General features: G+C 64.1%; 104 protein-coding genes, 3 tRNA genes and 1 CRISPR repeat array (1 of these 108 running past the window's edge). Of the genes, 31 read left to right on the top strand and 76 right to left on the bottom strand.

All coding sequences use genetic code 11. The annotated features are described in order from the left end of the window. Positions 1–259: 259 nt before the first annotated feature. From ACE3OV_RS10345 to folD, 15 genes are all read right to left on the bottom strand, one after another. Positions 260–955, bottom strand: coding sequence for a sulfite exporter TauE/SafE family protein (locus ACE3OV_RS10345; RefSeq protein WP_374326979.1), 696 nt, complete (start codon positions 953–955; stop codon positions 260–262). Continuing rightward, a complete protein-coding gene (locus ACE3OV_RS10340; RefSeq protein ID WP_374326978.1) occupies positions 955–3,381 on the bottom strand; it encodes a heavy metal translocating P-type ATPase in 2,427 nt (808 codons plus the stop codon). Before ACE3OV_RS10340 ends, ACE3OV_RS10345 begins: the two co-directional genes overlap by 1 nt. Beyond that, a complete protein-coding gene (locus ACE3OV_RS10335; RefSeq protein WP_374326977.1) occupies positions 3,378–3,944 on the bottom strand; it encodes a hypothetical protein in 567 nt (188 codons plus the stop codon). Before ACE3OV_RS10335 ends, ACE3OV_RS10340 begins: the two co-directional genes overlap by 4 nt. Before the next feature lie 10 nt (positions 3,945–3,954). After that, on the bottom strand, positions 3,955–4,332 hold the full coding sequence (locus ACE3OV_RS10330) for a hypothetical protein (RefSeq protein WP_374326976.1): 378 nt from the start codon (positions 4,330–4,332) through the stop codon (positions 3,955–3,957). Then, positions 4,329–4,526, bottom strand: coding sequence for a heavy metal translocating P-type ATPase metal-binding domain-containing protein (locus ACE3OV_RS10325; protein ID WP_374326975.1), 198 nt, complete (start codon positions 4,524–4,526; stop codon positions 4,329–4,331). The genes ACE3OV_RS10330 and ACE3OV_RS10325 overlap by 4 nt, the downstream gene beginning before the upstream one ends. Beyond that, positions 4,523–5,014, bottom strand: coding sequence for a TlpA family protein disulfide reductase (locus tag ACE3OV_RS10320; RefSeq protein ID WP_374326974.1), 492 nt, complete (start codon positions 5,012–5,014; stop codon positions 4,523–4,525). Before ACE3OV_RS10320 ends, ACE3OV_RS10325 begins: the two co-directional genes overlap by 4 nt. Positions 5,015–5,070: 56 nt before the next feature. Next, the gene (locus ACE3OV_RS10315) at positions 5,071–6,207 is read right to left on the bottom strand and encodes an ABC transporter permease (RefSeq protein ID WP_374326973.1); all 1,137 of its coding nucleotides are present in this window, start codon (positions 6,205–6,207) and stop codon (positions 5,071–5,073) included. Then, positions 6,170–6,523: a hypothetical protein gene (locus tag ACE3OV_RS10310; RefSeq protein ID WP_374326972.1), complete on the bottom strand. Its 354-nt coding sequence runs from the start codon at positions 6,521–6,523 to the stop codon at positions 6,170–6,172. The genes ACE3OV_RS10315 and ACE3OV_RS10310 overlap by 38 nt, the downstream gene beginning before the upstream one ends. 33 nt (positions 6,524–6,556) lie before the next feature. Further along, positions 6,557–6,730 carry a hypothetical protein gene (locus tag ACE3OV_RS10305; protein ID WP_374326971.1) on the bottom strand — a complete coding sequence of 58 codons (174 nt, stop codon included), beginning with the start codon at positions 6,728–6,730 and terminating at the stop codon, positions 6,557–6,559. Positions 6,731–6,877: 147 nt separating this feature from the next. Beyond that, positions 6,878–6,953 (bottom strand) — tRNA-Ala (locus tag ACE3OV_RS10300). Positions 6,954–7,024: 71 nt separating this feature from the next. After that, positions 7,025–8,020, bottom strand: coding sequence for an L-threonylcarbamoyladenylate synthase (locus ACE3OV_RS10295; protein WP_374326970.1), 996 nt, complete (start codon positions 8,018–8,020; stop codon positions 7,025–7,027). Next, the gene (locus ACE3OV_RS10290) at positions 8,020–9,159 is read right to left on the bottom strand and encodes a 5-(carboxyamino)imidazole ribonucleotide synthase (protein WP_374326969.1); all 1,140 of its coding nucleotides are present in this window, start codon (positions 9,157–9,159) and stop codon (positions 8,020–8,022) included. Before ACE3OV_RS10290 ends, ACE3OV_RS10295 begins: the two co-directional genes overlap by 1 nt. Then, positions 9,156–9,698, bottom strand: coding sequence for an ORF6N domain-containing protein (locus ACE3OV_RS10285; protein WP_374326967.1), 543 nt, complete (start codon positions 9,696–9,698; stop codon positions 9,156–9,158). Before ACE3OV_RS10285 ends, ACE3OV_RS10290 begins: the two co-directional genes overlap by 4 nt. 6 nt (positions 9,699–9,704) lie before the next feature. Continuing rightward, on the bottom strand, positions 9,705–10,202 hold the full coding sequence (gene purE, locus ACE3OV_RS10280; RefSeq protein ID WP_374326966.1) for a 5-(carboxyamino)imidazole ribonucleotide mutase: 498 nt from the start codon (positions 10,200–10,202) through the stop codon (positions 9,705–9,707). Further along, positions 10,202–11,059 carry a bifunctional methylenetetrahydrofolate dehydrogenase/methenyltetrahydrofolate cyclohydrolase FolD gene (folD, locus tag ACE3OV_RS10275; RefSeq protein WP_374326965.1) on the bottom strand — a complete coding sequence of 286 codons (858 nt, stop codon included), beginning with the start codon at positions 11,057–11,059 and terminating at the stop codon, positions 10,202–10,204. Before folD ends, purE begins: the two co-directional genes overlap by 1 nt. A gap of 178 nt (positions 11,060–11,237) precedes the next feature. On the opposite strand from folD, the gene ACE3OV_RS10270 reads away from it, so the two are divergent. Then, on the top strand, positions 11,238–12,650 hold the full coding sequence (locus ACE3OV_RS10270; protein WP_374326964.1) for a tol-pal system YbgF family protein: 1,413 nt from the start codon (positions 11,238–11,240) through the stop codon (positions 12,648–12,650). 1 nt (position 12,651) lies between these two features. Here the strand turns inward: ACE3OV_RS10270 and ACE3OV_RS10265 are convergent, their stop codons facing one another. The 3 genes from ACE3OV_RS10265 to ACE3OV_RS10255 form a co-directional block, all read right to left on the bottom strand. Continuing rightward, the gene (locus ACE3OV_RS10265; RefSeq protein ID WP_374326962.1) at positions 12,652–14,028 is read right to left on the bottom strand and encodes a rhomboid family intramembrane serine protease; all 1,377 of its coding nucleotides are present in this window, start codon (positions 14,026–14,028) and stop codon (positions 12,652–12,654) included. A 64-nt stretch (positions 14,029–14,092) separates the two neighbouring features. Further along, positions 14,093–14,698, bottom strand: a complete 606-nt coding sequence (locus tag ACE3OV_RS10260) for an indolepyruvate oxidoreductase subunit beta (RefSeq protein WP_374326961.1) — start codon at positions 14,696–14,698, stop codon at positions 14,093–14,095. A 114-nt stretch (positions 14,699–14,812) separates the two neighbouring features. Continuing rightward, positions 14,813–16,672 carry a thiamine pyrophosphate-dependent enzyme gene (locus tag ACE3OV_RS10255; protein ID WP_374326960.1) on the bottom strand — a complete coding sequence of 620 codons (1,860 nt, stop codon included), beginning with the start codon at positions 16,670–16,672 and terminating at the stop codon, positions 14,813–14,815. 277 nt (positions 16,673–16,949) lie between these two features. Here ACE3OV_RS10255 and aceE point away from each other — a divergent pair, with 277 nt between their 5' ends. The 5 genes from aceE to ACE3OV_RS10230 all read left to right on the top strand — a co-directional run bounded on the left by aceE (position 16,950) and on the right by ACE3OV_RS10230 (position 25,163). Next, complete coding sequence (gene aceE, locus ACE3OV_RS10250; protein ID WP_374326959.1) at positions 16,950–19,628, top strand: pyruvate dehydrogenase (acetyl-transferring), homodimeric type; 2,679 nt, start codon at positions 16,950–16,952, stop codon at positions 19,626–19,628. A 13-nt stretch (positions 19,629–19,641) separates the two neighbouring features. Further along, the gene (gene aceF / locus ACE3OV_RS10245) at positions 19,642–21,273 is read left to right on the top strand and encodes a dihydrolipoyllysine-residue acetyltransferase (RefSeq protein ID WP_374326958.1); all 1,632 of its coding nucleotides are present in this window, start codon (positions 19,642–19,644) and stop codon (positions 21,271–21,273) included. A 12-nt stretch (positions 21,274–21,285) separates the two neighbouring features. After that, positions 21,286–23,058: a dihydrolipoyl dehydrogenase gene (lpdA, locus tag ACE3OV_RS10240; RefSeq protein WP_374326957.1), complete on the top strand. Its 1,773-nt coding sequence runs from the start codon at positions 21,286–21,288 to the stop codon at positions 23,056–23,058. A gap of 387 nt (positions 23,059–23,445) precedes the next feature. Beyond that, entirely contained in the window at positions 23,446–24,678 is a 1,233-nt protein-coding gene (locus ACE3OV_RS10235; RefSeq protein ID WP_374326956.1) for an HD domain-containing phosphohydrolase, read from the top strand. Next, positions 24,675–25,163 carry a thioesterase family protein gene (locus ACE3OV_RS10230; RefSeq protein ID WP_374326955.1) on the top strand — a complete coding sequence of 163 codons (489 nt, stop codon included), beginning with the start codon at positions 24,675–24,677 and terminating at the stop codon, positions 25,161–25,163. The genes ACE3OV_RS10235 and ACE3OV_RS10230 overlap by 4 nt, the downstream gene beginning before the upstream one ends. 3 nt (positions 25,164–25,166) lie before the next feature. Here the strand turns inward: ACE3OV_RS10230 and ppk2 are convergent, their stop codons facing one another. The 5 genes from ppk2 to ACE3OV_RS10205 form a co-directional block, all read right to left on the bottom strand. After that, entirely contained in the window at positions 25,167–26,282 is a 1,116-nt protein-coding gene (gene ppk2 / locus ACE3OV_RS10225; RefSeq protein WP_374326954.1) for a polyphosphate kinase 2, read from the bottom strand. 63 nt (positions 26,283–26,345) lie between these two features. Then, the gene (locus ACE3OV_RS10220) at positions 26,346–26,801 is read right to left on the bottom strand and encodes a histidine phosphatase family protein (protein ID WP_374326953.1); all 456 of its coding nucleotides are present in this window, start codon (positions 26,799–26,801) and stop codon (positions 26,346–26,348) included. A gap of 75 nt (positions 26,802–26,876) precedes the next feature. Beyond that, positions 26,877–27,077, bottom strand: a complete 201-nt coding sequence (locus tag ACE3OV_RS10215) for a hypothetical protein (protein ID WP_374326952.1) — start codon at positions 27,075–27,077, stop codon at positions 26,877–26,879. Positions 27,078–27,111: 34 nt separating this feature from the next. Then, entirely contained in the window at positions 27,112–28,359 is a 1,248-nt protein-coding gene (locus ACE3OV_RS10210; protein WP_374326951.1) for an HD-GYP domain-containing protein, read from the bottom strand. Positions 28,360–28,510: 151 nt separating this feature from the next. Next, positions 28,511–28,723: a hypothetical protein gene (locus tag ACE3OV_RS10205; RefSeq protein ID WP_374326949.1), complete on the bottom strand. Its 213-nt coding sequence runs from the start codon at positions 28,721–28,723 to the stop codon at positions 28,511–28,513. Between ACE3OV_RS10205 and ACE3OV_RS10200 the strand changes: the two genes are divergently transcribed. The 3 genes from ACE3OV_RS10200 (at position 28,698) to ACE3OV_RS10190 (ending at position 32,124) form a co-directional block, all read left to right on the top strand. Beyond that, the gene (locus tag ACE3OV_RS10200; RefSeq protein WP_374326948.1) at positions 28,698–28,955 is read left to right on the top strand and encodes a PepSY domain-containing protein; all 258 of its coding nucleotides are present in this window, start codon (positions 28,698–28,700) and stop codon (positions 28,953–28,955) included. The genes ACE3OV_RS10205 and ACE3OV_RS10200 overlap by 26 nt on opposite strands. Before the next feature lie 58 nt (positions 28,956–29,013). Beyond that, positions 29,014–29,544: a cytochrome b/b6 domain-containing protein gene (locus tag ACE3OV_RS10195; protein WP_374326947.1), complete on the top strand. Its 531-nt coding sequence runs from the start codon at positions 29,014–29,016 to the stop codon at positions 29,542–29,544. A gap of 1,008 nt (positions 29,545–30,552) precedes the next feature. Continuing rightward, entirely contained in the window at positions 30,553–32,124 is a 1,572-nt protein-coding gene (locus ACE3OV_RS10190; RefSeq protein WP_374326946.1) for a DNA cytosine methyltransferase, read from the top strand. Here the strand turns inward: ACE3OV_RS10190 and ACE3OV_RS10185 are convergent. From ACE3OV_RS10185 to ACE3OV_RS10150, 8 genes are read right to left on the bottom strand one after another with little or no spacing between them, the layout of a single operon-like run. Next, positions 32,087–32,548 (bottom strand): very short patch repair endonuclease, encoded by a 462-nt coding sequence (locus tag ACE3OV_RS10185; RefSeq protein WP_374326945.1) that lies wholly within the window; start codon positions 32,546–32,548, stop codon positions 32,087–32,089. The two genes, ACE3OV_RS10190 and ACE3OV_RS10185, sit on opposite strands and share 38 nt — an antisense overlap. A 3-nt stretch (positions 32,549–32,551) precedes the next feature. Further along, the gene (locus ACE3OV_RS10180) at positions 32,552–34,330 is read right to left on the bottom strand and encodes an AIPR family protein (protein ID WP_374326944.1); all 1,779 of its coding nucleotides are present in this window, start codon (positions 34,328–34,330) and stop codon (positions 32,552–32,554) included. Further along, positions 34,327–35,334 carry a PD-(D/E)XK motif protein gene (locus ACE3OV_RS10175; protein ID WP_374326942.1) on the bottom strand — a complete coding sequence of 336 codons (1,008 nt, stop codon included), beginning with the start codon at positions 35,332–35,334 and terminating at the stop codon, positions 34,327–34,329. The genes ACE3OV_RS10180 and ACE3OV_RS10175 overlap by 4 nt, the downstream gene beginning before the upstream one ends. A 55-nt stretch (positions 35,335–35,389) precedes the next feature. Then, positions 35,390–36,409, bottom strand: a complete 1,020-nt coding sequence (locus ACE3OV_RS10170) for a macro domain-containing protein (protein WP_374326940.1) — start codon at positions 36,407–36,409, stop codon at positions 35,390–35,392. A 27-nt stretch (positions 36,410–36,436) separates the two neighbouring features. After that, positions 36,437–39,322 (bottom strand): Z1 domain-containing protein, encoded by a 2,886-nt coding sequence (locus ACE3OV_RS10165; RefSeq protein ID WP_374326939.1) that lies wholly within the window; start codon positions 39,320–39,322, stop codon positions 36,437–36,439. Next, on the bottom strand, positions 39,319–40,809 hold the full coding sequence (locus tag ACE3OV_RS10160) for an ATP-binding protein (protein ID WP_374326937.1): 1,491 nt from the start codon (positions 40,807–40,809) through the stop codon (positions 39,319–39,321). The genes ACE3OV_RS10165 and ACE3OV_RS10160 overlap by 4 nt, the downstream gene beginning before the upstream one ends. Positions 40,810–40,847: 38 nt before the next feature. Further along, the gene (locus ACE3OV_RS10155) at positions 40,848–43,514 is read right to left on the bottom strand and encodes a sigma-70 family RNA polymerase sigma factor (protein ID WP_374326935.1); all 2,667 of its coding nucleotides are present in this window, start codon (positions 43,512–43,514) and stop codon (positions 40,848–40,850) included. Beyond that, positions 43,507–44,388: a WYL domain-containing protein gene (locus ACE3OV_RS10150; RefSeq protein ID WP_374326934.1), complete on the bottom strand. Its 882-nt coding sequence runs from the start codon at positions 44,386–44,388 to the stop codon at positions 43,507–43,509. The genes ACE3OV_RS10155 and ACE3OV_RS10150 overlap by 8 nt, the downstream gene beginning before the upstream one ends. A gap of 274 nt (positions 44,389–44,662) precedes the next feature. Between ACE3OV_RS10150 and ACE3OV_RS10145 the strand changes: the two genes are divergently transcribed. Then, positions 44,663–44,971 carry a helix-turn-helix transcriptional regulator gene (locus ACE3OV_RS10145; RefSeq protein ID WP_374326932.1) on the top strand — a complete coding sequence of 103 codons (309 nt, stop codon included), beginning with the start codon at positions 44,663–44,665 and terminating at the stop codon, positions 44,969–44,971. A gap of 67 nt (positions 44,972–45,038) precedes the next feature. On the opposite strand, the gene ACE3OV_RS10140 is transcribed toward ACE3OV_RS10145, so the two are convergent. Beyond that, on the bottom strand, positions 45,039–45,308 hold the full coding sequence (locus tag ACE3OV_RS10140; RefSeq protein ID WP_374326931.1) for a helix-turn-helix domain-containing protein: 270 nt from the start codon (positions 45,306–45,308) through the stop codon (positions 45,039–45,041). 117 nt (positions 45,309–45,425) lie between these two features. Here ACE3OV_RS10140 and ACE3OV_RS10135 point away from each other — a divergent pair, with 117 nt between their 5' ends. After that, positions 45,426–46,025: an MbcA/ParS/Xre antitoxin family protein gene (locus tag ACE3OV_RS10135; RefSeq protein WP_374326930.1), complete on the top strand. Its 600-nt coding sequence runs from the start codon at positions 45,426–45,428 to the stop codon at positions 46,023–46,025. A gap of 189 nt (positions 46,026–46,214) precedes the next feature. Here ACE3OV_RS10135 and csx16 (ACE3OV_RS10130) read toward each other — a convergent pair whose 3' ends face one another. Genes csx16 (ACE3OV_RS10130) through ACE3OV_RS10115 form a run of 4 tightly spaced genes read right to left on the bottom strand, consistent with a single transcriptional unit; the run spans position 46,215 to position 50,313 of the window. Further along, entirely contained in the window at positions 46,215–47,657 is a 1,443-nt protein-coding gene (gene csx16, locus ACE3OV_RS10130) for a CRISPR-associated protein Csx16 (protein WP_374326929.1), read from the bottom strand. A 1-nt stretch (position 47,658) separates the two neighbouring features. Then, the gene (locus tag ACE3OV_RS10125) at positions 47,659–48,381 is read right to left on the bottom strand and encodes a VWA domain-containing protein (RefSeq protein WP_374326927.1); all 723 of its coding nucleotides are present in this window, start codon (positions 48,379–48,381) and stop codon (positions 47,659–47,661) included. Between the two features lie 17 nt (positions 48,382–48,398). Beyond that, complete coding sequence (locus ACE3OV_RS10120) at positions 48,399–49,406, bottom strand: hypothetical protein (RefSeq protein ID WP_374326926.1); 1,008 nt, start codon at positions 49,404–49,406, stop codon at positions 48,399–48,401. 34 nt (positions 49,407–49,440) lie between these two features. Continuing rightward, complete coding sequence (locus ACE3OV_RS10115; RefSeq protein WP_374326925.1) at positions 49,441–50,313, bottom strand: hypothetical protein; 873 nt, start codon at positions 50,311–50,313, stop codon at positions 49,441–49,443. A gap of 287 nt (positions 50,314–50,600) precedes the next feature. Between ACE3OV_RS10115 and cas6 the strand changes: the two genes are divergently transcribed. Further along, entirely contained in the window at positions 50,601–51,512 is a 912-nt protein-coding gene (cas6, locus tag ACE3OV_RS10110) for a CRISPR system precrRNA processing endoribonuclease RAMP protein Cas6 (RefSeq protein WP_374326924.1), read from the top strand. A 262-nt stretch (positions 51,513–51,774) separates the two neighbouring features. Further along, positions 51,775–52,364: a CRISPR direct-repeat array (repeat unit 36 nt; unit sequence GTCTTAATCCCGTTCGTGAAACCCGGTCAATAAAGC). A 184-nt stretch (positions 52,365–52,548) separates the two neighbouring features. On the opposite strand, the gene cas2 (ACE3OV_RS10105) is transcribed toward cas6, so the two are convergent. The 9 genes from cas2 (ACE3OV_RS10105) to cmr1 all read right to left on the bottom strand — a co-directional run bounded on the left by cas2 (ACE3OV_RS10105) (position 52,549) and on the right by cmr1 (position 61,866). After that, entirely contained in the window at positions 52,549–52,848 is a 300-nt protein-coding gene (cas2, locus tag ACE3OV_RS10105; RefSeq protein WP_374326923.1) for a CRISPR-associated endonuclease Cas2, read from the bottom strand. A 1-nt stretch (position 52,849) separates the two neighbouring features. Further along, entirely contained in the window at positions 52,850–53,134 is a 285-nt protein-coding gene (gene cas2, locus ACE3OV_RS10100) for a CRISPR-associated endonuclease Cas2 (protein ID WP_374326922.1), read from the bottom strand. Further along, positions 53,131–55,233, bottom strand: a complete 2,103-nt coding sequence (gene cas1, locus ACE3OV_RS10095; protein WP_374326921.1) for a CRISPR-associated endonuclease Cas1 — start codon at positions 55,231–55,233, stop codon at positions 53,131–53,133. The genes cas2 (ACE3OV_RS10100) and cas1 overlap by 4 nt, the downstream gene beginning before the upstream one ends. 77 nt (positions 55,234–55,310) lie before the next feature. Continuing rightward, positions 55,311–56,360 (bottom strand): type III-B CRISPR module RAMP protein Cmr6, encoded by a 1,050-nt coding sequence (gene cmr6 / locus ACE3OV_RS10090; protein ID WP_374326920.1) that lies wholly within the window; start codon positions 56,358–56,360, stop codon positions 55,311–55,313. Beyond that, entirely contained in the window at positions 56,357–56,749 is a 393-nt protein-coding gene (cmr5, locus tag ACE3OV_RS10085) for a type III-B CRISPR module-associated protein Cmr5 (RefSeq protein ID WP_374326919.1), read from the bottom strand. The genes cmr6 and cmr5 overlap by 4 nt, the downstream gene beginning before the upstream one ends. Continuing rightward, on the bottom strand, positions 56,743–57,621 hold the full coding sequence (gene cmr4, locus ACE3OV_RS10080; protein WP_374326918.1) for a type III-B CRISPR module RAMP protein Cmr4: 879 nt from the start codon (positions 57,619–57,621) through the stop codon (positions 56,743–56,745). Before cmr4 ends, cmr5 begins: the two co-directional genes overlap by 7 nt. Before the next feature lie 20 nt (positions 57,622–57,641). Continuing rightward, on the bottom strand, positions 57,642–58,742 hold the full coding sequence (locus ACE3OV_RS10075) for a type III-B CRISPR module-associated Cmr3 family protein (protein WP_374326917.1): 1,101 nt from the start codon (positions 58,740–58,742) through the stop codon (positions 57,642–57,644). After that, positions 58,739–60,565 carry a type III-B CRISPR-associated protein Cas10/Cmr2 gene (gene cas10 / locus ACE3OV_RS10070; RefSeq protein WP_374326916.1) on the bottom strand — a complete coding sequence of 609 codons (1,827 nt, stop codon included), beginning with the start codon at positions 60,563–60,565 and terminating at the stop codon, positions 58,739–58,741. The genes ACE3OV_RS10075 and cas10 overlap by 4 nt, the downstream gene beginning before the upstream one ends. Then, complete coding sequence (gene cmr1 / locus ACE3OV_RS10065) at positions 60,565–61,866, bottom strand: type III-B CRISPR module RAMP protein Cmr1 (protein WP_374326915.1); 1,302 nt, start codon at positions 61,864–61,866, stop codon at positions 60,565–60,567. The genes cas10 and cmr1 overlap by 1 nt, the downstream gene beginning before the upstream one ends. A gap of 161 nt (positions 61,867–62,027) precedes the next feature. On the opposite strand from cmr1, the gene csx16 (ACE3OV_RS10060) reads away from it, so the two are divergent. After that, positions 62,028–63,602, top strand: coding sequence for a CRISPR-associated protein Csx16 (gene csx16, locus ACE3OV_RS10060; protein ID WP_374326914.1), 1,575 nt, complete (start codon positions 62,028–62,030; stop codon positions 63,600–63,602). Here csx16 (ACE3OV_RS10060) and csm6 read toward each other — a convergent pair. From csm6 to ACE3OV_RS09990, 14 genes are all read right to left on the bottom strand, one after another. Further along, on the bottom strand, positions 63,599–64,720 hold the full coding sequence (csm6, locus tag ACE3OV_RS10055; protein WP_374326913.1) for a CRISPR-associated ring nuclease Csm6: 1,122 nt from the start codon (positions 64,718–64,720) through the stop codon (positions 63,599–63,601). The genes csx16 (ACE3OV_RS10060) and csm6 overlap by 4 nt on opposite strands. 636 nt (positions 64,721–65,356) lie before the next feature. Beyond that, entirely contained in the window at positions 65,357–67,159 is a 1,803-nt protein-coding gene (locus ACE3OV_RS10050) for a recombinase family protein (protein WP_374326912.1), read from the bottom strand. Positions 67,160–67,374: 215 nt separating this feature from the next. After that, positions 67,375–68,709, bottom strand: coding sequence for a tyrosine-type recombinase/integrase (locus ACE3OV_RS10045; RefSeq protein WP_374326910.1), 1,335 nt, complete (start codon positions 68,707–68,709; stop codon positions 67,375–67,377). A 283-nt stretch (positions 68,710–68,992) separates the two neighbouring features. After that, positions 68,993–69,068, bottom strand: a tRNA-Phe gene (locus ACE3OV_RS10040). 68 nt (positions 69,069–69,136) lie between these two features. Continuing rightward, positions 69,137–70,651, bottom strand: coding sequence for a sensor histidine kinase N-terminal domain-containing protein (locus tag ACE3OV_RS10035; RefSeq protein ID WP_374326909.1), 1,515 nt, complete (start codon positions 70,649–70,651; stop codon positions 69,137–69,139). Next, positions 70,629–71,300: a response regulator transcription factor gene (locus ACE3OV_RS10030; protein WP_374326908.1), complete on the bottom strand. Its 672-nt coding sequence runs from the start codon at positions 71,298–71,300 to the stop codon at positions 70,629–70,631. Before ACE3OV_RS10030 ends, ACE3OV_RS10035 begins: the two co-directional genes overlap by 23 nt. A 211-nt stretch (positions 71,301–71,511) precedes the next feature. After that, positions 71,512–73,194, bottom strand: coding sequence for a cation/acetate symporter ActP (actP, locus tag ACE3OV_RS10025; RefSeq protein WP_374326907.1), 1,683 nt, complete (start codon positions 73,192–73,194; stop codon positions 71,512–71,514). Further along, positions 73,191–73,508: a DUF485 domain-containing protein gene (locus tag ACE3OV_RS10020; protein WP_374326906.1), complete on the bottom strand. Its 318-nt coding sequence runs from the start codon at positions 73,506–73,508 to the stop codon at positions 73,191–73,193. The genes actP and ACE3OV_RS10020 overlap by 4 nt, the downstream gene beginning before the upstream one ends. Before the next feature lie 93 nt (positions 73,509–73,601). Then, the gene (gene cydC / locus ACE3OV_RS10015; RefSeq protein ID WP_374326905.1) at positions 73,602–75,311 is read right to left on the bottom strand and encodes a thiol reductant ABC exporter subunit CydC; all 1,710 of its coding nucleotides are present in this window, start codon (positions 75,309–75,311) and stop codon (positions 73,602–73,604) included. After that, the gene (cydD, locus tag ACE3OV_RS10010) at positions 75,308–77,050 is read right to left on the bottom strand and encodes a thiol reductant ABC exporter subunit CydD (RefSeq protein ID WP_374326904.1); all 1,743 of its coding nucleotides are present in this window, start codon (positions 77,048–77,050) and stop codon (positions 75,308–75,310) included. Before cydD ends, cydC begins: the two co-directional genes overlap by 4 nt. Before the next feature lie 152 nt (positions 77,051–77,202). Further along, a complete protein-coding gene (groL, locus tag ACE3OV_RS10005) occupies positions 77,203–78,855 on the bottom strand; it encodes a chaperonin GroEL (protein ID WP_374326903.1) in 1,653 nt (550 codons plus the stop codon). 48 nt (positions 78,856–78,903) lie between these two features. Further along, complete coding sequence (locus ACE3OV_RS10000) at positions 78,904–79,194, bottom strand: co-chaperone GroES (RefSeq protein ID WP_234087000.1); 291 nt, start codon at positions 79,192–79,194, stop codon at positions 78,904–78,906. A gap of 219 nt (positions 79,195–79,413) precedes the next feature. Next, positions 79,414–79,776: a hypothetical protein gene (locus ACE3OV_RS09995; RefSeq protein ID WP_374326902.1), complete on the bottom strand. Its 363-nt coding sequence runs from the start codon at positions 79,774–79,776 to the stop codon at positions 79,414–79,416. A gap of 268 nt (positions 79,777–80,044) precedes the next feature. After that, entirely contained in the window at positions 80,045–80,248 is a 204-nt protein-coding gene (locus ACE3OV_RS09990) for a cold-shock protein (RefSeq protein ID WP_374326900.1), read from the bottom strand. A 744-nt stretch (positions 80,249–80,992) separates the two neighbouring features. Here ACE3OV_RS09990 and ACE3OV_RS09985 point away from each other — a divergent pair. From ACE3OV_RS09985 to ACE3OV_RS09975, 3 genes are all read left to right on the top strand, one after another. Further along, complete coding sequence (locus tag ACE3OV_RS09985) at positions 80,993–81,607, top strand: peroxiredoxin (RefSeq protein WP_374326899.1); 615 nt, start codon at positions 80,993–80,995, stop codon at positions 81,605–81,607. A gap of 164 nt (positions 81,608–81,771) precedes the next feature. Beyond that, positions 81,772–82,950 carry a hypothetical protein gene (locus tag ACE3OV_RS09980; protein WP_374326898.1) on the top strand — a complete coding sequence of 393 codons (1,179 nt, stop codon included), beginning with the start codon at positions 81,772–81,774 and terminating at the stop codon, positions 82,948–82,950. Positions 82,951–82,969: 19 nt separating this feature from the next. Further along, positions 82,970–83,272: a DUF3817 domain-containing protein gene (locus tag ACE3OV_RS09975; RefSeq protein ID WP_374326897.1), complete on the top strand. Its 303-nt coding sequence runs from the start codon at positions 82,970–82,972 to the stop codon at positions 83,270–83,272. A gap of 12 nt (positions 83,273–83,284) precedes the next feature. On the opposite strand, the gene rtcA is transcribed toward ACE3OV_RS09975, so the two are convergent. From rtcA to ACE3OV_RS09950, 5 genes are all read right to left on the bottom strand, one after another. Next, positions 83,285–84,298 (bottom strand): RNA 3'-terminal phosphate cyclase, encoded by a 1,014-nt coding sequence (gene rtcA / locus ACE3OV_RS09970; RefSeq protein WP_374326896.1) that lies wholly within the window; start codon positions 84,296–84,298, stop codon positions 83,285–83,287. Between the two features lie 24 nt (positions 84,299–84,322). Then, positions 84,323–85,141: a nucleotidyltransferase domain-containing protein gene (locus ACE3OV_RS09965; protein WP_374326895.1), complete on the bottom strand. Its 819-nt coding sequence runs from the start codon at positions 85,139–85,141 to the stop codon at positions 84,323–84,325. Between the two features lie 3 nt (positions 85,142–85,144). After that, complete coding sequence (locus ACE3OV_RS09960) at positions 85,145–86,365, bottom strand: RtcB family protein (RefSeq protein WP_374326894.1); 1,221 nt, start codon at positions 86,363–86,365, stop codon at positions 85,145–85,147. A 120-nt stretch (positions 86,366–86,485) separates the two neighbouring features. Then, a complete protein-coding gene (locus tag ACE3OV_RS09955) occupies positions 86,486–87,622 on the bottom strand; it encodes a slipin family protein (RefSeq protein ID WP_374326893.1) in 1,137 nt (378 codons plus the stop codon). Positions 87,623–87,914: 292 nt separating this feature from the next. After that, a tRNA-Met gene (locus tag ACE3OV_RS09950) sits at positions 87,915–87,986 on the bottom strand. A gap of 335 nt (positions 87,987–88,321) precedes the next feature. On the opposite strand from ACE3OV_RS09950, the gene rtcR reads away from it, so the two are divergent. After that, positions 88,322–89,920: an RNA repair transcriptional activator RtcR gene (gene rtcR, locus ACE3OV_RS09945; protein ID WP_374326892.1), complete on the top strand. Its 1,599-nt coding sequence runs from the start codon at positions 88,322–88,324 to the stop codon at positions 89,918–89,920. Between the two features lie 17 nt (positions 89,921–89,937). Here rtcR and cobA read toward each other — a convergent pair whose 3' ends face one another. Continuing rightward, a complete protein-coding gene (gene cobA, locus ACE3OV_RS09940; protein WP_374326891.1) occupies positions 89,938–90,729 on the bottom strand; it encodes a uroporphyrinogen-III C-methyltransferase in 792 nt (263 codons plus the stop codon). A 187-nt stretch (positions 90,730–90,916) separates the two neighbouring features. Here cobA and ACE3OV_RS09935 point away from each other — a divergent pair, with 187 nt between their 5' ends. The 12 genes from ACE3OV_RS09935 to ACE3OV_RS09880 all read left to right on the top strand — a co-directional run bounded on the left by ACE3OV_RS09935 (position 90,917) and on the right by ACE3OV_RS09880 (position 101,634). Then, complete coding sequence (locus tag ACE3OV_RS09935) at positions 90,917–92,635, top strand: cytochrome D1 domain-containing protein (RefSeq protein ID WP_374326890.1); 1,719 nt, start codon at positions 90,917–90,919, stop codon at positions 92,633–92,635. 52 nt (positions 92,636–92,687) lie between these two features. After that, complete coding sequence (locus tag ACE3OV_RS09930) at positions 92,688–93,008, top strand: c-type cytochrome (protein WP_374326889.1); 321 nt, start codon at positions 92,688–92,690, stop codon at positions 93,006–93,008. A gap of 14 nt (positions 93,009–93,022) precedes the next feature. Continuing rightward, the gene (locus tag ACE3OV_RS09925) at positions 93,023–93,346 is read left to right on the top strand and encodes a cytochrome c (RefSeq protein ID WP_374326888.1); all 324 of its coding nucleotides are present in this window, start codon (positions 93,023–93,025) and stop codon (positions 93,344–93,346) included. Positions 93,347–93,360: 14 nt separating this feature from the next. Next, complete coding sequence (locus ACE3OV_RS09920) at positions 93,361–94,554, top strand: cytochrome D1 domain-containing protein (RefSeq protein WP_374326887.1); 1,194 nt, start codon at positions 93,361–93,363, stop codon at positions 94,552–94,554. A 1-nt stretch (position 94,555) separates the two neighbouring features. Continuing rightward, positions 94,556–95,560 (top strand): Lrp/AsnC family transcriptional regulator, encoded by a 1,005-nt coding sequence (locus ACE3OV_RS09915; RefSeq protein ID WP_374326886.1) that lies wholly within the window; start codon positions 94,556–94,558, stop codon positions 95,558–95,560. Then, positions 95,553–96,005, top strand: a complete 453-nt coding sequence (locus ACE3OV_RS09910; protein ID WP_374326885.1) for an Lrp/AsnC family transcriptional regulator — start codon at positions 95,553–95,555, stop codon at positions 96,003–96,005. Before ACE3OV_RS09915 ends, ACE3OV_RS09910 begins: the two co-directional genes overlap by 8 nt. Next, positions 96,002–96,520 (top strand): Lrp/AsnC family transcriptional regulator, encoded by a 519-nt coding sequence (locus ACE3OV_RS09905; protein ID WP_374326884.1) that lies wholly within the window; start codon positions 96,002–96,004, stop codon positions 96,518–96,520. The genes ACE3OV_RS09910 and ACE3OV_RS09905 overlap by 4 nt, the downstream gene beginning before the upstream one ends. 3 nt (positions 96,521–96,523) lie before the next feature. Then, positions 96,524–97,717: a heme d1 biosynthesis radical SAM protein NirJ gene (nirJ, locus tag ACE3OV_RS09900; RefSeq protein ID WP_374326882.1), complete on the top strand. Its 1,194-nt coding sequence runs from the start codon at positions 96,524–96,526 to the stop codon at positions 97,715–97,717. After that, positions 97,714–99,255, top strand: coding sequence for a cytochrome D1 domain-containing protein (locus ACE3OV_RS09895; protein ID WP_374326881.1), 1,542 nt, complete (start codon positions 97,714–97,716; stop codon positions 99,253–99,255). The genes nirJ and ACE3OV_RS09895 overlap by 4 nt, the downstream gene beginning before the upstream one ends. Next, the gene (locus ACE3OV_RS09890) at positions 99,255–99,734 is read left to right on the top strand and encodes a hypothetical protein (RefSeq protein ID WP_374326880.1); all 480 of its coding nucleotides are present in this window, start codon (positions 99,255–99,257) and stop codon (positions 99,732–99,734) included. The genes ACE3OV_RS09895 and ACE3OV_RS09890 overlap by 1 nt, the downstream gene beginning before the upstream one ends. 179 nt (positions 99,735–99,913) lie before the next feature. After that, positions 99,914–100,558: a DUF4433 domain-containing protein gene (locus tag ACE3OV_RS09885; protein ID WP_374326879.1), complete on the top strand. Its 645-nt coding sequence runs from the start codon at positions 99,914–99,916 to the stop codon at positions 100,556–100,558. Then, on the top strand, positions 100,558–101,634 hold the full coding sequence (locus ACE3OV_RS09880; protein ID WP_374326878.1) for a macro domain-containing protein: 1,077 nt from the start codon (positions 100,558–100,560) through the stop codon (positions 101,632–101,634). Before ACE3OV_RS09885 ends, ACE3OV_RS09880 begins: the two co-directional genes overlap by 1 nt. 31 nt (positions 101,635–101,665) lie before the next feature. Here the strand turns inward: ACE3OV_RS09880 and ACE3OV_RS09875 are convergent, their stop codons facing one another. The 9 genes from ACE3OV_RS09875 to ACE3OV_RS09835 form a co-directional block, all read right to left on the bottom strand. Then, entirely contained in the window at positions 101,666–102,274 is a 609-nt protein-coding gene (locus ACE3OV_RS09875; protein WP_374326877.1) for a hypothetical protein, read from the bottom strand. Positions 102,275–102,294: 20 nt separating this feature from the next. Beyond that, on the bottom strand, positions 102,295–103,038 hold the full coding sequence (locus ACE3OV_RS09870; RefSeq protein ID WP_374326876.1) for a Crp/Fnr family transcriptional regulator: 744 nt from the start codon (positions 103,036–103,038) through the stop codon (positions 102,295–102,297). Positions 103,039–103,042: 4 nt separating this feature from the next. After that, on the bottom strand, positions 103,043–104,893 hold the full coding sequence (locus ACE3OV_RS09865; protein WP_374326875.1) for a nitric oxide reductase activation protein NorD: 1,851 nt from the start codon (positions 104,891–104,893) through the stop codon (positions 103,043–103,045). Next, a complete protein-coding gene (locus tag ACE3OV_RS09860) occupies positions 104,894–105,910 on the bottom strand; it encodes a 4Fe-4S binding protein (RefSeq protein WP_374326874.1) in 1,017 nt (338 codons plus the stop codon). It abuts the gene before it with no gap. A gap of 13 nt (positions 105,911–105,923) precedes the next feature. Then, the gene (locus ACE3OV_RS09855; RefSeq protein WP_374326873.1) at positions 105,924–106,733 is read right to left on the bottom strand and encodes a CbbQ/NirQ/NorQ/GpvN family protein; all 810 of its coding nucleotides are present in this window, start codon (positions 106,731–106,733) and stop codon (positions 105,924–105,926) included. Next, complete coding sequence (locus ACE3OV_RS09850) at positions 106,730–107,026, bottom strand: cytochrome C oxidase subunit IV family protein (protein WP_374326872.1); 297 nt, start codon at positions 107,024–107,026, stop codon at positions 106,730–106,732. Before ACE3OV_RS09850 ends, ACE3OV_RS09855 begins: the two co-directional genes overlap by 4 nt. Next, on the bottom strand, positions 107,013–107,594 hold the full coding sequence (locus ACE3OV_RS09845) for a cytochrome c oxidase subunit 3 (protein ID WP_374326871.1): 582 nt from the start codon (positions 107,592–107,594) through the stop codon (positions 107,013–107,015). The genes ACE3OV_RS09850 and ACE3OV_RS09845 overlap by 14 nt, the downstream gene beginning before the upstream one ends. Before the next feature lie 127 nt (positions 107,595–107,721). Further along, positions 107,722–109,101 carry a cbb3-type cytochrome c oxidase subunit I gene (locus tag ACE3OV_RS09840; RefSeq protein ID WP_374326870.1) on the bottom strand — a complete coding sequence of 460 codons (1,380 nt, stop codon included), beginning with the start codon at positions 109,099–109,101 and terminating at the stop codon, positions 107,722–107,724. Positions 109,102–109,135: 34 nt separating this feature from the next. After that, complete coding sequence (locus ACE3OV_RS09835; protein WP_026687462.1) at positions 109,136–109,561, bottom strand: cytochrome c; 426 nt, start codon at positions 109,559–109,561, stop codon at positions 109,136–109,138. A gap of 401 nt (positions 109,562–109,962) precedes the next feature. On the opposite strand from ACE3OV_RS09835, the gene ACE3OV_RS09830 reads away from it, so the two are divergent. Continuing rightward, entirely contained in the window at positions 109,963–110,421 is a 459-nt protein-coding gene (locus ACE3OV_RS09830) for a mobile mystery protein A (protein ID WP_374326869.1), read from the top strand. Next, positions 110,421–111,011, top strand: coding sequence for a mobile mystery protein B (locus ACE3OV_RS09825; RefSeq protein WP_374326868.1), 591 nt, complete (start codon positions 110,421–110,423; stop codon positions 111,009–111,011). The genes ACE3OV_RS09830 and ACE3OV_RS09825 overlap by 1 nt, the downstream gene beginning before the upstream one ends. A 299-nt stretch (positions 111,012–111,310) precedes the next feature. On the opposite strand, the gene ACE3OV_RS09820 is transcribed toward ACE3OV_RS09825, so the two are convergent. Both ACE3OV_RS09820 and ACE3OV_RS09815 read right to left on the bottom strand, forming a co-directional pair. Continuing rightward, the gene (locus ACE3OV_RS09820) at positions 111,311–112,513 is read right to left on the bottom strand and encodes an ammonium transporter (protein WP_374326867.1); all 1,203 of its coding nucleotides are present in this window, start codon (positions 112,511–112,513) and stop codon (positions 111,311–111,313) included. 153 nt (positions 112,514–112,666) lie between these two features. Next, a protein-coding gene (locus ACE3OV_RS09815) for a murein transglycosylase A (protein WP_374326866.1) crosses the window boundary here: on the bottom strand, positions 112,667–112,986 show its 3' end. It continues 895 nt past the right edge of the window; only the last 320 of its 1,215 coding nucleotides appear in the window; its start codon lies off the right edge, out of view; the stop codon is at positions 112,667–112,669.

Below are 112,986 nucleotides of genomic sequence, written 5' to 3'. Positions count from 1 at the left end.
AGTCGCCGATGCCCGATCCGGCATGCCGGCGCCACGGCAATGAATGCCGCGCAGCGCCCGCGATCGCCACGGTTGCTTTCGTTTGCATCTACCCTCCGGCCTGTTTCCGGTTATGTAACTGGCGTCCCCCGCTGCCGCCCCACGTGCCTTGCTGGCTTGTCTGTGATGGCGGAAGCAGACCGGCGGATTCTCGGCGGCTGACCAGAGGGCTAGAAGTGACCGAATGTCGCACGCAGGCGACCGGGACCCGAAGCGGGGGTCAGACGATCAGGCGGTACATCACCAGGTAATAGCGCAGGCCCTGCCACAGCGTCGACGCGCCCAGGGCGATGACGAACAGGGCGGCGCCCTTGAGCAGCCAGCCGCGCAGGCGCGGGCCGAGGCGGCCGAAAAGGACGGAAGCGGCGAGCATCGACGGCAAGGTGCCGGCACCGAAGGCGAGCATGAGCAGCGCACCGCCGCCGAGCGAGGGCACGGTGGTGGCCTTGACCGCCATCGCCATCGTCATCGAACAAGGCATCAGGCCGTTGATCGCACCGCCGATCAACGCGCCGCGCACCGGGCCTTTCTGCACCGCCAGCGTGAATTGGCGACGCAGCCAGGCGACCGGCGCGAAGCCGAGGCTGTTGCGCCACGGCGAGACGCCGAGCAGGTCGAGGCCGAGCAGGATCACGACGAGGCCGGCGACGATCTGCAGCACCCCCTGCCAGAGACCGATCCAGCCAGTGGACACGAGCACCTGGCCGAGCCCGGCGGCGATCACGCCGACCACGGCGTAGATGCCGATACGCGCGCCGTGGTAGGCAAGATAAGGCGCCGGGCCGCGCGCGCCGAGCTTCATGAAGAAGGCGGACACCAGGCCGCCGCACATACCCAGGCAGTGGCCGCTGCCGAGCAGGCCGGTCATGAAGGCGAGGAACAGCGGCAGCTGGCCGGCGGCGGGAGAAAAATCCATCACCGTTGCAAGCGCAGCGAGTTGCCGACCACCGACAGCGAACTCATCGCCATCGCCGCAGCGGCGATCATCGGCGTCAGCCGGCCGGCGGCGGCGAAGGGAATGGCGACGACGTTGTAGCCGAGTGCCCAGAACAGGTTCTGGCGGATGATCGCCATCGTCCGCCGCGACAGGTCGATGCCGGCAGCGACGCGGGCGATGTCGCCGCCAACCAGCGTCACCGCCGCCGCCTCGACGGCGATGCCGGCACCGCCACCGATGGCGAAGCCGACGTCGGCGGCGGTCAGCGCAGGGGCGTCGTTGATGCCGTCGCCGACCATGCCGACCTTGCCGCCAGCAGCCTGCAGTTCGCGCACCAGCGCCAGCTTGTCAGCCGGCGTCAGGCGGGCGAGCACGCGCTCGATGCCGACTTCGGCGGCGACGTGGCGGGCAACGGCGTCGAGATCGCCGGTCGCCATCACGGTTTGCAGGCCGAGCCGGTGCAGCAGCGCGATCGCTTCGCGGGCGCCCGGGCGGGCCTGGTCGGCAATCGCGAAGATCGCCGCCGGCACGCCGTCGAGCGCCACATACACCGGCGTCTTGCCTTGCGCCGCGAAGCGCTCGGCGGTTGCCTGCCAGGGCGCCGGATCGACGCCCTGCTCGCGCAGGAGGTCGGCGTTGCCGATCACCAGCCGCTGCCCGTCAACCTGCGCAACGACACCGCGCCCGGGTAGCGCGGCGAAGGATTCGGCAGTCAGCGCGCCGGCTTGACGCTGGCGGCACCAGTCGCCCAGCGCGCGCGCCAGGAAGTGTTCGGAGCCGCTTTCGGCGGCGCCGAGCAGCGCCGCCAGCCGCGCCTCGTCGTGGCCGGCGGCGAGCACGGCATCGCTGACCGTCGGCCGGCCCTCGGTGATCGTGCCGGTCTTGTCGAAGACCAGCGTCGTCAGTTGCGCCGCGGTTTCCAGCGCTTCGCCGTGGCGGATGTAGATGCCGCGCCGCGCCGCCTGGCCGGTGCCGACCATGATCGCCGTCGGCGTCGCCAGGCCGAGGGCGCAGGGACAGGCGATGAGCAGCACGGCGACGGCATGCGACAGCGCCGTCGCCGCCGGCGCGCCGGCCAGCGCCCAGCCGCCGAAGGTGAGCCCGGCGACGCCGGCCACCGCCGGCACGAAACGCGCCGAAATGCGGTCGGCCAGTTTCTGCACCGGCAGCTTGCTGCCCTGCGCCTGATCGACCAGGCGGACGATGCCGGACAACACGGTGTCGGCACCGACCGCCGTGACACGCAGCACGAAGCTGCCGGTGCCGTTGATGCAGCCGCCGACGACGTGATCGCCGGGCGCCTTGGCGACCGGCAGCGATTCGCCGCTGAGCATCGCTTCGTCGACGCTGCTCGCGCCATCGACGACGATGCCGTCGCTCGGCACGCGGGCGCCGGCGCGCACGCGCAGGCGGTCACCGAGGCGCACGTCGTCGATCGGAACTTCGCTCTCCGCGCCGTCGGCCGCGACGCGCAGCGCGGTTTCCGGCTGCAGTTCGATCAGCTGGCGGATCGCCTCGCCGGCCTTGCCCTTGGCGCGCTCTTCCAGATAACGCCCGAACAGCACGAAGGCGCAGATCGCCGCGGCCGATTCGAAATAGACGTGATGGCGACGCCCGAACAGGCCGGGCAAGCTGTAGCCCCAGGCGGCGCCGGCGCCGATGGCGATCAGCGTGTCCATGTTGGCCTCGCCCTGGCGGGCGAGCTGCCAGGCCTTGCGGAAGATCTCGCCGCCACTGCCGAAGAGCACCGCCGACGACAGCGCGAACTCGATCAGGCGCAACGCCGGCGAGCGGTGCATCAACATCCCGGACAGCACCACCGGCGCGCTGAGCAGCGCCGAGCGCAGGCTGCGCCGCCGCGCCTCGGCGATGCGCGCCTGCTCGCGGGCGATCACCTGGCGGCGCTGCGCCAGCGTGTCCATCGGCTGCGCCGCGTAACCGAGGCGGCGGATCACCTCGGTTACGCCGGCACGGTCGATCGCGCCGCGCACGTTGACACTGGCGGCGGCGAAATTGACGTTGGCCTCGCGCACCCTTGGATCGCGCCGCAGCTTCATCTCGATCAGCAGCGCGCAGGAAGCGCAGGTCATCCCCTCCACCGACAGCGAGCACTCGCTGAGCGGCGCATCGGCCGGCGGTGGCGCCACCGGCGCGGGCGGCGGCGCCGCCTGCAGGTGGCCGAGGATGGCGTCGAGCGTCGCCAGCAGGCGCGCCTCGGGCAAGGTATCGGGATCGAAACGAACGGTCAGCGAGCCGATGTCGACGACGACGCTGACCTCGCGCACCGCCGGTTGCTTGCGCAGCAGGATCTCCAGCAGGTAGCAGCGCTCCGCGTGCCGTACCAGCACCGGCGAGACGATGCGCAGGCGACGGCGCAGGCGGTGGGCAACGCGGAAATGCTTCATGTCTTGCGGTAGCGGACCAGCAGGAAGACCAGATAGAAGACGGTCAGCCAGGCGTTGCTGTAGGCCAGCGGATTCTGCAGCCAGCGCTTGGTGATCAGGTCCCAGTGCGTCTTGATCAGGTAGAAGGCGACGATGTCGTTGAAGAAATTGGTCATCGCCTTTTCCGTCAGCGCGCTTTCCAGCACCGGCTGCACGCGGGCGCGCAGCGAACCGGGCGGCGCCTCGCCGGGCGGGATCAGGATCGTCTTCAGGCGGTCGAGCGCCGGCTGCAGGCCGAGCGCCGGCGCGGCGGCGGCCGCCTCCTCCGGCAAGCGTTCGAGCAGGGAGAACAGGTGGCGGGCGACGCTCGCCGTCGATAGCTGCGCCGCATCGAAACCCAGCGTCAGCGACTGCCCGGCCGCATCGACATGGGCGCGGCGGACGCCGCTCAGCCCCGCCATACCGGCTTCTATGCCGGCGGCAACCGCCGCCGTGCAGAGTTCGCCGGGTAGCGCCAGGCACAGGTAGCCGCTGCCGCGTTCGCGGACGACGATGCGTTCCGCCAGTTGCCGCGCGTTTGCCATCGCCGCCTCCTCAGGTCCGGTCCGCGTCGCTGGCTGCGGCGGCGGGCGGCTGGACGCCGGAGAGTTTTTCCTCGGCCTCGGCCATCAGGTCGTTGAGGTTTTCCTTGCGCTGCAGCGCGAAATCCTTGCCCATGCCGCCCAGTTTGCCCAGCCCCTCGGTGATTTCCTTCTGGTACTTGAAGAGCAGGAAGCCGGCGGCGATGCCGCCAACCGCGCCGAGTGCCAGCAAGGCCAGCGGATTGGGCAGCAGCGCCCGACCGAGCAGGCTGCGCCCGGCCGCCACGCCGCCCGCTGCCATCAAGGCGCCACTGCCGGCCGGTTTGGCCAGCGCCTGACCGGCGTCGCATAGCATCTGCGGCACCTGCTTCATCATGTTTTCCTTGATCATTTTTCGTCCTTTCGCGGATTGTCTGGATTCTGGTCGGCGCCGTCCGGCGCCGCCTGGATGTCGTGCAGCATCTCGTAGATGCCGCGACAGCCTTCACAGCAGAAACGATACGCCTGATCGCCCACCTTGAGCGTGAAAGGCCGGGCGCCGATGTCCAGGCCGCACAAGGTGCAGCGCGTCTCGTCCTGGCTCATTGCAGGAGCGCCGTCGCTTCGCGCTCGAAGGTCGCGGCGTCGGCCTCGCCGACGATCTTGCCGCGCACCACGCCCTGACCGTCGATGAAGAAGGTGGTGGGCAGGCCGACCACGCCGTAACGCTTGGCAATCGCCGAATCGCCGTCGAGCAGCGCCGGGTAGCTGACGCCGATCTTGCCCATGAAGGCATCGACGGTCGCCTTGTCCTGGCCGGCATTCATCGCCAGCACGACCAGTCCGCGCGGCTGCAGGCGGCCGTAGACGGTTTCGATCGCCTTCATCTCGCCCTCGCAGTAGCGGCACCAGTCGGCCCAGAAGCGCAACACCACCGGATGTCCGGCGAGATCGGCGGGAAAATTGACTGGCGCGCCGTCGGCACGTTGCGTGGTGAAGGCCGGTGCCGCCAGGCCGACATTGACCTTGGCCGGTTCGCCACCGCCGCAGGCGGCGAGCAGCAGCAAGGCGAGGGAGAGGATGAGGGGACGCACGTTCGATCCGTTTCGCTGGGTAATTTCAGGACAATAGCCTTGCCCAGCCTGTGCAATCAAGCCCGCATCACCGCATCCGGCTCAGTGCGCGCCGCCCGCCATACCGGCAGCAGCACGGTCAGCGCGTAAGGCAGGACGGTAAGGAGGAACAAGGTCGCCAGTTGCCGCAGGTCGACCACCGGCGACAGGCGGAAGCTCGGGTAAAGCACCGACCAGCCGCGCAGGGCCGGCGCAAACAGGGCGGCATCGTAGCGAAAGACATGCAGCCAGGCGGCGACGAAGCCGATCAGGAAGGCTGCCAGGGCTATCAGCAGACCTTCCCAGAGCTTCATTCGGATGACGTCGCCGCCTTCCCAGCCGATCGCCTTGAGGATGCCGATTTCGCGCCTTTCCTCGGCGGGCAGGCCGGCCGCTTTTTCCCAGACGAGGATGGCGAAGGCCAGGATCACGCCGGCCAGCACGGCGAGGCCGATGCCGTCGCGCCAGCCGAACAGACGGGCATAGATGGCGAGGATCTCGGCGCGCGGGATCGGCCGCAATTCCGGCTGCGCCGCCCGGATCGCCGCCGCCAGCGCGGCGCCCGACTGTGCCGCGGCAGGGTGCACGAGAGCATCGGTATATTGGCCGGCCGGGTAGTCGAAGAAGCGGCGGAAATCGCCGGCCGCCAGCAGCACCAGGTCTGCGCTCAGCAGTTCACTGTCCTCGGGCAGCACCGCCGCCACCTTGAAGCTGAACAGCTTGCCTGCATAGCTGCGGAAGGAAATGGTGTTACCCGGCACCAGGCCACGCTCACGCGCCACCGCGTTGCCGATGGTCAGCGTTCCCTCGGCGACTTCGCTTTCCGGACGCGCCAGCAGGGTGTAATTCGCCTTGACCACGCTGTCGTAGTAATAGCCCCAGAGCCGCCCCTGCACCTCGGCCACCCCGGGCAAACCGGCGAGACGGTCGATGTCGGCCTGCGCCAGCAGGTCGTGGCGGCCGGCCACCTGGCGCTGGACGATCATTTCCGGCGCCCCGGCCAGCACCGCCAGCGCCTCGCTGCGCAAGGCATGGCCGAACAGCATCAGCGACGCCAGAACGAAGACCAGTGCCGAGAAGACTGCGATCAGGCCGAGGCTGCGCGCCTTGCGCCGGGACAGCGCGGCGATCGTGAAATCAATCAGGTGCAGTTGTTTTTCCAGCCAGGCTCGCATCGGGGTCACGTTTGACGGTAGGCGGCGACAGCATCGCCGTACTCGGAAAATGGTCGAGAGCCGCCGGGTGGTCCTGGAAGGCGGCGTGGCGGTCGGCCTGGCTGGGATGGCGGGTGTAACGCGCTTCGCAGAACAGGGCCAGGTCGGTCAGCCCGTACTGCGTCGTCATTCCCCGCAGACGCGCAAGGCGCTGATCGGCGCCGCTATCGTCAACGCCGATCAGCAACGTCGCGACAACGGCCAGCGCCGACAACAGAGCCAGAACGACAAGAGAAGGACGCAACAGGAAAGATCTCCGGTAGAGGACAGCGATCATACGACACAACCCGGAGCCCCGGGCAGCAGCCGCTTAGAAGCGGTTGGCCGCCCGCATCAGCGCGCCGCGCAAGGCGATGGTCACACTTGATCCCAGACCGACCCGCTGCGCCACCGCCGGCAGGATGATCAGCGAAGCCAGCGCAAAACCCGCGCCGAGCAACAAGGAGGTCATTTCCGGCTGTTTCTGGACTGGCGCGTTCTGCATGATCTTCATCCCCCGATAACGATGGCGCAGATGTTAGCGCCGGAGCAGCACGGGTAGACTGCGGCAAATTGTCGCAAGGCTGCGCAAGCACAAAACAAAACAGCGCATGGCACTTGATGTGCGATGCGCTGTTTTGACGGGTGTTCCTGGTGGACCGAATGAGGATCGAACTCACGACCTCCGCATTGCGAACGCGGCGCTCTCCCAGCTGAGCTATCGGCCCGTAAGGCGCGCATTATAGCCTAGGCAGGTGCGGTTTCTGCAAGCGGCTTGGCGATGCAGGGAAAAGCCCGCTCAATTCTGCCCGGCGCCGGCCGCGGCGCGGCGCAGGCGGTCGGCGACGGCGGTCCATTCGGCGCCGGCCGGCAGAGCTTCGACGACGATCAGGTCGACGCCGGCGTGGTCCATGTCGCGAAGCGCGGCGTAGAGGTCGTGGGCGTAGCCGACCGGGTCGGCCGGCAGCATCCGCCAGGCGTGCGGCATGCCGGCCTGCGGCGGCTGGTTGGGACTGATCACACCGCAGGTGCCGCCGCGATGGCGCTGGGCGTTGAGGAAGTCGAGCAGGCGCTCGCCAGTGACCACGCGCAGCGGCGTGATCGGCGCGTAATGCGCTTCCAGCGAGCCGGAAACGCGCGGCGCGCCGTGGCTGGTTTCGATCGCCGGTGCCTTGCCGAGCACCGCTTCGAGATGCAGCGGCGAGATGTGGCCGGGGCGCAGCACCACCGGTTCGCCGCGGGAGCAGTCGATGATCGTCGATTCGATGCCGACGGCGCAGGGGCCACCGTCGAGGATCAGCGGCACGGCCTCGCCCAACTCCTCGGCGACGTGGGCAGCGGTGGTCGGGCTGATGCGGCCGAAGCGGTTGGCCGACGGCGCGGCGATGCCGGCGTGGCTTCCCTTGGCGGTGGCAAAACGGCGCAACAGTTCGAGCGCCACCGGATGACCGGGGACGCGCAGGCCGACGGTGTCCTGGCCACCGGTGACGGCGTCGGGCACCCAGGCCTGCTTCTTCAGGATCAGCGTCAGCGGGCCGGGCCAGAAAGTTTCCATCAGTTCCCAGGCGACGTCCGGCACCTGCTCGGCCCAGGCCTCGACGGCGTCGTGGCCGGCCAGGTGGACGATCAGCGGATGGTCGGCCGGGCGGCCCTTGGCAGCGAAAATTTTCGCCACTGCCGCCGGGTTGGCGGCGTCGGCGCCGAGGCCGTAGACGGTCTCGGTCGGCAGCGCGACCAGTTCGCCGGCCAGCAGCAGGTCGACAGCGCGCTGGTAATCCGCGTCGGACGGCGTCATCAGTCCTTGATGCCGATGGCGGCGCGGGCGGCCAGCGCGGCTTTTTGCACGGCTTCGGCGTTGTCGCCGATGACCGTGAAGTGGCCCATCTTGCGGCCCGGGCGCGCGTGGTGCTTGCCGTAGAGGTGCAGCTTCAGATTAGGAATGGCGTAGAGCACCGACCAGTCGGGTTCGCGGTAGGTATCGCCGTCGTACCACAGGTCGCCGAGCAGGTTGACCATCACCGACGCCGAATGCGCGCGCGGCTCGCCCAGCGGCAGGCCGCACAGCGCGCGCACCTGTTGCTCGAACTGGTTGGTGACGCAGGCGTCGATGGTGTAGTGGCCGCTGTTGTGCGGGCGCGGCGCCATTTCGTTGACCAGCAGCTGGCCGCGGCTGACGAAGAACTCGACGCCCATGGTGCCGATGTAGCCGAGCTTTTCGGCGATGCGCGCGGCGACGTCTTCGGCGTCGCTCTTCATGCAGCCGGAAGTGCGCGCCGGCACGATGGAGACATCGAGGATGCCGCGCGTATGCTGGTTTTCGCCGGTCGGGAAGCAGGCGACCTTGCCCTGCTCGTCGCGCGCCAGCACGACCGAGACTTCGTAGTCGAGCGGCAGGCGCTGTTCGAGCACGCATTGTTCGCCCTTGAACTGGCCGAAGGCGAGCAGCGCCTCCGCGACGTTGTTGACCGTCGCCTGGCCCTTGCCGTCGTAACCGAAGCGGGCGACCTTGAGGATGGCCGGGAACAGGCTGGCCGGCGCGGCTTTCAGGTCGGCTTCGCTGTTGACCTCGACGAACGGACCGTGCGGGAAACCGTTGTCGCGCAGGAAGGACTTCTCGCTGACGCGGTGCTGGCAGATCGCCACCGCCGCCGCGTGCGGGCGCACCGGCACGAACTTGGCGAGGTAGTCGAGGGTCGCTGCCGGCACGTTCTCGAATTCGGTGGTGATGGCGGCGCAACCGGCAGCGAATTCGTCGAGCGCGGCGTAGTCGTCGTAGGCAACGCAGAAGTGGCGTTCGGCGATCTGGGCGGCGGGGGAATTCTTGTCCGGGTCGAGCACCCAGACCCGGTAGCCCAGTTCGTGGGCGGCGGCAACGAAGAAGCGGCCGAGCTGGCCACCACCAAGCATGCCCAGCGTGGCGGGCGGCAGGATCATTGTTTCTTCTCCTGAGAATCAGTCACGAAGCCGATCTGGCGCGACGATGATAGTGGTGGGGTCGCCATCTGCCGGATGGTTGCCACCAAGGTGGATAGGGTGTTGTCGTGACGCGCGACACGCGCTTCAAGCTCGTCCAGACGCTCGGCCAAGTCCTTGTGCTCGACCAGCATCTGGCGCAGGCGAACGAAGGCGCGGACAACGAAGACGCTCATTTCGACGGCACGCGAACTGTTCAGAATACTGGCCGCCATGATGGCGCCGTGTTCGGTGAATACGCGCGGCAGGTGAGGGGAATATTTGAGCTTGCCGAGGTGGTCGCAATTTGCGACCACCTCGGCCTTTTCCTCGGGTGTCACTTGAAACATGAAATCGATCGGGAAACGCTCGAGATTCCGCTTCACTTGTTCATTGAAGCGCTTCGTCGTCACCCCGTAGAGCTCTGCCAGATCGCTGTCGATCATGACGCGCTCGCCGCGCAACACGAGGATGCGTTGCGGCAGTTCGTCGGCGCTGAAACGAAGCTGGTCCTCGCCCATTGCGGCTCAGACTTCGGGCAGCTTCATGGCCAGGACCTTCTCGGTCTGGGCGGCACGGAAGGCTTGCAGCTTGGCATTCAGCGCCGCGTCGCCGTTGGCCAGCATGGCGACGGCGAACAGCGCGGCATTGGCGGCGCCGGCTTCGCCGATGGCGAAGGTGGCGACCGGTACGCCCTTGGGCATCTGCACGATGGAATGCAGCGAATCAACACCGGACAGCGCGCGCGACTGCACCGGCACACCGAGCACCGGCACCGTCGTCTTGGCAGCGAGCATGCCGGGCAGGTGGGCAGCACCGCCGGCGCCGGCGATGATCGTCTGCAGACCACGCGGAGCGGCGGTTTCGGCGTATTCAAAGAGCAGGTCGGGCGTGCGGTGGGCGGAAACGACGCGCGCTTCGAAAGCGACGCCGAAGTCCTTGAGGATGACGGCGGCAGCCTGCATGGTCGGCCAGTCGGAGTCGGACCCCATGACGATGCCGACGGAAATCTTCTTTTCAGTCATTAGCGAATCCCCGCTTTGCGTTCGGCGGCCTCGATGGTGTTGGCCAGCAGCATGGTGATGGTCATCGGCCCGACGCCGCCCGGCACCGGGGTGATCTGGCCGGCGACGGCGAGGCAGTCGTCAAAGTCGACGTCGCCGCACAGCTTGCCGTCCGGCAGGCGGTTGATGCCGACGTCGATGACGACGGCGCCCGGCTTGATCATGTCGCCCTTGACGAACTTCGGCTTGCCGACGGCGGCGACGACGATGTCGGCGCGGCTGGTATGGAATTTCAGGTCGCGCGTCTTCGAATGGCAGACGGTGACGGTGGCGCCGGCATTGATCAGCAGCATCGCCATCGGTTTGCCGACGATGTTGGAGCGGCCGATGACGACGGCTTCCTGGCCGCTCAGATCGACATTGCCCTTCTCGAACATCTTCATCACGCCATACGGGGTGCAGGGAATGAAGCGCGGCGCACCTTGCGACAGCGCACCGACGTTCTCGGCGTGGAAGCCATCGACGTCCTTCTCGGCAGAAATCGCTTCAAGCACCTTTTCTTCGTCGAAGTGCTTCGGCAGCGGTAGTTGCACGAGGATGCCGTGAATGGACGGATCGGCGTTCAGCTCGGCGATCTTGGCGAGGACGACCTGCTGATCGACGTCCTTCTCGTAGACGATCTTCTCGGAATGCATGCCGATGGCCAGGCAGCCATTGACCTTGTTCTTCACGTACACCTGAGAGGCCGGGTCTTCGCCAACCAGAATGACCACCAGGCCGGGCTTGTGCCCCTTGGCCGTCAGGGTTTCCACACGGGCCTTGAAGCTCTGGCGCAGTTCCTCGGCCAGCGCCTTGCCATCGATTATTTGTGCCGTCATCGTCGCATCCGGAAAACAAAAGGGGAAAGGCAGGTTGCCTTTCCCTCGAAGTTTCAGGATTTTACCAGAAGCCGGCGCGCGCTTCAGACGTCTTCTCGGCCAGTGCGATACGCGCGGCAGCCATCCCGCAGGCATCGCGCGTGCTATCCTTGCCCCTCCCTTGCCGCATCCATTCGACATGACCGCGCATCTCCGGCAGCGCCACGGCAACCCGGGCGAACCGACCGCATTCTGGGAACGCATCCCGCGCTTCTTCCTCTTCCCCTTCCATCCCGCGATCTTCGGGCGCATCGCCGCGGCCGCCGCCATCCCCACGCTCGCCTTCCTGGCCCCGGGCGTCATCAGCGCCCTGCTGCTGTTCCTGCTCACTTCACTGAGCGCCTGGTTCCTGGTCCTGCGTCAGGGCAGCCGGGTCCTGATCGAAACCAGCCTGGGCCATCTCAGCCCTGACAGTTACAGCGCAGAGACCGGTAGCGGCTTGAACTGGCTGCCGTTCGCCATGCTGGCGCTGTTTTTCTGCAGCGCCGTCGCGGTTGGCGTCACTCAGGGGCTGTTCGGCAATCTACCGGCAGTAAGCGCCAACCTGGTGATTTCTTTGCTGCTGCCAGCAGCGCTGATGGTGCTGATCCACTCGCGCAGCCTGCTCGCCGGACTCAACCCCTGGCGCGCCGCGACGCTGATCAGCGCCATCGGCAAGCCCTACCTGCTGCTTTGCGTCTTCCTTTTCTGCCTGTCCAGCGCACAGATGTTCCTGACCTGGCAGCTCTATGCCCTGGGCCTCAAACCGGTGATCGCCAGCTGGGTCAGCGGCCACCTCGCCCTCGAGCCCGGCCAGCGACCGTTCGACCTGCTTGGCCAGATCTTCGAGCAACAGCGCCTGCGCCTCGCCAGCGCCGTGTTCTGCGCCAATCTGGCGGCGATGTTCTTCACCATGATCGCCTTCAGCATGCTGGGTTACGTGCTTTACCAGTACCGGCGCCCACTCGGCTTGCCGGACCACACCCCGGCCTGGAACGACGACCCGGCCAACGCCCTGCCCGCCACCCGGATCGCCGCGCTGATCGCCGCCGGCCAGTTGCCGGCCGCGCTCGATATCGCCTACGAGGAGCAGCGGGTGCATCACGACGACGTCGTCGCCCAGGAGCGCTATCACAAGCTGCTGCACCTGGCCCGCCGCACCGACCGCTTGCTACCGCATGCCAGCCGGCTGATTGCCCTGCTGCTGCAGCGACAGATGGCCGAACGGGCGCTGGCGGCACTACGTCGCTGCCGGGAACTGGAGCCCGCTTTCCGCCCGCCGGAAGCCAGCCTGGAACTCGCCCTCGCCGAAGCCGCGCACCGGCAACACGAAAGCCGGCTGGCACTGGAGCTGATGCGGGCATTTGACAAGCGCCACCCCGGACATCCGCTGATTCCCGACGTCTATTTCCTCAGCGCCCGCATCCTGTGCGAAGAGTTCCGCCAGGACGCAACGGCGGAAAAAATCTTCGCCAGCATCATCAGCCGCTATCCGCAACACCCCTGCGCCAGCCGGGCCGAGGAATACCGCCAGACGCTGAGCCGCTTGCGCAGCGTCGCCCCGGCCGGCTGACTCAGGCCAGCCGGCTGACCGCTTGCGCCAGTTGCTGGCAGCGGGGATGTTCCGGTGCCAGCAGCTGCAACAGCCGGAAGGCCCGCAGCAGCTCGACACTCCGCCCCTGCGCCAGGAACAGCCCGGCGAGATCGAAGAGCAGGCTGGCGGAAAACTGCGGCCGCGGCTGCGCCAGTTGCAGGTAATCCATGAACACGGCCGGCAACATCGCCTGCGCTGGCGGATGCTGCAGGGCCAGGCGGCAGAATGCCCGGCTTGCCTTGTGAAACTCCTCGTGCTCGGGCATCAGCCTGAGCACGTTCAGACATTCCTGCCAGGCCGCCAGATCGCGACCGGCATGCGCCGCCGCCTGCCCGTAGCGCTGGCGCGCCAGGTCGAAATCGGCATCCTGCAGGGCCACGCGGGCGCGTCCCAGGTAGTCCGTCAGGTCAGGGGCCGACGCCGGGTGCGCCGCCACGACCGGTGCCGCCGGCGCCAGCCTGGACTGGGCCCGGGCCAGCAGCGGCAAGGCGAGCAAGCCACCTGTCAGCAGGCCGCCGATATGCGCCTGATAGGCCACCCCCTCGCCGCCCTGCCAGTACAGCTGCAAGGCCTCGCTGAGCAGCCAGATGGGCAGCGCCAGCAGCGCCGGCGCGCGGACGATGTCGAAATAGACGATGACGAAATAGAAAAAGGGAATGCGCCGCCAGCGCAGCAGGACCGAAAACGCCCCCATCACCGCGGCAATGGCGCCGGAAGCACCGATCAGCGCCGAGCCGGTGCCGGCCAGCATCCACAGCCCGGCACCGGCCAGCCCCCCGGCCAGATAGATGCCCAGGAAAGCCAGGCTGCCGACCAGACCTTCGACGGCCGGACCGACCAGAACCAGCACCAGCAGATTGCCGAGCAGATGGCTGAGATCGGCATGCAGGAAGAGACTGGACAGGGCTGACTGGAGCGTCGGCGCATCGCCGCGGAAAGCGTGTCGTTCGCCGACCACGCCGGCCATCAGGCCATCGAAACTCTGCCGAGCCTGGCGCCAGCTGCCGTAAAGCTCGTCTTCGGGCGAAATCAGCCGCCCCTGGCGCAGACCGTTCATGAAGTCGCGGTCATCGTCCATGTGCCGCAACAGGGTCGCGAAATCGCCGCGCTGGCTGACGATGCGGTCGATCCTGGCAACCTCCGCACTGTCGCCGCGGCCGCTCAGATAGTCGCGGTAAAGCCGCGGCTCGACCTCGGCCAGCACGCTGCCGGCGTAATAATCGACGGCCCGGCGAAACCGGGCGTCATCGCCCTGCTGCCAGCCGAAGAAGACCAGCAGGTTGATGACGACCAGCAGCACCACGCCAACCGGCAGGAAGGGCGGAACGAGGCGCGAAAGATAGGGCATCAACAGCATGCCGCCGATTCTTGCAGAAAGGCGTCAGGCTGTCGATGTCGCCGGCATTGCCGGCGCCGCCGTTTCAGGCGGCCTGCGCGGCGCCGACCGCTGCCCGGCCGGCGGCAAAAGCCCGCCGGTTCAGTTCAACGAGCTTTTCGCCCTTGCGCTGGAAACGCTTGAGCACGCAGTCGAGCAGAACCTCCGCCGGGAACGGCAGGTGATCGGCGATGGCGCCGAGCATCACGGTGTTGCCGAGACGGATGTCGCCCAGCTCGAGGGCGATGCTGGTCGCGTCGAAGGCGACCACCGGCCCGGCACCGTCGCGCATCGCGGCAATCGGATCGTCCGGGTAATCGAACAGGCCAAGCTCGACGACCGGTGGCACGAGGCGCGCCGTATTCATCAGCGAGATGCCGCTCGGGCGCAGCATGTGGCGCCAGCGCATGCCCTCGGCCGCCTCGAAGCCGAGCAGCACGTCGGCGGTGCCCGGCGTGATCTGTGGCGACAGCACGCGGGAACCGAAGCGCAGGTGCGAGGAAACCACGCCACCGCGTTGCGCCATGCCGGCAACCTCGGTCTTCTTGGCATCGTTGCCGAGGGCGATCGCCGCCTCGGCGAGGATTTCGGTGGCGGTCATGACGCCCTGGCCGCCGATGCCGACGACGAGAATGTTGGTGATATCAGACATGAGAAAAAAACCTTCTTGAACCGCCAAGGCGCGAAGGCGCAAAGCCCACGCCAAGAAAACGCCTTTCTTGGCGATTTCTTGGCGCCTTCGCGCCTTGGCGGTGGACGTTGACTTTCACTTGACGAGGGTAATCGGCGCGCTCGGCACGTAGGGCTCGATCGCCTTCGGCGCACAGGGCTGCAGGCAGAGGCCACAGCCGGTGCACACCGACGATTCGATACGGACGAAAGCCAGATCGACCTCGCGGCCGCTGGCCTTGACCTCCTTGCCGCGCCGCGTGACGTGAATGGCCGGGCAGCCGACGTCGATGCAGTTGCCGCAGCCGGTGCACTTGTCCTCGTCGACCGCGTAGGGCTTGAGCTTGTGGTAATCCTTGATCAGCACGCAGGGCTGGTCGGTGATGATGACCGAGACCTCGGGCACCTTGACCTCCTCGCGGATGGTCTTGAACAGCACCGGCAGCTCGTAGGGATTGACCACGTGGATGCGCTCATCCTTGACACCGAGCGCCGACACCAGCTTGGCGAAGTCGACACGCGGCGCGTCGTCGCCATGCACGTCGCGGCCGTTGCCCGGGTTGTCCTGGCCGCCGGTCATGCCGACGGCGCGGTTGTCGAGCAGCAGGACGGTGACGTTGCCCTTGTTGTACACCATGTCGAGCAGGCCCTGCATGCCCATGTGCAGGAAGGTCGAATCGCCGATCACGGCAACCACGCGCTTGTCCTTGTCGGATTCGCCGCGCCCCTTGTCCATGCCGTGGGCGATGCCCATCGAGGCGCCCATCGAGACGCAGGTATCCATCGCCTGCCAGGGGTGGCCGGCACCCAGCGTGTAGCAGCCGATATCGCCGGAGATGTTCAGATTGCGCACCTGCGACAGCGTGTAATAGACCCCGAGATGCGGGCAGGCGACGCACATCGTCGGTGGCCGCGGGAAAACCTGCAGCGCAGTGGCGGCCTGGCTTTCCGGCAACGGCTCGCCGAGCAGGCGGGCGATCGCCGGTTTGAGCACGGCCGGCGACAGCTCGCCCTGCACCGGCAGGATGGCCTTGCCGATGACGGCGATGCCTTGCGCCTTCAGTTCGGTTTCAACCAGCGGCTCGACTTCCTCGACGACAACGACCTGATCGACCAATGCCGCCAGCTCGCGGCACTTCTCGAACGGCACCGGGCAGGAAAAGCCGAGCTTCAATACCGGCGCCTCCGGGAAGGCTTCGCGCACATGCATGTAGGCCGGGCCGGAAGCGATGAAGCCGACGCGGCGGTCGCTGCCAGTCTCGATGAAGTTGAGCGGCGAGGTTTCGGCCAGCGCGCGCAGGTCGCGCTCGCGCTGGAACATCAGCGGGATGCGCTTGCCGGCGTTGCCCGGCACCATCACGAAGCGCGCCTGGTCCTTGCGGAAGCCGGCACCGACGTGGGCCTGCCGTTCGCCGACGGTGACCAGCGCCTTGACGTGGTTGATGCGCGTCGTCATGCGCAGGATCACCGGCACCTGGAAGCGCTCGGAGAGTTCGAAGGCGGCCAGCGTCATCGCATAGGCCTCCTGCGAATCGGCCGGCTCGAACACCGGCACATGGGCAAAGCGACCCCAGTAGCGGGAATCCTGCTCGTTCTGCGACGACGACAGGCCGACGTCGTCGGCGACGGCGATCACCAGGCCGCCGCTGACGCCGGTCAGGGTCAGCGTCATCAGCGCGTCGGAAGCGACGTTCATGCCGACATGCTTCATGCAGCAGAAAGCGCGCGAACCGGCGTAGGCGGCGCCGATCGCCACTTCCAGCGAAACCTTCTCATTGACCGACCACTCGGCGTAGAGGTCCGGATAGGTGGCGATGACTTCGAGCATCTCGGTCGCCGGCGTGCCGGGATAGGCGGCGGCCACCTTGACACCGGCCTCCCAGACGGCGCGGGCGACGGCCTCGTTGCCGGACAGGAAGAGACGGCTGGCGGCCGGGGCGGGCATGACTGCTGCCATGAAAACTCCTGACTGAAACAAAAGCTGTTGATTATAAAGCGCTTGAACCAACGCAATTTGATACAGCGCAAGTTGCAGGCTAATTGTTTTTTGTTACGTATCACCAGCGCAACGGATCGCCGAAGCAGCGCAAAGATTATTGCACGATGCGAATTTTGTTTTTACAATGCGCAACACAAGCTAAGTGTAAACACGGGGTGTGATCCTCCGTGCAAAGCGTTAAAGTTGTCCGGCTTACCCAGCCAGACAGAATGAAAACCCAAGTAGGAGACAAACCATGGCCGACCAGCCCAACGCACGCCCTGCCGATACTGACCCGCAGGAAACCAAGGAATGGATTGACGCCCTCGAAGGCGTCATCTGCAACGAAGGCGCCGAACGCGCCCACTACCTGATCGAGACGCTGATCGGTCAGGCTCGCGAGGACGGCATCGACATTCCGTACTCGGCGAACACCGCATACATCAACACCATTCCCGCCGACCAGCAGCCCAAATACCCGGGCGACCCGGACCTGGAAATCAAGATCCACTCCTACATCCGCTGGAACGCCATGGCCATGGTCGTGCGCGCCAACAAGGACACCAACGTCGGCGGCCACATCGCCTCCTTCGCCTCGGCCGCCGCGCTGTACGACGTCGGCTTCTCGCATTTCTGGAAGAGCCTCGACCACGAAACCGGCGGCGACCTGATCTTCTTCCAGGGCCACTCGGTGCCCGGCGTCTATTCGCGCGCCTTCATGCTCGGCCGCCTCTCCGAGGAGCAGATGGACAACTTCCGCCAGGAAACCGGCGGCAAGGGCATCTCCTCCTACCCGCACCCCTGGCTGATGCCGGACTTCTGGCAGTTCCCGACGGTGTCGATGGGCCTCGGCCCGATCCAGGCCATCTACCAGGCCCGCTTCATGAAGTACCTCGCCTCGCGCGGCCTGATCGACGCCGCCAAGGCGGAACAGCGCAAGGTGTGGGCCTTCTTGGGCGACGGCGAGACCGACGAGGTCGAGTCGCTCGGCGCCATCGGCATGGCCGGCCGTGAGAAGCTCGACAACCTGATCTTCGTCATCAACTGCAACCTGCAGCGCCTCGATGGTCCGGTGCGCGGCAACGGCAAGATCATCCAGGAACTGGAAGCCGAATTCCGCGGCGCCGGCTGGAACGTCATCAAGCTGATCTGGGGCACCCACTGGGACGCCCTGTTCAACCGCGACAAGAAAGGCATCCTGAAGAAGCGCATGATGGAACTGTGCGACGGCGAGTACCAGACCTTCAAGGCGAAGAACGGCGCCTACGTCCGCGAACACTTCTTCAACACGACGGAACTCCGCGAACTGGTCGCCGACTGGACCGACGACGACGTCTGGCAACTGAACCGCGGCGGCCACGACATCTTCAAGATCTTCGCCGCCTACAACGCCGCCGTCACCCACCAGGGCGCCCCGACGCTGATCCTGGCCAAGACCATCAAGGGCTTCGGCATGGGCCAGGCCGGTGAGGCGATGAACATCTCGCACCAGCAGAAGAAGATGGACAAGGAGCAGATTGCCCGCTTCCGCGACCGCTTCGCACTGCCGGTGCCGGACGACAAGCTCGAGGAACTGCCTTACCTGAAGTTCGCCGAGGATTCGGCCGAATATAAATACATGCGCGACCGCCGCATGGCGCTGGGCGGTTTCCTGCCGTCGCGCCGGCGTCACGCCGAGCCGCTGGCGGTGCCCGGCCTGGACAAGTTCGAGGCGCTGCTCAAGGCCTCCGGCGAAGGCCGCGAACTGTCGACGACGATGGCCATCGTCCGCATCATGAACATGCTGCTCAAGGACAAGCAGGTCGGCCGCAACGTCGTACCGATCGTCCCCGACGAATCGCGCACCTTCGGCATGGAAGGCATGTTCCGCGCGGTCGGCATCTGGAACCAGCAAGGCCAGAACTACGTGCCGGAAGACCATGACCAGCTGATGTTCTACAAGGAGTCGAAGGACGGCCAGGTGCTGCAGGAAGGCATCAACGAAGCCGGCGCGATGAGCGACTGGATCGCCGCCGCCACCGCCTACTCGGTGCATGGCGTGCAGACCATCCCGTTCTACATCTGCTACTCGATGTTCGGCCTGCAGCGCGTCATGGACCTCGTCTGGGCAGCTGGCGACCAGCGCGCCCGCGGCTTCCTGATCGGCGGCACCGCCGGCCGCACCACGCTGAACGGCGAAGGCCTGCAGCACGAGGACGGTCACAGCCAGATCCTGGCCAACCTGGTGCCGAACTGCATCAGCTACGACCCGACCTTCCAGTACGAAGTCGCCGTCGTCGTCCAGGACGGCCTGCGCCGGATGAACGCCGAACAGGAAGACGTTTTCTACTACATCACGGTGATGAACGAGAACTACGAGCACCCGGAAATGCCGGCCGGTGCCGAAGCCGACATCATCAAGGGCATGTACCTGTTCAAACAGGGGGCCGCCAGCCAGGCGCCGCGCGTCCAGCTGCTGGGCTCCGGCACCATCTTCCGTGAAGTCATCCACGCCGCCGAGCTGCTCCGCCAGGACTGGGGTGTCGAGGCCGACCTCTGGGGCTGCCCGAGCTTCAACGAACTGGCCCGCGACGGCCAGGATGTTGCCCGCTGGAACCTGCTGCATCCGCTGGAGGAACCCAAGCTGTCGCACGTCGAGCAGAAGCTCGCCGGCAGCCATGGCCCGGTGATCGCCGCGACCGATTACGTCAAGCTGTTTGCCGAGCAGATCCGCCCCTTCGTCAAGCGCAACTACGTCACGCTGGGCACCGACGGCTTCGGTCGCTCCGACACCCGCGCCAAACTACGCCACCACTTCGAGGTATGCCACCACTGGATCGTGCTGGCTGCGCTGAAGGCGCTGGCCGACGACGGCGCAATCGCCCGCGACACCGTTGCCGCCGCACTGGTCAAGTACGAACTTGATCCGAACAAGCCGAATCCGCTGAGCGTTTAAGGAGGGAACAGAGATGAGCCAGATGATTGAAGTCCGCGTTCCCGATATCGGCGATTTCGACGAAGTCCCGGTGATCGAACTGTTTGTCAAAGTCGGCGACACGATCAAGGTCGACGACGCCATCGTCACCCTCGAATCGGACAAGGCGACGATGGACGTGCCGAGCCCGGTTGCCGGCACGGTCAAGGAAGTGCTTGTTCAGCTCGGCGCCAAGGTTGGCGAAGGCGCGCTGCTGATCAAGGTCGAAACCGGTGCTGCCGCTGCCGCAGCAGCGCCCGCCCCGGCTACCGCACCAGCCCCGGCCCCGGCGGCAGCCGCGCCGGTTGCCGCGGCACCCGCTGCCGGCGGTGGCGTGATCGAAGTGAAGGTGCCGGACATCGGCGACTTCGACGAAGTGCCGGTGATCGACCTCTTCGTCAAGGTCGGCGACACGATCAAGGTCGACGACGCGATCTGCACCCTGGAATCCGACAAGGCGACGATGGACGTGCCGTCCTCCGCCGCTGGCGTGGTCAAGGAAGTGCTGGTTCAGCTCGGCGCCAAGGTGAGCGAAGGTACGTTGCTGATCAAGGTGGAAACCGGTGCTGCCGCCGCTGCCCCGGCAGTCCAGGCCGCTGCTCCGACGCCCGCTGCGGCCCCGGTTGCCGCCGCAGCGCCCGCCCCGGCCGCTGCTGCCCCGGCTTCGCTGCCGGCCGCCCAGCCGCAGACCCTCGGCCTCGGCGCCAAGGTCCACGCCTCGCCATCGGTGCGCGCCTACGCCCGCGAACTCGGCGTCGACCTGTCCAAGGTCGCCGCCTCCGGGCCCAAGGGTCGCATCGTCAAGGAAGACCTGACCAAGTACGTCAAGGGCGTGATGTCCGGCGCCACCGCGGCCCCGGTCGCCGCTGCCGGCGCCAGCCTCGGTGGCGGGCTCGATCTGCTGCCCTGGCCGAAGGTCGATTTCAGCAAGTTCGGCGAAATCGAAGTCAAGCCGCTATCGCGGATCAAGAAGATTTCCGGCCAGAACCTGTCGCGCAACTGGGTGATGATCCCGGCCGTCACCTATCACGAAGACGCCGACATCACCGACCTGGAAGCCTTCCGCGTCCTGCTCAACAAGGAAAACGAGAAGGGTGGCGGCGCCAAGCTGACCATGCTGGCTTTCCTGATGAAGGCTTGCGTCAAGGGCCTGCAGAAGTTCCCGGAATTCAACGCCTCGCTCGACGGCGACAACCTGGTGCTGAAGAAGTACTTCAACATCGGTTTCGCCGCCGACACCCAGAACGGCCTGGTCGTGCCGGTGGTCAAGAACGTGGACAAGAAATCGGTCTTCGAACTGGCGCAGGAATCCGGCGACCTGGCCAAACAGGCGCGTGACGGCAAGCTCAAGCCGGCCGACATGCAGGGCGCCTGCTTCACCATTTCCTCGCTCGGCGGCATCGGCGGCACCTACTTCGCGCCGATTGTGAACGCGCCGGAAGTGGCCATCCTCGGCGTCAACAAGTCGGCGATGAAGCCGGTCTGGGACGGCAAGCAATTCGTGCCGCGCCTGACCCTGCCGCTGTCGCTGACCGCCGATCACCGCGTCATCGACGGCGCGTTGGCGACCCGCTTCAACGTCTATATCGCACAACTACTGGCCGACTTCCGTCGCGTCGCGCTGTAAGGGGGAAGAACCATGAGCAATCTGGTTGAAGTGAAAGTCCCGGACATCGGCGATTTCGACAGCGTGCCGGTGATCGACCTGTTCGTGAAGGTCGGCGACACGATCAAGGTGGATGACGCCATCGTCACCCTGGAATCGGACAAGGCGACGATGGATGTGCCGTCGCCGGTCGCCGGTACGGTCAAGGAAGTGCTGGTGCAGCTCGGCGCCAAGGTCAGCGAAGGTACGCTACTGATCAAGGTCGAGGCCGGTGCTGCGGCAACTGCCGCCCCGGCCCCGGCTGCCGCTGCAGCCCCGGCAGCAGCAACGGTCGCTGCCCCGACGGCTGCCGCCCATGCCGGCAGCGCCGACATCGAATGCGACATGCTGGTGCTGGGCGGCGGCCCCGGTGGCTATTCGGCCGCCTTCCGCGCCGCCGACCTCGGCCTGAAGACGGTGATCGTCGAGCGCTATTCGACGCTCGGCGGCGTCTGTCTGAACGTCGGTTGCATCCCGTCGAAGGCGCTGCTGCACGTCACCGCCGTCATGGAAGAAACCGCCCATCTGGCCGATGCCGGCGTCAGCTTCGCGGCACCGCAGATCGACGTGGAAAAGCTGCGCGCCCACAAGGAAAAGGTCGTCGGCAAGCTGACCGGCGGCCTGGCCGGCATGGCCAAGGGGCGCAAGGTGGACATCGTGCGCGGCTACGGCCACTTCCTCGATCCGTATCATCTGGAAGTCGAAGTCACCGACGGCAGCGGCCAGGACAAGACCGGCAGCAAGAAGGTGGTGAAGTTCAAGCAGTGCATCATCGCCGCCGGTTCGGCGGCCGTGCATCTGCCCTTCATCCCGCAGGACCCGCGCATCGTCGACTCGACCGGGGCGCTGGAATTGCGCTTCGTGCCGAAGAAGATGCTGGTCATCGGCGGCGGCATCATCGGCCTGGAAATGGCCACGGTGTATTCCGCGCTGGGCGCCAGGATCGACGTCGTCGAAATGGCCGATGGCCTGATGCAGGGCCCGGACCGCGACGCGGTCAAGGTCTGGGAAAAGCTCAACGCCCAGCGTTTCGAGCGCGTCATGCTGAAGACGAAGACGGTTGCCGTCGACGCCAAGGAAGACGGCCTGTGGGTCAAGTTCGAAGGCGAAGCGGCGCCGAATGCCGAAGCCGTGCGCTACGACATGATCCTGCAAGCCGCCGGCCGCGCCCCGAACGGCAAGAAGATCGCCGCCGACCAGGCGGGCGTGATCGTCGACGAACGCGGCTTCATCCCGGTCGATGCGCAGATGCGCACCAACGTGCCGCACATCTTCGCCATCGGCGACGTCGTCGGTCAGCCGATGCTGGCGCACAAGGCGGTGCATGAGGCGCACGTCGCGGCGGAAGTCGCTGCCGGCCAGAAATCGGCCTTCGACGTCCAGGTCATCCCCGGCGTTGCCTACACCCATCCGGAAGTGGCCTGGGTCGGCTACACCGAGGAGCAGGCGAAAAAGGAAGGGCGCAAGGTCGAGACCGCCAAGTTCCCGTGGGCGGCCAGCGGCCGCGCCATCGCCAACGGTGCCGACTACGGCTTCACCAAGCTGATCTTCGACGCCGAATCGCATCGCGTCATCGGCGGCGCCATCGTCGGCCCGTCGGCCGGCGACATGATCGGCGAAGTCTGCCTGGCGATCGAGATGGGCTGCGACGCGGTCGACATCGGCAAGACCATCCACCCCCACCCGACACTGGGCGAAAGCATCGGCATGGCCGCCGAAATCGCCCATGGTTCCTGCACGGACGTCCCAGCACCGCGCAAGAAGTAACGATCCTCTGCGTTACGCTAACCTCTAGCTAGCGTTCGTATTTGGCGACGGTTTCATCCGTCGCCTTTTTTTGTCCACCGGCGAGGGCGTGTTCACAGTAATCTGCGGGACGGCGTTTGCCGTGGCGGGATGGGCGCCAAGGCGCGAGGCGCTGGGAATGGTTGTTCCATTCCCGAGCCGAGCAACGCCGGCGACCGCCCGCCACGGCAAACCCAAAGGGCAAGGGGTTGGCGGGGCGCATTGCCGCGTTGCCGCTCGCTTGTGCAGATCACTGCACGGCGCGACCGGCGCCTTGCACTGCCTCCCCGCCAACCCCTTGCGCCGCCCGCTGCTTACTGTGAACACGCCCTAGCGCTACCATGGGCAAAAACCGCCGGAAAGAACAACATGTCCCCGCCCCTCCCCACCGGATTCCGCCATCTGGTCTACTCGCTGGCCGATGCCCTCGACCTCGTCGGCATTGACGACGTCGGCCACGGCAAACGCGTCGGCATCATGGCCGCCGAGGTTGCCGAAGTCCTCGACCTGCCGCCGGAACGCCGCCTCTTCCTGTTCGAACTCGGCCTGCTGCACGACATCGGCGTCTCGTCGACCGTCACCCACCACCATCTGGTCACCGAGTTCGACTGGCAAGGCGCGCAGGCGCATTGTCTGACCGGCGCCGAACTGCTGCGCGACTTCGCGCCGCTCAAGGCCTACGCCGAGCCGATCCGCTACCACCATACGCCGTGGGCGAAACTGCCCCCTGACCTGCCTGCCGACCTCCGCCAGGCCGCCAACCTGGTCTTCCTGGTCGACCGCGTCGATGCCTTCGCCGCGCCGCATTACGGCGACGGCAGCCTGCTCATGTCGACCGGCGAGATCCGTGATGCGATTTGCCAGCACGACGGCAGCTACTTCGACCCGGCGCTGGTCGCCGCCTTCCTGCAGGCGTCGCGCTCTGAGGCGTTCTGGCTGCGGCTGGAAATGCGCAATGTCCAGGCCAGCCTCGCCGACCGTCTCAACGAGCCCGACCAGCGCACCATCGCCATCGCGGAACTGAAGCAACTGGCTGCCATCTTTTCACGCATCGTCGACGCCAAGAGCGCCTTCACCGCCCAGCATTCGCTCGGCGTCTCGCGCCTGGCCGGGCTGCTCGCCGGCTATCTGGGCGTCGCTTCGGAACGCCGCGAGCAACTGGAAATCGCTGGCCTGCTGCACGACATCGGCAAGCTGCGCGTTCCCGACGAGGTACTCGACAAGCCGGCCCGCCTCGACGCCCGCGAACGCAGCATCATGAACACGCACAGCTTCGAGACCTACCAGATCCTGCGCCTGATCCCGGGGCTGGAGGAAATCGCCTACTGGGCCGCCTGCCACCACGAGGAGCCAGGCGGCAACGGCTACCCCTTCCGCCTGGCGGCAGAGACCCTGCCGCTCGAAGCGCGCATCCTGCGCGTCGCCGACATCTTCCAGGCGATGGTCCAGGACCGCCCCTACCGGCGCGGCCTGCCGGCCGGCGAAGCGCTCGCCTTCGTCGATGACCTGGTGACCCAGGGCCGGGTCGACGGCGACATCGCCGCCACCCTCGCCACCCATCTTGACGCCGCCTACGCCGCGGCCCGCCCGGAAATTTCATGACCGCAACACCACAGACGCGGCGCAGCAGCGCCGAACAGCAACGCCTCGAAAGCCTGCTGCAGGAGATGTTCGAACACCGCATCAGCTTCAACGAAGTGCTCGGCCTGCAGGTCGCCTCGTTCGCCCCGGCCGCGCCGCAACTGCGCTTTGCGATGCGCCCCGAACTGGTCGGCCACTACCTCTACGGCCGCCTGCACGGCGGCGTGATCGCTGCCGCCCTCGACACCGTCGGCGGCTTTGCCGCGGTGGTCGGCATCGCCGAGAAGTTCTGCGGCGAGACCGCCGAGCAGGTAGCGCACCGTTTCGGCCGCATCGGCACCATCGACCTGCGTACCGATTTCCTGCATCAGGGGATCGGCCACGAGTTCACGGCCACCGGCCGCATCGTCCGGCTCGGCGGCCGCATCGCCTCGATCCAGATGACGCTGGAAAACGAAAGCGGACTGCTCATCGCCACCGGCAGCGCCGCTTACGTCGTCAGCTGAGGCTTACAGGATGGGCACCACCGACTGTTCGCCGCGCTCGTAAACAACGTTGGCACGGCCGACGATCAGCGGATCGAGATTGCCGATCAGCTTGGTGTCCTTGTTCGTATACGGCAGCTTGTGCAGGATGTAGCGCATGGCGTTGAGCCGCGCCCGCTTCTTGCAGTTCGACTTGATCACCGTCCACGGCGCGTCGGCAGTATCGGTATGGAAGAACATCGCTTCCTTGGCCTTGGTGTAGTCGTCCCACTTGTCGAGCGAGGCCATGTCGATCGGCGACAGTTTCCACTGCTTGAGCGGATGCACCTTGCGTTCGCGAAAACGGCGGCGCTGCTCCTCCTGGCTGACCGAGAACCAGAACTTGATCAGGTGAGTGCCGTTACGCACCAGCATGCGCTCGAACTCCGGCGCCTGGCGGACGAATTCGGCGTATTCCTGGTCGGAACAGAAGCCCATGACGCGCTCGACCCCGGCCCGGTTGTACCAGGAACGGTCGAACAGGACGATCTCGCCGTTGGTCGGCAGATGCTCGACGTAGCGCTGGAAATACCACTGGCCGCGCTCGATTTCCGAAGGCTTTTCCAGGGCGACGACGCGCGCGCCCCGCGGGTTCAGGTGTTCCATGAAACGCTTGATGGTGCCGCCCTTGCCCGCCGCGTCGCGACCTTCGAAGAGGATCACCACTTTCTGCCCGGTTTCCTTGACCCAGGCCTGCAGCTTCAGCAACTCGACCTGCAGCCGGTATTTCTGCCGCTCGTAGTTGCGGCGCTGCATCAGGTTCTTGTACGGATAGCCGCCGTCGCGCCAGTCCTTGGCCAGTTCCTCGTCGGGATTGAGGGCGCTGCCGTCATCCTCGACCCGCCGCTGCTTGAGCAGACTGCGCAGCATCGTCAGCGCTTCCTCGTCCGGCGAATTGGCGAGGATGTCGCGCATCGCCGCCAGCTTCGCTTCCTGGGCGGCATCGACCGCTGCATGCACGGTGAAGGCCTCGATGCCGGCTGCCGTCTGCGTCGGCGGCACGTCACCCTGAACCACCTGGCGCGGCGTCCGGCTGCCCGGGCGCTTGCCCGGCGCTTTGGCGGTGACCGGCTTGCTGCTTGCGTTCTTCGTTGTCGCCATGAATTCCCCCTCTTGTAATGGTTGCGCCAAAGAGGCTATTTCACGCCGACCGCGAAAGCTTGTCTACTCCAGGATTTCCACCGGCACCATGGCACGCAGCACGGTCTGTGTATCGCCGCGCCGCAGGCGGTTGCTCAACCACCACAGGGCGCCCTTCTTGATGCTCCAGTCGGCTTCCTGGCCGGCCAGCAACAACGAGGCCAGGTGACCGAGACCGGGCTGGTGGCCGACGATCAGCACCGAACCGCTGGCATCCGGCCAGCCCGAGGCGGCGATCAGCTCGGAAACGCAGGCGTCCGGACCGATCCGGCGGTGAGTTTCGAAGGGCAGGTCGAGCGCCTGCGCCGTCTGCTGGGTGCGGATCGCCGGACTGACGATGATCCGCGTTTCCTTCGGCAGTCGCTCGCGCAACCAGCCCGCCATCCGTTTCGCCTGGCGCTCGCCGCGTTCGGTCAGGCGCCGTTTCAGGTCATCTTCGCCGTCTTCGGCTTCGGCATGACGCCACAGCAACAAATCCATGATCTCCTCCTCAAACGCCGGAAATGATATAGCTGGATTATTACCGCTCCATGTCAGCGCCATGGAGACGCGGGATCACGCAAAGAGATCGGGCTGCGGCTGGCGCAGGCTATCGCGCCCGACGGTCAGCCGCACCTTGCTGCCGCGGCGGCCGATTGCCTCGACCACCATGCGACCGGCGCAGGCTTCGGCGACAACGATGACGTTGCGCGATTGCGCCCGCGTCCTGCCGACGTAGAGCGCCAGATTACCCGGTTGCGGTGTCCATTTGAGCATGCGCCATGATAGCCAGCGCAGCGGCGCCTGTCAGCTACGAACAGCCTTCGGGCTGTGCCGCGCCCTCCAGCATCTCGATCACTTGGCGCAAGCGCTCCCGCAGCGATTGATCGAGACTGGCATCGACCGCCAGGTAGATGGTTCGCCCCAGGTTGCGCACGCGCCAGGTGACTTCCTTGACGATCTGCTGCATCTCTTCCCGCAGCCCCTGGTCCCCGGCATCGCTGCCGCTCAGGCTGGCGGCATCAAGAATGCCGGTGGCGCGCAGCGATTTGGCGAAGCTGTCGAGCAAATGCAAGGCCCGCGCGACGATATCCGCCAGCACTGCCGCCTCGGCCTGGCCGGCAAGCGCCAGCAGGGCTTCGGCGACGGCATCGATATGCGCCAGCAAGCGTTGCGCCCGGGCGACACAATCGCTGGCCGGCGCCGGATGAGGCGCCACCTTGAGCGACTGCAGACCGCGGATCAGGACGTCGGCCGCCTTCCGGTCAAATTCCTCGGGAACGATGCGCAAGGCCAGGGCGACGCGGCTGGCCCCCGACTCACCGCGGTCGATCAGGGCGGCCGCCGCGTCGGCCACCGCCAGCCAGCCCGCCAGTTCATGCTGCTCCTGTCGCGTCAGGCGCCCCGGGTAGCCGCTGCCGTCATGGCGCTCGTGATGCTGAGCGACGCAGGCCAGCACCCCTTGCGGCATCGAGGTCAGGTTGCGGATCAGCAACTGGCCGACGTGCGGATGGGTCGCCACGTGCTTCCACTCCTGCGGCGACAGGTGGCCCTGGCGCTCGATGTAATCGGGATTGATGTAAATCTCGCCGAGGTCGTGCAGGATTGACGCCAGCAGCAGCGTGCGCGCCTCGGACGACGAGGCCTCAAGTTCAGCGGCAATCCCAGCGCAAAGCGCGGCGACCACCTGGGTACGACGAAAACTGTCGACCGAAGAGTGACGGGCACAGGTCATCAACAGCATCAGCGGCGGCGGAATGTGCAGGTCCTTGCCTTCGCGCAGGATTTCCCGCGCCGCCCGGCTACCGGCAATGCTTTCGAGCGCCGCATTCTGTTCCAGCAAATCCAGCGCCCCCTGCATGATTTGAGCCACTGTCAGGCCATCGCGCACCGACAGCGAGCTTTCCAGCGGCGCCCGCAGCTTGCGCAGCAACAGGCGGTCCTGCAGGTCGCGGGAAACCGCTGCGCCCTTGGCCAGCAGCTTGAACCCCTGGTCGTCGTAGATATCCTGCGTGGCGACGATCGAATGCGTCTCGGAAAGGTCGAGCAATTTCGCCACGCAATGCTGGTTTGAACTATAGACCGCCATCGGACTCCGCACCTTGCCGCGACAGGGTTTCCCCGCGGGGGAATACACACTGTTGCCTGTTTTTCTCTTAGAGGGTTTTTACACCCTTTCCAACGAAATGGCCACCCTGGCAATGCCCAGTTCATAAGCACTCATTCACGGCAGAAACCCACCAATTGCGGGCCTTCAGCGCAGACAGCGCCGTTCCCGCCGGCCAGCAAATTCCATCCGCATCGCCACTTAAGGCTGTTTTCAGCTTCCGGTCATAAAGTGGCGCCAGTTCCGGAACGGAACCCATGCCGACCAATCCAATTTTACGGAGTTGAAACATGAACAAACTGATCAGCGCACTCATCGCCACCTTCATCGCCAGCAGCGCCATCGCCGGCCCGACCTGCAGCGTTCCCGAAGAAAAGTGGATGAAGGAAGCCGATTTCAAGGCCAAGATCACCGCCCAGGGCTACCAGATCAAGACTTTCAAGGTTTCCAAGGGCAAGTGCTACGAGATCTACGGTTTTGACAAGGACGGCAAGAAGGTCGAGATCTACTACGATCCGAGCACCGGCGCCGAAATGGAACGCAAGTAAGCCTCTTCCGCAATCAGCCGACTCCCCGCAGGGAGTCGGCCCTCCAACCGGAAAATCCATGAACACCACCCCCCGCAACATCCAAGTCTGGGACCGCTTCGTCCGCTTCTTTCATTGGAGCCTGGTCAGTTGCGTCCTCCTCAACTACTTTGCCATCGACGACGGGGAGACCGTACACCAGTGGCTGGGCTACTTTGCCAGCGCCCTGGTTGTGGCCCGCATCGTCTGGGGTTTCATCGGCAGCAAGCACGCCCGCTTTACCGACTTCTTTCCGACGCCGACGCGTCTGCGCCACCACCTGCAGGCAATGCGCGCCGGCAAGGCCGATCCCCATCCGGGACATAACCCGTTGGGCGCACTGATGATGCTGACCCTGATCGCCCTCGTTCTGGGACTGGGTGTCACCGGCTACCTGCAGGGCACTGACATGTTCTGGGGCGAGGAATGGCTGCAGGAAGTGCACGAGACGCTGGCTTCGACGCTGATCGGACTCGCTGGCCTGCACGCGCTGGCAGCGATCGTGATGAGCCGCGTGGAGCGCACCAACCTGATCCTGGCGATGATCACCGGGGTCAAGAAGCAGGGCTGAGCGCCCTGGCGGACAAGCAGCACAAATGAAAACGCCCAACTGAGAACAGTTGGGCGCTGAATTTTGGTGGCCAAGGGCGGAATCGAACCACCGACACGCGGATTTTCAACGGGAGGTCTCCGTTTTCAGAACCGCGAAGCCAAACGAAACTCACTTGTCAAACAAGCACTTGACCGAACCCATGCGCACACGAACGCAATCAAGCGCAACCAGCCCCCGAAAATTCTGACAGAAAATTGTCAGATGTAACGGACGAGAACCAAGCTTAGCGAAGCGGGGGGCACGTGTAAAGCATCCTGAGCCTGGTTCCAAGATCGGCGCCCATCATTGGCACGAGAATTCAGGTCGGCCGGATTTTGTAGGATTCCAGTTTTTTTTCCTATACTTCGGGTGAGCATCGTCAATCCAGTATTGCTGTCGTCCGCTTTGCGAGATTCAAGCACTCGTTTTTCTGGCGGCACTGGTGGACGTTCTGTTGAACCTATCCAGATACATGTGAAACGGTAACTCACCGCCCCGTTGGACGGGTAACGTCAGCAACGGGGGGAAAGCGCGACTGGGGGATTGGTTTGAGAACGCGCGAAGGCGGCGAAGCTAGCACCTTCAACCGAATGGCTGGCGGGCGATCGGCTCCATACATGTCCTGGGATTCGGCGGAGGTGAGCGTAGACTATCCTGGCTATTGCTAGGATGGCTGGGCTCACCCACCACCGAATCCTGTAAAGAAGAGAACAGCTAGGCATTCAAGGGGTATTTCCCAGTAAACATACGCAGCAAAGTAGATTGACCAACAGGAAATACCCGCTTTTCTGCGTTTCACAGTTTATTTATAACCAGCCAATACGACAGCCCCCCATCTTCGTCGGTACACTCAACTGTTAACTGAGATTCGCGAGGAGTTAGAATTCGCGCGCGGAAGGCTACGCCCCCGGCGATTCTGCCCACATACACGGCGCGCAAGTCGCGCCCTTTTCTTTTGAACAACGGAAAGCACAAGAACGACGACGCATGTCCGAACGCAGACCCATCCCGGTAATCGACCTCTTCGCCGGTCCAGGCGGCCTCGGAGAAGGCTTCTCGTCGATCCTGGACGTCGACCGCAACCCCTACTTCTCCCTGAAAGTATCGGCGGAGAAGGACCCGACGGCTCACAAGACGCTGTCGCTGCGCTCACTCTACCGAAAGTTTCCAAAAGGTAAGGCTCCGGACTGCTACTACGATCACATTCGCGGCAAAATCTCCCGCGACGCACTCTTGGCGCATCCGGATGCAGCCGAGGCAGGACGAGAGGCTCTCGAGGAAGCGCGAAACTTCGAGCTTGGGAAAGACGACCCAGAGGATCTTGACAGTCGAATTCAGACTGCTCTCTGCGGAGCAGACGACTGGGTTCTGATAGGCGGACCTCCGTGTCAGGCCTACTCGCTCGCCGGCCGTTCGCGACGCACGCGAGAGTCGCTTGAGAAATTCGAGAGTGATGAGAAACACTTCCTCTACCGCGAGTATCTTCGGATCATCCGCAGGCACAAGCCAGCTGTTTTCATCATGGAGAACGTCAAGGGGATGCTATCTTCCCTGCACGGAGGATCTCCGATCTTTGAGAAAATCGTGACCGACCTCTCCAAGCCGGGTGACGGACTCGAATATCAGATTCGCTCACTGGTAAAACCCGGCATTGCGGGAGAAATAGACCCACACGATTTCGTCATCGAGGCCGAACGGTTCGGCATCCCACAAGGCAGACACAGAGTCATCCTATTCGGCATCCGCTCGGATGTCGCGCGTTCGGTTCCTGAACTATCCTCCTCTCCAGAAAACTTTGTCCTCGGACACGAGAACATGAAGGTTACCGTCGGGGAGGTTCTGTCCGGTCTCCCCCAGCTCAGAAGCAAGCTATCGAAGGAAACGGACGGACCTGAACAATGGCTCACTGCACTGATGGAAACCCCAGAAAGGCTTCGCTTCTATCGCTCAGAAAATTTGAATCCCGTCTATGAAGAGATGAACAGAGCTGTGGAAATGGCCCGGCATCACACCTCTGCTGGCGGCCCTTTCCTGAACTACGACACGACAAGCAATAAGATGCGCACCAGGTTGAGCAACTGGTTCATCGATAAGCGCCTGAGTGGCGTGATTCAACACGAGACGCGCGCCCACATGCGCTCCGATCTTCAACGCTACCTTTTCGCCGCTGCCTACGGAAAGGCGACTTTGCATTCGCCAAAGATCGCAGACTTCCCCACCCCTCTCCTTCCCAAGCACGACAACATTTCCTCGGAAAAGGTACCGTTCGCGGACCGCTTCCGGGTTCAGTTGGAGGGTTCATGCTCGTCCACCGTCGTCGCGCACATCGCCAAGGACGGGCACTACTTCATCCATCCTGATCCGTCGCAGTGTCGTAGCCTGACCGTACGCGAAGCCGCCCGTCTTCAGACCTTCCAGGACAACTACTTCTTCGCCGGCAACCGAACCGAGCAATACACTCAGGTCGGCAATGCGGTCCCACCACTCCTTGCGCGCAAAATCGCAGGCGTGGTGTTGAAGTTCATGGAAGCGTGGAATCGGAGCAGAACTCCCCGCTGACCTCTGAACTGTCGATCCAGCGGCGCAGCAGCTCGGGCAGAGCCCCTCTCATATCGACCAAGCGCGTAGCGCACTCCCAGACCACCAGAACGCGCCACCCCGCAGAGACCAGAGCGCCTATCGCTCGCCTGTCCCGCTCGACATTCGCGGCGAGCTTGGCCTCCCAGAACTCCCTGCGCGCTGCGGGAATCTTGGCGAAGCGACAGCCCCGATGGGCATGCCAGAAGCAGCCGTGGACGAACACCGCGATGCGCCGCCCCGGAAGAACGACGTCGGGGCATCCCGGCAGATCCTTCCGGTGCAGACGGAAGCGGAAGCCCGCCGCGAACAGGGCCTTGCGAACGACGAGCTCGGGCTTCGTGTTACGCGCTCCAATGCCGGACATCATCCGGCTTCTCGTCGCCGGGTCGACGACGTCGGTCACGGATTAGCCCCGGCGGGTCTCCGGCACGTCCACGGACGGCGGAGAGAAAGGATGGGAGAACATCGCCTCCTTGCACTCGGGCCGCTTGGCCCATTCTGAGATCATCTTGCCATTCGCGGTCTCGTGCAGGCGCTCGTTCACCTCCCGAGCCCATATCCCGACCTGCTCCAGGAACTGGTACGAGACGCCTTGGTTGCGCCAGACCTTCTCGAGATCGAACGCGTCGCGGTAGGAGAGCGCGACGACGGCAACCGTGTAGGCGGCGACGTTCGCCAGGAAGGCGGACACGAGAGGCCGCGCGGTCTTGTGGACGGCCTTGAACACGAGAGACTTGGCCACCAGCGCCTTGAAGAAGGTAGGGTCTGGCACGACGGGCGTACCGACCGCCTCCGCCTCGGCGAGGCCCGTCATGAAGCGGTCGAAGCACTTTTGCGTCCCGAGGCTGACGACGTCGGGTCTTGCCTCCCAAGCCATCAGGTATTTCGCCAACTCCGTCTTGGTTATCTTGCGCGAGGCCGGCACGGAGTCCTTCAAGGCCTTCAGGCGCGCCGGGGTCGTGCCCTCGCGCGACAGAAGGGTGTTGTAGCTTCCCGCCGCCCGCTCGTAGAACCAGCGGCCGACGCCGTCGGGGCAGTAGACCGTCAGGGAGAGTCGCTCGACGTCCACGTGGAAGGGCTTGTTCGCCGACAGGTCGGACTGCCGCACCGCGTTCTGAGAGTTGGCGTAGCGCGAGATGTCGGAGACCAGAGCCTCCTCCTTCGCCGGGTCCTCCTCCTTCATGACGATGATTTTCGCGGGCACGCGAACCTTGCTCAGGTCGGTCTCGGGATACTTCTTCTTCGCGAAGTAGATGGACGCCGTCGTCTGACCTCCGTTCACGATCTGCATGCCGCGAAGCCAGACGATGCCGGGCGAGCCGTCCTCGGCCCTAGCGAGCTTCATCTCGTCGGCGACCAGCACGATGCCGTTGTTGAAGGCCATGAACCGCTCGGGCGCGGCGCGAAGCGTGCTCTGGATGCCGGCGTTCACGCCCTTGGCCTTGACGCTCAGGAACGAGCGCACGTTGGCTTCCAGCAGTCTGGGGCCGAATTTCTCGTAGACGTGGCGCAGAGCCTCGCCTGGGACAGCGGTCAGCGCGTAGTCGTAGTCCCCCGTCTCGCCCGGAACGAAGACACAGGGCAGCGGCGAGCCGGAAACCTCGTTGAAATCGACGACGAGCTCGTCGCGCGGCTTGCCCTCGGAGCGATGCCGGAAGAGCCGCTCGATGTCCATGACTTCGAGACGGACCGACTTGCCGCCGACGTCCCTCGGCTTGAAGCTCTTCGACTTGGCGACCCCGTCCGTGAGGACGAACACGCGCACCTGCTCGAGACCGTCGTATATCTCCCGGATGGTGAGCGCGAGGGAATGGGCGTCGCTGGACGGGTCCAGCTTGTCGGCGAGCCGCCCGGCCGCGCAGAGCTCCAAGAAGCGCACGCACTGCTGGGCCGCCGTCTTCGAGTCCTGATCCTGAACGGGCGTCAGGGCCTCGAACCCCCCGTACAGACTGACGAAGAGATCCAGTTGGTCGGCGTCGTCGGAGATGGCGTAGCCGCTGAGTCGCAGGTTGGCGTTCCCGACTTTCCCCTGAAAGTGGCAGACGACGGGTTCGAAGGTCATGCCCGCGTCCACTAGGTGCTGCATCACCACCTCGCAGAAAACCAGTTCCGCGAAGGGAGAGCCTTCGCTCATCTGGGCCGCAATCTCGGCCCGCGTCTCAGCGAGAAAGTCGTCGAGGGTCATTCGGTTGCTCCTAGTTGCGAGAGGACCTCGTCGAAGTCGCGCATGAAGTCTCCGGCGTGGTCCAGATTGATTTCGTAGACGGCGCGAGTGATGCCGGCCGGGACGACTCCCGGTGTCAGACGCGGAAAGCCCTCGGACACGGAGAGCACGCGTTTCTCCTTCGGCTCGAATCTCCGGGAATACTGGGCGGCGTGGGTCTCGGCGTAGCCCGCGACCATGAGTCTCTCGCGCAGATAATCGATCGCGCCGGGTTCCTCCGAGATACGCCGTTCCACCTCCGCGACCATCTCGGAAAGCGTCGCCCCGCCCTCTCCCGCCGCGAATCTGACGGCGGCGAGAAACAAGGGGGACGCGACGGCGTCGTCCAACTGCTCCAACGAGCCGATCTTCACCGGGAAGCCCGACGAGGACATCGTCGCCTTCACCTCGATCGCCCCGTCCCCGAGGAGGAAGTCCTGCTGGGCGTCGTCAGGTCCGACCCAGCCGCTCAGGACGCTCTCGGGCGAGACCCCCGCTTCGAGAAGCCGCGCCATGAAGAATAGCTCTCCGGCCAGTCCTAGCTCCGCCTCGGGGCTGAGAGGCCCAGTTCCGCGCGACATGAACTGCTGCCACATGCGCACTCTGCGCAGCATGGTTCTGAGAACGGAGACCTCTCCCTTGGGAGCGGCGGCATCCATGGCTCCCGCGACGTCCCCGACCATCTCCGCGAAGAGTTCGGGGCTTCCCGACTCCTTGCGCGACAGAGCTATCCACGTCATGCCGTCGCCGAACGGGTCCGCCCGGACGACCTCGAATCCCTTGCCCTCGGGAAGACGGTCCGACGAGCTCGGGCGAGCCGTCGGGAATCGGGCGAGCAGCGCCTCCTCGTTCCCAGGGAAGCGTCTGGCCGCCATGAGATCGCAGACTCCCGCGCGGGCCACGGGAATTCCGCGCCAGCCCGCCTCCGCGCCGCTTCCGGAGAGAGCCTCCCACGCAGCTAGAAAATCCTCAATCGCCCTCGGCATTGTTTCTCCCATTCCTGAATGCCTTATCAGAGTTAGCCCGTTGTTGCCTACGCCACTAACTTCCACGTTCGAGCTCGTCAGCCATGGCAAGCAACTCCGCAGCAAGCCTCCTTGCCTCCAAAGCGGAAATCATCTTGTTTTCCAAGGCCATGACTATTTTTTGGTACTTCTTCCAGAGTTTCGCACCTGACAAATAATGTACGCCTTTGTCATCAACCAAAGAAACAAGACCAAAAATCAAGTCAAGTACGTCTTGAGCATGAGTCACTCTAATCTCCGAAAAGGAAGCTGAACACCATGCATCCTCCATTTCGAGCAGACTATCCGACTGTTGGTTTACCTGTGGCAGCCGAAAGGCATAAAAACATTCTCCATAACGTCTATTTCCTCTGTAAATAAGCAACCAAGGCTCTTCGTAATATGCGAACCATTTACTATCCCAATCGCCCAAAACCCCACATCGCATTGCCTCAAAATCCATCTTGGAATATTTATTCAAAAAATTGAAGCGCTCCCAGCCTTCCGGAAGGCTAGGTTGTTTCATAAGCTCTTTAGAAAAAACATCCGCCGAATCGGCATCCTGAAGAACAAAACGGACCTTTCGCAATTTCGAAAAGCTTGGCCCCATATCCTTAATTGCCTCTATTGCCATTGCTGCAGAAGTTTCTATCGACAAACCACCACCACCTGCAGAGAGAGCCGGAATCGCAACAGTATCCTCGCCTGACTTATCCGCAACCTCAAGCACGTTCGCATAAGCCAATCGAAGAAGATCTTGCTCACCTCGATCTCCCTTTTTTGGGGCCTTGCAGTGAATGATGCTGGAAGCAATCAATCCAAACGATTTGGTAATTGCGACCTCGCCTGTTTGAAGTGGAGGCAGTTTGCTACAGGCGTCTTTTAGCTCAACAAGATTGGAATTCTCACGAATTTTTTTTCCAATCAACCCATTCAGGCTGAATCTGGAGTCAGTGGGGTGAACAATCGAGACCGTTTTGCCTTGTTTAACAATATCCCCAACTGTAATCTCTACAATCGCAGAACAAAACTGCCGAGCACACAGGATTGAGTTCATCAGGAAGCCCTGTAAATAAGCAAGAAATCAAGCATCCGGTGCATACTCGGTTTCCCAGAGAAGATGATCCACCTCGTACTTCACTGTCGTCGTCGAGCGACTGGCGGGGAAACTGACCCCGAAGCCGACCACGGGCGGGACGCCTTCGGGCAGTTCCGCGCCTTTCGGGTCGATGGGATACAGGAGAAGAAGGCCGTGCTCTGGGTGAGCCGGGACGCCCTCGGCTCCCAGTCCGCGCACCTGTCGCACCCAGACCCCTCCGGGGTATTTGGGCGGCTCCTTCCCGGTCTCCTCCGTTCCACGCCCTGGGTCCCGCGCCCGGTCCTCGAGGGTGAGTCTCATGGCGGCGCTCCAGGACTCCTCGTCCATATCGATCGCCTCGTCTCTCGGCGACAGGAGTCTCCCGATGGAGTAGTGCTCGGTGCTCTCGCTCGGCTTGCGAGTGATCATGTGCTCCAAGGCGTATTTTCCGCAGAGAACGAACGGACCTCCGTCGGCGCTGTCGTTCCCTCCGATTACCACGACGGTCCATGAGGAGAGCTCGCCCTTGGCCGACATCGCCTTGACGAAGTCGGCCAGCACCGTGCTGTTCACCTTCCGGGCCGCAGGATGCGTCCGATAGTTCGAGAAGAAGTCCGCCACGTGCTCGGCGGGCACTCCTTTCCACAGGAACCCCCTCCACACCTGCTTTACCGAGCCGCGCTCCCGGATGATGACGCCGTTCTCCGAAGGCGCGGCGGCGGCATTCAGCAGCCTCTCTGTCGCCGCAAGGTTGCTTTCGAGGATAGACGGGTCGCGATGGAAAGCGACGGTTTCCAGCACGGAGCCGCTGAACGAGAGTTGCAGGGTCTTCGCGCTGCGCATCTTGATGGAGGACGTAACCATCAGAACGGGATGCGACTGCACCCTCATGCCGTATGTCTCGGGCGTCGCGTGGATCTTCGCCATGGTGTCGAACTCCTGGCGAAGCTCCTCCGCCGCGTCGGCGATGTGGCCGAACCAGTCGACCAGGTCCGAGGTCGTGTAGAGACGGCAGAGGTCGAGGTAGCCCGGGCGATAGCCGAACCAACGTCCCATCTGCATCAGGGTGTCGTACATCTTGGTGGAGCGGACGAAGTAGCTGACGCAGAGGCCTTCCAGCGTGAGCCCCCGGGCGAGCTTGTCCCCGCCGACGGCGATGACTTTCAGGCCGGTCTCCTCCCGCTCGGCGTAGTCCAGCACGTCGCCGGCCGATCCGTTGATGGCCCTCACGCCGTTCGCCAGGTCGTCGAGCACCTCGGGAAGAACCGCCTCGACGTCCTCCCAGTCGGGAAGCTCGAATTCGCCGGCCGACTCGTCCATGGCCGTCGCGACGGCGGCGGACGTGGGCACGAAGTCGTTCTCCCATAGCTCGCGCCACTCGTCCAGCAGCGCGTCCTTCTCGGCCGCGCCGAATCCGCGCAGACGCGCCCGAAAGCCCTTCACGAGCTCGTCCACCTGTCGGCGCACCTCCTCCTGAACGGCGGTGTAGCGCGTGACGTGAATCAGCATCGAGCAGTGCCTGTCGCCCTGCCCCCGGAGGACGCGCGTCGCGCAGCAGAGCGCAAAGGCCGAAATCGCATCCCTGAGCGACGGAGGAACCTCATCGCGCCCCTGATACAGGGGGACATGGGTCTTGTCGTGCTTGGGAGGCATCCAGCCGTCCTCGCCCGAGGAATCTGTCTGATCGTCCATCTCCCTGGTCAGAGGCAGTCCGCCGCCCCTGCCCTCGGTCGAGCGCAGCCCAAAGACGCGCGCGGGGCCGACGTAGTTCGAGGGAGCCGAGATATTGACGATGAAGGACTGCGGGAACAGGTCTGGTCCCTCGTCCTTCGTGGTCTTCCGGCGGTCGATGAAGATGTTCGCGAAAGGCGTGGCGGTGTAGCCGACGTAGGCCTTCCGCGCGAACGAGTGGAGAATTTTCCGGATGCGGCTGTTGATGGCCTTCGGCTGGTACTCGTCGTCCACCGTGCCGTCCTTGTTGACGATCTGGTCCCCGGTATCGACGGAGGCGTGGTCTGCCTCGTCGTCGATCAGTAGCAGCGGGAAACCCGATACGAGAGGCCGTCCGTCAGAGTCCTTGGCGTCGGCGACATGGTTGCGAATCCATTTGAGCAGGCGTTCGAGCACCGTCTTGTTCTTCTTGACGACGAACAGCCACGGCCGCTGCTCGGGCGAAATGGCGAGATGCTTCGCGACCTTTGTATTGAAGTCCCCTTTATCCGAGCGATTCGTCGCGCAATTGGGGCGAATCTCGGCGTCCCGGGCGTTCTCGCCGACCCCGATGTAGCGGACCACGTCGTTCTTCGCCGACGTCTCGTAGCCCAGGAATCCCTCTTCGAGGCGAATCTGAGTCTGCGAGCGCAGATTGTTGTGCAGACCGGCGAGAACGATGATGATTTTGTAGCCCGCGTCGGCCGCCTTGCAGATCAACCCCGTGTAGTTGCCCGTCTTGCCGGACTGGACGTGCCCGACGACGAGTCCTCGACGATCCCAGACGCCCTCTCTCAGAGGGTCTTCGAGCAGTTCGAGAATTTTGTTCGTCGCCTCGTCCAGCGCGTCCACCGCCTTGACCGACATCTTGCTTTCGAGGAAGTCGCGGTAGCGCTGCCAGTAGCGCCAGTCCTTGCGACGTGAGGCGTTGAGCCAGTCCTTGTGGCCCGACTTGTCGGATAGCGTCGTAGCGCCGCCGATCCACAAGCTGAACCGGCGGATGAGCTCGTCGCGCGCCGCCTTCCTGTCGATATCCTTGCCCGGGTAGAGGTTGTCGGCAACGAAGTCGACCTTTTCCATGATGAGGGTCGGAGTTACCGCGCCTTTCTCCATGTCCGCCGCGAGCGTCGTCTGGACGATGCTGACAAGACCCTGAAACAGTTTGCTCTGCTCTTCCGTCATCCTGCGTTCCCTTCTTCGTGCTTAGTCGCGATCTCCGGGAGGGAGGCGACGAGTTTGGGGTAGTTCTGAAACGGCTCGGTGGAGGACAGCGCGCGAACGGCGGCCTCCGGCGTCATGCCGCGCCGTCCTGTCATGTCCCTGAACAGGGTCAGGAGAACCGTCCTGACGCCGTCGGGAGCCGTCTCAGTCTCTCCGGAGAAGCCCGTTCTCGGGGTGTCCTTGTTCTCCGCGGTGTCGAGCCAGATGCGCTGAACCGGCACGGTCTCCTCGACAACCCTCAGCATCGCCTTCACGAGGCCCTTCCTATCGCCGCAGGCGTCGATGACGGCTGCGACGGCGGGATGTCCCTCGTCAATGCGATAGCGGACGCCGCCGCGCAGATGCTCGACCCGCCAGGCCTGCTCGATCCGCGCTCCGCCGGGACCCGGCATAGGCGACCCTCTGAACGCGAAGACCTTTCGCGCCTTCTCCCGCGTGTTCTCCGCCAGCCCGGTCAGCCACGAGCGGACGTAGACCGGAGGCCGCGCCGTGGACTTCCTAACGTCGATTTTCCAGTCGGCGTCGGCGGAATTCGGTATATCCACCCTGATTCGTGCCAGACGATGCGACTCCTCCCGATTCCACGCCCTTCCCTTGCCGAGTCCGAGCCATCCTCCGGCCAGCAGCAGGCGCTTGTTTCGGTAGACGTAGAAGCCCTGCTGGGACGTCCACCCCTCCGGGCCGCCGGCCTTAGCGAAGTCGTCTTCGGACAGCTTGTCCTTGTGTGGGAGCACGTGGCACTGCGCGTCGACGGGACCGGAGGGAGTAGGAATACGGGCGACGGGGGATTCCCAGGGCTTGGCCGGATGCCCGGTCATGAAGGGGTCCCACGGAGCGACCGCCTTGTCGTTCACGAAGAGCCGGAAGTCGGGCCTGTGCCCCTCGATGAGGCGGTGAAAAATCATCGCGAGCCGCAACTCTACGTCGATGGCGAGTTCGGAGAAATGGTCGAAGTCGGAGCCGGCCGTGACCACGCGATCCATCCGCTCCCAGAGAACGAGGGTCCCCGAGCACAGCGAGTCGAGAGGCCCCAGAAAGCGCTCCGAGCCAGGAGCCGGCCCTTCGAACATGCGCCATCCTCCCTCCGGGTCCGAGGCTATGGTGTCGAGGTCCCAGCGCAGACAGACGAGCGGCCCTCCCTCGCGCTTCGAGGCGACGGTGAGGCTGCGACATTGAGAGAAGGAGGCCGTCTTCAGGCCGAGACCGAAGCGCCCCAGGTCGGACGGAGCCCGCTCGTCGAGCGGATTGATCGTTCCCAGCGTCATCGCGGCTTCGAGCTCGGGGTCGCTCATGCCGCGACCGTCGTCCAGAATCGAGATCCGACTGGCCTGTCCTTCCCAGTCGAAGCGCAGACGAACCTCGGAAGCTCCGGCGGATATTGAGTTATCCACGACGTCTGCCAGAGCGGCGGCGGTCGAGTATCCGAGACCCCGAAGAGCCTCCATCATCGCGCCGGCCTTCGGCGGGGCGTGCCTTGTTCTCTGAGTCATTTCGCGAATACGTCCCTCTGTATCTTGCGGAAACCCGACGCGAGCAGCCTGCGGCCGAACGCCCTGACGTGCGGCGGAGAGGCGAACGGAGCAACGATTCTCAACTCGCCGCCCTCGGCCCGTCGATCATCGACTCTGAGCCCCAGCTCCCGGGCCTCGTCGGCGATTCTGGACGTCTTGTCGTCAGGAAGCTCGGGAGCCGGCGTGCCAGTGGCATCCTCGTAAGCGAACGAAAGCTCCGCTCCGCGAACGGGAATGGGCTTATCGACTCGCGGAGCCTCTGGCTTCGGTCTCGGAGGCGGGAAGGACGGCGCGCCTTGCTCGACGACGGGCGCCGGAAACTCCTGGTTATCCTCTTCGAGCACGACCTCGTCGTCCGAAGCGGAGGACGCCTCCGCTTTCATCCGGTCGGGCGAAGGCGAGCGGCACGGCGCGTACCCCTCTCCCATGAAGGGCCACAAAATATCCCGCTTGTTCGGATGAGAAAGCCTGCGCATCGTCTTCGACTCAATCTGACGTATGCGCTCGCGCGTAACACCGAAATGCTGACCGACCTCTTCGAGCGTCATGGCGTCGTCATCCATGAGACCGAAGCGCAGAAGAATGACCTCTCTCGCGCGCTCGTCGAAGTCTTTCAGCATTCTGAGAAGGGTCCTGCGCAGCGAGGCTCTGTCGGCGACGTCCGCCGGGTTCGAAGCCGTATCGTCGATGAGACCGTCGGCTCTCGACAGACCCGAGTCAGGTTCGACTTCGTCCAAGGAGGCTACATCCTCGAACATTGCGAGGAGCATTCTGGCCTTGGCGAGCTGCATCCCGATGCGTCTCGCGGTCTCCCACTCGGTCTCGGGACGACCGAGTCGGGCTTCGACGGACTCCCGCTCGCACAGAACCTTTCGCGCCGTCTCCTGAATGTGTACGGGAGCCCTGACGACTCTGGCGGTGTCAGCGATCGACCTTGATACCTGCTGGCGAATCCACCATGTCGCGTAGGTGGAGAACCGGAAGCCTCTGCGCCAGTCGTAGCGCTCCACCGCCTTCATGAGACCAATGTTCGCCTCCTGAACGAGATCGTCGAGCTGCATGCCGGACCAGAGATGCTTCTTGGCGATGGACAGAGCGAGCCGAAGATTGCAGAGAATCATGCGCTCCCGAGCCTTCGCCTGGCGACCGAGAGCCTCGACGAAGTCGCCCCCTGCCTGCTCCCGAATGGCCTTGTTGGCCAGTTCCATGAGGAAACCACGCGTCAGCCGAGCCTCCTCCAAAGCCTCCGCGGCCCTGCACGCGTCGCTTTGGCACGCTTTCAAGGCGGCGACGGCGTTCACAAAGAAGGCTGCCTCCTCGTCCTCCGCCGTTCCAATCGAGCGCGAGATGTGTTCCTCGTCGGACGACAGCTCCGGTCCCACGCAGAAGGACTCCGCGTCTGCCTCGCCCCTCACGACCCTGTCGGCGGCGTCGAACACGGCGGACAGCCCATCGGGCCATGAGGCCAGAGCGGAGAGAGCCGCTCGTCCGGCCTCCTCCATCTCTCGTCCCAAGGCGACTTCCTCCTCGGCGTCGAGCAGTTCACCGCGAATGCTCTTCGCGTAGAACCGGAACGGGTCGTTGCGCCCGGACGCGAGTTCCTCGGCGAACTCGGCGGCCTCTGTTAGAAGGCGGTCCTCCTCCATGGAGGCGTCCGACAGGAAGGGGGCTTCGTCCGAACCCGTCCATTCGACGACGGTCGCCCCGAGTTCTCCCGCCACGAAGGCGAGAAGCCTCTCAGCCTCCTCGTTGCGACTGCCGTCTGCATTCGAGCAGACGTCTATTAGCCGATCTTCCGAGACCATTCCCTCGCGCAGCGCCGCGAGCAGGAAGTCTCTGACGGTCCCGCCGCCCTCGTCCCGGGCGAGCGGAGCGGCTCTGACGGGCAGATGAAGATCGACGTCCCCCCAGTCCTCATCGCGATCCACTACTTTGTGCCGTCCGATAGCCTCGTGAACCTGTCTTGCGGCCTCCGCGACGGTCTCGTCGCCCTCAGGGGCGGAAATCTCTTCCTCCGCCACCCAATCTTCGCCGAAGGGCTCGCCCAGAGGCTCGTCGTCCAGCGCAAACACGTTCGCTTCATCCCTAGAGGCGAATTCTGAGGTCCGCACGTTCAAAAACCCGGCCTGAACGGTGGGCGATTCCTCTATCGCCGTCTGCGGCCGGTCGTCGGCCGAAGATACTGCCTCGACAGCCTCTGCCGCTGCAGGCGCAGCTTCGAACCCGGGCGTTTCGACCGTCGGAGGCTGCTCCTCCGACTCGACAGCCCGAACGCCCTCGAAATCCTCGAAGATCGGCGAAGCAATCTTGACGACGGGTTTGCTCGAAGGCTCTAGCGCGGCAAGACGTTCGACGGCCTCGGACAAAACGGCGATGGTCTCGGGGCAACCACCTTTGACGGCGTGAGCCAGCGCGTCCATTCCGCTCTGATCGGCGAGCTTCGGGTTTGCCCCTGCGTCCAGAAGTAATCTGACAGTCCCCTTTCTCCGCCTGCCGGCCGCCAGGATCAGAGGCGTAGAGCCCGAGCCGTCCCGCGCGTCTAGATCGTCGCCTCGGCGAATGTGCAGCTTGATCGCCGTCTCGACGCCGGAGATAGCCGCGAGACGCAGAAGCGGGTTGAGCTTCCTCTCGGAACTATCCACGGCCGCCATCCTGAGAAAAATAGCCCGGTGCGATGGGGGCGCTGTCCGCACCGCTCAGCGCACTGCGATTCCTCAGCCACAGGCGATACTCGGGGCCGCGCAGAGAATGAGCCTCGGAGCAGTCGACGCTCCATCGACGTAGGACGTATCCGGCTAGAGCAGCCTTGGTCCGAATACGCAGCACCCCGTCCGTCATCGGATAGTCCAAGGCGGCCAGTTCAGGGCGCGGGAAATCTGGATGAGGAACGACCTCAATCTCGATTTCTCGGGACCACTGGACGTCGTAATCGATTGATTCCTCCGGCAGAGGTTTTTCGGGCAGAACGCGGATGCCTCTGACACGAGTTAGCACGAAATCGCGAAACGACGAGGTTCTCCGATCAAAAGCCCGGACGTGCCACCGCATACCGTTGTCGGCCAGCGCGAGAGGAACGATTTCGCGCTCGGTCGCGCCGCTGGACAACGAGACGTAAGAAACGGACAGAACTCGCCGTCCAGCGATGGCCCGGGTAACTGCCGCCAGAAGCTCGACTGCAGGGCGGTTTATCGGAACAGGATACTCGCATGGGAGCAGAGCACCAGCGGCGCCTCCCAAACCATCCCCAAAGCCTTTGGTGAGGGCCGACAGGGCGCGGTCCAGCGAGTGCTCGAACACGGGCCTGAAATCGTCGGTGGCACGGTATGTCTTGGAGCAACAGTCGAAGCGAATGTTGTTCGCCGCGAGCTTTCGATAACGCGCAAAATCCCGCGTTGCCACGGCTGGCGTAACGTCAAACCTTCCGGAGATGTCCGCGCGGGAAATCTCCCCAAGGAAGAAGAGCCTGAAATCTACGTAGGCGAGCCGCTCGCGCTGCGCCCCTGCCGCCTCCTGCATGTCCGTTCCCAACGGATTCTCGCGGTTGTCGTGATGACGTTTGATTCTATATTCGGAGTCGCGGACTGTACACCTCCTAATCTTTTTGATTAGAAGACAACTTCGCCCCCCAGCGCATGGCAACACCCGAGGCATGGACTGCCAAGCGTCTTGAACAACTCTTGCGAAGCACTCGATGGCGGGAATACGTCGGGGTAGCCCACCACGCCGATACTTTCTGCCAAGGCGCGGCCTTGTCGCGACCGTTTACTTCGTTCGCTTCGATTCCTGCAGCATGAAGGCCCTCTTGCCTTTGGCCCACTTTACCAACATGACCGGTATTGAGCTATACAACAGAGTCTCAACCGATGAACTGCCGGCAATGCAACCAGACCAACCCAAACTCCTGACGAAAACCGAATTGAGCATTCAACTCTCCATTTCCGCCAGAACCATAGAAAACCTTGTGAAAGCACAGAAATTCCCTCCACCAGTGAGAATCGGCAAGAACGTTTACTGGAGTGAAATTGCCGTAAGCAAGTGGCGGGATGCACTCTTCAGCCAGCAAGAGCGCTGGGAGTGTAAGTCGATACAGAAACTCTGATTCAGATTCGCGCCACCAGCTTTGACCTTCTGGCTTCCAGAACCCAGGAGGGCCGCCAGACAGCTCTTCAACCTGTGCTGTCGTGGTGATGGAGAATTGGCTTCTGCGGGGAGGCCAACAGCAAATCGGCGATATCGACGCCAAGGGCTACGGCAATTCTCTCCATGTTGTCCACGCTGATGTTCCGCTCCCCACGCTCGACCGAGCCTATGTAGGTCCGATGCAACCCCGAGAGTTCAGCCAGATCCTCTTGCGACATCTGGTTAGCAAGACGTTGCAGGCGCATGGCCACCGCAAAACGGTGTCGTGCTGAAAGGGAAGTAGCCAAAGTCTTCATTGTGTTCAAGCATGAAGTCTTGACGACTTTGAGACTACAGAATATAAGTAGCCAAATGATGATTATAAGTAGCATATCATCTACAACTACCACTTTGTTTCCGCCAGCCCCCCTTCCGTGCCGACTGAGATCACTTACCTGGAGGTTCGCTGTGACGCTGAGTCACACGCCAGACGCTTTGGCGCCAAGCGCGATAGCGCAGGACGCTGGTATGTCATCGGAACAATCCCCAATGAGCTACTGAATTACCTGCCACGCAAGGCAGGACGGCGCAAAGAAGAGGTCGTGCCAGAATGCCCTTTGTGCCACGCCGAAATGCGCAAGGCGATCGGCCGCTCAGGCAATCTGTACTGGTATTGCGTAGAAAGAAACCAGACGGGCTGCCGGGGCACTATTGATTATTTGAAGCATCTCGAGCAGGCAGTATCACTTCCGACCCTTGGTGAGCTGGCTTCGGAACTCGTTGAATCATTCGAATCGGAACGATTGGCTTCGCAAGCTGAAAAACCCGGCACAACGCAAGGGACTCATCCACTGGCAAAGCAATGGTTGGACATTACCAAGCTGGCTTTTAGCGTAATTGGCACGGAAAAACAGGTAATGCTCTGGCTGACGCAGCCGAAGCTCTCACTGGGAAACCAGACACCAATACGAAAGCTCGGGACTGAAGAGGGATGTGAAGAGGTCAAGCACCTGCTCAATGATCTCTGGAATTGAATTTCGCGAAATCTCGTTTGATTGAACACATTCAAGGCAAGAGCAGAACACAAAGCCTCCCCCTGCAGGCGGAATTCTCGAATACTGCATTAACGAAGCCAATCCACCCTCGGTCATCGATGCCCATGTTGATGACTTGGATTTAGGCAAACATGGCTGGGGCGATCCGTCGGCAGCAGGGCAAGCGGCTTAGCGCCCAATCGGAACGGGAAACGCACGATAAGCAACAAGATGAGCTCCAGCTGCGTCCAGTTCATCGGCGCTCAACTCGCTGCCCCGCTGGGTATTTTTCAGAGAAATCGCGAGATGAAGGTAATGAGCGCCGCGTGCACATATTTCTGCAACCAGATGGATGGGCAGGGTACCGATAACGACATCGTCAGCCGAAACATCGCTGACTTCGAGATGCGTGACAAACTCGGCGAGCATCCCCCAGGGGTGGCGCCTGGCCCAAGCGATTGCGCCCGGATGCCTAGACACGAATATGCGTCGTTCTCGACCAGCGGTGGGCTGTGCGAGGGAACCGAAAGGTTTGTCGTTCACGACTTCGCTGTGCCTGGCCGCTGGAATCGTCTCTTCGCAGCCAGCAGTCGGTGTCGGCTCGGGGCGATTCACAGGTGACGGGACAACCATCCGGCACTCATTTGGCACTGAGCGTGCCGCCAGCACAATTGACCGGTCATCGAGACTGGTACGTTCCCACATTGGTGCCTCATGAAACGCGAGGGCAATCCTGTCAGGTGTCAGGCGCTGCTCAACAACATCATCGAACCATCCGCTAACACGCGACGCGACACGACTGCCGTCATGGGCCACGAGGCGCTCCGCACCGCCATCACTCATCAGCGCCAAACCGGAAACATCCGCTGCAGCAAGCAGGCCGAATTGAACATCGTCAAAGCTTGCCGCATCCACGAACATGGTCTGATTCGCGAACTCCCCCTTGGTCTTGCTGGCCTGTCCAAGCGCCTGCACACCGCTTGAGGTCCGGGCAACGACAGCGCCATCGCCGACCTGCCACCAGAATACACGGGCGCTTCCAACGATGGCCAGCAGCAGAGTGGCTCGCAGATCGCGTACGTTGCGCCGTTCGGCGCGCGCCAGATCATCTAGTAGTCCGGATGCGTGGGCAAGCAAACGCCGCGACCATAGTGCCGCCTGTGTTTCAGCATCGTTGACAAAATCGTCCAGCCACAGGGAGAGTGCATCCTCCATCGAGATCAGAAGTCGGCTGACACCGCCGACCAAGGCGGCAGCTCCCCGTTCGCTGATCGCTGCGGAACCGGCACCATCACTCAATGCGAGGATCGGGCGCGTGGTGTTGCGCCAAGCAACCGCATCCTGGCATGGGAGACCGATGCGGCGGTGCGCCAGGCCGATGACCGCCTCGCCAGCAAGCTTCCAGGCTGCCAACGGGACGGGCACCTCGGTGACCGCTGGTTCGAGCTGGCAAGGCGACGGCACTGCGCTGACAATCTCTGACGCTTGCGGCATTGGAAGAGGCTCAGGATTTGCCAAAGGAACCCGGCATCCCTTTGCTGCAGCCGCTGGCGGCTGCAGCAAAGGGATGGGCGAGCCAACACCTGCCTTCGCAGTGGACTCTGGTTGGGCGGCAATGCGACGCCTCGCCATGTCAGACACTCCCCCAGGAGTCGATGCTGGGCAACTGCACCGCCGCATCCGACGAAGTACTCGCCGAGACCCGCGCCATCGAGGCAGCGAGCCACAGGAAGAACTCGCGGAACTTGAGGCCATGCAAGCCAATTGCTGGCTTGCTGGAAAAGGCCGATAGCACTTGCATGTTGGCCCCGCTCACGCCTACGGGAAGACTGACCAGCTTGCGCTCGGCGGAGAGTTGGCAGGCGCGACGGGCTGCCTCTTCCCAGTCGTCAGTCGGTACGCCATCACTGATGATCACCAACCAGGGCTGGTAGTAGGGGACGCCGGCATGGCGGTACTCCGCCTTGCGCGCTTCGAGCCGGCTCAGTGCCATCCGCGTTGCCTCCCCGAGTGGAGTCGTGCCGCAGGCATCCATCGGCGCAATACCGCCAATTTGCTCGACGCTGGTGAAATCGAGCAGGCACTCGACTTCGCCCCCGGCAGCGAAGACACTCAGATCCACCGACCAGCGCGCCAGATCGTCACTCTTCACTTCGTCGATGAACAGTTGGGCGCCCACATTGAGTTGCTCGATCGGCTCGCCACTCATCGATCCCGAAATATCCAGGACCAAAGCCACGGGGCAACGCGGGGACGGGTTGTTGATCAAATCATTGAAATGGGTGTTCATGGTCATCTCCTGGGTGGTGGAATTGGTCGACGTATTGATGGCTTCGCTAATCGCGCGGAAAGACATGCTGAAATCTCCTGGTTTCAGCCGAGAATCGGCTGTGAAGCGGACTGGGAGCCGCGGTATTGACTCGACTTTGGGGCGGCCGGTTTGACATGCGTGTCATGCCAGCCGCGGCTCATTTCACGTCGGTAGAGACTTAGCAAGTCGATCCATTCCGTGACGCTGGTGCGCTCGCAAGCATTCCGGGTGCCATCCCTGAAGGTGCGCACCAGTTGCTCCTTGAGCTTGTAGGGGAGATGGCTCCAGATGTTGAACCACGGCCCCCTGGGGATTCCGCCGCCACCCAGGCCATAAGGAAAGCACCCCTTGCGGATATTTGCCACCGGGCTTTCTCCGCCAATGATGTCGAACGGGTGACGACCCAGCATCATGACCTTGAAAATCAGGATGGCGAGGGCGAACAGTTCGCTCTCCGGCGTCCGTCGTACCAAACTCAATTCCTTGCCGAGCAGTTCCGGCGGCAGCATGTCGGGCGCCGCAACGGGACAATGAAAGGTCCTGCCGGCGGCAACGACCTGCCAACTATCACAGTCAATCAGCGTCACTGCGTTGCTGCCGGGAAGGCACAGGAAATTGGCCGGGTTATAGTCGCCGACCATGACGCCGGACACATGCAACTCACGCAAGGTGCCCAACAGGTTCAGCAGATATCCTGCCAGCGCCGGCCGGTCGAGATTCGGAAAGTGCTCGCGGTAGGCCATCGCATGCGCCAGCACCGACATGCGTATCCCCCCCGCCCTGCGCATGGCATAGCCGCGCCATTGATCGCGTTCGTCAAACACCGAGAAGCGAGGCCACGCGACGCCGGGATGTTGCTTCAATTTCGTCAGCAGGGGGTCGCTGGCCATCGCCTCAATCTTGGTGCGCAGGCTATCGCCCCGCTGCTTTAGCACTTGCGGGTGATACAGTTTGACCGCCACTCCGGGAAAGCTCGGCACGGCATGCACCGCCGCTTCCCCTCCACGGGCAAACGCCACCTCCTCCAATTGCACGGATTCGCCAGCAATGTTGCGAACAGAAAGGGACATGACGTGATCTCCTGAGTGGAACGGATTGGGGGGCTTAGAACAGGTCGCTGAAGAAATCGCAGACGCCGTCAAAGGCCTCCGATGCCACATAGCCGACGACAACCGCAGCCAGCAGCGGTAACCCCACCGTGGCAGCACTTGCCGTCAGGCCTGTCACCCCCAGCGTCGTGACGACTGCTGTTGCTCCAGCCCCGGCCGCCGTCGCCGCAGCACCGGCCGCCGCACCGCTGACCCCGCCCTTGGCGCTCGCCTTGACCACCGTACCGGCCACCTCGCCCGCGCTTGCCCGGCCATCCATCAGGTCGAGGCAACCTTTGACCACCGCCACGCCCCCCCCGATGATGGCGCCGGCCGTGCCACCTGCCTTGGCTGCCTGCCCCATGGCGCTGGACAAAGTGCCACTGCCATTTGCGCCAGCACGCTGGGCCAAGCTTTCGGTGCTCCTGGACGAGATGCCCGTGCTGCTCATGCGCTTCGAGATGCCGGCCTTTTCCGCCGCGTTGTTGAAGGCCTGGGCGGACTCCTCGGAGCCGACCAGCTTGGCGCTGCGATACTTGCCGTCGGCACACTGGCGTACCAGCTTGTCGATGCCCGACTGGCTGGTGACATCCTTGACCTGGATACGCTCGATCACCTTGCCGCCCCGGGTGGTCACCAGATCCACGGTGCCTGCCGTGGTGCTCTTGGTGAGCTCCGTGCTGGCGCCATTCAGGCTAAGCAGGTTGCGGGCGTTGCGCCCATCCTTCACCAGGATTTCGTGGATATGGCCCTTGAGATGGGGGTTCCGACCGGCGCGATCCAGAGCCCGTGCAATCACCGTGCCTTCATAGGCCGTCTTGGCGACGACCGCACGATGGCCGGCGTTGCCATTGCCAATAACGATGCCCTTGACGTTGACCTTTTTCATTCTAGTTCTCCATGATGGTTCGATCCGAGGTAAATCCCGGATCGCGCTGCCTTTTCGATAGGACTCATTCTGCTCGGTCGGGCCAGCCGGATAGGCCATTGCAAATTTGCGATTTCATTCGACTTCACTGTCCGGACAAACACATGAATTCCCGGCACTGGCATGCAGTTACGCAGCGTCCATGTCGGGCGTTGCCAACGCAAAATTGCGTTGCGCAATAAGCTCAAGCTCAGCCGGTACAAAACGAGGCCCTATACTTTCCGCATTTACTAGGTTGAACTCTTGCCATGGACGACCAATCTTTCGCCTTTCCCGACTTCCCACTCCAGCGCATCCGTTTCATCGCAGGGTCGCTGGGCCTGCACTGGCCGCAGTACGCCGGCGGCATCTTGCGCGGCGGGTTCGGCATGGCCCTGCGGCGAGTGTCGCCACCTGCGTGGGACGAGCTGTTCGGCAGAGAGCAAGGAGACAGCCTGTTCGTCCCCTACATGCTGGTCCCGCCGCGGCACCCAGCTGGCGAATGCGCTGCCGGCGAACGCTTTGAATTCGAACTGCGCCTGTTCGGCAATGCGGTACGCCACTACTCTGCCTGCCGCGAGGCGCTGGCGCTGCTGGGAAAACTGGGACTGGGGCGTGAGCGGGGGCAGTTTGTCCTGCTCGGTGCGGCCAATGTGCGTCCGGATCAGGCGGCTGTGGTTGACACCACAGGCGGCACCTGGGAGAACCCGGCACGCCTGCAGCCCTCCGGCTTCGCCAGGGACTGGCTGGCCCCCGTCGACGGGCCGGTTGATGCGGTGAGCATCGTACTGGAGACCCCACTGCGGTTGAAGCACGCCGGCCACTTGCTCGGCCGGGCGCCGAGCTTTGGCGAACTGTGGTGCCGGCTCCATGCCAGGATCACTTTGGCGGCCGGCGGCGCGGTACTGGACCGCGATACCCGGCGGGCAATGGATGAACAGGCCGCTGCCGTGATGGCCGGTATGCAGGCAGTGCGGTGGCAGGATTGGACACGCTATTCGGCTCGCCAGGGAACCGAGATGAAATTTGGTGGGCTGACGGGTCAGCTTGACTATCGGGGCAATTTGTCGCCCTTCCTTCCCTGGCTCAATCTGGGCAGTGCCCTCGGGCTGGGCGGCAAAACCACGTTCGGCCTCGGCTGCTATCGCCTGCAGTCCGGAGCCGGGACGAAAATAGCTTGAACAAGTTGACGTCCCCCCCCCCGGCAAGCCGCGCAACCCGCTTGTCGTCCCGGCAAAACCACGCAAGGCGGGCGCGCATCTGAAGTCAGCCAAGTCGCTGCGCCGCAAGGAAAAGCAGGCCCTTGCCAAGCCTATTCCTGAGGACCAGGAATATGCAGGCTCCGACATTTGACCTTGTCATCGGCTCCATCCCTTCCTGGCCAAGCCGATTTTCTCGTCTGCTCAGACGACCAAGTGCTGACGAAACGCCATGCCAAAGCGCGCCTTGATCCCGTTCGTGAAACCCGGTCAATAAAGCTCGGTTAGCGGCGGGCGGAGGCAGCGCAGCTGCCGTCTTAATCCCGTTCGTGAAACCCGGTCAATAAAGCCAAAAGCAAGAAGCCTTGGAAGCGGTAGCAGAGTCTTAATCCCGTTCGTGAAACCCGGTCAATAAAGCTGGATCAGCAATCCAAGCAACATGTCGAAGAGCGTCTTAATCCCGTTCGTGAAACCCGGTCAATAAAGCCAATGGCGAAGGCGATCAACGCCGCATACCTCGGTCTTAATCCCGTTCGTGAAACCCGGTCAATAAAGCCTGGAACGGCTGTCGGTGAGAAGGAGATGGCTCTGTCTTAATCCCGTTCGTGAAACCCGGTCAATAAAGCTTGATCGCTACAAGGGGCAAGAAGATGGCGGGGGTCTTAATCCCGTTCGTGAAACCCGGTCAATAAAGCTGATCTTGGCACGCAACCAGAAATGCTGAATGATGTCTTAATCCCGTTCGTGAAACCCGGTCAATAAAGCGGAAGTGGCGGAAGCGTCAAAAGATGTTGTTGCGTCTTAATCCCGTTCGTGAAACCCGGTCAATAAAGCCCATCCTCCAGATCATGCTGACCACAAGGCATTGCGCCCTGTTCAGCGGCGCTATTGCGACAAGTGCGCGCCATTTGTTGGCAGAACATCCTCCCTTCCTCCATATATCACTAGAAATCAACGTGCTGCGCCAGTTGCGAAAAATGACAAATGAAAACACCGCACATCAGGCGACGCGATCGCCTCATACGCAATAACTGCTCGGATTGCTGCTGGGCTGCTTGCCCCGACCCAGCATCTTGGCCGAGTCTACATCTTTCTGGGTGAGGCGGTAAAACGCGATGCGATCTTCGTCCGAGTTAATCACTGGCTGCAGTCGCGCCTGCAGTTGGCGCAACTGCATCGGAAGCAGCCAGCACTCGAACACGCTCTCCTGAACCCGTACACCATAGCCCTTGAGAATGCGGACCACGCGGTAGCGGCGGCGATCACTGCCGATATCAAAGCAGACCACGGTCAGTTCGTCGGTTACGGGATGTGTCATGTCAGCACACCCAAAAGGCAGGGGCGGGCGTGCTCGCCGGCATCGCGCCCAAGGTGTTGCGCCTTCCTGTTTCGGGACCGCTGATCGGGTAGAGGCGGACCGTGTCGCAGTTCGGGTCAATGAGGCCTGCAATTTCCCGTTCGATGCGTTGCACTTCCGCGGGGGCAAGCCAGCCCTCGAAGAGGCTCTCCTGGACGCGCTCGGCGTGGGTACCGAGCAGGTTGGCCAGCAACCGGCGGCGCCGGTCATCAGCAATGTCGTAGGAGATGATCCACAGGCGGCTCATCGCAGCACCAAAGGTTCGTAGGCAGCACAAGCGCCGGTGACGACGTCGCTCCAGTGTGCCACCTGCCACAACATGCAGCGCCGGTAGTCGGTGGTCTTGCCGGTGCGAGGGTGCGTCAGCGGACTGCTGAGCTTGCCTTCGATTTCGCCGATGAAGCGCTTGCGCAAGCTGTGGCCGATGCGCACGGGGTAATCCTCGTGGCCGTATTCGAAATCGGTGGCAATGGCTCTACCACTCAGCAGCAGTTTGAGGACGAGCGCATCGACAACCAAAGGACGGAACTCCTCCATGAGGTCGCTGGCCAGGGCGGCATGCCCCTGGCGCTCCGCATGCAGGCTGGCGCTGTGTGGGTCGAGCCCCCGCCGCACAATGAGATTCAGCATCGTATGGTAGAGGATGCCGTAGCCGTAGGAGAGCAGGGCATTGACCGGATCGCCGGGCGCGCGTCGGCTGCGTCCGTTGAATTGCCATTGCGGGGCCAGCAACTCTCGCAAGGCCGCAAAGTGTGTGCGCGCTGCGGCTCCTTCGTGGCCCCGAACGGCATCGAGTGTAGCCGCCTTGCTTGCGGCATTTTGCAGCTCGGCCAGATTGTCGTCGTATGGGTTGGTCTTGCCCGGGCGATAGCGATAGTAGCGACGCAGGATGAGCCGGCCGTTGGCAATCTTGGCGACGACGATGCTGCGGGCTGCAGCCAGGATGAACTCCGGCTCTGCCAGACGTTGCCATTGTTGCCGGCGCAGCGCAACCTGGCCGCCTGTTTCATCCCGAAAAGCGCCCTGCGGTTCGCCGGCCTGGTCAGCAACGAGGATGGCAACCTGCCGGCGGAGAAGCCAGCGCAAGGCGCCAAAACTGATGGCGCCTTCGCCGGTAACATAAACTTGGTCAATCTTCTCCACTGGCACCGAGAGTAGTTCCTTCTCGGCCTGCGAGACGACGATGCGTTCGCCCTGACGATGCAGATAGGCCCCCGGTTCGGCAAGGTAGAGCGTTCGCAGCAGGGGAGGTGCTTCCGTATCCATGCTAATGCTGTTGGCCGCGCTGACCCGAGAGGTGAAGGGGCGCGGCGAGTCGTCGGCCGATGGCGCGGTCAGAGGGCTTGCCGCTTGCCGGCGTGGTGGCGTCGTTGAGGTCGAAGGGCATTTGGGCGACGCATGTTGCCGTGCCTGCTTGTCGCGTTTTCCAGGATGAGATCGGGCGACGATGACTGGGCGCAAATGGCGCGGCAAAACCCACGGCGCGGCATGCGGATCGATGGCCCACTGCCGAGTGTCCTGAAAGTGCACGCCGAGAAAATCAAAGCCAAGAGCGAAACTGGCGATGCGGGTCTTGTCAAAGTTAAGTTCCAATCCAGCTTGCTCAAGCCACTGGCCGCTTCGTTCCAAGGCTTGTTCCGCCTCGTCCAGACCCGGCGTGAGAATGACGAAATCATCGGCATAACGCACCAGCCACCAGTCCGGATTGGCAGTCAGCAATTCGTCGAGCGGATTGAGGTAGAGGTTGGCGAACAGCGGCGAAATTGGCGAGCCTTGCGGCAGCCCCTGGCTCCGTTTTTCCATGCCTTCCGCCGTCTTGACCGGGGCCGCCAGCCATTGCTCAATGATGGGCAGCAGGCTGGCGTCGGGCAGATATGGTACAAGACGCTTCAGCAGGCTTTCGTGGGCGACGGTGTCGAAATAGCTGCTGATGTCTGCGTCGACCACCCACTGCAATCCTTTGTCACGGCCATCGATGACGCGTTGCACTGCCTGAGCGACCGAGCGCCCCGGCCGGTAGCCGAAACTGGCTTCGGCAAAGCGTGGATCGATGAGCGGCGTGAGCACCAGGGTAAAGGCGCTTTGCAGCACGCGGTCGCGCACGGCGGGAATGCCGAGCAGACGCGGCGTCTTGCCTGGCCGTTCAAGGGCGATGCGCAGCAGTGGCTGGGTAACGTAGCGCCCGTCGCGTACCTGGGCACGCAGTACGGCCAGCCGTTGCGTGAGATTGGCGCCGAAGGCCTCAAGCGTGATGCCGTCTCCGCCCGGTGCGCCATCGTTGTCGCAGACGCGCTGCCACGCAGCAAGCAGATTTTGATCGGTGAGGGCAAGGTCGAGGAGGCTCATGCCCGCATGATGCGTGTTGAACTTGTCGATTACGCCATTTGCAAATTTGCGTTGGGGGTGACGAAAACGGGAGGACCTCAGTGCTCGAGCGGACCTCCATTGAAGAAACGGTAGGTTCTGAAACGCGCCTTGTTGGTCTTCTTGGTTTCACCTTGCCAACTGTCGATCAAGCCCCGGTGGAGATCTTGCGCGATCCGGGCATAAAGCGGGAAATCGTCGCCAAGACGCTCCCGGGTTGCATTGAGATCGGTACCAAAAGCTTCGGCGACCTTCTTCTCCGTCATGCCGGCAATTTCCTCTTGATAGCGCTCTTCCGGCGACAGGGCCGCGATCATTGCTTGTCTTGCCAGGTTGTCGAGGCGCGAATTGGCCTCCCGGTCGAGCACCAGGCGGCCGTACCCAGCGGAGGTCTTGGCGCCGATGCCGCGCTGCGCCAGGGCTCTCGCCAACATCCTGGCTGCCAGTTCGCGCCAGCCCTTATCCCCCTCAAGGACGAACAGGAAGCTGCCGCGCACACCGAGAAGACTGTTGGGAACGGGGCTATCAAGGTCGGTTGCCGGGCCTTTGCCGGCATAGTAATCGGGGTGGTGAGGCGTGACGATGTCGGCGACGAAGGGGGCGTTCTTGTGCCCGGCAGCGCCGCTGTCGGGCACCCACCAAGCATCGTGAAAGGCGATGAGGCCGGAAAGCTCGTGCGTGCCGAAAAGCTCGTTGAACTGGCTTTGCCAGTCCGGCATGTTGCTTTCGGCCCAGGCGCGCACCACGCCCTTGATGCTGGAACCGGGCAGCATTGGCATGCCGTGCGTGTGCGCAACGGTGCATCCGGTTTCCAGGGAGCTACCACTGCTCAGCCCGATGAGCAGGCGCCCTTCCACGTTCATGATCAGGCGACTGAAGCGGGTGCTTTTGCCGGTGGCCGCGAGCCAGCGGTCGTACGCGCGTTCGTAGAAGCCCGGCGCGGGAATCCTGCAGATACGTTCAATGTGTTCTGTCTTGCCGGTGCTGCCGGCATTCTGGGCATCTGTCCTGACGAAGTCGGTCCAGCCGCGCTGCAGAAGCAGTCCGGGATGGGCGCTGTTGGCGGCCCTGTAGAGCGGCTTGAGAGCGGCGCGGGCAAGTTGGGTCATCGCGTTTCCCTTTCGTCGTCTTCGCCTGTTTTCAGTAGCCCTTGCACATAGCGCTTGATCCAGCCGCTGGCCTCCAGGCTGCGGCGGGTGAGCAGCATCGTCTGCGCGACATCGGCATCGATGACGGCCTGATGAAAGGCTGGACCGCTTTCACAAGATTTTGCCCCGGATTTTTGCAGCACGTCCGCGAGATCATCGAGCAGGGCAAGGTGTTCTGCCTTGCCCTTGGCAAGCAGGAAGCCGGTCGCCTGAGCGAGTCCGTTTTGCAGGATCATGGCCGGCAGGCTGAGGGACAAGGCGCCGTATTTCTTGGCGAGTTCCTTCTCCTGGCCTCTCACCCGTACTTTTTCATAGGCAGCTTGCGCGACGAGATGGCTACGTATCAGCATTGGCCACCTCCCGCGAGAAAGCGCGTAATCCCGCGCCCGACACCGGCCTTGCCACCCAATTGCAAGAGCGGAGTGATGCCCAGCGTTGCGGAAAAACTGCTGGCGAGTTGATCGGCGCTCTGGGTTTCGCCTTTCACCCGCGAATCGGAGAAGGCATAAATCCCCCACAGGATGCTCTCGGCCGGCAAGTTTTCCTCGTACCACAGGGCGCCGTTGGCCACGATGCCAGTCTGCGGATCGATCCTGATGCGGGCCCGGATTTCGGTGGCGGTTTCGGCAAGAAAGGAAAAGACAGTATCGGAAAGGATGAGAAACCGGTCCTGCAAATCCTTTTGTGCCGCTGTGTCGTTGTCAAACACGGCCGCCGCGATGCGGGCAGCCCAGGCTGCGGCGTCGGGGCATTGCTTCGCGTCGAGGTCGAGGTCCTCGAGAATGACCTTTCCACTGATGGTATTGACGTTGTCCTGTACCGAATGTGCCCGGGTTTCGCCAACTTCCGGTATGGCCGGCGCTTGCGGGAGATCCTTGGCGTAGCGCTTGAGGATGAAGGGGCAGGTTGCATAGGCGACAATGCCGGCCAGCGCACGAATGGGCAGCAGCAGCAGGTGGGCATCGCCCATGGCCAGCGCGCCGGCATGGGCCTCGTCCGCTTCGCCGATGCTGCGCGGGCCGAAAAGGGTCTTGGCCAGGGCGTCGCGTTCTGGCGTGTTCTCGATCTCGGCACGCAGCACGCCGCGCAGTGATGAGCCGGGGACGAGCGGGAGATTGCTGGCACGGTCGCGGGCGATGGGCAGGTCGACGATGCCGGCCGATTGGCCTGCGCCACAGTGGAGCGCCGAGAGTGCGTGCAGATGGAAAAGCTGTGGTTTCATTGTGGGTTCCTTTCAGAAAGTCAGGGCAGTGGCGTCCAAGGCTGCGGCAGGACCATGCCGAAACCATCGCGACGGTCCTGTTTGTCGTCGGACAGTGGCGTCATCCAGAGGGCGGCGAGCGCCTCGTCGCCAATGTCGGTGGTGAGCGTGTACCAGTAGACAGCACCGGCAGGCACCAGCTTGCGACCGGCGCGTGGCTTCCGCTGCGCCAAATCCCAGCCGGAATGGGGTTGCCAGCGCTCGAGCGCCGCGGCGGCCAGCTTCAGTCCAGGATATTCGGGCGGTTGCCAGCCACGGGCAAAGAGGGCCGGCGTCAGCAGGGTCAGGCTGAGGCCGCCGGCAGCGCGGATCCTGGCGCACAGGTCATCCGGCATGGCGGGCCACAAACTAGCTGGCGCCGGCGTGATGGCGGACAGGCGGCGCTCACCGCCAAGCGTAATGAGGCCGGGCGTGATTTCTCCGGCAATCTGTCCGATCAGCCCGACGGGGTTGATCGGAACGCCGTCGCTGACAGCTATCCGATGCCAGAAATGCAGCCCTGCGGTCTGGAACAGCTTGCCGCTGGCCGCAGCCTGGCTGGCGGGGGCGATGCCAACATGGGTGCGAATTTCATCCGCGGGCGGCATCCAGCCATTCTCCCTGATTTGCGCCGGGGAGGGCGGCGGCTGACTGAAGTCGCGCCAAGCCAGTAGATCGGAAAACGACCACCAGCGTGGCCCTGGCGCGGGTTTGCCTTTCACGTTGTTGACGAGCCGTACAGGCTGAAGCCCTGCTGGCAAGTCGCAGCATTCGCCTTCGGCCAGGCGGCCCGGCGCAGCCCGTTCAAGAACGACGGCAGATTTGTCGGGCATCGAGAAATACAGGGCGTCGGCCGGCTTGGGCACCAGTAGGCGCTGGCTGGCCAGACACACCGGCAGCGGACCGGCCACCGCCAGTTGCGCGAGCTCCGGGCCGAAGGGTTTGCCGCAGCTCTCCGCATGGGCCGTACGGAGGGCGCCGGCCAAGGTCGAGGGCGGCGGGAATCGTGCCGGATCGGCGCCGGACTGCTCGTCGAAAGGGCGCCCGCTGCGTATGACCAGCGGTGCCTTGGGTTCGATCAGATAGGTGTGCAGGACTGTCATTCGAGCGCTCCGATATCCGACTGGGTACGGGCAGCCAGCCAGCGGGTGATGATGAGTTCGTCGGCAAGCTGGGAGAGGCCGACGGTTTGCGCGCGCGTCAGTAGGAAACTCGCAAAGTCATCTGAAAGGGACTCCTGGCCTCCCTGTTTTCGGGCACGGCTGAGGCTGCGCACCAGTTCGGCCTCATGAATGCCGGGGAGCTTTTCCTGCGTGCATTGAACCCAGGCCAGCCGCTGGACAACGCTGCGCAACTCGTACCCCAGCCGCGAAGGGCAGCAGAGGTTGCGGTATTCCACGCAGAAGCGAGCAAGGGCGGCGAGTCCTGCCGCGTCGTCCCAGCATCCCCGCCAGGTGTGTTCGCCGCCGGAGCGAATCCCCAACTGGATCGCCAGCGCGTTGCGCGGCCGTTCCGTGCGATTGCCCTTGGCCAAGCTTTCAGCGGCATCGGCGCGTGCCCGCAGGGTGCCGAGTGGTTCGACCAAGTGGCCAATACCCAGGCCAACGGAGAGTGTGGGGAAGTGCTCCGGCGGTTGGCTGAGCTTTACGGCAGCCTCACGCATGGTTTGCTGGAACGTTGTGGCGAGTTCCTGCGCGCAAGCGACGGCGTTTTCCAAGGGCAGCATGGCCAGTACGTCGTCGCCCCCAGCGTAGACGGCATGCCCGCGGTGCCGACGGACGATGCAGCGCACCGATTTGGCGAAGCTGTGCAGGGCGCGGGAAATGGCGCGCGATTCCTCGGCGCTGGCGGCCTGGCTCAGCAGCTCTCCCATCCTGTCGCCATCAGCCTTGAGGATTACGGCGTAGGGTACGGGTTTCTCCTTGATCGCGCCAAGGGACTTGCGTAATGCCTCAAGCGCCTGGCGGTCTTCCGGATCCATGTCGTTGGCAGCCAGCGCGTTGTCCAAGCGGAAGGCGAAGACCAACTGCGCGTCAAACGCAAGAGCGTCGAAGATGCCGCCATTGCCCTTGACACGCGTCGCCAGGTCGAGAGACACCAGCGGCTCGTAGGCATCGCCGAGCGCCTTGAGCTGTTGCAGGGAGAGCGCTTGCAGCCACGGATCGGCGGCAATACGAGAGTAGGCGGTGAACTGGTCGATGTCGCCGGCCATGCGTTTGGCTAACGCTAGCGCATCGAGTTCTTCGCCCTGATTCATCCCGAGTTTGCGCAGAGCGGTCTTGTAACGCCGGCCTTCCCGCTCCCTGCGCGGGAGGTTGATGACGGATTCGCGGGCTCCGTCGAGCGAGGACTTCGGCACCCCAAACCCGGGGCCGTCTGAGGTGGAAGCGGCGGGCAGGAAATCGCGGGTGGTTTTGCGGGCGGCGAGCAGTTCGCCAAGGCGTCTGGAGGCGTCCGCGTAGGCGGTGTCGGTGTCGGTGTCGGTGTCGCCGATTCTCACCCAGGCGGTGAAGGTCTCGAGCATGTCATGCTTTTGGGCGGCCCACAGCGTCTCGTGGAACGGCAGTTGCGGAAGTCTTGCTCTGGCCTGTTCGCACAACGCCGCCAGGCGGTCGCTTGCCGCCCCCCGGGCTTTCTCGCAGAGGGCACGCACGGCGCCATCATCCGGCAATTCCATCTGGGCGCGGATGATATTTGCGATGTTGGCGTCGTCGTCATGCCAATGGTCCTGAATTTCGAGTTCGCTGGGAGTTGTCGGGCAAGGGAAGATCAGGCAGCCGGGTTGGGCCGTCTGGAACACCGCAGCGGCAGCTTTCGCAGCTTCGTTCAGCAGCCAGGATCCGCACCACAGGTCGCGTGTGCGCCGAGCGGCGCCGATCAGGCTTTGTACGGGACCTAGGGAGATGGTAAGCAGATAGCTCGCCATTACTTGCCCTCCGCGAAAAAGGCCATGAATGCCGAGAGCGGGTCAGTGCCTCGATCCAGCATGGGGCGTATCCGGCTACTCAATGCTTTCTGCGCTCCCTGATCATCAGGCCAACGTTGCGGAATGTACTGTTGCCCCTTGAACTTGAGATCCACCCTGAGGGCCGCGCGCCAACCGGGCAGCAGGAGGGCTGCGGGCAGCCATTCTCTCCCGTTCCAGTAAGGCCGCAGAATCAGCGGGCTGGCCATGCGATCACGTTTGTGATCGCGTGAAATGTCGTGGGGTTCGAGCACGTGGTCCCTCGGCTCCCTGGAACTGTCGTTCTTGGGATTGTTGAAGTGGAAAACTATCGGCAAGCCGAAGGCGGCTCGCGGAAAAGCGTCGGCATGAACGATCCTTGCCGCATGTCGGGCAGAGGACTCCCCGCTCAGAGCCCGCAGCGCATCTGCTTCAGGCCATAAGCTCCGGCCGGCAGGACTCTGCGAGTCGGCCGCCTTCTTGTTTCGGCCGACGAGTTCGCCCTGCCTAAAGTGGCGAAGTCGATCAACGGAGCGCTTCCAGGCGGTTTGTGGGTCCTTGGTCGCCTGCTGACATTCGAACATGCCGCCCAATTCCCTTACCTCTTCCGGCAATACCGGGGGCAAAGATTCGATGTGAACCGCGCCCAGTCCCCGGCGCGTACGCGCACCGATTCCACCAAACGAGGCCCACCAGCGGAGTGCGGTCTGGACTTCGACTTGCTCTTCGGTGCTGAGGCGCTTACTGGTTGCCAGATTCAGCACGAAAGTCAGCCCTTCGCGCGCCAACTCCCTAGGCTTGTTTTCAAATTCCCGATTGCCTGTCATTAGCTTGCCTTGAGCGGGAAACAGGGCATATCCACTGGCCCAGTGGCCAATCTCTGGCCACGACTTCATTTGCCCCGCTTTTTGTGGATTGGGAGGGTAGCTGTGGGCAGCCTCCAGACGGGGGGCATCAAAGTCGCTGACATGCACTTTGACCTTGCTGGCGGTCGGCTGATCGTTGCCCGCGCCACCCCAGATCGCCTCTTCACGTTGGAGCATTTCGCTAGCGCTCAGGCTCCGGGCGGAGAGTAGCCGCCACCAGAAGCGCAATTGGCCGCGTATGGCGCTGGCGCGGATTGGCATTTCCGGATCCACTTCACCCGGTTTCACGCCACCACCATACAGCGGCGTGATCAATCGGCAACGATAGGCTTGGGAAAGCCAATTCGGCTCGTCAGTGGGCAAGGTTTCAATCTGGTCGATCAATGCGCTCGGCGGCGGCGCGCTGGATAGTCTCATGCGTATTTCCCCTTGGCTTCTGTGATGCCGTGCGTATAGTACTGGTCGCCGCGTATCGCAGTCAGTTGTATTGATCCGATGGCTGGGCCCCGCGTAGGCCCCCGTTCGACACCGCCAATCTTTTTGAACGTATTTTCCAACGTGTTACGAGGAGAGCATACATGCCGTCCGTTTGGTTTGTGACCCGCCACGAGGGGGCTTATGACTGGGCAAAACAAAAAGGAATTCTTGATGATGGCGCATATGCGGTGAATCTCGTCAGCGAAATTCGCCCCGAACAGGTTGCCATGGATGACTACGTGATCGGCACCCTGCCAGTTCATCTGGTGGCGGAGATCTGCGCGCGCGGTGCGCATTATCTGCACTTGGCGATGGATGTCCCGGCCCATCGGCGTGGCACGGAGTTGTCGGCGGCCGAAATGGAGGCCTTTGGGGCGACTTGCAGGGAGTTTCTGGTCCTGCCGTCCACCGGCGATATTGCCGCCCAGTCCACACGGTTGCGCCCCGCCGCCGGCGAGGGTGTTCATGTCTGCATCGTTTCCGAACAGTATCTGGCCAACCTCTTGCCTGTTCTCAAACGCCGCCCGGCGCACGTGGAATTGATCAGCACGGACAAGGTGGAGGCCGGCCGAAAGAAGCTGGGCAACGCGCTGCTTCGTTTTGGCTACAACGAAACCCGGGTCAGTTGCCGGACGATCAATCCCGCTTCCAGCACCGACTTTGCGATTGCCCGCGCCGCGGCCAGGAAAGTTCGGGAAACATTGTTGGACAAATACCCGGGCCACACGTTGACCGTAAACGCCACGGGGGGCACCAAGATTCTCTCGTCGGCATTTCTCCTGGAGTTTCACGGCTTCGAGGTGATTTATACCGACTCGCAGAACGGGGCATGCATAAGGTTCATGGATACGCAGCCGCGCGAAGCAGAGCCCATTGGCAGCCAGATCACCCGTATCGAGGATTACCTGTACTGTCAGGGATACACGATCGAAAAGGCGGCCAGTGACAAGAAGGGCTACGCCAATACGGTTGATGCGCGTTTTTCGGTCACTGAATTGCTGTTGGCCCATCGAGGACACACCTTGAGCAAGTTCAACGATGCTGCGCAGAAAGCCCTGAGAGATATTTTTGGTCCAAAAATGGGCAAGCATGAACCTGAACCCCAAAAGAAGGCGAAGCTGGACAAAGCATTGCCCGTGAGAGCCATCCCGAAGCTGACGGACAGGGAGGCAGCATTCTGCGACAGGCTGGTCAGTGCAGGCATGCTGTTGAAAACAGAGCTTGGTGACTATGCATTTGCCGGGGCGGAGGCAATGCAATATCTGACTGGCGGCTGGATTGAAGAGTGGGCTTGGGCGGTTGCCCGCGACTGCCTGCCGGATGATTTCAAGGCAAATGTCACCGTCAGCTTTCTCGACAAATCCGAAAATTCGAGCAGCGACGACGCCTCGGACAACGAACTCGACCTCGTCGTCCTTCATGACAATCGCCTCCTTATTGCCGAATGCAAGACGATTGACTGGAAAGGTGGATCGGCCAAGCAGGAAATATTTAATAAGCTCGACGCGCTGGGTACCCATGCACGAGGGCTGTTCGGCAAGTCCATGCTCATTTCTGCCAAGCCACTGGACGAAAAAGCAAGGCGCCGCGCTGATGCCTATGGAATCCAGGTGATCGAAGCGCATTCGCTTGGCAGACTGAAGAAGGAAATCCAGCGCTGGATGGGCAAGCATTAGCGCGAGCTTTCGTCGCCCATATCAATGCTCTCCGGAGCAAGCCGGAGAGCGTATGGGCTCTTTCCCACCGAGCCGGGAAGCCTCTGGATAAAGTAGCCCTCGGCCAGCCTGGAACCTAGTGCACTGGTCAGTTTCTTGTGCAGATTGCTTCTGATTGGCGAGAACCATCCCGATTCAATGCCCGTGGCCAGTGCACGTTCCACCTGAGCCAGCTTGCCCAGGAGTTGTGGATCAAGTCGCCGGTACTCGTCCAGCAGCATCTCCAGATCCTTGCCGGCGGCACCTTTTCTGTTGATGACCAGCGGCGGCAGTCCTTCCTTGCACCGCCGTGCCATCCATGCGTAGAGGCCGTAGGGGGCGTCGGTGAGCTTTACGGCCTTGTCGCCAAAGATCACGGTTCTCTTGGCCGGCACGAAAGTAAGTTTCGTCGGCAGCGGGCGCAATACCGCCTTCACTGTTGCCGAGAAAGAGGCATCTCCGCTCAACAATGGCGCCTGTACGCCATCCCGCAGCCGTACGAAGGGGATGTCGGCAAGCCAGACTTCGGCCTGCCGGCAATCAACCGTGCGCTTGTCCGGCCCGTCGGTGTGGATTACATGCTCGTAAGGGGTCGGATAAAAGAATTCGCGATGCGACTCATAGGGCGCCGACGCAAGGACGTGGGAGAGCCTGTCCTGGTCTCGACCGAACAGCGACAGGGCATAGCCGGCGTAATACCCCATGGTCTTGCGGCCACCGGCAATTGATACATGTACTTCCGAGTTTTCATCCTGAGTGAGTTCCCGGATCCACTTCGTGATCGTGTCGGCAGCGGCTTCGTTGTCCTCGGGGGTGCGAATGTCTTCAAGCGGGCGTCCCGCTGCGTCCTCGATGAGATGAATGTGGCGCTCCGCGTCGAACGCAATGGCCGGCAGCTTGTAGTCACGACACAACTGGTGAAACCCCCCCCTTCCAGAAAGAAGATTCAGCGCGGCATGCTCCTTGCCCCGCGAGGTCGTGATCAGGTGTATTTCGTCCGGAATCCACTTTTGCTCAGCCTTAACCGCCAGGGCATAAAGAGTTTCAGTCAGTATTTGCGGAGAGAGGCCCGATACTGCAATCAGAATCCGGTTATTCATGACAGTTCCTTCATGTGGAGAGATCACAGGACGATCGTGCCGCATTGGCCTGCTGATCCGCCACAACGCAAATTTGCAACGCAGATCGCATCCCGGGGATACTTCATATCGTGCATGCACTGTTGCCTGTGTTGGCCGCCGGATAGCAATCGGGCCGGGGAGTGTCCATCATTGCAGGCAATCTGCATGATCAGCATGTGAAAAGGCTTTAGCTAGGGAACCGCAGCACGAAAAGTAGCTGCGTCGTGCCGTCATTTCAAATGATCGATGAAAACATGGCAACTCGATCAGGCATTACGCAGTGAAGTCCTCCACCTCCGCCCTTGACCGAGCAGTTCGCAATCGGAACTGCACTGATCGGTGGCTGCAATCAGATGCTTGCGCCCGCCCCCTTGTCGGTGAATGTATCTTGCGGTTGAATCCGAGCCAGTCAAGCTGAATACGATCAGGAGGTCGGCAGAACGCAATTTCGCGATCGCGCACCTCGCAGCAAGCATATCTTCGATAAAACCCCATTTCGTCAGGGCCAAGAGCTTAAACCCCAATTTGTCTCGTCAGGCGATCCGGACGAGATAATTTAGGGGTAATAAATGCCAGCACGGCAAACAATCCTGTGCTGGCACTCGATTGCGGAAATCAGTGACCAAGAGAATGCCGCATAGCATCAGCTTCGGCAGCAGTAATTTCTTCAACGGACCAAGTCGGATGCTTTGGCCCCGAAGTACGCAGGCGTACCCAGAGTATCTCGTTATCGCTAGCAAGCTCGTCCGTCCCGGAAGCCTCGGCCAAAATTGCACCAAGTTTGACCTCGACACGGAAAATAGCCGTAAACCGGTCGATTTTCCCTTCAAGCACGATGGACGGAAATATCCGGTTAAGAAGAAATCGCGTTCGTTCAGGCGCCTGCTGGTCTGACAAGAATGCTTCAACGACCTGAGACAGATCGATGTCAAGCTGCCTGCGGATGACATCCTGGTTCATCTGTTGCAGCCCATGCTCCAGTTCCTGCACCTTGCGCTCCAGGGTCAGAACATCCTCGCGTGCTTTCAAGAAGCCTTTTTCGAGAACAGGATCGTCCTCACCAATCTGGCGCAGCAATCGACCAAAACGTTCACGCGATCGTTCAGCACGATCAAGCGCAGATCGTGCCGCCAAAAGTTCTGCCTCACGCCCACCGTCCAATCGCTGCCGCAAGCAGTCGCGATAACGCTCGACAGCCTCTCCGGTGACCACTTTCTGCAGCAACCAGTTAAGCATCTGCCTCACGCCTTTGACCGAAATATACAGAGGCTGACGACCGGGCACACCGACGCGTGTCGCCTGATCGCACTGACTACAGTGCATGGTTCCGGTATCACTCTTTGCGCCATGGCGAGACAGATATGCATCGCAAGTACCGCAGCGAATGACCCCGGCTAGTGGATGTTTACCGCTGCCATAGCTCGCGCGAGCTCCTTGTCGCGGCATTCCAAGCTGTGAATCCTGTGGACAGGAAGAACTATGCATCCCCCTCGATTGACAGAGATTCCAGTCTGCCGAACTCACCAAAGCCAGTTCGCTCATCAGTCGCTGTCCATCCGGACGTTGCCTGCCTTTCTCCGCACTGAAATTGACGACGTAATAACCTTTATATATGGAGTTCTTTAGAAGCCGCTGGATCGCGCTGGCCCCCCAATATTTTCCTTTGTTAGGCGTCGCCTCACCTTTCAAGTTCAGGACGGCTGCAATCTGGTTAAGACTCATGCCCTCCTTGCGCAAGCGGAATACTTCGCGAACCACATCAGCCTGCGCCTCATTGACAGCCCACACACAGCGTCCTTCATCCGCACTGCGCACGACATCAACTTTGTAGCCATACGGCACTGCAGTAACCATTGCGCCGCGTTCAAACTCGCCTAACATGCCACGACAAACACGGTGGCGGGTCTCGTCGATAAAAAACTCGGCGAACACAGACTTGATACCAAAGAGTAGTTGTGCCGTCGCTTGTTCAGAATCGAAACCATCTGCCGTCAGCAGGCGCACACCATGCGCCTTCAGCTCTTCAAAGAACTCCAGCGCCTCTTTGGCGCTTCGTGCCAAGCGACATTGTTGATCGCAAATGATTACATTGACATCACCCGAGCGAACAGCTAGGCGCAGCGCGTGATACTGCTCACGTTTGTGCGTCGCCTTCGCGGTACCGGTGATGGCATCGTCTGCGAAGACAAGATCTTCAGATAGCGACAGACCGTAGCGTTCTGCAGTTTCGGCGCAACACCGAATCTGATCATCAATCGAAGTTTCCTTCTGACCGTCAGTTGAATACCTCGCATAAACGGCAATCCTCAGGACGACTCCCGGGGATGAGATTATCGACGCTTTGTAGGTAGCGGCGACGTTTTGGGCAATGATGCCTGGTTTAGGCGCATCAGGCCTTGTTTTTTGTGCGATATGCATTTTTCGTTCTCGCGATTAGGAGTGAGACGGAGAGCAATGTCAGCCAATACCTTCACCAAATCTTCTACCTCAGAAATAAGCGCCATATACCTTGTCCTATTGCGAATCACGTTCGCCACCTACACCCCACGCGGCCCCGTCGAACTTCCGCCAGAGGTGGTTCACCATCGAATGCGGCGGGCTACGCCCACCATGGGCCTACTAAGCCCGATGTCTTATCTTGCTCCCACCGCATCCTTCGAGCGGCGCAGCGGCACAACATTGTCAGGAAGGTCACACGCATTCCTGGTTGCTTCTGAAGCAGGAGGAAGAAGCCCTGCTCGCTTCATATGCAGCCCAGCTGGCGCTGCATCTTCTGTGAGTGGCCGACCATGCAGTAGGCGAGATACGTCCTCAGGCTGAACGTTTATGTAGCGGCTGAGCTGCGAATAAGTTTTGTGCCCGGTAATGACCTTCAACACCGGCATGTTTCCATTGAGCTCAAGCGTGAAGCGGGTCGCCGCCGTATGGCGCAGGTCGTGTATGCGAGCGTCTTTGATACCCGCCGACGCACAGGCGCGGGTCCAGGCAGCTTTTATTGTTTCGTATGTGATCGGCAGAATACGCTGTTCTGCCAGATCGTCCTGCCTCATTGCTGACAGCTTCAGCAGGATGTCCATGGCGACCGGTGTTAGTGGCACGTCCCTCGCCCCCGCCTTACCATCCTGCAACCGAACCAGACAACGTTGCCAGTCAACATCTGCCCAATTCGCATGGAATAGCGGCTCTGAAACGCGCATTGCAGTCTCTAGCAGTAGCGCAATCGCCGGGGCCACATAGGGATTGAGCGACTTCTCCAGCTGTGTGCTGACCTTGGCCCACTCTGCATTGGTGAGCACACGATCACGCGCATTGTCGATAGTCGGCATCGTCAGATGTGTCGCCGGGTTTATTGCGGGCTCGACCCAGAGCCAAGTTTTCCTCGCGTAATTGAACAGCCGGCGAATCAGGGCTCGCTCGAGGCCGACCGACGCTGCCTCGTACCCATCCAGCTGCATCACATCGACGAGATCCTGAATCTGATAATTGTGTATCTTCGCCACAGGCGTATGCGCCAGTAGCTGGATGAGTCTCTCCGTCCGCTCGGTTTGCTCAGTTTGGCGACGGCGGTAATCGTGAAGACCGTTCGGAATTTTGCGAGTCCCATCACCGGCAACCAAATTCACCTCAAAGTAGCGCCCCTTTCCTGCGGCCTCACCTTGAAGTTTGACGGCTTGAACAATTTCCAACCCTGCAGCACGCAGATAACGGTTTATTCTGTTGCTCTCTTGGCGCGCCCCTTTCAGGAATGGAAGGCGCTCCAGTGCATACATCTGGAGGCTCTGCGCCAGCGTCGTCCGCCAAGGCCCGTTATGTTTCGGCTTTCCAGCTTCAAGAATTTTCTGTCGCAACCGCTCGACTTCGCGCCGGGCTGCAGACTCGTTCGCAAAGCCCGTGCGATAGATAGACTGCCCCTTTAGGCGCAACCGAAACGACCAAACGGAACCTTCCTGATATGGTTTAACGGCCATCGCAGCCTCCTTCGACCAATAGGTTGGCCTTTAGAGAGACTGGAAACGAGATGAGGTACTGACGCGGCATACGAAACTCCTGTTGCTTGAGTTTGCGTATAGCTCAAAACCCCGAAATTCATCCACGAAACGGGATTCGACGGCTGTCGAGTCCTTGAACACAGAAATTGCCGGTACGATTTGACAGAAAACTGTCAGACGCAAGCAAAAAAATGGGGCCCACGGTTGGGGCCCCATTTTCCCGACACCCTTGCCGTCCAAGGAACAGCAAAGCGTCGAATTCTGGTGGCCAAGGGCGGAATCGAACCACCGACACGCGGATTTTCAATCCGCTGCTCTACCAACTGAGCTACTTGGCCAAAGGAGGCCGCATTATAGCGACGCCCCCTGCCTTGCGCAAGAAGATTCTCGCCTTATTTCGCATCGCTCAAGGACCGAAGGGGGGCGACTGGCGGTAGAGCTCGGCATAGTCCTCCGGTGGCGGCCGGGGCGGCAGCGGCGGTTGCCAGGCGCCAAAGACGACGCGGGCCACCGCGCCCCGGCCGCGCGGATTCGGTCGCAACATGGCACGCGCGCCGTGCTGGCTGGCGATTTCCTGGACGATGGCAAGCCCGAGGCCACTGCCTTCGCTGCTTGCGTCGTCGACCCGGTAGAAGCGCTCGAAAACCAGTTCGGCCTGCTCTTCCGAAATACCGATCCCGTCGTCCTCGATTTCCAGCAGCACGCTGACCTCGGTGACGATGGTGCGACAGGTGACGTGGCCACCGGCCGGCGTGTAGCGCAGGGCGTTGTCGATCAGGTTCTTGATCAGCTCGCGCAACATGAACTCGTTGCCGGAAATCATCGCCGGGCCGGGCGATTCAAAACCGAGGTCGATGCGCTTTTCAAGGGCGACGATCACCCAGTCCTCGACCACCTCGCGCAGCAGTTGCGTCAGGTCGGTCGGCGCGTGCTGTTGCTGCCCGAGTTCGCCGCCTTCGGTGCGGGCCAGCGTCAGCAACTGGTTGACCAGACGGCCGGCGCGATCAACGCCAGTGGCGATCTGCCGCAAGGCGTGGCGCAGTGCGGCCGGATCGGTTTCGCGGGCGGCGAACTGGGCCTGGGTCTTGAGGCCGGTGAGCGGGGTGCGCATCTGGTGCGCGGCGTCGGCAACGAAACGCTGCTGCGCCTCGACGTTGCGCTTCATGCGCTCGAGCATCTCGTTGAAGGCCTCGACCAGCGGCTCGAGCTCCTCCGGAACGCGGCGGGTGGCGATCGGCGACAGGTCGCCGGGGTCGCGGTCCTCGATCGTGTGGCGCAGCCGGGTCAGTGGCCGCAGGCCGCGCGACAGGCCAAACCAGACCAGCATGACAGCCAGCGGGATGATGATGAACTGCGGCAGGATGACACTGGCGACGATGCGGTTGGCGAGTTGCGTGCGCTTCTCGGTGGTTTCGGCAACTTCGACCAGCAGCCAGTGCCTCTCCGGCTGCTTCGGGTCGAGCAGGTAGGAATAGGCAATACGCAATTCCTGGCCATTGAACTCGTGGTCGCGGAAATACACCTCGCCCGGCTGCTGGTTGCCCCTGCCCGTCCCTTCCGGCATCGGCAGTTCGCGGTCACCGACCAGCAACTTGCGGCGCTCGTCGACGACATGGAAATAGACACTGTCGATCTCGTCTGCGCGCAGCAGCGCCCGGGTCGAGGCGTGCAGATTGACCACCGGCCGGCCGTCGACGTACTGCACCTGGCGGCTGAGCGTGGCGACCAGTTCGCGCAGCGACTGGTCATAGGGGAAGTTGGCAACGTTGTTGGCGAAGTAATGCGTGAAGGCAATGCTCAGCGGCCAGACGAAGAGCAGCGGCGCCAGCATCCAGTCGAGGATCTCGCCGAACAGCGAACGCTCGGCCTCCGGCGACGCCGCGCCGGCCCGCCCGGCGTCATTCGCCTTGCGGTCGCTCAAGACAATAACCCAGGCCGCGGACGGTGGCGATCTTGACCCCGCCGGACTCCAGCTTCTTGCGCAGACGGTGGACGTAAACCTCGATCGCGTTGTGGCTCACCTCCTCGCCCCAGCCACACAGGTGGTCGACCAGCTGATCCTTGCTCACCAGCCGCCCCATGCGGCTGAGCAGGACTTCGAGCAGACCGATCTCGCGTGCCGACAGCTCGAGCGGCACGCCACCGATCTGTGCCACCCGGCCAACCTGATCGAAGCTCAGTGCGCCACACACGATGGTCGGCGCCGTCCCCGACGAACGCCGCGTCAGCGCCCGCACCCGGGCTTCCAGTTCAGCCAGCTCGAAGGGCTTGACCATGTAATCGTCAGCACCGAGGTCGAGCCCCTTGACCCGGTCGTGCGTGCCATCGAGCGCCGTCAGGATCAGCACCGGCAACTGCGAATTGCGCGAACGCAGGCGCTTCAGCACCTCGAGACCGGACAGCTTGGGCAGGCCGAGATCGAGGATCAGCAGATCGTAGGCAACCGTGAGCAGGGCGGTATCCGCATCGAGCCCGTTGGCTGCCCAATCGACGGCGTAGCCAGCCTGCCGCAGGGAGCGGCAGAGACCGTCGGCAATGATCGTGTCGTCCTCGGCGATCAGGATGCGCATGGCCTCTCCCCCCTGGCAACGTAAGGACTGTGTAAGCAAATTATAGTAAGCTGCACGGGCTGTTCTCCTTTTATGGTCTCGGAGCCTAGGTCAATCCTGGGCTCAGGGGGTAGGCCCGACCTGCACTGGGCAACCCCCTACCTTCTTTTTCCCGGAACCCGTTCAGTCTAACAAAGAAAACGGATCGGCGTTTTCCGGGAGACCGCCCGACTCAGTGCGAACGGGCAGCCGACGCGCCAATGCCGGTTTCAGAACGAATCAGCTGATCCGGAAACAGGGCGCGTTCGCGGGCTGCCTGCGGCGAGCGGTCAAACAACGAAAGCAGCCAGATTGCCAGGAAGGCCAGCGGCATCGAGACGATCGCCGGCGAGGCATACGGAAACGGCGCCGAACCGGCCGCATGGCGCAGCACACCTTCCCAGACAGCCGGCGACAGCACGGTCAGGATGACGGCGCTGAACAAGCCGAGAAAACCACCGACGGTGGCGCCACGTGTCGTGCAATCCTTCCACAGCACCGCCATCGCCAGCACCGGAAAATTCACCGAGCAGGCGACCGAAAACGCCAGCATGACAATGTAGGCGACATTCTGGCGCCCGCAGACGATGCCCAGCAAGACGGCGATGACGCCGAGCGCGAAGGTGGACAGCTTGGACACCCGCCGCTCCTGCTCCGAAGTCGCCGCCCCCTGGCGCAGCACCGTCGCGTACAGATCGTGCGACACCGCCGAGGCGCCGGACAGGGTGAGGCCGGCGACGACGGCGAGGATGGTGGTGAAGGCGACGGCGGCGATGAAGCCAAGAAAGAGGTCACCGCCGAGTGCGCTGGCGAGATGGATGGCGGCCATGTTGGCACCACCCAGCAGGCCAGCGGAGACTCGCCCACCGACGAAATGCTCAGCGGGATGACCGATCAGCGCGACGATGGCGCCGAAGCCGATGATGAAGGTGAGGACGTAGAAATAGCCGATCCACATCGTCGCCCAGGCCACCGACTTGCGCGCCTCGCGAGCGTCGGCGACGGTGAAGAAGCGCATCAGGATGTGCGGCAGGCCGGCAGTGCCGAACATCAGCGCCATGCCGACGGAGAGCGCCGACACCGGGTCCTTGATCAGACCGCCGGGCGCCATCAGCGCATCCTTCAGCCGATGCAGCTCGGTCGCCCGGGCAAACAGCGCGTCCGGATTGAAATCGGCGCGATAGAGGACGAGCAGCGCCAGCAGCGTGGTGCCGACCAGCAGCAGGACCGCCTTGTTGATCAGCACCCAGGTGGTCGAGATCATGCCGCCGAAAAGGACGTAAAAAGTCATCAAGGCGCCGACCAGGATCACCGCGTAGGTGTATTCCAGCCCGAACAACACCTTGACCAGCTGACCGGCGCCGACCATCTGGGCAATCAGGTAGAACAGCACGACCACCAGTGAGCCGACTGCCGCCAGACTGCGCACCGGCTTCTGCGCGAAACGGTAGGCGGCGACGTCGGCAAAGGTGAACTTGCCGAGGTTGCGCAGGCGTTCGGCCATCAGGAAGGTCACCACCGGCCAGCCGACGAGCCAGCCGACGGAAAAGACCAGACCGTCGAAACCGCTGGCAAAAACCAGCCCGGAAATCCCGAGAAAGGACGCCGCCGACATGTAGTCGCCAGCGATTGCCAGACCGTTCTGGAAACCCGAGATGCCGCCGCCAGGCGTGTACAGGTTGGCCGAACTGCGGCTGCGCGCGGTCGCCAGCCGGGTCATCCACAAGGTCAGGCCAACGAAGAAGAAGAAGGTGCTGATCGCCGACCAGTTGGTCGGTTGCCGGGAGTTGACGACGAGCGCCGGCATGGCGACGGCGGCACCGGCCAGCGAGAGGCTGCCGGCGGCGAGCAGCAGATAGCGGACGGCGGGCGTCATTTCAGCGCCTGGCGCCGGATTTCCAGCGCCTCCGGGTCAAATTCCCGGTTTGCCCGGCGCACGTAGAGCACGGTCACCAGCACGGTCAAGGCGATCACTCCGAGACCGAACAGGATGCCGAGGTTGGCGGTCATGCCGCGGGCCAGCGGCCGGGCGAGCCAGTCCGGGTGAAAGGCGAGGGTCAGGATGAAGGCGAAATAGGCGAGCATGATCAAGCCCGCCAGCAAAAAGGCATAGCGATTGCGTCGCCTGAGCAGCGACCGGAAACGCGGGTTCTCGCGAACCAGCGCACAACTCACGGCGTGCTTTTGCATCGAAACCTCCCCGACCCCCCGGCCCGGTAAAGCGAAGGGCGCAAGAATAGCGCATTCCGGGTTTTGTTGCGATGCCGCAAAAACGGCTTCCGCTCAGCTCTCGACGGGACGCAGCTTGCCGCTTTCGAGGAGCAGCACCTGGTCAAAATCGGCCAGCCCGGTCGGCCGGTGGCTGACCCAGATCAGCGTGCGGCCGCGCAGCTGGTGGCGCAGCCGCGCCAGCAGCGCCTGCTCGGCGGCTGGATCGAGCCCTTCGGTCGCCTCGTCGAACAGCGTCACCGGCGCCTCGCGCAACAAGGCGCGGGCAACGCCGAGGCGGCGCCGCTGGCCGCCGGAGAGGCTGGCGCCCTCCTCGTCGATCCAGGTCGCCAGGCCATCCGGCCAGGCGGCGACGGTCTCGCGCAGGCCGACCAGGTCGAGCACCGCCCACAGTGCCGCATCGTCGGCTTGCGGCCTGGCCAGGCGCAGGTTGTCGGCCAGCGTCGCGGTGAATAGCCAGACCGTCTGCGGCGCGCAGGCGATGTGACGGCGCAGCGTCGTCTCGTCGAGTTCGGGCAGCGCCACGCCGCCAAGGCGGATCGTGCCGGCCTGCGGATCGCGCAGGCGGGTCAGCAGGTCGAGCAGGCTGCTCTTGCCCTCGCCGCTCGGCCCGAGCAGCGCCAGATGCGTGCCCGCCGGAATGGCGAGCGAAACCTCGTCAAGCAGGCGGTGCTCGGGACTGTGCCAGAAAGTGAGGCCGTCGAACTGCAGGGCGGCGTCGCCCGGCTGCGGCCCGTGCGCCGCGTAGGCCGGCGCCGGCGGCGTGTCGGCAATGGCCTGCAGGCGGCGCGCACTGGCCACCGTTCCCGGCAACTCAAGCCAGGCCTGCGGCAGGTTCTGCACGACCTCCAGACTGGCCAGCACCAGCATCAGGATCACCGCCAGCCACGGGCCATCCGGGCCAGTGCCGACGGGCAGCGCGGCAAGGACGCCGATCACCGCCCAGAGCACGATGCCGATCGCCAGCAGCAACAGCCCGCGCAAGGCGGCGCCCCGCCGTTGCTGACGCAACTGCAGGCGAACCCGCGCTGCGTCGAGGTCGAGGATGCGCTGGCGCTGCGCCTGCCAGGCCGGCGCATGCAGTGCGTAATCCTCGATGCCGTCCACGGCATCGAGCAGTTCCCGGCGCAGTTCGAACTGCGCGGCAACCAGCGCCGGCGACAGCCGGCCGCCGATCCGCCAGGCCAGCCAGGGCACAACAAGCAGCGCGAAGGCAACGAAGGCACCCCACGGCGCGAGCAAGGCCGGCGCCTGCCAGGCGAAGACGGCGGCGAGCAGCAAGAGGCTGAGCCAGGCCGCGATGCTGGGCAGCAGCAGACGCTGATAGAGGTTGTCGAGGGCGTCGATGTCGCGGGTCAGGCGGCTGAGCAGGTCGGCGCCGTGCAGGCTGCCGGTCTGCGCCGGCGACAGCCGGCACAAGGCCTGGTAGAGCCAGACGCGCAGGGCGCCGATCAGGCGGAAGGTGGCCTCGTGCGTGCTGACCCGCTCCGCCCAGCGGCTGGCGGTGCGGCTCAGCGCGAAGAAACGGACGCCGGCCGACGGGTAGAAGAAGTTGAAGATGTGCGCCGCTTCCGGGCTCAGGCCGGCAATCGCCGTCGCCGTCAGGAAGCCGCCGGAGAGACCGAGCAGGCCGAGGCTGGCGAGCAGGCTGGTGAAGGTGAGCAGAAGGCCGAGCGCCAGCCAGCCGCGGAAGGCCAGCATGCGGCCGAGGAAGGGACGAAGAACGGCAAGCGGCCCGGGCACGGAGGTTTGATCGTGCTTCATGCGCAGGCTCCCGCCAGGAATGCGTCGACTTCCTTGACCTTGCCCGGTTCCCCCTCAGCGACCAGGCGCCCGTCGTCGAGCAGGGCGACCCGCTGCACCAGCTGCAACGTGGCGGCGCGGTGGGTCAGCAGGAGCAGCGTGCGCCCCCGGGCCAATTCCTGCAGGCCGCGCATCACCAGCGCCTCGGTTTCGCGGTCGAGGCTGGCCGTCGGCTCGTCGAGCAGCAACAGGCTGGCCTGCCGCAGATGGACGCGGGCCAGCGCCAGACGGCGCAGCTGACCGCCGGACAGCAGACGGCCGCCTTCGCCGAGCCGGGTCTCCCAGCCGTCGGGCAGGCTGGCGAACCACGGCGTCAGGCCGGCGAATTCGAGCGCCGCGGCGAGCGCCGCCGGGTCGGCATCGTGGCGTGCCACGCGCAGATTGTCGGCGAGCGTCGCCGGCAACAGGCGCGGATGCTGGCTCATCCAGGCAATACCTTCGCGCCAGGCCTGGGCGTCGAGCTCGTCGAGCGGCCGGCCGTCGATCAGGACACGCCCGGCGTCGGCACTCAGCTCACCGAGGATCAGGCGCAACAAGGTGGTCTTGCCGGCGCCGCTGTTGCCGACGATGGCCAGCGAGCCGCCGGCCGGCAGGTCGAGCGACAACTCGCGCAGCACCGGCACGCCGGGCTGGTGGGCGAAGCTCAGACGCTCGAGGCGGATGGCCGGCGCCCCTTCACCCGGCGCCAGATCGCCGCCGCGGCATTGCCCCGAAGTGGCGGCGAAGATCGGCTGCAGCTGCTCGGCAGCGGCCAGCGCTTCGGCGCGCGCGTGGTAATGGGTGCCGAGTTCGCGCAAGGGCAGATAGAACTCCGGCGCCAGCAGCAGGATGAAGAAGGACAGCGCCAGATCGGGGGGCGCCTCGTAGTAGCCGAAATCGAGATGGCCGAGCAGCGAGAAGCCGAGGTAAACGGCAAGCATGGCGATCGACACCGAGGCGAAGAATTCGAGCACGGTCGACGACAGGAAGGCGAGGCGCAGCACGCTCATCGTGCGCACCCGGAACTCCTCGGCAACAGCAGCAACGCGCGGCGTCTGCGCGCGGTGCGCATCGAGCAGGCGCAGGTTGCCCAGACCGCGCACCAGATCGAGGAAGTGGCCGCTCATCCGGGTCAGCATCTGCAGTTGCCGGGTCTGGCGGGCCTGCGTACCGAGGCCGACGAGGATCATGAAGACCGGGATCAGCGGCGCAGTCAGCAGGAAGATCAGGCCAGCCGCCCAGTTCAGGGGAAAGACGACGCCCAGGATGAGCAGCGGAATGAGGACGGCGATGAACATCTGCGGCCGGTAACGGGAGAAATAGCCGTCCAGCCCGTCGACCTGTTCGAGCAGCGTCGACACCAGGCCGCCACCAGTCTGCCCGGCCACCCAGGCCGGGCCAAGCGCCGCCACCTGGTCGAGCAGGTCGCGGCGCAGCGCCGCCCGGATCTTCGCCGCCGCGCGCGCTCCTGCTTCCTCGCGCGCCCAGCCGGCAAGCGCCCGCCAGACGAAGGCAAACGGCAGGCCGTACCAGTACGCCGCCAGTTCGGCGAGCGACTTGCCATCCATCACCAAGCCGTGGATCAGCGCGGCCAGCAAGGCCGCCATGACGATGACACCGAGCCCCTGCAGCAGCCCGGCAAGGATCGCCAGTTCGCGCCAGGGCCGACCGCGTACCGCCAGTCCGTTGAGCCAGGCCTTCGTCGTGGCGTCGTTACGCAACTGTCCTCTCACCTTCCCACCATCCTCCTGCAGTGACGGCCGAGCCGCCCGATAACCCTGCTGGCAGTGTGCCCTTGGCGGCGCACCAAAGAAAACACCCGGCCGCAGCCGGGTGTTCTGTGCTTGCTTGAGCGATGCTCAGGCGGGCATTATCACATACCCATGCCGCCCATGCCGCCCATGCCGCCCATGCCGCCCATGTCGGGCATGCCGCCGGCCGGCTTGTCTTCGGCCAGTTCAGCAACCATGCACTCGGTGGTGAGCATCAGGCCGGCCACGGAGGCGGCGTTCTGCAGCGCGGTGCGGGTAACCTTGGTCGGGTCGAGAACGCCCATTTCGACCATGTCGCCGTACTCGCCGGTGGCAGCGTTGTAACCGTAGTTACCCTTGCCACGAACGACCTTGTCGACCACCACGGACGGCTCGTCGCCGGCGTTGGCAACGATTTCGCGCAGCGGGGCTTCGATCGCCTTGAGGATCAGCTTGATGCCGGCGTCCTGGTCGTGGTTCTCGCCCTTCAGGGTCTTGACCGCGGCACGGGCGCGCAGCAGGGCAACGCCGCCGCCAGGAACGATGCCTTCTTCAACGGCGGCACGGGTGGCGTGCAGCGCGTCTTCGACACGGGCCTTCTTTTCCTTCATTTCGACTTCGGTGGCAGCGCCAACCTTGATCACGGCCACACCGCCGGCCAGCTTGGCCACGCGTTCCTGCAGCTTTTCGCGGTCGTAGTCAGAGGTCGCTTCCTCGATCTGGATGCGGATCTGCTTGACGCGGGCCTGGATGGAGGCTTCGTCGCCGGCGCCGTCGATGATCGTGGTGTTTTCCTTGGCGATCTCGACGCGCTTGGCCTGGCCCAGATCCTTCAGGGTGGCCTTTTCCAGCGACAGACCGGTCTCTTCGGAGATGACGGTACCGCCGGTCAGGATGGCGATGTCTTCGAGCATGGCCTTGCGACGGTCGCCGAAGCCCGGCGCCTTGACGGCGACGGTCTTGAGGATGCCGCGGATGTTGTTCACAACCAGGGTGGCCAGCGCTTCGCCATCGACGTCTTCGGCGATGATCAGCAGCGGACGCGAGGCCTTGGCGACTTGTTCAAGCACCGGCAGCAGGTCACGGATGTTCGAGATCTTCTTGTCGAAGAGCAGGACGAACGGGTTGTCGAGCAGGGCGATCTGCTTGTCCGGGTTGTTGATGAAGTAGGGCGACAGGTAGCCGCGGTCGAACTGCATGCCTTCGACGACATCGAGTTCGTTGGCCAGGGACTTGCCGTCTTCAACGGTGATGACGCCTTCCTTGCCGACCTTTTCCATGGCTTCGGCGATGATGTCGCCGATCGAGGAATCGGAGTTGGCGGAGATCGAACCGACCTGGGCGATTTCCTTGGTCGTCGTGCACGGCTTGGAAATGGCCTTCAGTTCTTCGATGGTGGCGGCGACGGCCTTGTCGATGCCGCGCTTCAGATCCATCGGGTTCATGCCGGCGGCGACGTACTTCATGCCTTCGCGGACGATCGCCTGGGCCAGCACGGTGGCGGTGGTGGTGCCGTCACCGGCGATGTCGGAGGTCTTGGAAGCAACTTCCTTGACCATCTGGGCGCCCATGTTGGCGAACTTGTCCTTCAGTTCGATTTCCTTGGCGACGGAAACGCCATCCTTGGTGACCGTCGGGCCGCCGAAGGAACGTTCCAGAACCACGTTGCGGCCCTTCGGACCGAGGGTCACCTTGACCGCGTCGGCCAGGATGTTGATGCCTTCGACCATGCGGGCGCGGGCGGAATCACCGAATTTGACTTCTTTGGCTGCCATTTATCTAGCTCCTGAATATTGATCTGTTGAGAGAATCGACCGCAGAAATTACTTCTGCAGGACACCCATGATGTCTTCTTCGCGCATGACCAGGACTTCCTGACCATCGACCTTGACCGCCTGGCCGGCGTACTTGCCGAACAGCACGCGGTCGCCGACCTTGACGTCGGGAACGAGGTACTTGCCGGCGTCGTCGCGCTTGCCCGGACCGACAGCCAGCACTTCACCCTGATCCGGCTTCTCGCCGGCGGAATCGGGGATGACGATGCCGGAAGCGGTGGTGCGCTCGGCTTCGACGCGCTTGACGATCACGCGGTCATGCAGGGGACGGATGTTCATAGATATCACTCCTGAAATGTTGTTCTTCGAACGAAAAATTGGCCGGTCGCAGCGATTGCGATCCCGGGACCGGAGCGCGCCGCTGTTAGCACTCGCCGCCGGTGAGTGCTAATAATAGGGACGCCCTGCCGGCATTTCAAGAGTCCGGCGGATTTTTTGTTGTCGCCAATCGCTCAACACGAGCGCCGGCCTCGGCGACAACCCCGGCTCAAGCGCCGCTCACTCGACGGGAGCGAACCCATAGTAAGAACCGTAGGCCGACGGTGCCGGCGCGTAGGCGGCAACCTTGATCGCATCAGCCAGAGTGACCTGGTTGGTGAGGCCATCGACCCCCCCTTCTTCCCTGAGCCAGCGCTCTTCCACTTCCCTTTCGCTCAGTCCGTTGAGACTGAGGTTGCGGTCGAAGCGCTCGGCACGATACTCGAACGCCGTGTCATGGGCGATGAACAAGGTATGGGGGCAGGCGGTGATGCGTGTCTCGTCCGCCGGATCCGCACCCATCACCCGGATGCCGCAGAAAGGGCAGTGCACGGGCGTGTAATAGAAAGTCTTGAGTTCGGTTCGCTGGATGGTGTGCTGCATTGCGTACTCCTTGGATTCTGGACATGGGCGGCGATGGCGACGGCCGGCAAAGCCCGGCCGCGCCGGGCAATCGATCGACGCCCCAGCTTGGCAGGCGGCTGACGTTCCCGCAGTCGGGGACGGCGCTGCCGCGCCTGACATTGCTTAACTTCATTCGGCTTTTTCCGGGCTTGTCCGGAAATCGGCAACTGGCGATTCGGACGCTCCGGCCAGGAACATCTTCCGACACCAAAAGCTCAGGCAAGCGCCTGAGAGAAAAACAGAAGGATCAGGCGATCAGGATGTTGCCGGCCTGCTTGCCCTTGGGGCCGGTGGTGATGTCGAAAATCACCCGCTGGCCTTCGGCCAGCGTCTTGAAGCCAGGGGATTGAATCGCCGAAAAATGCGCGAAGAGATCTTCGCCGCCGCCTTCCGGCGTGATGAAGCCAAAACCCTTGGAATCGTCAAACCACTTGACCTTGCCTGTTGCCATATCTTGAATCTCCGGAAATTGACGGGGCCGATAGCCCCTGCCAGGGGCGAGATCAAGAGGGCGAGGTGACAGTGGGGGAATGGTGCCGCAGAACTGCGGGTACGGTACTAGACCAACAAAATGACGACACATACGGGAAATCGCTGCGGTGCACAATACACGCCACTGATCCCATCGGCAAACGATATTTGCAATGTCCATCACCACCGACGACCGGACAAGGCTTGGCGTGCCTGGGGGCTGCATGATTCGCCGCACGCCCGGAGCGAGCGTCAGAATGGACAACGAATGTCAGAAATGTCAGGCGACGCAGGCAAATGGCGCCTACAAGGCACCGCCTTGTCCGGCAGAAAACGCCCTGATGGCCTGGTACGGCTCTTGCGAAATCGGCCTTACCCGATGCTCGTCAGCGTCAGCGCAGTCGGCGAGAGAGAGCCATAGCCCAGGACAATCGCCGACATACGAAATGATGATTAGCCCCATGACTGGCCGGCAAAGAAAATAAGAAAACACTGATTGACGGTGTCAATCGCCGGAAGCTCCGGGCTGTTGCGATGGAAGTCTCCTGACGGAGCTTCCGAGCGACATCCTCAGGTGCTTGTACCCCCCGGAATCCCCCCGTCGAACGGGGACGGTTCCAGTTCGCAAGGAGATGTCATGAGTTGTGATACCGGTATCAAACCGCGCAAGACTGCCAAAAACCCTCAAACCCCCTCACCAGAAACCGTTCAGGAGAAAAAAGCCATGAGTTCCACGATGGTCCGCCGTGAAATGCCCGAATTCACCATGGAAGCCTACGATGCCAAGACCGGCCACTTCAGCAAAGTGTCCAGCGCCGATTACAAGGGCAAGTGGGCCGTCGTCTGCTTCTACCCTGCCGACTTCACCTTTGTCTGCCCGACCGAAATCGCCGCCATGAACGCCAAATACGACGAGTTCCAGAAAATGGGGGTCGAAATCCTCGCGGTTTCCGTCGATTCCAAGTTCTCGCACAAGCGTTTCGTCGAAACCGAGCCCATCCTCAAGGGCCTCCAGCTGACCATCGGCGCCGATACCACCCAGGAAGTCAGCGCCATGTTCGGTGTCCTGATCGAGGAAGAAGGCGTCGCCCTGCGCGGCCGCTTCCTGTTCAACCCGGACGGCATCTGCGTCGCCCAGGAAGTGCAGGCGGACTCGGTCGGCCGCAACGTCCACGAGTTCATCCGTCAGGTCGAAGCCTGGCAGCACGCCACCAAGACCGGCGAAGTCTGCCCGGCCGGCTGGCGTCCGGGCAAGAAGACGCTGCCGGTGAATACCGACGCGGAAAAGATGACCGGTCGCGTCGGCGACTACATCACGATCGAAGAGATCATGAGCTGAGTCCCGCCGCCCTTTCCCCGGCCAAAGCACCAGGGAAGGGGCGATGCCGGGCGGCGAAGCGCGCCGCAGCGGCGCGCCTTTTTACCTGACAAAGTTCACCAAAGCGTTTGCCGTAACGCTGGAAGCCCCATAAAATCAGTTTTTTATCATTTTCTAATATTTAAATGCTGCGCAAGAACCTGGCAGAAAACTACAGCCCGCTCTATTTCCTCGCCGCCCTGGGTGCCGGGGGCCTGGCAATTTCCTTCTTCATGTATCCGTATTTCATGATCAAGGGACGGACGACGCCGATGCCGACCTTCGAGACCATCTGGCCGCTGCTGACCGGCGACAATCCGCTGCTCGCCGGCCTGCTGGCGCTCGACCTGGCCGCCATCGCCGCCCTCGCCTTCCTGCATTTCCGCCTGCTCGCCTGGAATTTCCGCGAACTCGGCGAGTTCCGGCGCAGCGCCGCGCGCGACAACTTCGACCCGGCGCGCGGCGAACTGAGCCTGATGGCGATCCCGCTCACCCTGGCGATGACCGTCAATGTCTGCTTCGTGCTTGGCGCGCTGTTCGTGCCCGGCCTGTGGAGCATCGTCGAATGGCTGTTCCCGGGGGCGATGCTGGCCTTCCTGGCGATCGGCATCCACGCCCTGCGCATCCTGCTCGCCTATTTCGGCAACACGCTAACCAAGGGCGGCGTCGATTTCGCCAGCAACAACAGCCTGGCGCCGATGATCGCCATCTTCACGCTGGCAATGATCGCCGTCGGCCTGGCCGCGCCCGCGGCGATGAGCCAGGTTCTGGGAGTGCAGGTGATCAGCATGCTGCTGTCGCTGTTCTTCTTCAGCGCCGCCGTCCTGCTCGCCGTGATCAAGCTGGTGATCGGTTTCCGCAACATGTTCGAGCACGGCATCAACGTGCAGGCCAGTCCGTCCCTGTGGATCATCATCCCCATCGTCACCCTGCTCGGCATCGCCTGGATCCGCCTGTCGCTGGGCATGACCCGCGGCTTCGAACTGAACGAGGCGCGCAGCTCGCTGTTCGTGTTTGCCGCGGTGCTCCTTTCAGTGCAGATCCTGTTCGGCCTGATCGGCTGGACCGTGATGCGCCGCCTCGGCTACTTCACTGACTACGTCTGGGGCAGACAGGGCAACGCCGGCACCTTCTCGCTGATCTGCCCGGGCGTCGCCCTGTTCGTCTTCGGCTTCTTCTTCCTCTCCTTCGGGCTCGTCCATAGCGGCCTGGTCGAGCACCTGTCGCCGCTCTACTTCATCATCCTGCTGCCCTTCAGCGCCATCCAGATCGTCACCCTGTACGTGATGTTCCGGCTGCAACGCAGCATCCTGACCCTTGCCTGAAGCCTTTCCCGGAAACCCCATGTCGAAACACCGCAAGCTGATCTACCGACTCGCCTTCCTCGACGGCATCGCCCTGCTGCTCCTGGTCTTCATCGCCGTACCGGTCAAGTACCTGCTCGACCTGCCGCTCGGCGTGAAGATCCTCGGACCGATCCACGGCACCCTCTTCCTGTCGCTGATGATCGCCAGCCTGAGCGCCGTCAGCCGCGGTGCGCTGCGCCCCGGTCTGGCCGCCCTGCTTTTCGTCGGCGCCCTGCTGCCGCTTGGCGCCTTCTATGCCGATTACCGCCTGCGCCAGGCCTATCCGGAACTCGCCGCTTAGACGGGGACGCCATTACGCCAGACTGACCCGCACAACCCCGTCGCTCTCTTCAAAAACGTGGCGTACCGACAGAAACTTCTCGATCACCAGGCAATTGGTCCCGAGGTGCGAGGAAAGCGCCGGGGTGGTGAAACTACCCTGGCCTGCCAGGGCCATCGGCAGCAGCAACTGGTCGGCCAGATACTCGCCGACCGCCGCGCCGCTATCGCGGAACCGGCGAGCTTCGCGGGCGGCACGGTCGGCCACGGCTTCGCCCGAAAGCCCACGTTCGCCGCAAGTGGAAAACAGCTCGGTCAGTTCCGGATACTCCAGCACCACCATCAGCACATTGCCCGGCCCCTCGTTACTCGGCAGCACCCGCAACTCCTCGTCCAACGCCCCCAATGAGCTGGCGGCCCGCTGCATCTCGCGTTTGGCGACATCGACCGGCACACCGGAGACCACACCGATGGCACGGGTGCGTCGCAACTCACCACGCGCCTCCAGTTGCAAGGGCTGCCAGGCCGTGACCGGTGCCGTGGACGCCAGCACCTCGCCGCCCCCGGCCGGGTAAAAGCCGTGGCGCAGCAACTGGATGTCCAGCGTCACGCCCATGCGCCGCAGCAGCGGCTGCCAGCAGCGGATCAGGAAATCGGCCGGCGGCGCCGCCGGGTTGTGGGTGCCGCCGCTGACCCGCAGCGTGCTCGGCCCGTCGGCGAACCACAGCGCCGGCAACACCGTCTGCAGCACCAGGGTGGAGCTGCCGGCGGAACCGATGGCGAAGGCGTAATCCCCACCCCGGATCGGCCCCGGCTGGAAGCGCAAACGCTGCGAGCCGGGCGCAGCCCCTTCCACCTGCGCCCCACACACCACGGCCGCCGCCTGCACGGCCGTCAGATGCTGACGCAGCAAGCCCGGCTTCTTGCGCCCGGCGCGAATGCGCTCGATGGCAAAAGGGATGCCGGTAATCATTGACAGGCTCAAGGCCGTCCGCAAAATCTGACCCCCGCCCTCACCGCGGGAACCGTCGAGTTCTATCCATTCCATATTGTTGTTCTCGTTATCTGTCTTTCAGGAAACCGCCAGCACCGTCCGCATCAGGAAAGCATCGAGTTCGGCAGCTTCGCCTTCCGGTTTCTTGTAATTCGCATCGACCACGGTCCGCGCCAGCTCGCTTTCGATGAAGGCGTGGATGTGCGGCCAGCGCGGGCTGTATTCGGCCTCGCCGGCGCGCATCTTGAATGCCAATAGCGCATTGATTTCGTCGAGCAGCGCCGCGTCCGTCACCAGTCGCTCGGCCAGATCGGCAAAGCGCATCGGCGGCTGGCCGAGCCCGCGTTCGATCCACTGTGCCGCCAGCAGCGGACGCAGCACGTAGAGGTACTTTTTCAGGCGCACGCTGTCGCCTTGCAGGTGCTCGCGGAAATTGCGCCGCGCCATCGCCAGGTAGTGATAGCGCCCGCGCAACGGCGAAAACCACTGTGTCGCCAGCTCGCGGATACCTGCGCTCAAGGCCGCGTCTTCCCGGTAAACCACCGGCGAATCCAGCCATTCGAGCAGCACCGGATTGGCCCGCCGCAACAGGCGCAGCGCCTTGCGCAACTCCCAGCCACCGACATCCAGCTCGTCGCTGATCGGCAATTCGATCACGTCGCGCTGCGGCTCGACAGAGAGATACCAGGGCAGGCGATGGACGTAGAGGAAACGCACGTCGTAATCGCTGTCCGGCGAAGCAAAGCCCCAGCCCCGGCTGCCGGATTCGCAGGCGTAGAGCACCGTGACATCGCGTTCAGATTCGATGTCGGCAAGCGCCTGCATGACCCGGTTGCGAACTTCCGGGTCGATGGGGTGGGCGCTGAGCACCTTGCCGGCTTCCATCAATTCGGACATTTGTTATCCCTTCACACAAACCACCTGGCGCAGCGTATGCACCACTTCCACCAGCTCGCGCTGGGCGTGCATCACGGCGTCGATGTCCTTGTAGGCCATCGGGATTTCGTCGATCACCTCGCTGTCCTTGCGGCATTCGACGTGGGCGGTGGCCTTGATCTGGTCGTCGACGGTGAAGCGGCGCTTGGCTTCGTTGCGGCTCATGGTACGGCCGGCACCGTGGCTGCAGGAGCTGAAGGCCTCTTCGTTACCGAGGCCGCGCACGATGTAGCTGCGGGCGCCCATCGACCCCGGAATGATCCCGAGTTCGCCCTTTTTCGCCGACACCGCACCTTTACGCGTCACCAGCACCTCGCTTCCGAAGTGGGTTTCGCGCTGCACGTAGTTGTGGTGGCAGTTCACCGCTTCGACGTCGGCCGTGAACGGCTTGGCGATCACCTGACGCGCGGCGGCAACCACGTTCACCATCATCACGTCACGGTTGCGCCGGGCGTAGTCCTGCGCCCAACCCACGGCTTCGACGTAGTCGGCAAAGTGCTCGGAACCTTCTTCGAAGTAGGCGAGATCCTTGTCCGGCAGGTTGGCGATGTGCTGGCGCATGTCGGCCTGGGCCAGTTCGATGAACAGGTTGCCGATGGCGTTTCCCACCCCGCGCGAACCGGAGTGCAGCATGAACCACACATGATCGGCCTCGTCGAGGCAGACTTCGATGAAGTGGTTGCCGGTGCCCAGCGTTCCCAGGTGCTTGTGGTTGTTGGTGTTCTTCAGGCGCGGGTACTTTTCGGTGATGCGCGCGAAACCCGGCAGCAAGGCCGACCACATGGCGTCGACGGCGGCCGGCGGGTTTTCCCAGGCGCCCTTGTCGCGGCGGCTCTGGCGCGGCGGCGTGCGGCCGTGCGGGACTGCCGCCTCGATCGCCGAACGCAGGCCATGCAGGTTATCCGGCAGGTCGGCGGCGGTCAGCGTGGTGCGCGCCGCCATCATGCCGCAACCGATATCGACGCCGACCGCCGCCGGGATGATCGCACCCTGCGTCGGGATCACGCTGCCGATGGTCGAACCCTTGCCCAGATGCACGTCCGGCATCACCGCCAGGTGGCGGAAGATGAAGGGCATCTGCGCCGTGTTCATCAGCTGCTTGCGCGCGTCGTCCTCGACCGGCACGCCTTCGGTCCACAGCTTGATCGGCTTGCCTGCGGTCACGTCTTGTACTTGATAGCTCATGTTTTCCTCATTCTTTTTGCCGCCATGGTAGCGGCTTTATTTCATTTGCATCCGTCGCAGGGCTGCCAAAGTGCGCGCCATCGCCAACTCACCCGGAAATCCTGGACGGCGCTGGAATCCTTACTTCGCCAGCGTCACCAGCCCGTTCAGCACCTGATCGAGGCCACCGAAGACCGAGATGCGGTCGATCCGTTCGGCGACCCGTTCCAGCGTTTCCAGTTCCTTCAGGCGCAAGGCAACCGGGTTGTCTTCCATGACCTTGGCGGTGTTGAGCAGCGAACGGGTCGCCGCCGTTTCCTCGCGCCGGCGGATCACGTTGGCTTCGGCGGCTTTACCCGCTTCCACCACCTGCGCCAGGATGGTCTTCATCTCGCCCGGCAGCACGATGTCCTTGACGCCGACGCCGCCGATTTCGAGGCCGAAGCCGGCCAGCTTCCTGGCGACATGGCCGCTCACCACCTCGTCGATCAACTGCTTGTTTTCCAGCAATTCGTCGAGGTTGCGCGTGCCGACCGCCGCCCGCAGGCCGAATTGCAGCTCGCGGTAAAGGTGTTCGGCCGGCTTGGCGAGCTTGGCGAAAGCCGTGCTCACGTCGTCGAAACGCCAGGTGGCGGCGAGGTTGAGGCGCAGCCCGACCTTGTCGCGGGTGAGGATTTCCTGACCCGTCACTTCCATGGTCTGCCAGCGCATATCGACCAGTTCCAGTTGCAGGTCGCGGTTGAAGCGCCAGTAGGCGGTCACGCCCGGCGCCAGCAAGGGCTGCTGGACGCCATCGATACGCAGCAGGCCGACATGCGCCGCCGGCACCTGGACGACGAAAACGCCGTTCAACCCCAATACCGGGCGACCGCGCAAGGACGGTTGCAGCAGGCGTTTCACCATCTCCGCCGGCAAGGCGGCGCCGGCGCGCAGGTCGAGCTTTTCCAGCCGCTGCGCGAGCAGACCGCGCCAGAAGAAACGGCGCGCCGCTGGCGGCAGCACTTCGACCAGAACCTCGTTTTCATAGCGCAGCCCGACCTCGTCCTCGCTCAGTTCCATGCAGACGAAATGGCGCTCCGCCTCGGCGGGCTCGTTCTGGCGCAGGTAATCGACGAGTTCGCTATCGAGCATCGGCGTATCGGTGTGCCACACGGTCAGCGACAACTCGTTGAACGGGTCAAAGAAATAGTGGCGGCCCGGATTCAGGATGCGCTGGAAATCGCCGTTGCGCAGCAGGGCGGCCCGTTCGTTCTTTTTCACGATGAAACGCTTCAACATTTTTCTACTCCCTCTTCGTCTTCAAACATCGTCGTCAACAATCACTGCTCAAACTTGCCGGCTCACGCCGGTCCAGCGGGCGCTTCGCCTGGCTCCCGCGGGGAGGCAGCCGCTGCGGACAACCGGGGCTGGCAGCGACCCGGGCCAATCGCCCAGGCCACGCGGCCCCTGCCGCCCGACAGCGGATGCCCTGCCGCGCAAGCGGAGCGAAGCACCGGGCCGGACCGGCGGCGGGTGCTTGCGCATACCGCAGCCGGCGGGTACTGCTATAACCACTGTCGTGGAAGGACAGTTTCCGGAGCGGGAGTCGAACCCGCGTCAGACCGTTGATGAGACGGTTGCTCTACCTCTGAGCTATCCAGTAGGGGGATGACCGGGAATCGAACCCGAACGCGCCACCAGGCACCCCAATATCGCTTTCCCGCGACGGCGGCATACGGCGGAATGACCGGAAAACTCCTGATTCCACCGCACCGGCGGGGTCACAACCCCTAACCCGTCGGCCTTGCCGCAAGTCGGCGATGACTTCCCTATTGCCAGAGTCGTGCCAGCGCAGCAGAAAATCGGCAAGCCATTGATTTTCATTGGATTGATGAAAATCACGGCGATCGCAAATCCTGATTTCGCGATAGTTTGCTATAGTGATTTATAAATTTTTCCAGTCTTCAGGCGGACTGCGCCGCCAGATTCCCCGTCACCATGAAAAAAACCGTCGTCATCGGCTTTCTCGGCACCCAGCTCGACTACGCCGGCAAGGGCAGCCCGCGCTGGGACAAGTGGCGGCCGACAGTCGCCCTGTGCCAGCAGGAAGACCTGGTCGTTCATCGTCTGGAACTGATCCACGACCTGCGCAACCGCGGCCTGGCCGAGCGCATCGGCAACGACGTCGCCCGCATCTCGCCGGAAACCGAGTTCAAGCGGCTGGAAATGGAACTGCGCGATCCCTGGGATTTCGAGGAGGTGTACACCGCCCTGCACGATCTGGCGCGCAGCTATCCCTTCGATACCGAGAATGAGGATTACCTGATCCACATCACCACCGGCACGCACGTCGCGCAAATCTGCTGGTTCCTGCTCGCCGAGGCGCACTACCTGCCGGCGCGCCTGTTGCAGACCTCGCCGCCGCGCAAGAAGGAGATCGCCAATTCGGTCGGCAGCTACGAGATCATCGACCTCGACCTGTCGCGCTACGACCGCATCGCCCAGCGCTTCGCCCGGGAGCGCGACGACAACCTGTCCTTCCTCAAATCCGGCATCGCCACGCGCAACCCGGCGTTCAACCGGATGATCGAGCAGATCGAACAGGTCGCCGGCCGTTCGCGCGCGCCGATGCTGCTGGTCGGCCCGACCGGCGCCGGCAAGTCCTTCCTCGCCCGCCGCGTCTTTGAACTGAAACGCCAGCGCCAGCAACTGAAAGGCCGCTTCATCGAAGTGAACTGCGCCACGCTGCGCGGCGATTCGGCCATGTCCACCCTCTTCGGCCACAGCAAGGGGGCCTTCACCGGCGCCCAGCAGGAGCGCCCCGGCTTGCTCCGTTCCGCCGACGGCGGCCTGCTTTTCCTCGACGAAATCGGCGAACTCGGCCTCGACGAACAGGCGATGCTGCTCAAAGCCATCGAGGAAAAACGCTTCTTCCCCTTCGGCAGCGACCAGGAAGCGAGCAGCGACTTCCAGCTCATCGCCGGCACCCACCGTGACCTGCGCCAGTGGGTGCGCCAGGGCAAGTTCCGCGAAGACCTCTACGCCCGCATCAACCTGTGGACCTTCGACCTGCCCGGCCTCGCCGGTCGCCCGGAGGACATCGAGCCCAACCTCGACTACGAGCTGGAACGCTTCGCCGCCGAACACGGCCAGCAGGTGCGTTTCAACGTCGAAGCGCGGCGCCGCTACCTGGCCTTCGCCACCTCACAGGCCGCACGTTGGCACGGCAACTTCCGCGAACTCGGCGCTTCCCTCACCCGCCTCGCCACGCTGGCCAGCGCCGGCCGCATCACGGAAAGCGACGTCGCCGACGAAATCGCCCGCCTCACCGCCACCTGGGCCGACGAACCGGCGGCGGACGCCAGCGCCCTGGTGCTCGGCGAGCTTGCCGAGCAGCTCGACCTGTTCGAGCGCTGCCAGTTGAATACCGTGATCGACACCTGCCGCAACAGCCCCAGCCTTTCCGAGGCCGGCCGCCGCCTGTTCGCGATTTCCCGCGCCGGGAAGAAACAGAGCAACGACGCCGACCGCCTGCGCAAATACCTCGCCCGTTTCGCGCTCGATTTCGAGACGCTGAAGAGCGGCGCCCGCCGCTGAGCTGACGCCGCCCCCGCTCAGACGACGCTGACGACGCGCGCGGCGATGCAGCACTCGCGCTCGCGTTCCGGCCGGTAGAGCCCGGTCACCGGGCCGATGACGATCAGCGACGGCGATTTGAGTCCGGCGTCGCGCACCGCGTCGGGCAGTTCGGCGATGCTCGCGTGCACCGTGCGCTGCGCCGAGGTGCTGGCCGACTGGACGACGACGCCTGGCGTCGCCGGGTCGAGGCCGTGTTCGATCAGGCGCTGGCAGATGATGGCGAGCGCGCCCAGCCCCATGTAGATCACCACCGTCTGCTGCGGCCGGGCGAGCGCCGGCCAGTCGAGGTCGGGGCTGCCGTCCTTGAGGTGGCCGGTGGTGAAGATCAGGGTCCGGGCGTGGTCGCGGTGGGTCAGCGGAATCCCGGCGTAGGCGCCGACGCCGGCCGCCGAGGTGATGCCGGGAACGATCTCGCAGGCGATGCCGGCGGCTTCCAGCGCCTCCATCTCCTCGCCGCCGCGGCCGAAGATGAAGGGATCGCCGCCCTTCAGCCGGATCACGCTGATGCCTTCGCGGGCCAGTTCGATCAGCAGGCGGTTGGTTTCCTCCTGCGGCAGCGCGTGGTGGCCGGCTTCCTTACCGGCATAGACGCGACGCGCGCTGGCCGGCAGCAGATCGAGGATGCCCGGACCGACCAGGTGGTCATAGACCACCACCTCGGCCCGGGCGAGCAGCCGGGCGGCGCGCAGGGTCAGCAGCTCCGGGTCGCCGGGACCGGCGCCGACCAGGTAGACCTTGCCAAAAACTTCTCGTTCGATAGCCCTCATTTTTCTCCTCCGCGATGCCGATCCGGCGGCTGGACGATGCCTGCCGGCCAGCGACGAAACCACTCTATCTGCTCGCCGGACGGAAAAAATTAAGAGACATCAAGGATTTCCCCGGCATGAAAAAAAGATACTGCCCGCACCGTCAATAACGGCAGCGTGTTTCGGAGCGGTTCTCAAGGAGAGGAAAATGAAACGGAATAAATGGTTGCAACGGTCGCTGGGACTGGCAATGCTTCCCCTGGCCATCGGCGTCGCCTTCGCGGACAACGCGAAGAAGGACGCCGCGGATGTGCAGTACCACGCCGGCGGTTCGCCGCTGGCCAATGTCGAGATGTATCAGGACATCAACCCGAAGGCGCCGCCGATGACCAAGGCGGAATTCGACAAGGCCCGCCGCATCTACTTCGAACGCTGCGCCGGCTGCCACGGCGTGCTGCGCAAGGGCGCCACCGGCAAGCCGCTGACCCCGGACATCACCCTCGACAAGGGCACCGACTACCTGAAGGTCTTCATCCAGTACGGTTCGCCGGCCGGCATGCCGAACTGGGGCACCTCCGGCGAACTGACCGACGCCGAAGTCGACCTGATGGCCCGCTACGTGCAGCAGACCCCGCCGCAGCCGCCGGAATACGGCATGGCCGAGATGAAGAACACCTGGAAGGTGATCGTGCCGCCGGAAAAACGGCCGACCAAGAAGATGAACAGCTACAACCTGGACAACATCTTCTCGACGACGCTGCGCGACAGCGGTGAAATCGCCCTGATCGACGGCGACAGCAAGCAGATCATCAACATCGTCAAGACCGGCTACGCCGTGCACATCTCGCGCACCTCGGCGTCCGGCCGCTACCTGTACGTGATCGGCCGCGACGCCAAGATCAACCTGATCGACCTGTGGATGCCGAAGCCGGACAACGTCGCCGAAGTGCGCATCGGCCTCGAGGCGCGCTCGGTCGAAACCTCGAAGGCCAAGGGCTACGAGGACAAGTACGCAATCGCCGGCGCCTACTGGCCGCCGCAATTCACGATCATGAACGGCGACACCCTGGAGCCGCTGAAGATCGTCGGCACCCGCGGCATGACCGTGGACACCCAGGAATACCATCCGGAGCCGCGCGTCGCCTCGATCGTCGCCTCCCACTTCAAACCGGAGTTCGTGGTCAACGTCAAGGAAACCGGCAAGATCCTGATGGTCGATTACAGCAACATCAACGCCCTCAAGACCACCGAGATCGGCGCCGCCCGCTTCCTGCACGACGGCGGCTGGGACGCCTCGAAGCGCTACTTCATGGTCGCCGCCAACCAGTCGAACAAGGTTGCCGCGGTCGACGCCAAGGACGGCAAGCTGGCCGCCCTGATCGAAGTCGGCAAGATTCCGCACCCGGGACGCGGCGCCAACTTCGTCCATCCCAAGTTCGGCCCGGTGTGGGCGACCGGCCATCTCGGCGACGAAACGGTCAGCCTGATCGGCACCGATCCGCAGAAGCATCCGAAGCAGGCCTGGAAGGTCGTAGACACCCTGAAGGGCCAGGGCGGCGGCTCGCTGTTCCTGAAGACCCATCCGAAGTCGAAGAACCTCTGGGTCGACACCGCGCTCAATCCGGACCCGCAGGTCAGCCAGTCGATCGCCGTCTTCGACATCGACAACCTGGGCAAGGGCTATCAGGTGCTGCCGATCGCCGAATGGGCCGGCGTCGGCGAAGGCGCCAAGCGCGTGCTGCAGCCGGAGTACAACCTGGCCGGCGACGAAGTGTGGTTCTCGGTGTGGTCGGCGAAGAACCAGCAGTCGGCGATCGTCGTCGTCGATGACAAGACGCGCAAATTGAAGGCGGTGATCAAGGACTCGCGCCTGGTGACGCCGACCGGCAAGTTCAACCTGCACAACACCCAGCACGACGTCTATTGACCCGTGCCGCGCGGAACCGGCCCGGCCGGTTCCGCTTCCGGAGGATAAAGCCATGAAATTCCTGATTCTTCCCGTCGCCCTCGCCCTCGGCGCCAGTCTGCCGCTGGCCGCCACGGCGTCCGAAGCGATCGCCAAGCAGGCCGGCTGCCTGGCCTGTCACGCCAAGGACAAGAAACTGGTCGGCCCGGCGTTCAAGGACATCGCCGCCAAGTACCAGGGCGATGCCGGCGCGCCGGCCAAGCTCGCCGACAAGGTGCGCCAGGGCGGCAAGGGCGCCTGGGGGGCGATCCCGATGCCGCCGAACCCGGCGGCCAAGATCGGCGATGCCGACCTCAAGGCCGTCGTCGCCTGGATCCTGAAAGGCGGCGTCTGAGCGCCGGCCGCGCCATGCGCCCCCGCCTCGCCCTGCTGCTGCTGCTGCTGCCCGCCTGCCTCAGCGCGGCGGCGGCAGCCCCGGACGCCGCTGCCGAACGCCGGCTGGTGCACCTGGTGCGCCAGGATTGCGGCTCCTGCCACGGCCTCACCCTCAAGGGCGGCCTCGGCCCGCCGCTGACCCCGGCCGCCCTCGCCGACAAGCCGGCCGAAGGTCTCGCCCAGACCATCCTGCACGGCCGCCCCGCCACCCCGATGCCGCCCTTCCGCGGCCTGCTCGACGAAACCGAAGCAGCATGGATCGTCGACCGCCTGCAGCGCGGCTTCCCGGCCGAATGAAACGGACTCCCGCCATGCCAGCCACCCCCGCCCTCGCCCGCTGCCGCAGGTTGCTCGCCTGCCTGCCGCTCATCTTTCTCGCCGCCTGCGCCAGCCAGGCGCCGCTGCGCGGCAGCGGCGGCCTCGGCGTCGTCATCGAACGCGCCGACGGTCAGGTACAGATCGTCGATCACCTCGCCCGCCGCAGCCTGGCCAGTGTCGCCGGCCTCGGCGACCTCTCGCACGCCTCCGTCGTCTTCTCGCGCGACGGCCGCTACGCCTACGTCTTCGGCCGCGACGGCGGGCTGAGCAAGGTCGACCTGCTGCAGGCACGCGTCGAGCGGCGCATCGTCCAGGCCGGCAACAGCATCGGCGGCGCCATCTCGCAGGACGGCCGCCTGGTCGTCGCCCAGAACTACGAACCCGGCGGCATCAAGGCCTTCGACGCCGAAACCCTCGAACTGCTTGCCGACGTCCCGGCCGACTACGGTGACGGCCAGCGCTCCAAGGTGGTCGGCCTCGCCGACCTGAGCGGCAATCGCTTCGCCTACGCGCTGTTCGACGCCGGCGAAATCCGCATCACCGACCTGTCCGACCCGAAACAGCCGCGCACCCAGCGCTTCCCTGCCGGCAAGCAGCCCTACGACGCGCTGGTGACGCCGGACGGCCGCTACTACATCGCCGGCCTGTTCGGCGAGGACGGCCTCGCCCTGCTCGACACCTGGCAGCCGGAACTCGGCACCCGCCGCATCCTCGCCGGCTACGGTCGCGGCGAAGCGCCGCTGCCGGTGTACAAGATGCCGCACCTGCGCGGCTGGGCGATTGCCGGCGGCCGCGCCTACCTGCCGGCGATCGGCCGCCACGAGGTGCTGGTGGTAGACACCACGAGCTGGCAGGAAGTCGGCCGCATTCCGGTCAAGAGCCAGCCGGTCTTCGTCATGGCGCGCCCCGACGGGCGCCAGATCTGGGTCAATTTCGCCTTCCCCGATAACGGCTGGCTGCAGGTCATCGACCCGCTGACCCAGCAGGTGAGCGCCACGCTGCAGCCCGGACGGGCGATCCTGCACCTTGAATTCTCGGCCAAGGGCGAACAGGTCTGGGTCTCGGCGCGCGACGACAACGCCGTGCTGGTCTTCGACACGGCCAGCCAGCGCCTGCTTGAGACGCTGCCGGCGCGCAGCCCGAGCGGCATCTTCTTCACCCAGCGCGCCTTCCGCATGGGGTTCTGAGATGCCTGCCGACAGCCTCGCCGCCCACCTGCCGCTGCTCAACGACTACCAGCAGCGCTTCCCGCTGTGCCCCGAGCCCTTCGCGGCGATCGGCGCGGCGCACGGCCTGACGCCGGCGGCGGTGCTCGACCTCTACCGGCGCTGGCAGGCCGACGGCCTGTTCACCCGCATCGGCCCGGTGGTCGCGCCGCATCGCGCCGGGACCAGCACGCTGGCCGCGCTGGCGGTACCGGACGAGCGCCTCGACGCGGTCGCCGCGCAGGTCAGCGCCTACGCCGAAGTGAACCACAACTACGAGCGCGAACACCGCTGGAACCTGTGGTTCGTCGCCACCGCCCCGGATGCTGCGCACCTCGCCGGCGTCCTCGCCCGGATCGCCAACGAAACTGGCTGCCCGCTGCTCGAACTGCCGCTGCAGACCGCCTACCACATCGACCTCGGCTTCGACCTCGCCGCCCCGCCCGGCCGCCGGCCAGCCGCGCCGGCGACGGGCGGCGCCCCGGCCTGCGCCCTGGACGGCATCGACCGCGCCCTGCTCGGCGCCCTGGCCGACGGCCTGCCGCTGTGCGAGCGCCCCTACGCGCCGGTCGCCGCCGCCGCCGGGGTGAGCGAGGCCTGGCTGCTGTCGCGCCTCGCCGAATGGCTGGACAGCGGCCTGCTCAAGCGCTTCGGCGTCGTCGTCCGGCACCATGAACTCGGCTACGTGGCCAACGCGATGTGCGTCTGGAACGTCCCGGAAGAGCGCATCGACGCGCTCGGCCGCGAACTCGCGCGCGAACCCGGCGTCACCCTGTGCTATCGCCGGCGCCGGCAGATGCCGGACTGGCCGTACAACCTCTACTGCATGATCCACGGCCGCAGCCGCGAGGGCGTGCTGCAACTGCGCGACGCGCTGGCCGGGCGCACCGGGCTCGACCGCCACCCCGGTCAGGTGCTGTTCAGCCGCCGCCGCTTCAAGCAGTGCGGCGCCCGCTACCAACTTTCCGCCGGAGCCTGCCATGACTGAGCTCGATACCATCGACCGCGCCATCATCAACGCCCTGCAGGGCGATTTCCCGCTCTGCCCGGCGCCCTTCGCCGCCGCCGCGGCGCCGCTCGGGCTGAGCGAGGGCGAACTGCTCGAACGCCTGCGCGCCCTGCGCGACGCCGGCACCCTGAGCCGCTTCGGCCCGCTCTACCAGATCGAACGCCTCGGCGGCGCCTTCTGCCTGGCGGCGATGGCGGTGCCGGAAGCGGACTTCGAGCGGGTCGCCGGCATCGTCAACGGCTTTGCCGAAGTCGCCCACAACTACCGGCGCGAACACCGCCTCAACATGTGGTTCGTGCTCGCCACCGAAACGCCGGCGGAGATCGCCGCCACCTGCGCCGCCATCGAGGCGGCGAGCGGCTTGCCGGTGCTGCCCTTTCCCAAGGACAGGGAATACTTCGTCGACCTGAGCTTGCAGGCATGAACGCGCCCACCGCCCCCGACGCCTTCGAGCGCCGCCTGGTGCGCGTCACCCAGGAAGGCCTGCCGCTGGTGCCACGCCCTTACGCCAGCATCGCCGCCGTCCTCGGCGTCAGCGAGGCGCAGGTCATCGAGCGCCTGCAGGCGATGCTCGAACGCGGCGCCATCCGCCGCATCGGCGCCGTGCCCAACCATTACGCCATCGGCTACACGGCCAACGGCATGAGCGTCTGGGACATCGACGACGCCGCCGTCGACCGGGTCGGCGAACTGCTCGGCCGGCAGGCGGCGGTCAGCCACTGCTACCGCCGGCCGCGCCGCCTGCCGGACTGGCCGTACAACCTGTTCGCCATGCTGCACGGTCGCCAGCGCACCGAAGTGGACGCCCAACTGGCGGCGCTGGCCGCGCTGGTCGAACGCGAATGCGGCGCCGTGGTGCGCGCGCGCGACATCCTGTTTTCCAGCCGCATCCTCAAGAAAACCGGCCTGCGCCTCGGCGCCGGCCCCCGGGAGACCTGAACCATGTTCCGCATCAGCCAGTTCCTCAGGGAAATCGACCAGCCGACGCCGACCGGTCCGCGCCGCCACCCGCCCGGCCCGGTGGTGATCTGGAACCTGCTGCGCCGCTGCAACCTGACCTGCAAGCACTGCTACTCGATCTCCGCCGACAAGCACTTCCCCGGCGAGCTGAGCACCGACGAAATCAACACCGTGATGGACGACCTGCGCGCCTTCCGCGTGCCGGTGCTCATCCTTTCCGGCGGCGAGCCGCTGCTGCACCCGGACATCTACAGCATCGCCAGCCGCGCCAAGCGCCTCGGCTTCTACGTCGCGCTGTCGACCAACGGCACCCTGATCGACCGCGACAACATCGACCTGATCGACGCCATCGCCTTCGACTACGTCGGCATCAGTCTCGACGGCATGGCCGCCACGCACGACCGCTTCCGCCGCCAGGAAGGCGCCTTCGCCGCCTCGCTGGCGGCGCTGCGGCTGTGCCGCGAACGGCGCATCAAGGTCGGCGTCCGCTACACGATGACCGAGGACAACGCCCACGACCTGCCGGCGCTGCTGCGCCTGGTCGCCGACGAGGGCATCGACAAGTTCTACTTCTCGCACCTCAACTACGCCGGCCGCGGCAACAAGCACCGCGCCGACGACGCCCGCCACGCCAGCACACGCGCCGCCATGGACCTCTTGTTCGACACCTGCCTGGACAGCCTGCGGCGCGGCGAGGACAAGGAATTCGTCACCGGCAACAACGACGCCGACGGCGTCTACCTGCTGCACTGGGCGGCCCGCCGCTGCCCGCAAAGCCTGCCCCAACTGCTGGCCAAGCTGCGCCAGTGGGGCGGCAACGCCAGCGGCGTCAACGTCGCCAACATCGACAACCTGGGCAACGTGCACCCGGACACCATGTGGTGGCACCAGACCCTGGGCAACGTCCGCGAGCGGCCCTTCTCCGCCATCTGGAGCGACCCGGCCAACCCGCTGCTCGAACGCCTGCGCGAACATCCGCGCCGCCTCGAAGGGCGCTGCGCCGGCTGCCGCTACCTTGCCATCTGCAACGGCAGTTCGCGCGTGCGCGCCGAGCAGGTCACCGCCAACCCATGGGCCGAAGACCCCGGCTGCTACCTCGACGACGCCGAGATCGGCGGCGCCGCCAGCGAACGCATCCGCACCACGCCATGGACCCGCCTGGAGAAAGTCGCATGAATGCCCGCCTCCTGCTCTGCCTCGCCATCGTCTGGCCGCTCTTCGCCAGCGCCGCCGAACCCGCCGCCCTCTACCGCCAGCACTGCGCTTCCTGCCACGGTGCCGACCGCCTCGGCGGCATCGGCCCGGCGCTGCTGCCGGAAAGCCTCGAACGCCTGCGCCGCCCGGAAGCCGAAAAGACCATCCGCGACGGCCGCATCGCCACCCAGATGCCGGCCTTCGCCACCACATTCGACGACGCCCAAGTCAAGGCGCTGGCCGACTACCTCTACCAACCGGTGACGCCGGCGCCGGCCTGGAGCGAGGCCGACATCCGCGCCTCGCGCATCGAGCACGTCGATCCGGCGAGGCTCGCCGACCATCCGGTGTTCAGCGCCGACCCGCTCAACCTCTTCGTCGTCGTCGAAAGCGGCGACCACCATGTCAGCATCCTCGACGGCGACCGCCTCGAACCGATCCACCGCTTCACCTCGCGCTACGCCCTGCACGGCGGCCCCAAGTTCTCGCCGGACGGCCGCTACGTCTATTTCGCCTCGCGCGACGGCTGGCTGAGCAAGTTCGACCTCTGGAACCTGACCACCGTCGCCGAAGTCCGCGCCGGCCTCAACACGCGCAATGCCGCCGTCTCCGGCGACGGTCGCCTGGTCATCGTCGCCAACACCCTGCCCGGCAACCTGGTGGTCTTCGACAGCGAGCTGCGCCTGGTCAAGACGATCGCCGCCAGCAGCCTGGACGGCCGCCAGAGCTCGCGCGTCTCGGCGGTGTACGACGCCTCGCCGCGCAAGAGCTTCATCGCCGCGCTGAAGGACCTGCCGGAAGTCTGGGAAATCAGCTACGACGAGCAGGCGGCGCCGATCCACGACGGCCTGGTGCACGACTACCGGATGGGTGAGGCGATCGCCCGCCCCGGCTACCTGCATCCGCGGCGGACGCCGCTCGACACCGTGCTCGACGATTTCTTCTTCGATCAGAGCTACACCCACGTCATGGGCGCCAGCCGCGACGGCAAGGGCCAGGTGGTCAACCTCGACATCCGGCGCAAGGTCGCCGACCTGGCGCTGCCCGGCATGCCCCACCTCGGCTCCGGCATCACCTTCACCTGGCAGGGCAGGCCGGTGATGGCCTCGACCAACCTGAAGACCGGCGAAGTCAGCGTCATCGGCATGAACGACTGGAAGCTGGTCAAGGCCATCCCGACCCGCGGCCCCGGCTTCTTCCTGCGCAGCCACAGCCAGTCGCGCTACGCCTTCGTCGATTCGATGATGAGCCGCGAAGGGCGCAACCACCTGCAACTGATCGACAAGGAAAGCCTCGAGGTGGTGCGCGAATTCACCGCCCCGCCCGGCCAGACGCTGGCCCACGTCGAATTCACCCGCGACGGCCGCTACGCGCTCGCCAGCCTGTGGGAAATGGACGGCGCGCTGGTCGTCTACGACATGCAGACGCTGCAGGAGGTGAAGCGCCTGCCGATGAAGAAGCCGGTCGGCAAGTACAACGTCTGGAACAAGACGCGCAAGGACGAAGGAACCAGCCACTGATGGACGATTTCAGCGCCCTCTGGCTGGCCCGCGCCGCGCACGTGATCGGCGTCGTGCTGTGGATCGGCGGCGTCGCCTTCGTCACCACCACGCTGCTGCCGGCGATCCGCCGCGACTTCCCGGTCGCCGCCCAGCTCGCCGAATTCGAACGCTACGAACGCGGCTTCGGCCGCCAGGCGCGCTGGACCACGCAACTGGTCGGCGGCAGCGGCCTGTTCATGGTCTGGAAACTCGACCTCTGGTTCCGCTTCGCCACCCTCGACGCCTTCTGGATGCACGCGATGCTGGCCATCTACCTGCTCTTCACGCTGCTCCTCTTCGTCATCGAACCGCTCTTCTTCCACCGCCTGCTGCGCCACCTTGCGCAACGCGACCCCGCCCTGCCGCTGCGCCTCCTCAGCCGCCTGCACTGGCTGCTGCTGACCCTCAGCCTGCTCACCACCGGCTTCGCGGTGGCCGGGGCGCATGGGTGGGGTTGAGGGAATTGCGGCCAGTGGAATAGAACAGTTTGACGTCACTCCCGGCGTCTCGTCATGCCTGAGTCGGACTGATACAATGAACGCCGATTTTTTGGGCGTTCCAATTCATTCGCCATGAAGCGTTGCATAGTCGGTATTCGCCCCTCAGGTACGCACGATGCCACGGCGATTGAGCCTTGATGATTTACCCCAACCTTAATCCCGAGAAGGCGCTGATCTGGCGCATTGTCCATCGCGACAACCTGCCGTGGATTCTGGACAACGGCCTCCACTGCGGCAACAGTGCGCTGAAGGCGCCAGCCTGGGTAAATATCGGCAACCCGGAACTGATCGACAAGCGGGCCAATCACCCGGTCCCTTTGCCGCCCGGAGGTTTGTTGAACGACTATGTGCCGTTCTACTTCACGCCGTTTTCGCCCATGCTGCGCAACATCCACACCGGTTGGGGCGGTATACCGAAACGTCCGAACGAGGAAATCGTGATTCTGGTCTCCAGCCTGCATCACATTGCCGGACTGGGCTTGCGGTTTTTATTTACCGATAGCCACGCCTACTACCAGTGGGCAAACTTTTACGCTGACCTTGCCGATCTGGACAAGATCGACTGGCCCCTGCTGCAAAGGCGGGACTTCAAGCGGGACCCGGAAGACCCCGCCAAATTCGAGCGCTATCAGGCTGAAGCGCTGGTTCATCAGCACTTGCCGGTGTGCGGACTTCGCGGCATCGTGTGCTATACGGAAGCATTGAAACAACGTATCGAACCGGAAATACAGGCCAGAAACCTGAACCTGCCGGTTCACGCCAGAACAGGGTGGTACTTCTGATGATCACATTCACTCAAGGCAATCTGCTGGCGGCCCGCGCGGAAGCGCTGGTCAACACGGTCAACACCGTCGGGGTGATGGGCAAGGGCATCGCGCTGATGTTCAAGGAGCGTTTCGACGAGAACTTCCGCCGTTACGCTGCAGCCTGCAAAGCCAGGGAAGTGCAAACCGGCAAGATGTTCGTGACGCAGGTACACGAGTTGGATGGCCCGCAGTGGATCGTCAACTTCCCCACCAAGCAGCACTGGCGGGCGCCCTCGCGCATGGAGTGGATTGTTGAAGGGCTGCAGGACTTGAAGCGCTTCTTGGTTGAGCAGCAGGTCAAGTCCATTGCCATTCCGCCACTGGGTGCGGGCAATGGCGGCCTGGAATGGGCCGAGGTACGCGAACAGATTGAGCGGGCACTGGGCGACCTGGATATCGACATCCTGGTGTTCGAGCCCACCAGACAATATCAGAACGTAGCCAAGCGCAGCGGCGTCGAGAAGCTCACCCCGGCCCGCGCACTGATTGCCGAACTGGTGCGCCGCTACTGGGTGCTGGGCATGGAGTGCAGCCTACTGGAGATACAGAAGCTGGCGTGGTTCCTGGAGCGCGCCATCGAGCGTCACAACCCCGGCGACAACCCGCTGAACCTGCAGTTCGCGCCGCACAAGTACGGCCCCTACGCCAACCGACTTGACCATCTGCTGAACAATCTCGACGGCAGCTACCTGCACTCGGAAAAACGTATCAGCGATGCCGATCCGCTGGACGTGATCTGGTTCGACGATGAGCGCAAGGCTTTCGTACAGACCTATCTCAAGAGCGAGGCAAAAGCCTACACGCAAGCGCTGGAATCCACCGCCGCACTGATCGATGGCTTCGAATCCCCCTTTGGCATGGAATTGCTGGCTACCGTGGACTGGCTGCTTGCCCGCGAAGGCGTCGCCCCCACCGTTCCTGCCCTGCGCGCGGGGCTGCGTCGCTGGCGCGGCGGCCCGGACGCGGCGACGCGCAAGGAACGCCTGTTCGACGACCGGGCGCTGGGCATTGCCCTGAATCGGCTGACACAAGCGACCACCGTGCCGGCTTGAGAGCCGGACTCGGCAAAATCCGGCCCCCCCCTCACGCAACTCGCAAATCGAACACCGCCGGATCATCGCGGTGTTCGGTGAGCAGGCGGGCGACGCGGTCCTGCCAGATTTCGCCGAAGCGCTGCCGGGCGGCGGCGTCGGCGGTGCCGAAGGTGACGGCGGCGAGCAGGTCGGAAAGCGCCGGATCGGCGGGCACCTGTTGAGGATAGGCGGCGGCGTCGACGCGGGCGCCGGTGTCGAGGCGTTCGAAGCGCAGGTCGAGCGGGATCGTCGCCGCGAAGTTGAGCAGGCCGCGGCGGGCGTAGCGACCGCCCAGGCCCTTGAAGCCTTCGCTGCCGGCGGCGCCGGTGAGGAGACCGACGACGGCAGCGGTGACGCCAGTGACGCCTTCGTCGCGCGGCTGGCGGAAGCTGACGCGGATTTCGCCGCGCACCGGCAGTGCCGTGCCGTAGAGCAGCGCCAGCGCCCGCCAGGTCAGCCAGTAGGCGGCGGCGACGGTGGGGCAGGAATGGCCGGCCAGGCGCACCGCGTCGACATAGCCGTAATCGAGGATGCCGTCGGCGCTGGCGCCGAGCAGCCCGGCCAGCGGGTCGCGCAGGCGCAGGCGGGGAACCTGTTCGTAGAACTCAGGGAAGGACATGGCGGGTTCCTTGGACGAGGTCAGACGAGGCCGGCGCGCAGGCGGCCGATGTCGGGAACGTGGATGAGGCGGCCCTGGACGACGACCAGGCCTTCGTCGACCAGTTCGTGCAGGATGCGCGAGAAGTGTTCCTGGGTCAGGTTGAGGCGCGAGGCGATGGTGCCCTTGTGCGTCGGCAGGCGGATCGTCACCGCGCCGGCGGTGGCGACCGGGCCGGCCATTTCTTCCTCGCGCAGCAAGTAGCCGATGATGCGTTCGCGGCCGGAGCGCAGCGAGTGCGCTTCGAGGTCGCCGATCAGGTGGTGCAGGCGCATCGACAGGCCGGCGATCAGCTTGCGGCACATCTGCGGGTCGCGCGCCAGTTCGGCGAACACCGCGTCCTTGGCGATGTGCAGCAGGCGGCAGTCGGTGAGCGCCTGCGCCATCAGCATGTAGGGGCGCTCCATGAACATCACCGCCTCGCCGAAGGTCTGGCCGGGGCGGATGATCTCGACCACCTTCTGGTTACCGTCCTGGGAGATGAAGGCGAGCTTGATCTGGCCTTCCAGCGCCAGGTAGAAGCCGTGGCAGGGGTCGCCCTTGTGGAACAGGATGTTGCCCTTGTCGTAGTGTTCGCGCCGGCAGCCGGCGGCGAGGCGCAGCAGGTCGTCGGGGCGCAGCCCGGAGAACAGCGGCGTGCCGGACAGGATTTGCGCCACTTCGAGCAGCGCCGGGTCGCTGGCGGCATGGTCGTCGAAATCGGGCCGGGGAATGCAGGTCATCATGGCCTCACCTCGTCAGTTGAGCGTAGAACAGGGGAAGATGGAGCGGCAGCTCCTCCGGCTTGCGCAGCACGGCGTAGCCCTGCGGCCCGAACAGGTGGGGCAGGTAGCCGGCGCCTTCGCGGTCGATCGTCAGGCAGAAGGGCAGCAGGCCGAGGCGGCGCGCTTCGAGCACCGCCGCCCGGGTGTCCTCGATGCCGTAGCGGCTGTCGTAGAGGTCGAGGTCGTTGGGTTTGCCGTCGGACAGGATGAGCAGGATGCGCCGGCTCGCCGCCTGCGCGTCGAGCAACTGGCTGGCGCGGCGGATGGCGGCACCGAGCCGGGTGTAGTAGCCGGGGCGGATGGCCTGGACGCGGCCGCGGATGCGGTCGTCGAAGGGATCGGCGAAATCCTTCAGGCGATGGAAGCGGACCTGCTGCCGGCGCACCGAGGAAAAACCACACAGCGCGAAGGCGTCGCCGGTGGCGGCGAGCGCCTCGCCGAACAGCAGCAGGGCGTCGCGGATGACGTCGATGACGCGCGCCTCGCTCGACACCCAGGCGTCGGTGGACAGCGAGAGGTCGGCGAGCACCAGGCAGGCGAGGTCGCGCTCGCGCCGTTCCAGCGACAGGTAGAGCTGCTCGCCGGGATGGCGGCCGCAGGCGCGGTCGGTGCAGGCGCGGACGACGGCGTCGAGGTCGGCCTCGCTGCCGTCGGGCTGCCCCTTGAGCCAGCGCCGGCCGGGCTGCAGGGCGGCGAACTGCTGGTGCAGGCGGCGCGCGGTGCGGCGCAGGCGCGGCGGCAGCGGCGTCGGCACGGCATGGCGGGAGGCCAGCTCCTGCAGGCAGACGTGGTCGTCGAGCAGGCGGCTCTTGCGGTAATCCCATTCCGGCAGGCGCAGGCCGGGGCCGAGCACGATGTCGTCCTCGGCCGCCGACGGCAGATCGAGGTCGAAGCGCACCCGCGAGGCGACCCGCTCGCCGGGCGCCGCCTCGGTCAGCGACAGGCGGTCGAGGTCGGCAGCGACCTCGGCAGCGTTGGCATCGGGATCGTCGTCGACGCCGCGATTGACGCGGATGAACTCGGCCACCGAGAGCAGGCTTTCGGCGCGGAAGTACATCATGATGCCGTCGCGCTGCGGCCCGGCATCCACGCGCTCGGCGCGATGCGCCTGGGCGCCGCCGTCCTGCACCGCGCCGGCGGCCTCGGCGCCACCGTCGCCGGCCTTGCCCGGCGTGCCGGCGGCAAGGGCGCCGGCCTCGCACCAGAGCAGTACCGGTGCGGCCGGCGCGGCATCTGCCGGCAATGGCGGCCATGCGCTGACGCTGCCCGGTTCCTGCAGCGCCTGACGCAGCGCGTTTTCCAGCGCCGCCTCGGCCGGCGGCAGTTGTGCCGGCGCCAGGCGCAGCGGTAGGTAGGCGGCGACCAGGCGCTGGTAACGCGTCGCCAGACCGGGGAAATCGGCCAGCGCGGCGACCGTCGCCGCCTGGTTGCGGGTCGCCGGGTCGGCCCCGGCAAGCGCCACCGGCAGCCGGTGCAGGCAGGCCGCCTGCGCCGCCAGCCAGTAATAGAGGTCGCGGTTCAGCGCGCGCTCCGGGAACACCGCCAGCCGCGCCGGCAGGCGCAGGCTGGCGAGGTCGATGCGGGCCTGCGCCTGCCGTTCGCCGCTACCGGCGACGCGCGCCAGCCAGGAACGGCGGGCGCCATGGGCATCGTTGGTGGCAGCGGCCAGACGCAGGCCGGGGTCGCCGCCGAGGGCGCGGAAATAGATGCCGAGCGGGCGCTGCATCGCCTTCAGTTCGACGGCCGCCGCCGGATACTCGGCGCCGGCGGCGCGCGTCACCCAACGATGCCAGAGCTTGCCGACCCATTCTTCCATTTAATTGTCTCTCTCGTCGGCGAGGCGGTTGCCGGGGCGGAAGCCGGCCTCGTTGCGGCGCGCCGCGTCCGCTGCCACCCAGTGCAGCAGCGGGCCGTCCGGGTTGGTCGCCTGGCTCTCGGCGCAGGCGCTCAGGCATTGGCCACACTGGGTGCAGGTGAACATGTGGCGCTTGATGTTGCGCGGGTTGAGGCGCATCGGGCAGACCATGTCGCAGGCGGCCTGGCGGTCCGGCAGGCAGTCGTTGCAGGCGGCGCCGCGGGCGCGCTGGAAGCCGACCACCATGGCGTCGCGGTTGCCGATCCAGATCAGCGACTGAAAGAGGCCGACGGCGCAGGCGTAACGGCAGAACAGGTGGCGGGCGAAGAGGAATTCCAGGCTGAGGACAACGGTGGCGGCGCCGATGAACAGCGCCTGGTTGCGCGTCGGCGCGGCGCGCCACAGGTTGCCGTAGACCTCGGCCGGCGGCAGCAGGTAGGTGAGCAGCACCACCGCCCAGCACAGCGCGAAGGCCACCGCCGCCGGCACCACCAGCAGCCACCAGCGGCGGTCGGTGCGGCGCGGCCGGCCATCCGGCTGCCACGGCGGCAGGATTTCCTTCTCCCACAGGCTGGGTTTGCCGGAGGCGCGCAGCATCAGCGTGTTGATGGTTTCGACCACGGAAAAATGCGGGCACAGCCAGCCGCAGTAGAGCCGCCCCCAGCGGCGGGCGACGCCGAGGAACAGCGCGGCGCCGGCCAGCAGCGGCAGGAACAGGCGCAGCAGCACGTTGCTGGCGGCCTCGCCGGCGCCGATGCGGCCGGCGATGAAGTCGTCGAGCCCGAGCCGCCACTCCATGCCAAGCAGCCAGGCGTGGCCGGCATTGAGGTCGTAACGGAAGAGGTCGAACACCGGCGCCAGCACGAAGAGGACGAAGAAGCCCGCCTGCCAGGCCAGCCGTCGCCGCTGCAATCCCGCCGGCGCAGCGGCGTTGCGGATCGGGATGACCCGGCGGGCGGCGCCCCCTGCCCCGTTCATCGTCCCGCCCCGGTCAGCGGCCGAAGGTGGCGGAAACCACCTCCATCAGCGCTTCGGCGACTTCCGGATCGTCGGTCAGGCTTTCGACGATGGCGCTGCGGCAGGCCAGCACCGGGTCCATGCCGTCGCCGACGAGGAGCGCCGCGTACACCAGCAGGCGGGTGCTCGCCACTTCCTCCAGGTCGTGGTCGCGCAACTGGCGCAGGGCGGCGGCGATGCCGGCGAGGCGACGGGCGAGGTCGGCGTCGCAGCCGGTTTCGCGGCGCAGGATGGCGGCCTCGCGCTCCGGCGTCGGGAAGTCGAAGCGCAGGCTGACGAAGCGCTGCCGGGTCGATGGTTTCATCCCCTTGAGCAGGTTCTGATATCCGGGGTTGTACGACACCACCAGCATGAAGGACGGCGGTGCCGCCAGCAGTTCGCCGGTGCGGTCGATCGGCAACAGGCGGCGGTCGTCGGCCAGCGGGTGGAGGACCACCGTGGTGTCCTTGCGCGCCTCGACCACCTCGTCCAGGTAGCAGATGCCGCCGGCGCGCACCGCCCGGGTCAGCGGGCCGTCGCACCAGACGGTCTGGCCGTCGCCGATCAGGTGGCGGCCGACCAGGTCGGCGGCGGTGAGGTCGTCGTGGCAGGCGACGGTGAACAGCGGCAGGCCCAGCTTCGCCGCCATGTGGGCGACGAAGCGCGTCTTGCCGCAGCCGGTCGGCCCCTTGATCAAGAGCGGCAGGCGGTTCTTCCAGGCCGATTCGAAGACCGTCGCCTCGTCGGCAAAGGGTTCGTAGAAGGGCGCCAGATCGGCGATTGCGGCGGGGGCAGCGGCGTTCATGCGGACATTCCTTTCCAGTAAGCGAGGGCGATGACGACGCCGACCAGCAGCAGCCAGCCGACGATCAGCGCCGGCCAGAGCGGCGGCGCGCGGCGCAGCGCCATGAATTCGAGGGCGACGACGCTGCCCTTGGCGATGGCGAGCAGCAGCAGGACGGCGGTCAGTACCGGGCCACCCTGCCCTTCGCCGAGCGCCCAGGTGAGCAGCGTGGCGAGAACCAGCAGCAGCCAGAGCAGCGCGGTGCGCGCCGGCGTGCCGTGCGGGCCGGCGGAAGTCGGATCAATGGATGACATAGACGAGCGGGAAGAGGATCAGCCAGACCAGGTCGACCATGTGCCAGTAGGCGGCGCCGCTTTCCAGGCCGTTCATCGCGCCCGGGCCGTAGTCGCCGCGGCGCAGGCCGTGCCAGAGCACGGCGAGGATGACCAGGCCGAGGATCACGTGCATGAAATGGAAGAAGGTCAGCGACAGGTAGAACATCTGGAACGGCCCGCCCGACAGATTGACGCCAGCGGCGAAGGCGAGCGCGTATTCGTGGCCCTTGACGCCGAGGAAGGCGAAACCGCAGACGATGGCGCCGAGCAGCCAGGGCGCCGCCCGGGCGCCGTCGCCACGCGCCGCGCCCTGCACGGCGCGGACGACCAGGGCGCTGGCGGTCAACAGCAACAGGGTGTTGATGGCGCCGGCGTTGCGGTCGAGCAGTTGCTGGCCGGCTTCGAACAGCGCCGGATGGCGGGCGCGGGTGAAGGCGTAGGCGGCGAAGAAGACGCCGAAGGCGAGCAGCTCGGCGAGGATGAAGATCCAGATGGCGAGGTCGCCGGCTAGGTGGCGCGGCGGCGGCAGGGAAAGATCGACTTGCATGCCGCGCAGTCTAGGCGCCGCCTCCGGGCGGGGCTTTGATGCGTGCTAAATTCATCCGGCCGCGGCCAAGGTGGACAAAAAAGGGGCGGCTCGCGCCGCCCCGAAAACACCACTATCCACTCGCTTGTTATTGGGCGCCTACCCGGCTTTCGCCCTTGACGAAGAAGCTGATCAGGTAGATCACCAGGCCAATCAGGAAGATCACGCCGCTGATCTCGCGCAGCCAGTAGAACAGCGAAATCTGGTCCTGCGTCGCCATGAAGGACAGCGGCGCGGTCGAGATACGCTGCAGCCAGACCTGCAGGATGCCGGCGGCGGTCAGGAACAGGGTGATGAAGACCATGGCGATGGTCATCAGCCAGAAGCTCCACATCTCCAGCACCTGGGCCCGCGGCGAATTGGCGGCACGACCGCGCAGGATCGGCATGGCGTAGCTGATCAGCGTCAGGACGACCATCACGTAGGCGCCGTAGAAGGCCATGTGACCGTGGGCGGCGGTGATCTGCGAACCGTGGGTGTAGTAGTTGACCGGAGCCAGGGTGTGCAGGAAGCCCCAGACGCCGGCACCGAGGAAGGCCATGACACCGGTACCGAGCGCCCACAGCACGGCAGCCTTGTTCGGATGCTCGCGGCGGCGACGGTTGACCATGTTGAAGGCGAAGACGGTCATCGCGAAGAACGGGATCGGTTCCAGGGCCGAGAACACCGAACCCCACCACTGCCAGTATTCCGGCGCGCCGATCCAGTAGTAGTGGTGACCGGTACCGATGATGCCGGTGACCAGCGTCAGGGTGATGATCACGTACAGCCACTTCTCGATCACTTCGCGGTCCACACCGGTGACCTTGATCAGGACGAAGGCGAGCAGCGCACCGAGGATCAGTTCCCAGACGCCTTCCACCCAGAGATGGACGACCCACCACCAGTAGTACTTGTCCTTGACCAGGTTGTGCGGGTTGTAGAAGGAGAACAGGAAGAAGATCGCCAGACCCCACAGGCCGAGCAACAGCACCATCGAAATCGCCGTCTTGCGCCCCTTCAGCATGGTCATGCTGATGTTGAAGAGGAAGCCTAGGGCGACAATGACGATGCCGATCTTGGTGATCAGCGGCTGTTCGAGGAACTCGCGCCCCATCGTCGCCAGGATGTCGTTGCCGGTCATCTCGGCCAGCGTGGCGTAGGGCACGAACAGGTAACCGAGGATGGTCAGCGCCCCGGCGACGAGGAAGATCCAGAATAGCCCGATCGCCAGCTTGGGACTATACAACTCGGTTTCCGACTCCTCCGGCACCATGTAGTAGGCCGCGCCCATGAAACCGAACAGCAGCCAGACGATCAGCAGGTTGGTGTGAACCATCCGGGCAACGTTGAAAGGCAGGGCGGGAAAGAGAAAATCCCCGACCACGTACTGGAGGCCCATGATCAGTCCGAAGACGATCTGCCCCACGAACAGGCCGATTGCCGCCACAAAATAGGGCTTGGCAACCGCTTGGCTCTTGTATTGCATCGCGATACTCCTTGAATGTCGAAACTCGGCGGGCTCAGCCTTCGATGTTGGGCGGCCAGTTGGCGGTGTTGATCTCGGAGGCGTACTTCAGGAAGGCCACCAGATCGTCGAGTTCCTTGTCGCTCAGATGGAACTGCGGCATCTGCCGCCGTCCCGGCGCGCCGGTCGGCTGTGCCTGGATCCACGCCTTGATGAAGTCCGGACCGCGACGGACATAGACGTTGCCGAGCTCCGGCGCGAAATAGGCGCCCTCGCCGAGCAAGGTGTGGCAACCGATGCAGTTGCGCGTCTCCCAGATCTTCTTGCCGGCGATCACCTCCGGCGTCAGATTCTGGCTGTTGTCCCGCTTCGGCAAGGCCTGGTTGGTGTCATAGGTGAGAGCCAGGAATAGGAGAAAGAAGAAGACCGTTCCCCCGTAAAAGATATTCCGGGCCATCGATTTCGTGAAAGTTCCGCTCATCGTGCGCTCCTGTGGATGGTGTGGAGCGCATTGTCCGCGTCAGCCCGGCGGCCCATCCATGATGTACATCAAGAACGAAAATCCGGCGGAAACGGCCGGCTGGCGGGGGGTGCGAGCGCTTGACAGGTGGGAAAGGCTACTGGCGGGAACGGCGACGAATGTTGTGATGTTTGCCATTGGTTAATGGCTGTCAGTTGCTCGGCCAACCCAGACGTTGGCAGTGATCGAGACTTTACCGCTTCAACCATTCTCCTTACAGGGCTATTTTTCTACTTATAATTTTTCCCTATCAGGCGATTTAAAACATCAAAATATATCCCTTTAGGGATATTTCTATGTTTATTTTTTATCCCTGCATGGATAATATACAGCTTTCGACTTTGCCCCAGAGGGAGATTATCGTGGACAAGTCCTACCGCTGGCTGCAGTTGCGCCAGGCCGACAAGCAGCTGAAGCCCTGGCTCAAGAAGACCTTCCCGCCGCGGCCGCCCTGCGGCTGGATACAGACCATCCGGGAAGCCCTTGGCATGACTGCCGTGTCGCTCGCTCAGCGCCTGCACGTGAGGAACTCCACAGTGCATAAGCTTGAGAAGAGCGAGGCCGACGACAGCATCTCGCTTGCCTCTCTGCGCAGGGTTGCCGCGGCGCTCGACTGCGAGCTGCACTATGTCCTCGTGCCGAAAACACCTCTGGAGGCCAAGCTTAAGGACCAGGCAAAGGCCGTGGCTCGGAAGCACATGCTACCCGTGGCGCACACCATGTCGCTTGAGGATCAGGCCGTTGGCAGCAAGGCACAGCAGGCCCAACTGGAGCTCATAGCGAAAGAGCTGCTCGACAGCAACTGGCGCGAGTTGTGGTGATGGAGTTCACGTACCAGCCCGGGCAGACCCCGCTCGACCCGGATGAAAAAGAGGGCCTGAAGCCCAAGCACGTCTCGACGCAGGGCGAGCTCAATGAGTGGGAGCAGTTCAACATCATCAAGGGCGCCCGGTGGGCTCAGCGCCAGCTCAAGCAGGACATCCTGGATGATGTATTCCTGCGCGAACTGCACAAGCGGATGTTCAGCGATACATGGACATGGGCCGGCACATACCGCAAGAGCGACAAGAATATCGGCTGCGATTGGCGCCAGATTTCCATGCGCGTCCGGAACTTACTTGAGAATACCAGGTATCAGGTCGAACACCAGGCCATACCCCCGGATGAGCTGGTGGCGCGGTTTCACCACCAGTTGGTACTCATCCACCCGTTCCCAAACGGCAATGGAAGGTGCTGTCGCTTGATAACTGACCTCCTGCTCCGGAAGATGGGGCAGGAACCGTTTTCATGGGGTAGCGGGGGATACGCTTCTCTCGTGAGCCAGAGCGAGCTGCGGGCTGAATACCTGGCCGCCCTACGAGCAGCTGACCAGGGCGACATCGCGCCCCTTCTTGCCTTCGCGCGCAAGTAGCTCAATCCTCGCAACGGCGGCAGCGTACGTCTGCTACGACAAACAGGACTGAGTCGATAGGGTAATACAATGATGGGCACCTAAAGGGGCGCTTATCTTCGTATTGCTGACTGAATTCACAGCAGGCTGAATGACCGGAAAGGCCGAGGACCTGCCAAAGGGTTTGCCTGCCCCCCCCCAGTTCGGAACTGACTGCATAATGAACCAAGGCCTGCTTTTCAGGCAGGCCTTGATAGGTTTCAGTTTCCGACGGAAATCATTTTCTTCGCCGGACTTTATTTTTCGACATCAGAACCGCCTCACCAGCTCGCCTCACGTTCCGGCGTTGCGGTGATCTTGTGGATGCTGAGGTCGGCGCCTTCGTATTCTTCTTCCTGGTCGAGGCGCAGGCCGAAGACTTTCTTCAGCAGGCCGTAGACGGCGAAGCCGCCGGTCAGGGCGACGGCGATGGCGAGCAGGGTCATCAGCAGTTGCGGCATGAAGGCGACACCGCCGGCGCCGCCCAGCGCCTTGCTGCCGAAGATGCCGGCGGCGATGCCGCCCCAGGCGCCGCACAGGCCGTGCAGCGGCCAGACGCCGAGGACGTCGTCGATCTTCCAGCGGTTCTGGGTCAGCGTGAACATGACGACGAACAGGGCGCCGGCGACCAGGCCGACGACCAGCGCCCCCATCGGGTGCATCAGGTCGGAACCGGCGCAGACGGCGACCAGGCCGGCGAGCGGGCCGTTATGGACGAAGCCGGGGTCGTTCTTGCCGAGCACCAGCGCGGCGAGGATGCCGCCGACCATGGCCATCAGCGAGTTGATGGCGACCAGGCCGGAGATGTTCTCGATGGTCTGCGCGCTCATCACGTTGAAGCCGAACCAGCCGACGGTGAGAATCCAGGCGCCGAGGGCGAGGAAGGGAATCGACGAGGGCGGGTGCGCCGACATCCGGCCGTCCTTGGTGTAACGGCCGTAACGGGCGCCGAGGAGGAGCACGGCGGGCAGCGCGATCCAGCCGCCCATCGCATGCACCACGACGGAGCCGGCGAAGTCGTGGAAGGGCGCACCAAATGTGGTCGTCAGCCAGTCCTGGATGCCGTACATCTTGTTCCAGGCGATGCCCTCGAAGAAGGGATAGACGAAGCCGACGAGCAGGAAGGTGGCGGCCAGTTGCGGGTAGAAGCGGGCGCGCTCGGCGATCCCGCCGGAGATGATGGCGGGGATGGCGGCGGCGAAGGTGAGCAGGAAGAAGAACTTGGTCAGCTCGTAGCCGTTCTTCTCCATCAGCGTGTCGACGCCGGTGAAGAAGTGGATGCCGTAAGCGATGCCGTAGCCGACGAAGAAGTAGGCGATGGTCGAGATCGCGAAGTCGGTCAGAATTTTGACCAGCGCGTTGACCTGGTTCTTCTTGCGGACGGTGCCGACCTCAAGAAAGGCGAAGCCTGCGTGCATGGCGAGCACCATGATGCCGCCGAGCAGGATGAAGAGAACATTGCTGCCGGAATGAAAGCTATCCATGAAAACCTCCAGAACGAATCCGGCGTGGAAAGCAAGCACCATTCCAGTGCATTAATTTCTTTTCAAATCAGGGCGTTGAATTTTGCACCAAGTTGAAAAGCGCACCGCTATCGTGCATTACGGGGCGGCCGCGCCCCGCAATCGTGCATCGCCTCAGTCCAGCGGGTAGCCACGCGGCAGCAGCACCCACATGCGGCCGCGCTGTTTCATGCGGCCGGCGAGGTTGCCGGCTTCCTTGCCGAAGCCCCAGAAGAAGTCGGCACGTACCGCACCACGGATGGCACCGCCGGTGTCCTGGGCGAGCATCAGGCGGTTCAGCGGCTGCGCCGAATTGGGGCGGGTGGTGGCGAGGAAGACCGGCGCGCCGAGCGGGATCGAACGCGGGTCGACGGCGATGCTGCGTTCGGCGGTGAGCGGCACGCCGAGCGCGCCGAGCGGACCATCGTCGCTGGCCGGCATTTCGCGGAAGAAGA

Origin of the sequence: Azonexus sp., assembly GCF_041909095.1 — a bacterium.
In the GTDB taxonomy this organism is placed as follows: domain Bacteria; phylum Pseudomonadota; class Gammaproteobacteria; order Burkholderiales; family Rhodocyclaceae; genus Azonexus.
This window is presented reverse-complemented; position numbering and strand designations above follow the sequence as displayed.

Coding starts and splice junctions, on each gene's coding strand:
- ACE3OV_RS10345 (WP_374326979.1), bottom strand. CDS start 955: ATGGATTTTTCTCCCGCCGCCGGCCAGCTGCCGCTGTTCCTCGCCTTC.
- ACE3OV_RS10340 (WP_374326978.1), bottom strand. CDS start 3,381: ATGAAGCATTTCCGCGTTGCCCACCGCCTGCGCCGTCGCCTGCGCATC.
- ACE3OV_RS10335 (WP_374326977.1), bottom strand. CDS start 3,944: ATGGCAAACGCGCGGCAACTGGCGGAACGCATCGTCGTCCGCGAACGC.
- ACE3OV_RS10330 (WP_374326976.1), bottom strand. CDS start 4,332: ATGATCAAGGAAAACATGATGAAGCAGGTGCCGCAGATGCTATGCGAC.
- ACE3OV_RS10325 (WP_374326975.1), bottom strand. CDS start 4,526: ATGAGCCAGGACGAGACGCGCTGCACCTTGTGCGGCCTGGACATCGGC.
- ACE3OV_RS10315 (WP_374326973.1), bottom strand. CDS start 6,207: ATGCGAGCCTGGCTGGAAAAACAACTGCACCTGATTGATTTCACGATC.
- ACE3OV_RS10310 (WP_374326972.1), bottom strand. CDS start 6,523: ATGATCGCTGTCCTCTACCGGAGATCTTTCCTGTTGCGTCCTTCTCTT.
- ACE3OV_RS10305 (WP_374326971.1), bottom strand. CDS start 6,730: ATGCAGAACGCGCCAGTCCAGAAACAGCCGGAAATGACCTCCTTGTTG.
- ACE3OV_RS10295 (WP_374326970.1), bottom strand. CDS start 8,020: ATGACGCCGTCCGACGCGGATTACCAGCGCGCTGTCGACCTGCTGCTG.
- ACE3OV_RS10290 (WP_374326969.1), bottom strand. CDS start 9,159: ATGATCCTGCCGCCCGCCACGCTGGGCATGCTTGGTGGTGGCCAGCTC.
- ACE3OV_RS10285 (WP_374326967.1), bottom strand. CDS start 9,698: ATGGGCGAGGACCAGCTTCGTTTCAGCGCCGACGAACTGCCGCAACGC.
- purE (WP_374326966.1), bottom strand. CDS start 10,202: ATGACTGAAAAGAAGATTTCCGTCGGCATCGTCATGGGGTCCGACTCC.
- folD (WP_374326965.1), bottom strand. CDS start 11,059: ATGACGGCACAAATAATCGATGGCAAGGCGCTGGCCGAGGAACTGCGC.
- ACE3OV_RS10270 (WP_374326964.1), top strand. CDS start 11,238: ATGACCGCGCATCTCCGGCAGCGCCACGGCAACCCGGGCGAACCGACC.
- ACE3OV_RS10265 (WP_374326962.1), bottom strand. CDS start 14,028: ATGCTGTTGATGCCCTATCTTTCGCGCCTCGTTCCGCCCTTCCTGCCG.
- ACE3OV_RS10260 (WP_374326961.1), bottom strand. CDS start 14,698: ATGTCTGATATCACCAACATTCTCGTCGTCGGCATCGGCGGCCAGGGC.
- ACE3OV_RS10255 (WP_374326960.1), bottom strand. CDS start 16,672: ATGGCAGCAGTCATGCCCGCCCCGGCCGCCAGCCGTCTCTTCCTGTCC.
- aceE (WP_374326959.1), top strand. CDS start 16,950: ATGGCCGACCAGCCCAACGCACGCCCTGCCGATACTGACCCGCAGGAA.
- aceF (WP_374326958.1), top strand. CDS start 19,642: ATGAGCCAGATGATTGAAGTCCGCGTTCCCGATATCGGCGATTTCGAC.
- lpdA (WP_374326957.1), top strand. CDS start 21,286: ATGAGCAATCTGGTTGAAGTGAAAGTCCCGGACATCGGCGATTTCGAC.
- ACE3OV_RS10235 (WP_374326956.1), top strand. CDS start 23,446: ATGTCCCCGCCCCTCCCCACCGGATTCCGCCATCTGGTCTACTCGCTG.
- ACE3OV_RS10230 (WP_374326955.1), top strand. CDS start 24,675: ATGACCGCAACACCACAGACGCGGCGCAGCAGCGCCGAACAGCAACGC.
- ppk2 (WP_374326954.1), bottom strand. CDS start 26,282: ATGGCGACAACGAAGAACGCAAGCAGCAAGCCGGTCACCGCCAAAGCG.
- ACE3OV_RS10220 (WP_374326953.1), bottom strand. CDS start 26,801: ATGGATTTGTTGCTGTGGCGTCATGCCGAAGCCGAAGACGGCGAAGAT.
- ACE3OV_RS10215 (WP_374326952.1), bottom strand. CDS start 27,077: ATGCTCAAATGGACACCGCAACCGGGTAATCTGGCGCTCTACGTCGGC.
- ACE3OV_RS10200 (WP_374326948.1), top strand. CDS start 28,698: ATGAACAAACTGATCAGCGCACTCATCGCCACCTTCATCGCCAGCAGC.
- ACE3OV_RS10205 (WP_374326949.1), bottom strand. CDS start 28,723: ATGAGTGCGCTGATCAGTTTGTTCATGTTTCAACTCCGTAAAATTGGA.
- ACE3OV_RS10195 (WP_374326947.1), top strand. CDS start 29,014: ATGAACACCACCCCCCGCAACATCCAAGTCTGGGACCGCTTCGTCCGC.
- ACE3OV_RS10190 (WP_374326946.1), top strand. CDS start 30,553: ATGTCCGAACGCAGACCCATCCCGGTAATCGACCTCTTCGCCGGTCCA.
- ACE3OV_RS10180 (WP_374326944.1), bottom strand. CDS start 34,330: ATGACCCTCGACGACTTTCTCGCTGAGACGCGGGCCGAGATTGCGGCC.
- ACE3OV_RS10175 (WP_374326942.1), bottom strand. CDS start 35,334: ATGCCGAGGGCGATTGAGGATTTTCTAGCTGCGTGGGAGGCTCTCTCC.
- ACE3OV_RS10170 (WP_374326940.1), bottom strand. CDS start 36,409: ATGAACTCAATCCTGTGTGCTCGGCAGTTTTGTTCTGCGATTGTAGAG.
- ACE3OV_RS10165 (WP_374326939.1), bottom strand. CDS start 39,322: ATGACGGAAGAGCAGAGCAAACTGTTTCAGGGTCTTGTCAGCATCGTC.
- ACE3OV_RS10160 (WP_374326937.1), bottom strand. CDS start 40,809: ATGATGGAGGCTCTTCGGGGTCTCGGATACTCGACCGCCGCCGCTCTG.
- ACE3OV_RS10150 (WP_374326934.1), bottom strand. CDS start 44,388: ATGCAGGAGGCGGCAGGGGCGCAGCGCGAGCGGCTCGCCTACGTAGAT.
- ACE3OV_RS10145 (WP_374326932.1), top strand. CDS start 44,663: ATGAAGGCCCTCTTGCCTTTGGCCCACTTTACCAACATGACCGGTATT.
- ACE3OV_RS10140 (WP_374326931.1), bottom strand. CDS start 45,308: ATGAAGACTTTGGCTACTTCCCTTTCAGCACGACACCGTTTTGCGGTG.
- csx16 (WP_374326929.1), bottom strand. CDS start 47,657: ATGGCGAGGCGTCGCATTGCCGCCCAACCAGAGTCCACTGCGAAGGCA.
- ACE3OV_RS10125 (WP_374326927.1), bottom strand. CDS start 48,381: ATGTCTTTCCGCGCGATTAGCGAAGCCATCAATACGTCGACCAATTCC.
- ACE3OV_RS10120 (WP_374326926.1), bottom strand. CDS start 49,406: ATGTCCCTTTCTGTTCGCAACATTGCTGGCGAATCCGTGCAATTGGAG.
- ACE3OV_RS10115 (WP_374326925.1), bottom strand. CDS start 50,313: ATGAAAAAGGTCAACGTCAAGGGCATCGTTATTGGCAATGGCAACGCC.
- cas6 (WP_374326924.1), top strand. CDS start 50,601: ATGGACGACCAATCTTTCGCCTTTCCCGACTTCCCACTCCAGCGCATC.
- cas2 (WP_374326923.1), bottom strand. CDS start 52,848: ATGACACATCCCGTAACCGACGAACTGACCGTGGTCTGCTTTGATATC.
- cas2 (WP_374326922.1), bottom strand. CDS start 53,134: ATGAGCCGCCTGTGGATCATCTCCTACGACATTGCTGATGACCGGCGC.
- cas1 (WP_374326921.1), bottom strand. CDS start 55,233: ATGAGCCTCCTCGACCTTGCCCTCACCGATCAAAATCTGCTTGCTGCG.
- cmr6 (WP_374326920.1), bottom strand. CDS start 56,360: ATGACCCAACTTGCCCGCGCCGCTCTCAAGCCGCTCTACAGGGCCGCC.
- cmr5 (WP_374326919.1), bottom strand. CDS start 56,749: ATGCTGATACGTAGCCATCTCGTCGCGCAAGCTGCCTATGAAAAAGTA.
- cmr4 (WP_374326918.1), bottom strand. CDS start 57,621: ATGAAACCACAGCTTTTCCATCTGCACGCACTCTCGGCGCTCCACTGT.
- ACE3OV_RS10075 (WP_374326917.1), bottom strand. CDS start 58,742: ATGACAGTCCTGCACACCTATCTGATCGAACCCAAGGCACCGCTGGTC.
- cas10 (WP_374326916.1), bottom strand. CDS start 60,565: ATGGCGAGCTATCTGCTTACCATCTCCCTAGGTCCCGTACAAAGCCTG.
- cmr1 (WP_374326915.1), bottom strand. CDS start 61,866: ATGAGACTATCCAGCGCGCCGCCGCCGAGCGCATTGATCGACCAGATT.
- csx16 (WP_374326914.1), top strand. CDS start 62,028: ATGCCGTCCGTTTGGTTTGTGACCCGCCACGAGGGGGCTTATGACTGG.
- csm6 (WP_374326913.1), bottom strand. CDS start 64,720: ATGAATAACCGGATTCTGATTGCAGTATCGGGCCTCTCTCCGCAAATA.
- ACE3OV_RS10050 (WP_374326912.1), bottom strand. CDS start 67,159: ATGCATATCGCACAAAAAACAAGGCCTGATGCGCCTAAACCAGGCATC.
- ACE3OV_RS10045 (WP_374326910.1), bottom strand. CDS start 68,709: ATGGCCGTTAAACCATATCAGGAAGGTTCCGTTTGGTCGTTTCGGTTG.
- ACE3OV_RS10030 (WP_374326908.1), bottom strand. CDS start 71,300: ATGCGCATCCTGATCGCCGAGGACGACACGATCATTGCCGACGGTCTC.
- actP (WP_374326907.1), bottom strand. CDS start 73,194: ATGACGCCCGCCGTCCGCTATCTGCTGCTCGCCGCCGGCAGCCTCTCG.
- ACE3OV_RS10020 (WP_374326906.1), bottom strand. CDS start 73,508: ATGCAAAAGCACGCCGTGAGTTGTGCGCTGGTTCGCGAGAACCCGCGT.
- cydC (WP_374326905.1), bottom strand. CDS start 75,311: ATGAAGCACGATCAAACCTCCGTGCCCGGGCCGCTTGCCGTTCTTCGT.
- groL (WP_374326903.1), bottom strand. CDS start 78,855: ATGGCAGCCAAAGAAGTCAAATTCGGTGATTCCGCCCGCGCCCGCATG.
- ACE3OV_RS10000 (WP_234087000.1), bottom strand. CDS start 79,194: ATGAACATCCGTCCCCTGCATGACCGCGTGATCGTCAAGCGCGTCGAA.
- ACE3OV_RS09995 (WP_374326902.1), bottom strand. CDS start 79,776: ATGCAGCACACCATCCAGCGAACCGAACTCAAGACTTTCTATTACACG.
- ACE3OV_RS09990 (WP_374326900.1), bottom strand. CDS start 80,248: ATGGCAACAGGCAAGGTCAAGTGGTTTGACGATTCCAAGGGTTTTGGC.
- ACE3OV_RS09985 (WP_374326899.1), top strand. CDS start 80,993: ATGAGTTCCACGATGGTCCGCCGTGAAATGCCCGAATTCACCATGGAA.
- ACE3OV_RS09980 (WP_374326898.1), top strand. CDS start 81,772: ATGCTGCGCAAGAACCTGGCAGAAAACTACAGCCCGCTCTATTTCCTC.
- ACE3OV_RS09975 (WP_374326897.1), top strand. CDS start 82,970: ATGTCGAAACACCGCAAGCTGATCTACCGACTCGCCTTCCTCGACGGC.
- rtcA (WP_374326896.1), bottom strand. CDS start 84,298: ATGGAATGGATAGAACTCGACGGTTCCCGCGGTGAGGGCGGGGGTCAG.
- ACE3OV_RS09965 (WP_374326895.1), bottom strand. CDS start 85,141: ATGTCCGAATTGATGGAAGCCGGCAAGGTGCTCAGCGCCCACCCCATC.
- ACE3OV_RS09960 (WP_374326894.1), bottom strand. CDS start 86,365: ATGAGCTATCAAGTACAAGACGTGACCGCAGGCAAGCCGATCAAGCTG.
- ACE3OV_RS09955 (WP_374326893.1), bottom strand. CDS start 87,622: ATGTTGAAGCGTTTCATCGTGAAAAAGAACGAACGGGCCGCCCTGCTG.
- rtcR (WP_374326892.1), top strand. CDS start 88,322: ATGAAAAAAACCGTCGTCATCGGCTTTCTCGGCACCCAGCTCGACTAC.
- cobA (WP_374326891.1), bottom strand. CDS start 90,729: ATGAGGGCTATCGAACGAGAAGTTTTTGGCAAGGTCTACCTGGTCGGC.
- ACE3OV_RS09935 (WP_374326890.1), top strand. CDS start 90,917: ATGAAACGGAATAAATGGTTGCAACGGTCGCTGGGACTGGCAATGCTT.
- ACE3OV_RS09930 (WP_374326889.1), top strand. CDS start 92,688: ATGAAATTCCTGATTCTTCCCGTCGCCCTCGCCCTCGGCGCCAGTCTG.
- ACE3OV_RS09925 (WP_374326888.1), top strand. CDS start 93,023: ATGCGCCCCCGCCTCGCCCTGCTGCTGCTGCTGCTGCCCGCCTGCCTC.
- ACE3OV_RS09920 (WP_374326887.1), top strand. CDS start 93,361: ATGCCAGCCACCCCCGCCCTCGCCCGCTGCCGCAGGTTGCTCGCCTGC.
- ACE3OV_RS09915 (WP_374326886.1), top strand. CDS start 94,556: ATGCCTGCCGACAGCCTCGCCGCCCACCTGCCGCTGCTCAACGACTAC.
- ACE3OV_RS09910 (WP_374326885.1), top strand. CDS start 95,553: ATGACTGAGCTCGATACCATCGACCGCGCCATCATCAACGCCCTGCAG.
- ACE3OV_RS09905 (WP_374326884.1), top strand. CDS start 96,002: ATGAACGCGCCCACCGCCCCCGACGCCTTCGAGCGCCGCCTGGTGCGC.
- nirJ (WP_374326882.1), top strand. CDS start 96,524: ATGTTCCGCATCAGCCAGTTCCTCAGGGAAATCGACCAGCCGACGCCG.
- ACE3OV_RS09895 (WP_374326881.1), top strand. CDS start 97,714: ATGAATGCCCGCCTCCTGCTCTGCCTCGCCATCGTCTGGCCGCTCTTC.
- ACE3OV_RS09890 (WP_374326880.1), top strand. CDS start 99,255: ATGGACGATTTCAGCGCCCTCTGGCTGGCCCGCGCCGCGCACGTGATC.
- ACE3OV_RS09885 (WP_374326879.1), top strand. CDS start 99,914: ATGATTTACCCCAACCTTAATCCCGAGAAGGCGCTGATCTGGCGCATT.
- ACE3OV_RS09880 (WP_374326878.1), top strand. CDS start 100,558: ATGATCACATTCACTCAAGGCAATCTGCTGGCGGCCCGCGCGGAAGCG.
- ACE3OV_RS09875 (WP_374326877.1), bottom strand. CDS start 102,274: ATGTCCTTCCCTGAGTTCTACGAACAGGTTCCCCGCCTGCGCCTGCGC.
- ACE3OV_RS09870 (WP_374326876.1), bottom strand. CDS start 103,038: ATGATGACCTGCATTCCCCGGCCCGATTTCGACGACCATGCCGCCAGC.
- ACE3OV_RS09865 (WP_374326875.1), bottom strand. CDS start 104,893: ATGGAAGAATGGGTCGGCAAGCTCTGGCATCGTTGGGTGACGCGCGCC.
- ACE3OV_RS09860 (WP_374326874.1), bottom strand. CDS start 105,910: ATGAACGGGGCAGGGGGCGCCGCCCGCCGGGTCATCCCGATCCGCAAC.
- ACE3OV_RS09855 (WP_374326873.1), bottom strand. CDS start 106,733: ATGAACGCCGCTGCCCCCGCCGCAATCGCCGATCTGGCGCCCTTCTAC.
- ACE3OV_RS09850 (WP_374326872.1), bottom strand. CDS start 107,026: ATGTCATCCATTGATCCGACTTCCGCCGGCCCGCACGGCACGCCGGCG.
- ACE3OV_RS09845 (WP_374326871.1), bottom strand. CDS start 107,594: ATGCAAGTCGATCTTTCCCTGCCGCCGCCGCGCCACCTAGCCGGCGAC.
- ACE3OV_RS09840 (WP_374326870.1), bottom strand. CDS start 109,101: ATGCAATACAAGAGCCAAGCGGTTGCCAAGCCCTATTTTGTGGCGGCA.
- ACE3OV_RS09835 (WP_026687462.1), bottom strand. CDS start 109,561: ATGAGCGGAACTTTCACGAAATCGATGGCCCGGAATATCTTTTACGGG.
- ACE3OV_RS09825 (WP_374326868.1), top strand. CDS start 110,421: ATGGAGTTCACGTACCAGCCCGGGCAGACCCCGCTCGACCCGGATGAA.
- ACE3OV_RS09820 (WP_374326867.1), bottom strand. CDS start 112,513: ATGGATAGCTTTCATTCCGGCAGCAATGTTCTCTTCATCCTGCTCGGC.